Annotated in this window: 104 protein-coding genes and 1 tRNA gene (2 of these 105 cut by a window edge); 43 read left to right on the forward strand and 62 right to left on the reverse strand. The window is 61.9% G+C overall.

Annotated features, from left to right (window positions below; genetic code table 11):
• Positions 1–914, reverse strand: the 5' end (the start) of a protein-coding gene (locus tag HSDC_RS00235) for a TonB-dependent receptor (protein WP_064697927.1). Its footprint begins 1258 nt before the window's first position; 914 of the gene's 2172 nt are visible here — the first part of the coding sequence; it begins with the start codon at positions 912–914; its stop codon lies off the left edge, out of view.
• Positions 915–1127: 213 nt separating this feature from the next.
• Here HSDC_RS00235 and HSDC_RS00240 point away from each other — a divergent pair, with 213 nt between their 5' ends.
• On the forward strand, positions 1128–2789 hold the full coding sequence (locus HSDC_RS00240; RefSeq protein ID WP_064697928.1) for a multidrug ABC transporter permease/ATP-binding protein: 1662 nt from the start codon (positions 1128–1130) through the stop codon (positions 2787–2789).
• Between the two features lie 53 nt (positions 2790–2842).
• Here the strand turns inward: HSDC_RS00240 and HSDC_RS00245 are convergent, their stop codons facing one another.
• Positions 2843–3226 (reverse strand): winged helix-turn-helix transcriptional regulator, encoded by a 384-nt coding sequence (locus HSDC_RS00245; RefSeq protein WP_064698599.1) that lies wholly within the window; start codon positions 3224–3226, stop codon positions 2843–2845.
• Between the two features lie 151 nt (positions 3227–3377).
• Between HSDC_RS00245 and HSDC_RS00250 the strand changes: the two genes are divergently transcribed.
• Complete coding sequence (locus tag HSDC_RS00250; RefSeq protein ID WP_064697929.1) at positions 3378–3989, forward strand: NAD(P)-dependent oxidoreductase; 612 nt, start codon at positions 3378–3380, stop codon at positions 3987–3989.
• Positions 3990–4090: 101 nt separating this feature from the next.
• Here the strand turns inward: HSDC_RS00250 and HSDC_RS00255 are convergent, their stop codons facing one another.
• Positions 4091–5122: a nickel/cobalt transporter gene (locus HSDC_RS00255; RefSeq protein ID WP_064697930.1), complete on the reverse strand. Its 1032-nt coding sequence runs from the start codon at positions 5120–5122 to the stop codon at positions 4091–4093.
• A gap of 51 nt (positions 5123–5173) precedes the next feature.
• Entirely contained in the window at positions 5174–5854 is a 681-nt protein-coding gene (locus tag HSDC_RS00260; RefSeq protein WP_244534389.1) for a DUF1007 family protein, read from the reverse strand.
• Positions 5855–6097: 243 nt separating this feature from the next.
• On the opposite strand from HSDC_RS00260, the gene HSDC_RS00265 reads away from it, so the two are divergent.
• A complete protein-coding gene (locus HSDC_RS00265) occupies positions 6098–8176 on the forward strand; it encodes a TonB-dependent siderophore receptor (protein ID WP_064697932.1) in 2079 nt (692 codons plus the stop codon).
• Between the two features lie 159 nt (positions 8177–8335).
• On the opposite strand, the gene fhuB is transcribed toward HSDC_RS00265, so the two are convergent.
• Genes fhuB through HSDC_RS00280 form a run of 3 tightly spaced genes read right to left on the reverse strand, consistent with a single transcriptional unit; the run spans position 8336 to position 12007 of the window.
• Entirely contained in the window at positions 8336–10321 is a 1986-nt protein-coding gene (gene fhuB, locus HSDC_RS00270) for a Fe(3+)-hydroxamate ABC transporter permease FhuB (protein ID WP_064697933.1), read from the reverse strand.
• Entirely contained in the window at positions 10311–11222 is a 912-nt protein-coding gene (locus HSDC_RS00275) for an ABC transporter substrate-binding protein (protein ID WP_064697934.1), read from the reverse strand. The genes fhuB and HSDC_RS00275 overlap by 11 nt, the downstream gene beginning before the upstream one ends.
• A 17-nt stretch (positions 11223–11239) precedes the next feature.
• Positions 11240–12007 (reverse strand): ATP-binding cassette domain-containing protein, encoded by a 768-nt coding sequence (locus HSDC_RS00280; RefSeq protein WP_064697935.1) that lies wholly within the window; start codon positions 12005–12007, stop codon positions 11240–11242.
• 233 nt (positions 12008–12240) lie between these two features.
• Between HSDC_RS00280 and HSDC_RS00285 the strand changes: the two genes are divergently transcribed.
• Both HSDC_RS00285 and HSDC_RS00290 read left to right on the forward strand, forming a co-directional pair.
• Positions 12241–12852, forward strand: coding sequence for a superoxide dismutase (locus tag HSDC_RS00285; protein WP_064697936.1), 612 nt, complete (start codon positions 12241–12243; stop codon positions 12850–12852).
• A gap of 130 nt (positions 12853–12982) precedes the next feature.
• Positions 12983–14779, forward strand: coding sequence for an ABC transporter ATP-binding protein (locus tag HSDC_RS00290; RefSeq protein ID WP_064697937.1), 1797 nt, complete (start codon positions 12983–12985; stop codon positions 14777–14779).
• Between the two features lie 114 nt (positions 14780–14893).
• On the opposite strand, the gene HSDC_RS00295 is transcribed toward HSDC_RS00290, so the two are convergent.
• The 4 genes from HSDC_RS00295 to HSDC_RS00310 form a co-directional block, all read right to left on the reverse strand.
• Complete coding sequence (locus HSDC_RS00295; RefSeq protein WP_064697938.1) at positions 14894–16972, reverse strand: TonB-dependent siderophore receptor; 2079 nt, start codon at positions 16970–16972, stop codon at positions 14894–14896.
• A gap of 263 nt (positions 16973–17235) precedes the next feature.
• Positions 17236–18177 carry an AraC family transcriptional regulator gene (locus HSDC_RS00300; RefSeq protein WP_082919892.1) on the reverse strand — a complete coding sequence of 314 codons (942 nt, stop codon included), beginning with the start codon at positions 18175–18177 and terminating at the stop codon, positions 17236–17238.
• Positions 18174–18920, reverse strand: coding sequence for a siderophore-iron reductase FhuF (fhuF, locus tag HSDC_RS00305; protein WP_064697939.1), 747 nt, complete (start codon positions 18918–18920; stop codon positions 18174–18176). Before fhuF ends, HSDC_RS00300 begins: the two co-directional genes overlap by 4 nt.
• 162 nt (positions 18921–19082) lie before the next feature.
• Positions 19083–21194 carry a TonB-dependent receptor gene (locus HSDC_RS00310; protein ID WP_064697940.1) on the reverse strand — a complete coding sequence of 704 codons (2112 nt, stop codon included), beginning with the start codon at positions 21192–21194 and terminating at the stop codon, positions 19083–19085.
• Positions 21195–21542: 348 nt separating this feature from the next.
• Here HSDC_RS00310 and HSDC_RS00315 point away from each other — a divergent pair.
• From HSDC_RS00315 to HSDC_RS16295, 18 genes are all read left to right on the forward strand, one after another.
• A tRNA-Ile gene (locus HSDC_RS00315) sits at positions 21543–21619 on the forward strand.
• Positions 21620–21705: 86 nt separating this feature from the next.
• A complete protein-coding gene (locus HSDC_RS00320) occupies positions 21706–22767 on the forward strand; it encodes a tyrosine-type recombinase/integrase (RefSeq protein ID WP_064697941.1) in 1062 nt (353 codons plus the stop codon).
• 86 nt (positions 22768–22853) lie between these two features.
• The gene (locus HSDC_RS16285; RefSeq protein WP_082919894.1) at positions 22854–24398 is read left to right on the forward strand and encodes an AAA family ATPase; all 1545 of its coding nucleotides are present in this window, start codon (positions 22854–22856) and stop codon (positions 24396–24398) included.
• Positions 24358–25002 carry an HNH endonuclease family protein gene (locus HSDC_RS16585; RefSeq protein WP_137055139.1) on the forward strand — a complete coding sequence of 215 codons (645 nt, stop codon included), beginning with the start codon at positions 24358–24360 and terminating at the stop codon, positions 25000–25002. The genes HSDC_RS16285 and HSDC_RS16585 overlap by 41 nt, the downstream gene beginning before the upstream one ends.
• A gap of 177 nt (positions 25003–25179) precedes the next feature.
• A complete protein-coding gene (locus tag HSDC_RS16290; RefSeq protein WP_073292015.1) occupies positions 25180–25767 on the forward strand; it encodes a hypothetical protein in 588 nt (195 codons plus the stop codon).
• Between the two features lie 37 nt (positions 25768–25804).
• A complete protein-coding gene (locus HSDC_RS00325) occupies positions 25805–26074 on the forward strand; it encodes a tyrosine-type recombinase/integrase (protein WP_064697942.1) in 270 nt (89 codons plus the stop codon).
• A 367-nt stretch (positions 26075–26441) separates the two neighbouring features.
• Complete coding sequence (locus HSDC_RS00330; RefSeq protein ID WP_064697943.1) at positions 26442–26675, forward strand: hypothetical protein; 234 nt, start codon at positions 26442–26444, stop codon at positions 26673–26675.
• Positions 26662–27348: a hypothetical protein gene (locus tag HSDC_RS16590; protein WP_137055142.1), complete on the forward strand. Its 687-nt coding sequence runs from the start codon at positions 26662–26664 to the stop codon at positions 27346–27348. The genes HSDC_RS00330 and HSDC_RS16590 overlap by 14 nt, the downstream gene beginning before the upstream one ends.
• A 73-nt stretch (positions 27349–27421) precedes the next feature.
• Positions 27422–27745 carry a hypothetical protein gene (locus tag HSDC_RS00335; protein ID WP_064697944.1) on the forward strand — a complete coding sequence of 108 codons (324 nt, stop codon included), beginning with the start codon at positions 27422–27424 and terminating at the stop codon, positions 27743–27745.
• Between the two features lie 2 nt (positions 27746–27747).
• A complete protein-coding gene (locus tag HSDC_RS00340) occupies positions 27748–28398 on the forward strand; it encodes a TrbJ/VirB5 family protein (RefSeq protein ID WP_064697945.1) in 651 nt (216 codons plus the stop codon).
• A 9-nt stretch (positions 28399–28407) separates the two neighbouring features.
• On the forward strand, positions 28408–28701 hold the full coding sequence (locus HSDC_RS00345; RefSeq protein WP_064697946.1) for an EexN family lipoprotein: 294 nt from the start codon (positions 28408–28410) through the stop codon (positions 28699–28701).
• A complete protein-coding gene (locus HSDC_RS00350) occupies positions 28698–29693 on the forward strand; it encodes a TrbL/VirB6 family protein (protein ID WP_064697947.1) in 996 nt (331 codons plus the stop codon). The genes HSDC_RS00345 and HSDC_RS00350 overlap by 4 nt, the downstream gene beginning before the upstream one ends.
• A gap of 3 nt (positions 29694–29696) precedes the next feature.
• Complete coding sequence (locus tag HSDC_RS00355) at positions 29697–29990, forward strand: hypothetical protein (protein ID WP_064697948.1); 294 nt, start codon at positions 29697–29699, stop codon at positions 29988–29990.
• 414 nt (positions 29991–30404) lie between these two features.
• A complete protein-coding gene (gene mobC, locus HSDC_RS00360; RefSeq protein WP_064697949.1) occupies positions 30405–30929 on the forward strand; it encodes a plasmid mobilization relaxosome protein MobC in 525 nt (174 codons plus the stop codon).
• Positions 30919–31431, forward strand: a complete 513-nt coding sequence (locus HSDC_RS00365) for a relaxase/mobilization nuclease domain-containing protein (RefSeq protein WP_244534390.1) — start codon at positions 30919–30921, stop codon at positions 31429–31431. The genes mobC and HSDC_RS00365 overlap by 11 nt, the downstream gene beginning before the upstream one ends.
• Positions 31424–32416 carry a relaxase/mobilization nuclease domain-containing protein gene (locus tag HSDC_RS00370; RefSeq protein ID WP_064697951.1) on the forward strand — a complete coding sequence of 331 codons (993 nt, stop codon included), beginning with the start codon at positions 31424–31426 and terminating at the stop codon, positions 32414–32416. The genes HSDC_RS00365 and HSDC_RS00370 overlap by 8 nt, the downstream gene beginning before the upstream one ends.
• 254 nt (positions 32417–32670) lie before the next feature.
• Complete coding sequence (locus HSDC_RS16595) at positions 32671–33573, forward strand: retron St85 family effector protein (RefSeq protein WP_137055144.1); 903 nt, start codon at positions 32671–32673, stop codon at positions 33571–33573.
• 5 nt (positions 33574–33578) lie between these two features.
• Complete coding sequence (locus HSDC_RS16295; protein WP_073292018.1) at positions 33579–34520, forward strand: retron St85 family RNA-directed DNA polymerase; 942 nt, start codon at positions 33579–33581, stop codon at positions 34518–34520.
• A 233-nt stretch (positions 34521–34753) separates the two neighbouring features.
• On the opposite strand, the gene HSDC_RS00375 is transcribed toward HSDC_RS16295, so the two are convergent.
• The 6 genes from HSDC_RS00375 to HSDC_RS00400 form a co-directional block, all read right to left on the reverse strand.
• Positions 34754–37402 (reverse strand): DEAD/DEAH box helicase, encoded by a 2649-nt coding sequence (locus HSDC_RS00375; protein ID WP_064697952.1) that lies wholly within the window; start codon positions 37400–37402, stop codon positions 34754–34756.
• A gap of 2 nt (positions 37403–37404) precedes the next feature.
• Positions 37405–39207, reverse strand: coding sequence for a site-specific DNA-methyltransferase (locus HSDC_RS00380; protein ID WP_064697953.1), 1803 nt, complete (start codon positions 39205–39207; stop codon positions 37405–37407).
• Positions 39207–40979, reverse strand: a complete 1773-nt coding sequence (locus HSDC_RS00385; RefSeq protein WP_064697954.1) for an ATP-dependent nuclease — start codon at positions 40977–40979, stop codon at positions 39207–39209. Before HSDC_RS00385 ends, HSDC_RS00380 begins: the two co-directional genes overlap by 1 nt.
• A 76-nt stretch (positions 40980–41055) precedes the next feature.
• Complete coding sequence (locus HSDC_RS00390) at positions 41056–41343, reverse strand: type II toxin-antitoxin system RelE/ParE family toxin (protein ID WP_211612764.1); 288 nt, start codon at positions 41341–41343, stop codon at positions 41056–41058.
• Positions 41340–41627 (reverse strand): CopG family ribbon-helix-helix protein, encoded by a 288-nt coding sequence (locus HSDC_RS00395; protein ID WP_064697955.1) that lies wholly within the window; start codon positions 41625–41627, stop codon positions 41340–41342. Before HSDC_RS00395 ends, HSDC_RS00390 begins: the two co-directional genes overlap by 4 nt.
• Positions 41628–42229: 602 nt before the next feature.
• Positions 42230–42475 carry a hypothetical protein gene (locus tag HSDC_RS00400; protein ID WP_064697956.1) on the reverse strand — a complete coding sequence of 82 codons (246 nt, stop codon included), beginning with the start codon at positions 42473–42475 and terminating at the stop codon, positions 42230–42232.
• Positions 42476–43490: 1015 nt separating this feature from the next.
• Between HSDC_RS00400 and HSDC_RS16600 the strand changes: the two genes are divergently transcribed.
• A complete protein-coding gene (locus HSDC_RS16600; RefSeq protein ID WP_137055146.1) occupies positions 43491–44156 on the forward strand; it encodes a hypothetical protein in 666 nt (221 codons plus the stop codon).
• A gap of 582 nt (positions 44157–44738) precedes the next feature.
• Positions 44739–45137, forward strand: coding sequence for a hypothetical protein (locus HSDC_RS00410; protein ID WP_064697958.1), 399 nt, complete (start codon positions 44739–44741; stop codon positions 45135–45137).
• 83 nt (positions 45138–45220) lie between these two features.
• On the opposite strand, the gene HSDC_RS00415 is transcribed toward HSDC_RS00410, so the two are convergent.
• Entirely contained in the window at positions 45221–46516 is a 1296-nt protein-coding gene (locus HSDC_RS00415) for a PIG-L deacetylase family protein (RefSeq protein WP_064697959.1), read from the reverse strand.
• Positions 46500–47678, reverse strand: a complete 1179-nt coding sequence (locus tag HSDC_RS00420) for a glycosyltransferase (RefSeq protein ID WP_064697960.1) — start codon at positions 47676–47678, stop codon at positions 46500–46502. The genes HSDC_RS00415 and HSDC_RS00420 overlap by 17 nt, the downstream gene beginning before the upstream one ends.
• Before the next feature lie 274 nt (positions 47679–47952).
• Between HSDC_RS00420 and HSDC_RS00425 the strand changes: the two genes are divergently transcribed.
• On the forward strand, positions 47953–49314 hold the full coding sequence (locus HSDC_RS00425) for an O-antigen ligase family protein (RefSeq protein ID WP_244534391.1): 1362 nt from the start codon (positions 47953–47955) through the stop codon (positions 49312–49314).
• On the forward strand, positions 49311–50033 hold the full coding sequence (locus HSDC_RS00430; protein WP_064697961.1) for a phosphatase PAP2 family protein: 723 nt from the start codon (positions 49311–49313) through the stop codon (positions 50031–50033). The genes HSDC_RS00425 and HSDC_RS00430 overlap by 4 nt, the downstream gene beginning before the upstream one ends.
• A gap of 53 nt (positions 50034–50086) precedes the next feature.
• On the opposite strand, the gene HSDC_RS00435 is transcribed toward HSDC_RS00430, so the two are convergent.
• The 3 genes from HSDC_RS00435 to HSDC_RS00445 are packed head-to-tail and all read right to left on the reverse strand — an operon-like array spanning position 50087 to position 51679.
• Positions 50087–50428, reverse strand: a complete 342-nt coding sequence (locus HSDC_RS00435) for an AzlD domain-containing protein (RefSeq protein WP_064697962.1) — start codon at positions 50426–50428, stop codon at positions 50087–50089.
• Entirely contained in the window at positions 50421–51152 is a 732-nt protein-coding gene (locus HSDC_RS00440; protein ID WP_064697963.1) for an AzlC family ABC transporter permease, read from the reverse strand. Before HSDC_RS00440 ends, HSDC_RS00435 begins: the two co-directional genes overlap by 8 nt.
• The gene (locus HSDC_RS00445; protein WP_064698603.1) at positions 51149–51679 is read right to left on the reverse strand and encodes a helix-turn-helix domain-containing protein; all 531 of its coding nucleotides are present in this window, start codon (positions 51677–51679) and stop codon (positions 51149–51151) included. The genes HSDC_RS00440 and HSDC_RS00445 overlap by 4 nt, the downstream gene beginning before the upstream one ends.
• Before the next feature lie 202 nt (positions 51680–51881).
• Between HSDC_RS00445 and mgrA the strand changes: the two genes are divergently transcribed.
• Entirely contained in the window at positions 51882–52910 is a 1029-nt protein-coding gene (mgrA, locus tag HSDC_RS00450) for an L-glyceraldehyde 3-phosphate reductase (RefSeq protein ID WP_064697964.1), read from the forward strand.
• 74 nt (positions 52911–52984) lie between these two features.
• Here the strand turns inward: mgrA and sstT are convergent, their stop codons facing one another.
• A complete protein-coding gene (gene sstT, locus HSDC_RS00455; protein WP_064697965.1) occupies positions 52985–54214 on the reverse strand; it encodes a serine/threonine transporter SstT in 1230 nt (409 codons plus the stop codon).
• A 431-nt stretch (positions 54215–54645) separates the two neighbouring features.
• Here sstT and HSDC_RS00460 point away from each other — a divergent pair, with 431 nt between their 5' ends.
• The 3 genes from HSDC_RS00460 to HSDC_RS00470 all read left to right on the forward strand — a co-directional run bounded on the left by HSDC_RS00460 (position 54646) and on the right by HSDC_RS00470 (position 58007).
• Positions 54646–56019: a DHA2 family efflux MFS transporter permease subunit gene (locus tag HSDC_RS00460; protein WP_064697966.1), complete on the forward strand. Its 1374-nt coding sequence runs from the start codon at positions 54646–54648 to the stop codon at positions 56017–56019.
• A gap of 116 nt (positions 56020–56135) precedes the next feature.
• On the forward strand, positions 56136–56546 hold the full coding sequence (locus HSDC_RS00465; protein ID WP_064697967.1) for a DUF2946 domain-containing protein: 411 nt from the start codon (positions 56136–56138) through the stop codon (positions 56544–56546).
• A 138-nt stretch (positions 56547–56684) separates the two neighbouring features.
• Positions 56685–58007, forward strand: a complete 1323-nt coding sequence (locus HSDC_RS00470) for a PepSY-associated TM helix domain-containing protein (RefSeq protein ID WP_082919898.1) — start codon at positions 56685–56687, stop codon at positions 58005–58007.
• A 115-nt stretch (positions 58008–58122) separates the two neighbouring features.
• Here the strand turns inward: HSDC_RS00470 and HSDC_RS00475 are convergent, their stop codons facing one another.
• The 4 genes from HSDC_RS00475 to HSDC_RS00490 all read right to left on the reverse strand — a co-directional run bounded on the left by HSDC_RS00475 (position 58123) and on the right by HSDC_RS00490 (position 62368).
• Positions 58123–58449, reverse strand: a complete 327-nt coding sequence (locus HSDC_RS00475; protein ID WP_064697969.1) for a YnfA family protein — start codon at positions 58447–58449, stop codon at positions 58123–58125.
• 61 nt (positions 58450–58510) lie between these two features.
• Entirely contained in the window at positions 58511–60250 is a 1740-nt protein-coding gene (locus HSDC_RS00480) for an isocitrate/isopropylmalate family dehydrogenase (RefSeq protein WP_064697970.1), read from the reverse strand.
• A gap of 213 nt (positions 60251–60463) precedes the next feature.
• Entirely contained in the window at positions 60464–61738 is a 1275-nt protein-coding gene (locus tag HSDC_RS00485) for a threonine ammonia-lyase (protein ID WP_137055151.1), read from the reverse strand.
• Between the two features lie 48 nt (positions 61739–61786).
• The gene (locus HSDC_RS00490; RefSeq protein WP_064698605.1) at positions 61787–62368 is read right to left on the reverse strand and encodes a gamma-glutamylcyclotransferase; all 582 of its coding nucleotides are present in this window, start codon (positions 62366–62368) and stop codon (positions 61787–61789) included.
• A gap of 209 nt (positions 62369–62577) precedes the next feature.
• Between HSDC_RS00490 and HSDC_RS00495 the strand changes: the two genes are divergently transcribed.
• Together HSDC_RS00495 and HSDC_RS00500 are read left to right on the forward strand one after the other, a co-directional pair.
• Positions 62578–63018, forward strand: a complete 441-nt coding sequence (locus HSDC_RS00495) for a YtoQ family protein (protein ID WP_064697971.1) — start codon at positions 62578–62580, stop codon at positions 63016–63018.
• A gap of 78 nt (positions 63019–63096) precedes the next feature.
• Complete coding sequence (locus HSDC_RS00500) at positions 63097–63567, forward strand: phosphatidylglycerophosphatase A family protein (RefSeq protein ID WP_064697972.1); 471 nt, start codon at positions 63097–63099, stop codon at positions 63565–63567.
• 15 nt (positions 63568–63582) lie between these two features.
• Here the strand turns inward: HSDC_RS00500 and HSDC_RS00505 are convergent, their stop codons facing one another.
• From HSDC_RS00505 to HSDC_RS00525, 5 genes are all read right to left on the reverse strand, one after another.
• Entirely contained in the window at positions 63583–65514 is a 1932-nt protein-coding gene (locus HSDC_RS00505) for a metallophosphoesterase family protein (RefSeq protein WP_064697973.1), read from the reverse strand.
• Positions 65515–65615: 101 nt separating this feature from the next.
• Positions 65616–66143: an HPP family protein gene (locus tag HSDC_RS00510; RefSeq protein ID WP_064697974.1), complete on the reverse strand. Its 528-nt coding sequence runs from the start codon at positions 66141–66143 to the stop codon at positions 65616–65618.
• 104 nt (positions 66144–66247) lie between these two features.
• Positions 66248–67597 (reverse strand): sensor histidine kinase, encoded by a 1350-nt coding sequence (locus HSDC_RS00515; protein WP_064697975.1) that lies wholly within the window; start codon positions 67595–67597, stop codon positions 66248–66250.
• The gene (locus HSDC_RS00520) at positions 67594–68265 is read right to left on the reverse strand and encodes a winged helix-turn-helix domain-containing protein (RefSeq protein ID WP_064697976.1); all 672 of its coding nucleotides are present in this window, start codon (positions 68263–68265) and stop codon (positions 67594–67596) included. The genes HSDC_RS00515 and HSDC_RS00520 overlap by 4 nt, the downstream gene beginning before the upstream one ends.
• Entirely contained in the window at positions 68262–68636 is a 375-nt protein-coding gene (locus tag HSDC_RS00525; RefSeq protein WP_244534392.1) for a PepSY domain-containing protein, read from the reverse strand. Before HSDC_RS00525 ends, HSDC_RS00520 begins: the two co-directional genes overlap by 4 nt.
• A 124-nt stretch (positions 68637–68760) precedes the next feature.
• Here HSDC_RS00525 and HSDC_RS00530 point away from each other — a divergent pair, with 124 nt between their 5' ends.
• A complete protein-coding gene (locus HSDC_RS00530; RefSeq protein ID WP_064697977.1) occupies positions 68761–69231 on the forward strand; it encodes a hypothetical protein in 471 nt (156 codons plus the stop codon).
• Positions 69232–69336: 105 nt separating this feature from the next.
• On the opposite strand, the gene HSDC_RS00535 is transcribed toward HSDC_RS00530, so the two are convergent.
• Positions 69337–70977, reverse strand: a complete 1641-nt coding sequence (locus HSDC_RS00535) for an FMN-binding glutamate synthase family protein (protein ID WP_064697978.1) — start codon at positions 70975–70977, stop codon at positions 69337–69339.
• A gap of 122 nt (positions 70978–71099) precedes the next feature.
• On the opposite strand from HSDC_RS00535, the gene HSDC_RS00540 reads away from it, so the two are divergent.
• The 4 genes from HSDC_RS00540 (at position 71100) to HSDC_RS00555 (ending at position 74370) form a co-directional block, all read left to right on the forward strand.
• Positions 71100–72755, forward strand: a complete 1656-nt coding sequence (locus tag HSDC_RS00540) for a GMC family oxidoreductase (protein ID WP_064697979.1) — start codon at positions 71100–71102, stop codon at positions 72753–72755.
• A gap of 199 nt (positions 72756–72954) precedes the next feature.
• Positions 72955–73161 carry a cold-shock protein gene (locus tag HSDC_RS00545; RefSeq protein WP_064697980.1) on the forward strand — a complete coding sequence of 69 codons (207 nt, stop codon included), beginning with the start codon at positions 72955–72957 and terminating at the stop codon, positions 73159–73161.
• Between the two features lie 181 nt (positions 73162–73342).
• The gene (locus HSDC_RS00550) at positions 73343–74011 is read left to right on the forward strand and encodes an alpha/beta hydrolase (protein ID WP_064697981.1); all 669 of its coding nucleotides are present in this window, start codon (positions 73343–73345) and stop codon (positions 74009–74011) included.
• A 140-nt stretch (positions 74012–74151) separates the two neighbouring features.
• Complete coding sequence (locus tag HSDC_RS00555; RefSeq protein ID WP_064697982.1) at positions 74152–74370, forward strand: hypothetical protein; 219 nt, start codon at positions 74152–74154, stop codon at positions 74368–74370.
• 104 nt (positions 74371–74474) lie between these two features.
• On the opposite strand, the gene HSDC_RS00560 is transcribed toward HSDC_RS00555, so the two are convergent.
• The 6 genes from HSDC_RS00560 to HSDC_RS00585 all read right to left on the reverse strand — a co-directional run bounded on the left by HSDC_RS00560 (position 74475) and on the right by HSDC_RS00585 (position 82484).
• Positions 74475–75887, reverse strand: a complete 1413-nt coding sequence (locus HSDC_RS00560; protein WP_064697983.1) for a PhoH family protein — start codon at positions 75885–75887, stop codon at positions 74475–74477.
• A 293-nt stretch (positions 75888–76180) separates the two neighbouring features.
• Positions 76181–76555 (reverse strand): nitrite reductase small subunit NirD, encoded by a 375-nt coding sequence (gene nirD / locus HSDC_RS00565; protein WP_064697984.1) that lies wholly within the window; start codon positions 76553–76555, stop codon positions 76181–76183.
• 247 nt (positions 76556–76802) lie between these two features.
• Positions 76803–79307, reverse strand: a complete 2505-nt coding sequence (gene nirB, locus HSDC_RS00570; protein ID WP_064697985.1) for a nitrite reductase large subunit NirB — start codon at positions 79305–79307, stop codon at positions 76803–76805.
• Positions 79304–80623, reverse strand: coding sequence for an NAD(P)/FAD-dependent oxidoreductase (locus HSDC_RS00575; protein WP_064697986.1), 1320 nt, complete (start codon positions 80621–80623; stop codon positions 79304–79306). The genes nirB and HSDC_RS00575 overlap by 4 nt, the downstream gene beginning before the upstream one ends.
• A gap of 257 nt (positions 80624–80880) precedes the next feature.
• Positions 80881–81894 (reverse strand): CmpA/NrtA family ABC transporter substrate-binding protein, encoded by a 1014-nt coding sequence (locus HSDC_RS00580; protein WP_064697987.1) that lies wholly within the window; start codon positions 81892–81894, stop codon positions 80881–80883.
• The gene (locus tag HSDC_RS00585) at positions 81891–82484 is read right to left on the reverse strand and encodes an ANTAR domain-containing response regulator (protein ID WP_064697988.1); all 594 of its coding nucleotides are present in this window, start codon (positions 82482–82484) and stop codon (positions 81891–81893) included. Before HSDC_RS00585 ends, HSDC_RS00580 begins: the two co-directional genes overlap by 4 nt.
• Positions 82485–82882: 398 nt before the next feature.
• Between HSDC_RS00585 and HSDC_RS00590 the strand changes: the two genes are divergently transcribed.
• Entirely contained in the window at positions 82883–85624 is a 2742-nt protein-coding gene (locus tag HSDC_RS00590) for a nitrate reductase (RefSeq protein ID WP_064697989.1), read from the forward strand.
• Complete coding sequence (cobA, locus tag HSDC_RS00595; protein ID WP_064697990.1) at positions 85587–86507, forward strand: uroporphyrinogen-III C-methyltransferase; 921 nt, start codon at positions 85587–85589, stop codon at positions 86505–86507. The genes HSDC_RS00590 and cobA overlap by 38 nt, the downstream gene beginning before the upstream one ends.
• Here cobA and HSDC_RS00600 read toward each other — a convergent pair.
• The 13 genes from HSDC_RS00600 to HSDC_RS16815 are packed head-to-tail and all read right to left on the reverse strand — an operon-like array spanning position 86498 to position 99056.
• Entirely contained in the window at positions 86498–87226 is a 729-nt protein-coding gene (locus tag HSDC_RS00600) for a hypothetical protein (RefSeq protein ID WP_064697991.1), read from the reverse strand. The genes cobA and HSDC_RS00600 overlap by 10 nt on opposite strands.
• Positions 87223–87696, reverse strand: a complete 474-nt coding sequence (locus tag HSDC_RS00605) for a type II secretion system protein M (protein ID WP_064697992.1) — start codon at positions 87694–87696, stop codon at positions 87223–87225. Before HSDC_RS00605 ends, HSDC_RS00600 begins: the two co-directional genes overlap by 4 nt.
• Complete coding sequence (locus tag HSDC_RS00610; protein WP_064697993.1) at positions 87693–88919, reverse strand: hypothetical protein; 1227 nt, start codon at positions 88917–88919, stop codon at positions 87693–87695. Before HSDC_RS00610 ends, HSDC_RS00605 begins: the two co-directional genes overlap by 4 nt.
• Positions 88916–89962: a type II secretion system minor pseudopilin GspK gene (gspK, locus tag HSDC_RS00615; protein WP_064697994.1), complete on the reverse strand. Its 1047-nt coding sequence runs from the start codon at positions 89960–89962 to the stop codon at positions 88916–88918. Before gspK ends, HSDC_RS00610 begins: the two co-directional genes overlap by 4 nt.
• Positions 89959–90558, reverse strand: coding sequence for a PulJ/GspJ family protein (locus HSDC_RS00620; RefSeq protein WP_064697995.1), 600 nt, complete (start codon positions 90556–90558; stop codon positions 89959–89961). Before HSDC_RS00620 ends, gspK begins: the two co-directional genes overlap by 4 nt.
• Positions 90559–90572: 14 nt before the next feature.
• The gene (gene gspI, locus HSDC_RS00625; RefSeq protein ID WP_064697996.1) at positions 90573–90944 is read right to left on the reverse strand and encodes a type II secretion system minor pseudopilin GspI; all 372 of its coding nucleotides are present in this window, start codon (positions 90942–90944) and stop codon (positions 90573–90575) included.
• Complete coding sequence (locus tag HSDC_RS00630; protein ID WP_137055153.1) at positions 90937–91482, reverse strand: prepilin-type N-terminal cleavage/methylation domain-containing protein; 546 nt, start codon at positions 91480–91482, stop codon at positions 90937–90939. Before HSDC_RS00630 ends, gspI begins: the two co-directional genes overlap by 8 nt.
• A gap of 20 nt (positions 91483–91502) precedes the next feature.
• Complete coding sequence (gene gspG / locus HSDC_RS00635; RefSeq protein ID WP_064697998.1) at positions 91503–91946, reverse strand: type II secretion system major pseudopilin GspG; 444 nt, start codon at positions 91944–91946, stop codon at positions 91503–91505.
• A gap of 36 nt (positions 91947–91982) precedes the next feature.
• On the reverse strand, positions 91983–93185 hold the full coding sequence (gene gspF / locus HSDC_RS00640; protein WP_064697999.1) for a type II secretion system inner membrane protein GspF: 1203 nt from the start codon (positions 93183–93185) through the stop codon (positions 91983–91985).
• Positions 93186–93233: 48 nt separating this feature from the next.
• Positions 93234–94718 carry a GspE/PulE family protein gene (locus HSDC_RS00645; RefSeq protein ID WP_064698000.1) on the reverse strand — a complete coding sequence of 495 codons (1485 nt, stop codon included), beginning with the start codon at positions 94716–94718 and terminating at the stop codon, positions 93234–93236.
• The gene (gene gspD, locus HSDC_RS00650; protein ID WP_064698001.1) at positions 94715–96802 is read right to left on the reverse strand and encodes a type II secretion system secretin GspD; all 2088 of its coding nucleotides are present in this window, start codon (positions 96800–96802) and stop codon (positions 94715–94717) included. The genes HSDC_RS00645 and gspD overlap by 4 nt, the downstream gene beginning before the upstream one ends.
• A gap of 20 nt (positions 96803–96822) precedes the next feature.
• A complete protein-coding gene (locus tag HSDC_RS16810) occupies positions 96823–97299 on the reverse strand; it encodes a type II secretion system protein N (RefSeq protein WP_064698002.1) in 477 nt (158 codons plus the stop codon).
• Complete coding sequence (locus HSDC_RS16815) at positions 97296–99056, reverse strand: bifunctional UDP-sugar hydrolase/5'-nucleotidase (protein ID WP_170862747.1); 1761 nt, start codon at positions 99054–99056, stop codon at positions 97296–97298. Before HSDC_RS16815 ends, HSDC_RS16810 begins: the two co-directional genes overlap by 4 nt.
• Positions 99057–99323: 267 nt before the next feature.
• On the opposite strand from HSDC_RS16815, the gene HSDC_RS00665 reads away from it, so the two are divergent.
• Positions 99324–101465 carry a PhoX family protein gene (locus tag HSDC_RS00665; protein ID WP_064698003.1) on the forward strand — a complete coding sequence of 714 codons (2142 nt, stop codon included), beginning with the start codon at positions 99324–99326 and terminating at the stop codon, positions 101463–101465.
• Between the two features lie 62 nt (positions 101466–101527).
• Here HSDC_RS00665 and HSDC_RS00670 read toward each other — a convergent pair whose 3' ends face one another.
• The 7 genes from HSDC_RS00670 to HSDC_RS00695 form a co-directional block, all read right to left on the reverse strand.
• A complete protein-coding gene (locus tag HSDC_RS00670) occupies positions 101528–101941 on the reverse strand; it encodes a GNAT family N-acetyltransferase (protein WP_064698004.1) in 414 nt (137 codons plus the stop codon).
• 81 nt (positions 101942–102022) lie between these two features.
• Positions 102023–102199: a VOC family protein gene (locus HSDC_RS17065; protein WP_170862748.1), complete on the reverse strand. Its 177-nt coding sequence runs from the start codon at positions 102197–102199 to the stop codon at positions 102023–102025.
• 6 nt (positions 102200–102205) lie between these two features.
• Entirely contained in the window at positions 102206–102415 is a 210-nt protein-coding gene (locus HSDC_RS16300) for a VOC family protein (protein ID WP_082919901.1), read from the reverse strand.
• Positions 102416–102546: 131 nt separating this feature from the next.
• Positions 102547–102975: a GFA family protein gene (locus tag HSDC_RS00680; RefSeq protein ID WP_064698005.1), complete on the reverse strand. Its 429-nt coding sequence runs from the start codon at positions 102973–102975 to the stop codon at positions 102547–102549.
• Between the two features lie 52 nt (positions 102976–103027).
• Entirely contained in the window at positions 103028–103501 is a 474-nt protein-coding gene (locus HSDC_RS00685) for a peroxiredoxin (protein ID WP_064698006.1), read from the reverse strand.
• 312 nt (positions 103502–103813) lie between these two features.
• The gene (locus HSDC_RS00690) at positions 103814–105163 is read right to left on the reverse strand and encodes an MFS transporter (RefSeq protein WP_064698007.1); all 1350 of its coding nucleotides are present in this window, start codon (positions 105161–105163) and stop codon (positions 103814–103816) included.
• 283 nt (positions 105164–105446) lie between these two features.
• Complete coding sequence (locus HSDC_RS00695; protein WP_064698008.1) at positions 105447–106175, reverse strand: murein L,D-transpeptidase catalytic domain family protein; 729 nt, start codon at positions 106173–106175, stop codon at positions 105447–105449.
• A 171-nt stretch (positions 106176–106346) separates the two neighbouring features.
• On the opposite strand from HSDC_RS00695, the gene HSDC_RS00700 reads away from it, so the two are divergent.
• The gene (locus HSDC_RS00700) at positions 106347–107987 is read left to right on the forward strand and encodes a L,D-transpeptidase family protein (protein ID WP_064698608.1); all 1641 of its coding nucleotides are present in this window, start codon (positions 106347–106349) and stop codon (positions 107985–107987) included.
• A 51-nt stretch (positions 107988–108038) separates the two neighbouring features.
• On the opposite strand, the gene HSDC_RS00705 is transcribed toward HSDC_RS00700, so the two are convergent.
• From HSDC_RS00705 to HSDC_RS00715, 3 genes are read right to left on the reverse strand one after another with little or no spacing between them, the layout of a single operon-like run.
• Positions 108039–109271 (reverse strand): nucleoside permease, encoded by a 1233-nt coding sequence (locus tag HSDC_RS00705; protein ID WP_064698009.1) that lies wholly within the window; start codon positions 109269–109271, stop codon positions 108039–108041.
• A gap of 33 nt (positions 109272–109304) precedes the next feature.
• Positions 109305–110384, reverse strand: coding sequence for a sugar phosphate isomerase/epimerase family protein (locus tag HSDC_RS00710; RefSeq protein WP_064698010.1), 1080 nt, complete (start codon positions 110382–110384; stop codon positions 109305–109307).
• Complete coding sequence (locus HSDC_RS00715) at positions 110381–111571, reverse strand: Gfo/Idh/MocA family protein (protein WP_064698011.1); 1191 nt, start codon at positions 111569–111571, stop codon at positions 110381–110383. Before HSDC_RS00715 ends, HSDC_RS00710 begins: the two co-directional genes overlap by 4 nt.
• Positions 111572–111801: 230 nt before the next feature.
• Between HSDC_RS00715 and HSDC_RS00720 the strand changes: the two genes are divergently transcribed.
• Positions 111802–112451: the 5' portion of a LacI family DNA-binding transcriptional regulator gene (locus tag HSDC_RS00720; RefSeq protein WP_064698012.1), read on the forward strand. It continues 349 nt past the right edge of the window; 650 of the gene's 999 nt are visible here — the first part of the coding sequence; it begins with the start codon at positions 111802–111804; its stop codon lies beyond the right edge, outside the window.

A 112451-nucleotide genomic window follows, 5' to 3' on the forward strand; every position in this document is an offset into this window, starting at 1 on the left:
TCGTTGTAGCCCGGGTCGTTGTCCGGGGTGCCCTTGCGGGCCGTGGTCGGCACGCCGGCGTCGCGGTCGCCGGATACCGGCACATAGTCGTCGTTGATATCGAGGTCGAAATGGTTGAGCGAGAACTCGAGGTTCTGGTTGTCGTCGATCCAGTACCCCAGCTTGGCCATCAGGTCATAGCTTTCGGAGTTCTGGATTTCGCCATGGTAGGCCATGCCGACGATCTCGTCGTTGCCGTCGTAGAAGACGCCACGCTCCTCGCGACTGGCGGCCAGCACGTAGTCCCAGTCGCCTTGCTGGCCGCTGAGGCGGTAGTCCAGCTTGTGGCCGAAGCCATCCGACTGGAAATCGTCGTCGCTGGTCAGGCTGATGCCGGCATGCTGTTGAACCCCGGCGCCGTCGGGTCGCTTGGTCACGTAGTTGATGATGCCGCCGGTGGCGCCCAGGCCGTGCTCGGCGCTGGCACCGTGGATGACCTCGATGCGCTCGACCATGGAGAGGTCGATAGCGTAGCTGTCGCGGCCACCGTCGCGCAGCGGGTTGGATTGAGGCACGCCATCGATCATGAACAGCACCGAACGGCCGCGGAAGGTCTCGCCGGTGTTATTGAGCTTCTGGCGGCTGGGCGAGTAGGAGGGAATCAGGTTGCTGAGCACCTGACTGGGGTCCTGGGTGATCGCCAGCTGCTGCTCGATCTGCTCACGCGTGATGATGGTGACTTTCTGCGGGGTCTTGCCTTCGCTGCTGCGGTTGCGGGTTGCGGTGATCACCAGCGGGTTCAGCTCGTTGCTGTCGGCGCTCTGCGTTTCCGCCGTGGTGGCGGACTGTGCCATGGCCGAGGCGGGCAGGGCGGAGCAAAGCACGAACGGCAGTAGACGCAGCCGGGCATAGCGCGGTTGTTGTGGCATGGACATGGTGAAGAAGATCCCTTGTCGATTCGGTGTAGTGGCGTTCTTGTTGTTACCCTGATGGGTACTGGAAAATCGCGAGACGAACGATAACGTTTTTCATTTGCGGCTGCAATGCGGCCAGGAGTGCCTCAAGGTGGTCCCCGTTCGGGGCTGGCGCATTGACGCGAGCGCCTCGGAGCGGACAATTCCTCCCGCCCTCTCGAACAAGGATTCACCGTGGAACTGTTACGCGTCGTCTTTCGCCATTACCGCTGGCCGTTCATCGCCGTCATGCTGCTCAGCCTGGCGAGTGCCGGCCTGGGTATCGGGGTCATCGCCTTCATCAACCGGCAGCTGATCGAGGCGCACGGCGAGCCGCTGGTCGTGTTGCCGCAGTTCATCGGCCTGATCGTGCTGCTGCTGGGCATTACCCTCGGGGCGCAACTGGCATTGACCACCCTGGGGCACCATTTCGTCTATCGACTGCGCGGGCGGTTGATCAAGCGAATCCTCGACACGGATATCGAGCGCGTCGAGCAACTGGGTGGTGCCAACCTCATGGCCAGCCTCTCCAGCGACGTACGCCAGATCACCATTGCCTTCGTGCGCTTGCCCGAACTGGTGCAGGGCGTGATCCTGACGGTGGGGTCGGCCTTGTACCTGGCCTGGTTGTCACCCGGCATGCTGGCAGTCACGGCCGCCTGGGTGGCGATGACCGTGGTGGTCGGCTGGCTGCTGGTCTCGCGGGTCTATCGCCACCTCGGCCGAGTGCGCGAGACCGAGGATCGCCTCTACCAGGACTACGCCGCGGTGATCGAGGGTCGCAAGGAGCTCGCGCTCAATCGCGATCGTGCGCGGCGCTTGTTCGACGAGGTCTATACCCGCAATGCGCGTGAGTATCGCCACCACATCATCCGTTCCGACACCTTTCACCTGAGTGCGGTCAACTGGTCCAACATCATGATGCTGGGGGCCATCGGTCTGGCCTTCTTTCTGGCCAATGGGTTGGGCTGGGCCAATACCAATGTGGCGGCGACCTATTCGCTGACGTTGCTGTTCCTGCGTACGCCCCTGATCCAGGCGGTGGGCGCCTTGCCGACGCTGCTCGGTGCCCAGGTCGCCTTCGACAAGCTCGAGAGCCTGCAACTGGCCGATTACCGGGAAGCCTTCGCCAGCGGCGAGTCCATGGCGGGGTGGCAGACCCTGGAGTTGCGCGGTGTCACCTTCCGCTATGCCGACGGCGAGCAGGGCAGGGGATTCGAGGTCGGCCCCATCGACCTGACGCTGAAACGTGGTGAACAGGTGTTCTTGATCGGTGGCAACGGCAGCGGCAAGTCGACGCTGGCCCGCTTGCTGACCGGTCTCTATCGGCCGCATGACGGGGAGATCCTGCTCGATGGGCAGCCGCTGGAACCGAAGCGGTGGGAGGCTTATCGGGGCGGTTTCTCGGCGGTCTTCACCGATTTTCATCTCTTCGACCGCGTGATGGGGCCGGAAGGCGCTTCACCCGACCCTGCCCTGGTCGACGACTGGCTTGATCGGCTGGGCATGGACGAGAAGCTGCATTTCGACGGTGATCGCGTCGCTAACCCGCAGCTTTCCCAGGGGCAACGCAAGCGCCTGGCACTGCTGCTGGCCGTCGCCGAGCAACGTGACTTCCTGCTGCTGGACGAATGGGCCGCCGACCAGGACCCGCAGTTCCGGCGGACCTTCTATCAGGCCTTGCTGCCCCGGCTGCGCGAACTGGGCAAGACGGTGCTGGCCGTCAGCCACGATGATGCCTATTTCGCCCATGCGGACCGCCTGCTCGAGATGCGCGATGGCCGGCTTCGCGAGCTGGCCGGCCAGCAGCGGGAGCGGGCCAGCCGGGATGCGGTGGGCAGTCTGGATGGCGTCTGAACGGACGAGCCTGCCTTCGTCAGGCCCGGCATCGTCCGAGATGGGGCCGGGCATCATGGCGACGCTTGCATGGACCGATATCGGGCGCGAGCGGCCACGATGGCGTGGTGATGCGTATCCGCCCAGTCCACGAGCTGCTGCATCGGCTCGAGAAAGGAATGCCCCAGCGGCGTCAGGGAGTATTCCACCCGCGGAGGAACCTCGGGATAGAGCGTGCGCGTGATGAAGCCATCCTGCTCCAGTTGCTTGAGCGTGCGGGAGAGCATTTGCTTCGAGATATCGCCGATCTCGCGCATCAGGGCGTTGAAGCGCAGCTTGCCCGGGGCAAGCGCTTCCAGAATCAGCAGACTCCACTGATTGCCGATGCGGTCGAGCACATCGCGAATCGGGCAGGGTTGTTCGAGGATCACCTCGTCGCTGTCGGGGGGTGTCGCCATGATCTCTCCATGCATGAGGGTTCAATGGTCACATTGCCGTGACCGAGTCAGGTGACGATGACGTCTTGTGCCGTCACGGGAACTCCCATAAGTTTATCTCACGGTCTGCTTTATAGACCACGTACCGAGGATGAACTCAAGGAGGTGTCTCATGGCCAAGGTTGCACTTATCGGGGCGTCGGGTGATGCCGGTTCGCGCATTCTCGCCGAACTGTCCGATCGGGGACATCGGGTGACCGCCATTGCCCGCCATGTCGAGAGGATCGCCGTATTGTCCGGGGTGGCGCCGAAACAAGGCGATGCCAACGATCGCCAGGCATTGGGAGCATTGCTCGAGGGCCATGATGCGGTCATCAGTGCCGTGCCCTTTACGGCAAGCGATGTCAGGACGCTCGTGGGTGCCGTGCGTGACGCCGGCGTGGCACGCTACCTGGTGGTCGGCGGGGCTGGCAGCCTCGAGGTGGCGCCCGGCGAGAAGCTCATCGACCAGCCGGATTTCCCCGAGGCCTACAAGGCCGAAGCCCGTGCCGGTGGCGAGTTTCTGGACTTTCTGCGTGATGTCGATGATCTCGACTGGACGTTTCTGTCGCCGTCGGCCGAGTTCGTGCCCGGCGAGCGTACCGGAAGGTTTCGTCTGGGGCAGGATACGCTGCTGACCTTTGACGAGGGCTCTCGCATTTCCTTTGAAGACTATGCCCTTGCGCTGGTGGATGAGCTTGAGCAGCCCAGGCACGTGCGCCAACGTTTCACCGTTGGCTATTGATTGCCCCTCTCGTGAACGGAGTTCTCACATGTCGATATTGAAATCCCTGGCACATTCCGGGTGTGCTGCCAGCAGGTGACGTGTCTTGGGGATGCCATCCTCTAAAGGCCCAGGGGGGAAGAAGGCTCGGGCGTGGCATCCGACTCCATGGCCGGGTTGTTCAGCAAGGGCAATACGGCCTGCTCCCCCGGTTCGACCATGAGCAGGCTGATGCCCAGTAGCAGGATGAGCAGGCCACCGCCCAGGGCGGTCCAGCCGAGGCCTCGCTTGAGGCGGCCAACGTGCGATTGACGAGCCAGGCGGCGCTCTGCCCAGCCCCGCGCCACGACACTGGCCAGGGCCAGGGTGGAGACCGTCAAGGCGGTACCTGCCGCCATGGCCAGGGTCGCCAGTACGCCGACCCAGAAGTGCCCCAGTAGTGATGCGGCCCCCACCAGCAGAACGGCGCCGCTGCAGGGACGAATGCCGATGGAGACCACCGTGAGCAGGGCCGTGCGCCAATCGCTGGCTTGCGCCGGAGTGACGTGGTGGGCGCAGTCGCAACTCGCAGGGTGAGCGTGGTGTGGGTGGGCGTGATCGTCGTGGGGATGAGAGGCGTGGGAATGGTGCGGATGAGCAGGGCGCAGTTGTCGGATGGCTCGCCAGCACAGCCAGGCGCCCAGCAGGGTGATCGTCAGGTAGCTGGCGCGCTCGACCCAGATCACCGAACCGATGGCCTGACGTGTCAGCCAACCGAGGCCGTGAACCAGCACCGTCACCAGGGTGATCGCGACCACGGCCTGCAGCAGGGCGGCGGCACAGGAAAGGGTGAGGGCGCGTCGCAGGTCGCCACCCTGGGTGAGCAGGTAGGTGCCGAGCACGGCCTTGCCGTGGCCGGGGCCGGCGGCATGGAACACGCCGTAACCGAAGCTGAGAGCGAGCAGGATGCTCCAGGTGTGTGCCGAGGGCGCGCCGGAAAGCTCGCTGATCGCCAGGGTCAAGGCGCGGTGCAGATCGCGCTGCCAGGTGATCAGTTGCAGGCCGATGGCCTGGCCATGTTCCTTCAGCGACCAGAGGAACAGCAGCACCGCCAGCAAGGCGGCGATGCCCAGCCATCGGGAGAGGCGTGGTGACCTATCGAGGGTGTTGGACATCGGGGCTTTTCCGGTTCGAGGCGGTACAGTAGGTGTCCTGGCAGGTTACCATCATGGAGTGCATCGAATTTCCCCCGTTTCGGCGAAGAACCGGCCCAGGCCCTCCGGCGCTTCGTCGGTGCGGTCCAGGCGAGCGGCCATGGCGACCTGCTCCGGGTCCGGGTCAGCGGCGATGATGCGGGTCGTGCAATCACCGCCGACGACGATCAAGGCATCGTCTCGTGGTGTCTGGTCGTCGTTGATCTCGTGCACCATCTCGATGTAGTAGCTCGGGTCATAGATCCGGTAGCGAAGTGCCGAATCACCCAGGGGCAGGGGATGGGCCAGGGGCAGCTTGAACAGGAATTCCACTCGGTCATTACGGGCCATGGTGGTGTATTCCTCGACCTCATCGACGGCGACCGGTTCACCGTCGTGTCGTATCTCGGTGAAGTAGCCCTTGGGGGCCAGGTTGTTGCGGATCTCGGATCCCAACTGGTCGAGGCGGGCTTCCATGGGAGCATCCCCTTCGGCGCCTTTCAGTTCCTCTATCAGCATCAGGCTGTAGAAGGGATCGAGCCGCCAGCGCTGGCGGAGCGCCTCGACGCGTCCCTGGTCATCGAGAACTACCTTCACGCTGATGTCGGCCCACACATGCGGGTGCGCCATGCCCGTCAAGGGCAGCAGAAACAGGACCATCCCTAGTCCCAGGCGCCAGAGTCCGGCGCCTGGCATGGTGCATCGTGTCGACATGTGGCATCCCCGAAAAGGAAACTAGCGTAGCAAGGAATGAGGTCGCAGCTCCATGGACATCGCCGGATTGCGACAGGAACGGGTCGACACCGCCTTGTACGGCGTGGAAAGGGCGCTGAAGGCGGACTGGTCATAATTGTTAATCTAGGTGACAACAATTATCATCCACGTTTGTGTGCCGGCGTCGTCGTTTCCGGCACCGTGTCATTCATTCGCTCTCATTCCCATCGCCGAGGCTTGCCGATGCCACATTCACACTTCCTCGCCCCGTCCCGTTCGCCGATGGCTCTGGCCGTTCGGCGCGCATTGGGCCTGTCGTTGTCCGGTGCGCTGCTGGGTGCGCCGCTGGTTGCCCTGGCCCAGGACGAGGTCGTCGAATCCGATACCGTCGTGGTGGTCGGTACCGCCCTCAAGGTGGCCGCGCCACTGGTCGAGACGCCGCGTCCGGTATCGACCGTCCAGCGTGAGGAACTCGAAGAGCGCAATGTCCAGAGCCTCGACGAGACCTTCCGCTATCGTGCCGGTGTGCTGGCGGGGCATTACGGTGCTGACAACGATACTGACTGGTTCAAGGTGCGGGGGTTCGATCAGTCGACCTATCAGGATGGCTTGCGCATCTATCGGACGGGCTACTATCAGTGGCTACCCGAGCCCTATGGCCTGGAAAGCGTCGATGTGTTCAAGGGGCCTTCGTCGATTCTCTATGGCGAGGCACCGGCTGGCGGCCTGATCAACGCCGTCAGCAAGCGCCCGACGAGCGAGCCGCGAGGCGAGGTCAACCTTCAGGTCGGCAATCGGCAGCATCGTCAGCTCGGTGTCGATACCTCGGGGCCCCTGACCGAGAGCGGTGACGTCCGCTACCGCATGGTCGGCATGGTCAAGGAGCGCGATGGCGATCTCGATCACACCGAGAACGAACGCTACTACTTTGCGCCCAGCCTCGAGGTGGATTTCAGCGAAGATACCAGCGTGACCTTCCTGGCGAGCATCCAGAAGGACGATGCGATACCGACCAACCCGTTCAAGCTGACCTACGGTACGGTCGAGGACACGCCCTTCGGCAAGGTCGATCCGCAGACCAGCTATGGCGAGCCGGATTACGATACCAATGAACGCACCCAGGCTTCCCTGGGCTACGAGCTTCGCCACCAGCTCAATGACACCTGGCGCTTCGAGCAGAACCTGCGCTACAGCCATCTGGACATGGATCTGCGAAGTACCTATATCTCTGCTCGTCAGCCCGGGTCCGATCGGTTGGCCACTCGTGGGCTGGTCTATCGGGATGGCGAGATCGATAGCTGGACGATGGACAACCGGTTGATCGGCAAGTGGTACACCGATCGCACCGAGAATACTCTGATGATCGGCCTCGGCTATCAGGATCTCGGCCTCGAGGGCCAGGAGGCTGATCTCTTTACCTTTGGCGACCCCATCGACATCTTCGATCCCCAGTACGGCAACTACACGCCGGTGACCGAGGATCAACTGATCGAGCGCGAGATCGACAAGCAGCAGACCGGCCTGTATCTGCAGGATCAACTGCGTATCGACGACCGTTGGGTGTTGCTCGGCAGCGTGCGTTATGACCAGGCGGAGACCGATAACGTCAACCGTACCACCGGCACCACGCAACGCGCCGACGACGATCAGGTGTCTTGGTCCGGCGGGGTCATGTACCTCGGTGACCATGGCATCAATCCCTACCTGAGCTACACTGAATCCTTCGAGCCGCAGGCCAGCGTCGATGACGATGGACGCCTCTACGAGCCCCTCGAAGGCGAGCAGTGGGAAGCCGGCGTCAAGGTCGCGCCGCCGGGATGGGATGGCTATGTCACCGCGGCGGTCTTCGATCTCGAGCAGCGCAATAGCCTGGTCACGACCGGGGGCGGACGCCAGGAACAGGTGGGCAAGCAGACATCACAGGGCCTCGAGCTGGAAGGCGTCGGCTACCTGACGGACCAATTGCAGCTCACCGCCGCCTATACCTATACCGATGCCGAGCGAGAGGGTGGCGAGCGCAAGAGCCTGATTCCGCGTCATCAGGCCTCGACCTGGCTGGACTACGCCTTCCAGGAAGGCGCCCTGCAGGGGCTCAAGCTTGGCGGCGGCGTGCGTTATATCGGCGAGAGTACCTACAACGACATCACGGTGTCGGATGTCACCCTGGTCGATGCCATGGCCAGCTACGACTTCGCCGAGAACTGGCGGGCCCAGCTCAACGTCAACAACCTGACCGACAAGGAGTATGTGGCCAGCTGCGACTACTGGTGCTACTACGGAGAATCGCGCAGTGTTATCGGTAGCTTGAGCTACCAGTGGTAGGGGAAAAGACAAGGAAGAGCTAAGCAATAAGAGCGAAGAAAGAAGAGGGCCCGAGGCGCTGGAAGGCACCTCGGGCCATTTGATTTTTCCCGGCCTCTCTTGCCACGATGCTGCTCGTTGCTCGCTTTCCGCCGCTTCTTCCCTCTTCCTCCTTCCGACTTATAACTTTCTCAACCCCCACATGAAGTAGGCGCCGCCCAGCAGGGAGGCGACGATGCCGGCGGGAATTTCCTGCGGGAACAGCAGCTGACGGCCCACCCAGTCGGCCAGCACCATCAGCAGGGCGCCGACCAGGGCCGCGCCCAACAGGTGCATGCTCGCCCGCGAGAAGCCCAGCAGGCGGGCCAGGTGGGGGGCGAGCAGGCCGACGAAGGAGAGCGGGCCGACTACCAGGGTGGCGGAGGCCGTGAGCAGGGCCACCAGCAGCAACAGCAGCAGGCGCGAACGTTTCAGGCCGATGCCGAGTGCCCGGGATGTGGAAGCCCCCAGCGGCAGGATATCCAGCCAGCGGGCGAGCGGGCCGGTCAGCAGGCCGAGCGCCAGGGCCAGCGCGACGACGATCAGGGCGCTGGTCAGGTCGACATAGTAGGTGGACCCCGAGAGCCAGGCGATGACCTGTTGGCCGCGCGGGTCGCCGCCGGCCAGCACGATGGCGCGCACGGCATCGAAGGCGGCGGTGATCGCCACCCCGGTCAACAGCAGGCGCTCGGGCAGCAGGCCGCTGCGGCCATTGAAGATGATCAGAATCGCCAGGCTGGCCATGGCCCCCAGGGTACCGACGCCGACCAGCGTCAGATTGTTCGGCGAGGGCAGCAGGAAGATGGCCAGGATCAGGGCGATGGCGCTGCCACCGCTGATGCCCAGTACCTCGGGGCTGGCCATGGGATTGGCGGTGACGCGCTGAATCAGGGTGCCGGCAAGGGCCAGCATCACGCCGCAACCGGCCGAGGCGAGGACCCGCGGCAGCCGCCATTGCAGGACATCCCAGTTGCCGGGCGAGAGCCAGGACCAGCCGCCGGCGGTTTGCCCGGCGAGCAGTGCGGCCACGGTCACGATCGCCAGGGCCAGGACCAGGCCAGCTGCCAGGCGGCCGGGGGCAGGATGCCGGCCGGCCGGTGCGGTGGCCGAACCTGGTGGCTGATCGCCGCGTAGGCGCAGACGAGGAATCAGCCAGATCAGCAGTGGCGCACCCAGGGCGGCGGTGACGGCGCCGGTCGGAATCAGGCCTGATACCTGGCCGGTGAAACGTTGGAGCAGTTGATCGGTGGTGGCCAGCAGGAGGGCGCCGAGCAGCGTCGACCAGACCAGACGCTGACCGAGGCGGCGGGCGCCGGCCAGGCGCACGATGTTCGGCGCGGCCAGGCCGATGAAGCCAATGACGCCGACCACGCTGACCACGCAGCCGGTGAGAAAGACGGCCAGGCCCAGGCCGGCCAGCCGCAAGGCGCGCAGCGAGACACCGAGGCTCCGGGCGCTGGCGTCGTCGAGCTCGAGCACCGCCAAGGGGCGCAGCAGCAGCCAGGCCACCAGGGCACCGACGAGCAGGCGAGGGGCGAGAAAGGTCACGCCGCCCCAGTCGTTCTGGGCCAGCGAGCCGGCTCCCCAGATCAGCAGTCCCTTCAGTTCCTCCTGGTGGAAGAGCAACAGCACGATGCCCAGTGCCCCCAGGTAAAGATTGACCACCAGACCGCCGAGCACCACGATCACCGGCGCCAGGCCGCGTCGCCAGGCCAGCGAGAACACCAGCGCCATGGACAAGCCCCCGCCGAGCAGCGCGACCCATTCGCGTCCCCAGCCCAGCAGTCCGGGGGCCAACAGGGTGGCGACCATAAGGGCCAGGTTGGCACCGCTGGCCACCCCCAGGGTGGTGGGCGCCGCCAGGGGATTGCGCAGTACCTGCTGCATCAAGACGCCTGCCAGGGCCAGGCCGCCGCCGGCCAGCAGCGACATGACCAGCCGCGGCCACCAGCTGAAGTGCAGGACCAGAGCATCCATCGTGAGGTTGGCGTCGCCGAACAGGGCCTGAAGGCCGGTGGCGAGCCCCGTTTCGGCGTTCAGGCTCGTCGCGGCCAGTGCCACGAGTGCCAGGCAGAGCAAGACGCAGGCGAGGCCTGGGGTCAGGCGAAACGATGCCCTAGCGAGCATGGGGAGCCTCCAGCGCAGCGGTGAGTTGCTCAGCAAAACGCTGTGCCGAGGGCAGGGCGCCGAAACTCCAGACCGGCGGCAGCACCAAGGGCTTGCCCCGGCTTTCCTGTACCAATCCTTGCCAGAGCCCGCTGCGGTCGAGCGTCTCACGGACCCCGGCGGGGTACGGCTCGACCACCACCAGGCGAGCATCCAGATTCGCCAGCGCCTCGATGCCGACCAACGAGAAGCCCCAGGCGTTGGTCTCGCCGGGCCAGGCATTGTCGAGGCCGAGGCGTTCCAGTACCGCCTGGTAAAGCCCATTGTCGCCGAAGACGCGGACGTGACGCGCATCCATGAACTGGATCACCAACAGCGGCGGGACCTGCTCGGGCAGCCGGTCACGCAGCTCGGCGATGCGAGTCTCGGTGGACGCGATCAACCGTTCGCCGGCCTGTGACCGATCGACCTGGTCGGCGACGCTGCGTGTCAGCTCGCGCATTTCCTGCCAGGTGTCGCGCCCGGGGGTATAGAGCGTGAAGTTCTTGACCGGGGCGATGCGTGACAGGCGTGGCCTCAGATTGGCGAACATCGGCGAGATCAGGATCTGGTCGGGATCGAGATCCGCGAGCAACTCGAGATTGGGCTGGGTGCGCAGACCGAGGTCGGCCACCGTGTCGGGCAAGTGCGGCTCGCCGACCCAGTCGTGGTAGGCATCGACCTGGGCGACTGCCATGGGCGGCGTACCGAGTGCCTGTAAGGTCTCGGCGAGGGTCCAGTCGAGTGTCGCGATGCGGGGCGAGGCGGCGAGGGCAGTCGGCGCGACGATGAGACAGCCGAGAAGCAGCGAGACGGCCAGCCCACGCAGGGTGGCGCGACGGTACGCGGTGGAGCGGAGGACGGGACCGAAACTCAGGAGCATGACGTCATGGATTGGGGTCAATGAACGACGGCGATGGGATGTTCTCCACCGGGATGGGACATGACACGCATGGGAATGCCGTAGATGGCCTCGAGGGTAGCATCGTCCATCATCTCCCCGGGGCTGCCCTGGGCGAGGATTCGACCGCTGTGCAGGGCCACCAGGTGATCGCAGTAGCGCGCCGCCATGTTGACGTCATGCAGCACGATGATCACGCCCAGGCCGAGTTCACGACACAACTGGCGCACCAGTGCCAGAACCTCGACCTGGTGGGCGATGTCGAGGGCCGCCAGGGGCTCGTCGAGCAAGAGGAAGCGGCTGCCCTGGGCCAGTAGCATGGCCAGCCAGACGCGCTGGCGTTCGCCGCCGGAGAGGGTATCGACGAGCCGGTCGGCAAAAGGCTGGGTGTGGGTGAGCGCGATGGCCCGCTCGACCTGCTTCTGGTCCTCGCGGGTATGGCGCCCGAGCAGGCCGTGCCAGGGGTAGCGGCCGAAGCCGATCAGCTCGCGACCGGTCAGGTTCTCCGCGCTGGGCAGGTGCTGGGGCAGGTAGGCGACCTGACGGGCGAACTCGCGGTGGCCCCAGCGGGCCAGGGGGCGATCGTCGAAGCGCACCTCGCCGTGACTGGCGGGTTGCTGTTGGGCCAGTAGCTTGAGCAGTGTCGATTTTCCGGAGCCGTTATGACCGATCAGGCCATAGACCCGTCCCTCGTCGAAGCTGAGGTCGGTGGGATGCAACAGTCGGCTGCCGTTGACCTCGAAGGTCGCGGCCTTGACTTCGAACATGATGGACTCCACATCTCTTGGGGAGCGTGAGAGCGTTATCGACGGCCTCGCGCCCGGCTAGACTAAAGCAGATAAGAATGGTTATCAATATTCGCCCAATAGGGGCGATGAAGAAAATCTATGGAAAATTGATAATCATTTTGCGTTAGTGTCTAGGGTCCTGATTTGCCATACTCTTGTATGCGACGAGTCGCGGTCCCGCGACCATTCATCAACGAGGAGGATGCTTCATCATGCCGCATTCACTGCCCGAGATTGCGTACCAGTACGATGCCCTGGAACCCCATATCGATGCTCAGACCATGGAGATCCACCACACGCGGCACCATCAGACTTATGTGAACAATCTGAATGCCGCGCTCGAGGGTACCGGACTCGAGGAAGTGCCGGTGGACGAGCTGGTCGCCAATCTCGATCGCGTGCCCGACGACAAGCGTCAGGCCGTGATCAACAACGGCGGCGGCCACTCCAACCACTCCATGTTCTGGCAGATGATGTCGCCGCAGGGCGGCGGTCAGCCGAAAGGCAAGGTAGCCGAGGCCATCGACAGCGAGCTGGGCGGCTTCGACGCCTTCAAGGATGCCTTCACCAAGGCGGCCCTGGGTCGCTTCGGCAGCGGCTGGGCCTGGCTCAGTGTCGACCCGCAAGGCAAGCTGGTGGTCGAGAACACCCTGAACCAGGATAGCCCGCTGATGCACGGCAACACCCCGGTGCTGGGCCTGGATGTGTGGGAGCACGCTTACTATCTGAAGTATCAGAACAAGCGTCCCGATTACATCGCGGCCTTCTTCAACGTGGTTGACTGGGACGAAGTCGAGCGTCGCTACCAGGCTGCCACTGCCTGAGGCAACGCCTGATCGCGCCCCACATGCGGCGCGGTGCTACCAGATTCGCCAGGGTCGGTTCTTCGCCGGCCCTGGCGTTTTTCGTTTGTCTGCGTGTCGAGGTGTCCCGTGCGCTCAAGGAGGACCATGCATGTCGAGTCGAAGTAGTTTCCAGGCCCTGGGCCGCCTGTTGCGTTATGCCCGAGGGCATCGACGACACATCATTGCCGCCACGGTCTGTTCGATCATCAACAAATTGTTCGATATCGCCCCGGAGATTCTCATCGGGGTGGCCATCGATGTGGTGGTCAACCAGGAGGACAGCTTCGTCGCTGGGCTAGGGTTCACCACGGCCCGCGAGCAGATCCTGGTGCTCGGCGTGCTGACCTTCCTGATCTGGGCCGGCGAGTCGCTGTTCGAGTACCTCTACCAGATCCTGTGGCGCAACCTGGCTCAGCGTTTGCAGGCCGAGCTGCGTCAGGATGCCTACGAACACGCGCAACGCCTCGACATGAGCTTCTTCGAGTCGCAGAGCTCGGGGCGCCTGGTGGCGATCATGAATGACGACGTCAACCAGCTCGAGCGCTTCCTCGACGGTGGCGCCAATTCCATGATCCAGGTCGGAGTCACCGTGGTGGCGGTGGGAGCGGTGTTCTTCGTGCTCTCGCCTCTGATCGCGCTGCTGGCCTTTACCCCCATTCCGCTGATCATCTGGGGGGCCTTCTTCTTCCAGCGCAAGGCCGGGCCGCTGTACGCGGAAGTCCGCGAGCGCGTCGGCGAACTGGCTAGCCGGCTGTCCAACAACCTGGCGGGCATCGCGACGATCAAGAGCTTCACCGCCGAGGCGCGCGAGGCCGAGCGCCTGCGTCAGACCAGCGAGGCCTATGTGGAAGCCAACCGCCGAGCGATCCGCATCAGCTCGGCGTTCATTCCGGTGATTCGCATGGCGATCCTCACCGGCTTTCTGGCGACCTTCACGGTGGGCGGCATGATGGCCCTGCGTGGTGACCTCAATGTCGGCGCCTATGGCGTGCTGGTGTTCCTGACCCAGCGATTGCTGTGGCCGCTGACCGGGCTGGCCCAGGTGATCGATCTGTTCGAACTGGCCATGGCCAGCACTCGGCGTATCCTCGATCTACTGGCCACGCCGATCCAGGTGCATGACGCCGGCGGTTCCGAACTGGCGCGTCCGGTGCATGGCGCGGTGCGTTTCGAAGGCGTGGGGTTTCGTTACGCCGAATCCGGCGCCGGGGTCGAGGATGTCGATCTCGAGGTGCCTTCCGGCCACACCCTGGCCCTGGTGGGTGCTACGGGGTCGGGCAAGTCGACACTGATCAAGCTGCTGCTGCGCTTCCAGGATCCGGCAGAGGGGCGGGTGCTGATCGATGACCAGCCGATCGAGACGCTCACCCTGTCCTCGTTGCGCGAGGCCATCGGCCTGGTCAGCCAGGATGTCTATCTCTTCGAGGGCACGGTGCGCGACAACATCGCCTACGGTCGCCCCGAGGCCGATGAGAATGAGGTGATCGAGGCGGCTCGCACTGCCGAGGCCTGGGGCTTCATCCAGACGCTGCCGCAAGGGCTCGACACGCCGGTCGGCGAGCGTGGCGTACGGCTTTCCGGCGGCCAGCGCCAGCGGCTGTCGCTGGCTCGGGCCTTGCTCAAGGATCCGCCGATCCTGGTGCTGGACGAGGCGACCAGCGCCGTGGACAACGAGACCGAGGCGGCCATCCAGCGCTCGCTGGCGCGGATCGGCCATGGCCGCACGGTGATCATGATCGCCCACCGGCTCTCGACCATCGTGCATGCCGACGAGATCGCGGTCGTCGAGGCCGGGCGCGTCGTCGAACGTGGGCGTCACGATGAGCTGCTGTCGCGACAAGGTCGATATGCGGCCCAATGGCGCGTGCAGACTGGCGAGATCGCCGCGGCAGACGCCACCTTTTAGTTGCCCTATGCGCCCACGAGGCCTTGGTGCAGCGCGGCCGAGCGGCAAAGTGCGATGAACCAAAAAAACCGGCGGCCCTCGGCCGCCGGTGTTCGTCTAGGAGATCGGTCTTGATCAGAAATCGTAGCTGACAGTGGCCTTTACGCTGCGCTCGGCACCGAAGTAGCAGTAGTTGAGGTCGTAGCAGGAGGCGACGTACTCCTTGTCGAGCAGGTTGCTGACGTTGAGCCGTGCCGAGACACCTTCCAGGCCTACCCGGGAGAGGTCATAGCCGAGGGTGGCATCGACCAGGGTGTAGTCGGGGACCTTCTCGGTATTCTCCTCATCGGCATAGATGTCGGCGTGGTAGCGTACCCCCAGTCCGGCATCCAGGCCCGCCAGGGTGCCGCGGTCGAAGGCGTAGTTGGCCCAGACGTTGGCCTGGTGGCGCGGTACCTGGTTGGCGGTGTTGCCCTGGGTGTCGTCTTCGGTCTTCGCGTAGGTTACGTCGGTGTAGCTGTAGCCGGCCTGCAGACGCAGGTTGTCGGTCAACTGGGTGTGGGCCTCGAGCTCGACGCCCTGGGATTCGATCTCGCCCACTGCGCGATAAAAGCTTTCGTTGGGGTCCTTGGTCGCGACGTTCTCCTGGGAGATATGGAACAGCGCGATACTGTAGCGGTCCCGGGTGCCCTCCGGCTGGAATTTCAGGCCGGTTTCGACCTGTTCCCCCTCGGTGGGGGCCAGCAGGTCGCCATTCTCGTCGGTATAGGCATTGGGCGAGAAGGAAGTTGAGTAGCTGAGGTAGGGTGAGACGCCATTGTCGAACGCATAGAGCAGGCCGGCACGGCCGCTGAGCTGGGTGTCGTCCAGTTCGCTGGTGGTGCCGGTGCCTTCATTGGTGTTCTCGATGTCGACCCAGTCGTGACGCAGGCCCAGTGCCATGTGCCAGTTGCCGACGGCTATCTGATCCTGCAGGTAGACGCCGGTCTGGTTGAGATCTCGCTGCTGGTCGTCGGTCTGGTAGATGGAGACGTCACTGCCGTACTGCGGGTCGGTGACGTCGAGGGGATCGGTGGTGCCGTAGTCCCAGCGTACGTCATTCTCGCGCTGCTGATAGTCGGCACCGAACAGCAGAGTGTGTTCGACAGCGCCGGTCTGCAGGTTGGCCTGCAACTGGTTGTCGATGGTCCAGGCCTCGAGATCTTCCTGGCCACCGGAGTAGTAACGGATGAGGTCGGTGTCGTTGGCCCAGCCATAGGCGTAGACCTGGTCCATGGTGACGTCCGCGTTCAGGTAGCGGGCGTTCTGTCGGAAGGTCAGGGCGTCGCTGAAGCGGTGTTCCAGTGCATAACCGAACATCCGTTGTTCGCGTTCGAAGTTCTCGAAGTCTTCCTCGCCTTCGAAGAAGGTATTGGAGAGTCGACGCCCAGCGTGATCCTCGATGGTGCCCGCAAAGGGCAGGCCTGAGTGGTAGCCGCCTTCGGGGTCTTTCTGCAGATAGGCGTACAGCGTCAGGCTGGTGTCATCGGTGGCGTCCCAGGTGAGTGAGGGCGCCAGGGTGTAACGTTCTTCTTCTACCGGGCCGAACTGGGTATCGGCGCTGCGCGCCAGGCCGGTCAGGCGATAGGCCAGGCGGCGCTCGTCGTCCAGAGGACCGGTGAGATCGAAGGCGGCGTTCTTTTGTGCATTGTTGCCGGCGCCAAGACGGATCTGGCCTGATTGCTCGAACTCGGGACGCTTGCTGGTGAGCGCCACCAGGCCGCCAGGGGAGGCGCGGCCATAGAGCACCGAGGCAGGCCCCTTGACCACTTCGATGCTCTCGAGAAAGTAAGGATCGATAGCCATCGAGCTGAAGGAGCCTGCATCGCCCATCACCTTGAGGCCATCGAGAAAGGTGTTGTTGATGCTGCCATCCGAGAAGCCGCGCATCACGATATAGTCGTAGCGATTGGACGCGCCGATCTGGTTGGTGAAGACGCCGGGCGTATAGTTGGCGGCGCGCTGGACCGTCTCGGCGCCTCGCTCTTCCCACTCGTCGTTCTCGATGATGGAGATGGCCTGGGGCGTCTCGCTGAAGGGGGTTTCGGTCTTGGTCGCCGCCGTACCGGTGACGGTCACGGTGCCGAGCTGCTCGGTCTGCTGGGCCTGGACAGCCAGTGAGCTACCGGAGGCCGCCAGGGCGACGGCGAGCGCCAGGGGAGTGGGTCGGAACATGCAGGTATCCTGTCGGGTTGTGCTGTTATCGGGCCAAGAAGCTTTGGGAAGCACTGAATAAATGCCTGCGCATGCAAATCGCTGCGTTGCGCGTACTCGAAAGCTCGCCTAACGAGGTGTTATGTCTCGCTTTCTGTGCTCCGTGCGCCTTGCGCTTCACTATGCTCGGTGATGTGTTCAGCGCCTCCTTTGTGTAATGAGAATTATTGCTTTTAATGGGGCGTCGTACGTATGGGGAACGCTCACATGCCTATGCGCAACGCTCAAGAAGCGTCGGCGAGGGAACTCGGCGAGACGCCGTAATGGCGCCGAAAGGCGGTGGCAAAGTTGCTGGCGTGGCGATAGCCGCAGAAGTGGGCGGCCTGCTGCACGCTGAAGCCGCGCGCCAGATAGTCCCTGGCCAGGGCAAGGCGGTATTCGCGTAGATCCTCGAAGACGCTTTTGCCGAAGGCGGCGCTGTACTTGCGCCTCAGGCTGGCCGGACTCATGGCGGCGAGCTCGGCCAGGGCATCGAGCCGATGCTCGCGGGCGGGGTCGGCTCGCAGGGCTTCGCGAACCCGTTCAAGACGTTGTTGTTCGCCCGGCGTGGGGAGGGTGACCGCTCCTCGGCGAGCCTCGGGCAGGCCATGGGCCAGCAATTGCAGGCTCAGCCCCTCGAACTGCAGGCGTCGGGCGGCGCCTTCCAGTGGTGTGGTGATGGCTTCCTCGAGGGCGCTGCGCAGCGTTCCCGGCAGTCGCCAGGCGCGCATGCGTGATGTCTGGCAGGGCATCGGCTCGCCGGCCATGGTGGTCAGCCGAGACTCATCGAGCCCCAGGGTCAGGGCGCGGATGTGTTGTCCGGCGGGTTGCACGGCGTTCAGGCCATGGCGGTCGTCGAGCTGAACGCTGAGTGCCATGCCGGAGCGCAACGTCAGATGGTCGCCTCCCAGGCTGACATCGGCCGCTCCTTCCAGCATGACGATGATCGATAAGGGGGCCGGCGCCCGGGAACGGGAGTCGTAGCGCTCCAGTACCTCGACGTCGGAGGCCACCAGTTGCATGCCCGGGCCGGGGGAGAGTTCCTGCACGCGTCCACGCACCACGGTACGTGGCCGAGCTCCAAGGTCTGGGAAGTGATAGTCGATGCCGTAGCGCTGTCCATAAGCTCTGAGGTCTCGCGAGGTATGGGCCTGGACACGCTGGCGATCAGAGGCGAGGCCTGTCATGTCGCCTCCGTCTGATGACGACGGCGCTCCCGGCACTCCAGCGGGCAGTTCTCGCAATAGCCCAGTTCGTCGATCAGGTAGCGGATGCAGCACAAGCGACGCACTCGCTTGGGGGAGGCCTCGCTTGCTTCGACATAACGCACCGGCTGGTACAGCGGGTTGCGACGTCCGTCAGCCAGGGTGCGGGATGCCATCAGGTGATGGGCCGGTTCGGCCATGGCCGAGGAGGCCATGGGATGCATCGGCAGGACGCTGACGAAATACTCGAAGTAGTTGCCGACATTGCTCCAGAACACCTTGGGGGAGGCCCCGGCATAGGCTGCCAGGCCTTCGATCAAGGGTGTCAGGTGATCATCGATCAGGGTGGTGAAGCGAGCCGTGCCTTCCAGCTCGGCCAAGGGGCGACCTTCGTCCTTGAGGCACAATCCGGCGACATGGCCTTCCGGGGCCAGAACCAGGCGCAGATCGTCCAGTGCTAGGGGAAGGTCGCGCTCCAGGATCAGATTGGCGGCCAGGCTCGTGGCGGCCAGGCTGGCGAAGTGCCACTTGGTCCATATCGAGACCAGGGCGCGGCGATCACCCCCGGGGTAGTGAGCATTGAAATCGGCCATCAGCGCCTCGAGGCGCGCCGGGTCTAGCAACTCGCTGGCCGCGACGGTATCTGGCGCGGTGCGAGTCGAGACGCGCGGCGGCATCAACTGTGCCATGGGGCCGATATACAGCGATGACAGCGCGAAGGACATGGGCCACCGTCGAAGAGGAACGTGTCGGGATAGTAAAATAAATAGGAATCGTTATCAAAACTGCTGGTCAGATGGACGATCCAAATCACGATGCCGCAGCGCCGTGAGATCCGGCGAGAACGGGGACGACACGCACGTCCCCGCCGCTCACCGCCCGGGCGCTCAGTAGCTCATTGACCAACCGAGCGTATAGGTCCGCCCGCGTCCCTGATAGTCGTAGAGGTACTCCGGGCCATAGTAAGGCGAGTAGAACATCGCCGCGCGCTGACCCCAGACGGTGGAGTACTGTTCGTCGAGCAGGTTGGAGACGCCGAGGCTGAGCTCGCCTACCGGCAGGCGCTGGCTCAAGGACAGATCCAGGGTAGTGTAGCCATCGATCTCGCGGTCGTCGGCATCTTCCAGGTCGAAGGCATGGCTGGCCTGCAGGCGTGCGGAACGCTCGCCATTCGGATCATGCCAGCCGACATAGGCCGTGGCGGAGGAGAGCGAGGCATAGCGGGCGTCGCGCTTTTCCCAGTCGCCAGCCTCGTTCTTCTGCTCGGAACGGACCGTGTGCAAGGTGCTGCCGACCTCGAAGCCGTTGTCGAAATAACGGGTCACCGAGCCCTCGAAGCCGTAGTCGCGCTTCTTCTGCTCGACCACGCTGACGCTGAGGTCCTCGGCATTCTCCACGGCCTTGTCGGACCAGGCGTAGTAGAGCGCCGCCTGAGTCATCCAGTCGGTACCGCGATAACGCCAGCCGATCTCGACCTGATCGGTCTTGATGGCGGAGAGCGGGTTTTCGGCCACGCTCACCTCGGCGCTCTTGCCGTAGTACTTGGCCGGGTCGGGCAGCTCGAAGCCCTGGCTGAATTGCAGCCAGTTCTGGTGGCCGTTGCCGTAGTCGTAGAGCGCGCCGGCGTTGATCAGGGTGGCGTCATAATCGTTCTCACCACCGGGGATGCCCTGGAAGTCCTCGACCTCGACATCCATGTGCTGCTGGCGCACGCCGGCGGAAAGTTGCAGCCCCTCGGTGACCTGCCATTCGCTCTGGGCGAAGGCGGAGAGGCCATCGACCTGGTAACTCGGATAGCGCGCTGCGGTCCCGGCATCCTGCTGTACCAGACCGCCACTGGCATCGGAGGCCGACTTGTCGAATGACATCTGGTTGGCATCGAAGGACTCGCGGTCGAGGTCCAGCCCATAGGTCAGCGTCAGGCTGTCGGTCAGGTTGGCATCGAACAGTGCCTTGAGCCCGGAGAGATCGGTGTTCTGCTTGGAGGCCTTGAACTGGTAGCCGCCTTCGACCGGATAGGGGAAGGCCTGAAAACTGGCTTCTTCCTCACGATGATAAGCCTGCAGGTAGAAGTCCTGGCCGAGGAGGTCGCCGTGATGATACTGCAGGTTGACCATCTTGCGGTCGGTGGCCGGGTCGCGGTCGGAGTCATAGCCGTCGCGGATCTCGGCATCGTCGAGGTTCGGCGTGGTGGCTCCCAAGTTGGGGAAGTAGACGCCACGATCCCCCTCGTAACCGGATTCGTAGATCTGTGCCGCAAGTTGCAGGGTCTGCTGTTCGGCAAGGCGGATGTCGAGATTGCCCATGACATCGATGCTGCGATTGTCCTGTAGATCGGTCTGGGCGATGTCGGGGAAGATTTCCTGACCATTGGCGTCGTAGTGGCGGCCATCGTCCTCGTAGGCGGCGGCGATGCGACCCTTGACGTTCTCGGTGCCACCGCTGATCGACTGGGCAAGGCGATAGCTCAGGTCGTCAGCGTCGTTGAACCCGGAGGTCACGCTGGTCTTGGTGGCCAGGTGGAAGCCTTCGCGTTCCCCTTTCTTGGTGATGATGTTGATCAAGCCACCGGTTGCCCCGCCGCCGTACAGGCTGCTGGCGCCGGAAAGCACCTCGACGCGCTCGATATTGAAGGGATCGATGGAATCGAACTGTCGCGAGATGCCGCGTGAGCTGTTCAGCGAGACGCCGTCGATCAGCACTTGGGCGGTGCGGCCGCGCATGTTCTGGCCGTAGTTGGTGCGCCCTTGGGGCGCCAGGTCCAACCCGGGTACCAGCTTGCCGAGTGCGGTCTTGAGATCGGCGCCGGCGCGGATCTGGTCTTGCAGTTCCTGCTGGCCGATCACCCAGACCGCACCGGGTATCTGGCTGATTTCGGTAGGTGTGCGAGAACCGACCACGACCATGGTGTCTTGTTCGGTGGTGTCTTGGGCGAGTGCCAGGCCGGGCAGGGTACCGACCAGTGCCGTGAGCCCGGCTGTCAAGCGAATGGGTTGCATGTCGTGCCTTGTAAATTGTGTTGAGCAGAACGGAACGGAATGTTTCGGGACGGGCGGCATTATAGTGAACAAATATGACATTGATAAGCATTATCAACGGAGACAAGGGAACTCGTCGTGCACTTGGTCTTCATCGGGGCCTGAGGGTCGGACTGAGCCCCAGCAGGCGATGAGACGGTGCATGCAAAGGGATTGGGGCAGGCGGACTTCGGGGCGTGACCTTAATCGGCGTGTACGGAATTGCAGGGACATGAGCTGGATCATGTCGATTCGCCTGCCTGCGGTGGCATGAGGAATCGCCACTGGTCTCGGCCGGCGGCTTTCGATATCATACGCAGCCGCTGATACGGGCCTATAGCTCAGTTGGTTAGAGCAGGGGACTCATAATCCCTTGGTCGCTGGTTCGAGTCCAGCTGGGCCCACCATGAAAATCAGTTGCTTAAGAATTCTCTTTGGTGAGTCCCATAGTCCAAGGGTACAGTGCCGATCCTTCAGCCCCCTGGAGACTCTCATGGCCACCATCGTCAAGACCCCCGCCGGTAGCTGGAAGACCGTCATCCGCAAGACCGGCTGGCCCACCACCGCCAAGACCTTCCGCACCAAGCGAGACGCCCAGGATTGGGCACGCCGCACCGAAGATGAAATGGTGCGTGGCGTCTATATCCAGCGCAGCGCCTCGGAGCGCATGACGCTCGAAGCCGCCCTCAAGCGCTACCTCGCGGACGTTACCCCTACCAAGAAGCCCAGCACCCAAAAGAGCGAACGCCACAAGGCCAACACGCTGATTGAGCACCTGGGCAAGTACTCCCTCGCGGCCCTGACGCCGGAACTGATCGCCAACTACCGCGACACGCGGCTTAACAGCATTGGCCATCGGGGCCAACCGATCAGCGCCAATACCGTGCGCCTGGAGCTCGCCCTGCTCGGCCATCTCTACACCGTGGCCATCCAGGAATGGGGCCTCGGCCTGACCTACAACCCGGTCCAGAACATTCGCAAGCCCAGCCCCGGGGAGGGGCGTGACCGGCGCCTGAGCCCCGACGAGGAGAAGCGCCTGTTCGCCGTGCTCCGGCAGCACAGCAACCCCATGCTGGCCTGGATCGCCAGAATCGCCCTGGAGACGGGCATGCGCTCCTCGGAGATCCTGAACCTCACTCGCTCCCAGGTCGACGTAAAACGCCGCGTGGTGCGCCTTACCGACACCAAGAACAACGAAGCCCGCCTGGTACCGCTGACCCAGGCGGCCACCGAGGTATTCAAGCAGGCGCTGCACAACCCCGTGCGACCGTTCGACTGCGACCTGGTGTTCTTCGGGGAGCCTGGTCGAGACGGCAAGCGTGGTCCCTATGCCTATACCAAGCTCTGGAATGGGGCGAAGAAGCAGGCCGGGCTTAATGACTTCCGCTTTCATGACTTAAGACATGAAGCTGTCAGTCGATTAGTAGAAGCAGGGCTGTCTGACCAAGAGGTAGCGGCAATCAGTGGTCACAAGTCCATGCAGATGCTGAGGCGATATACACATTTGAGGGCGGAAGATTTAGTAGTGAAATTAGATCGCCTAACCAATAAATAGTGAGTGGTTTTAAGAATCATGATGTTTTGTAATAATTATTTTGAGTGTGGGGTTGGATTTGTTTTTCATCGTAAGGTGGGAAGAAAATGAATGAAAGTGGTTTTTATCTTGTTTCGTTTGAAATTTCAGGAGTGGAAGTTCCTTTGTTTGGTGCGAATCGGGCTGCGAAAGGTCCTAAAGCGTCAATCATAATTGGACCAAATGGGTCAGGAAAGAGTAGAGTTCTTTCATTGTTAGTTGATGAGTTTGAAAGCTTGTCGAGACTTTTGGAGAATGAAAAAAACAGCCAGCATTCAGAGTTGAAAATTCTGGAGCATAGGGTAGGTTCTGTTCTTCAGAATGAAATTGATTTTGGTTCAGTAGGCCGAGAGATTGATTCTAAGATTGAGTATTTCATGGATGGAGATCTTTGGGGAGTTGTGCGCTCTGGAAGAGATTTGTGGGTGACAAAAAATAATAAAAAAATGATAGTTTCGCAGCTGCCCATACCCGACAAACTGCTTGCTGTTGCGCACTTGCCGGTAGATCGCTTTCGTTTTTCGCTAAACGATAGTGATGATTTTTATAGTTACTTGGGGCTTCGTCAGTCTTCGAACATGACGACGACCGGCGCGTTAGAAAAAAAGGTAATCTTGAGCCTTCTTCGTCTGGTCGAGAAAGGAAAGGGAGCCAAGCTTCTAAGAACTTGGCTTCCTGAGCTTGGGCTTGATCAGCCTGTTGTTGTCGAAATAGACGTCTTTTCAAAGCATTTTTATGGAATAAGTTCTTACGATGAGTTTGTTGGTTTAATAGAAGAGCGCGTTGCAGGGGTTCGAGGTCGTGCACGGGGTTTAAACGAGGATTCTGCTGAAGAAATCAGAGAGAAGATAAAAAGATTTTGGCCTCTGTGGGCTGAGTTTCTTCCATTAATAAATCAAGCAGCCCTACGTGATAGTAAAAAGTCTACCATCATTGAACTTGAGGTGGGTGTGAATGGAATTGATGGGTTTGAAAAGTATGCGCACATAGATGAATTTATTGATTTAGGTAGGCGTTTGCGAGTTTTTCGTCGATACGACTTGTTTTTGTATAAAAAAAACAAGAAAGTAAAGTTCACTGACCTGAGCTCAGGCGAGCAGCAAGTGATTGGGACTATAACTAGATTGCTTGAAAATCTCGGGACAACATCTTTAGTTGTCATCGATGAGCCAGAAGTTAGTCTCCATCCCGCATGGCAAAAACTATACGTTCCTAGGCTTTTGGAGACGTTAGAGGATTACCCTAATTCTCATGTTGTTATTGCAACCCATTCTCATTTTTTAGTTTCCGACGTTTCACCAGATAAAGGGTCATTAACTGTGGCTAGTGGAGGAGATGCTCCTGAATTCAGTACTTTCGACGGCGAAGTATATGGAAGGTCTGCTGAGAACATTCTATACCGTGTTTTCGGAATCGGGGCAGTTGGTAATTTCTACGTAGAGAGAGATTTGTCGAAGGCGCTTAAGATGTTGTCGGGAGTAGAAGATGTGTGCCACGATGAATTAGTAAGCATTCATCAACGCCTTTTGTTGGTAGATGGACAAGATAATGAGCCATTAAAAGAGATAGTTGATGAAATTGGCGCTTACTTGGAAGGAGCGCGAAGTGATTGATTTAAATAAATCTGCATCTATTGACGCTAGTTTAGAAAAATCTCTTGATGATATTGTCCCAGATCAACGGGCAACTGCATGGGGCGGAAATAATAAAAATGTAAAAAAATTTAAAAAAGTCGTAATGGAGCATGGGTTAATTGAGCAAGGTGGCCGATGTGTGTGGTGCACACTTGGTGTAGGCGTGCATTCTCGCCGAACTCCTCATCGGGACCACATTGCTCCTAAAGCACTATATTCCCAATGGACATTTGAAGTGTGCAATATTGCCATTTCATGCGAATATTGCAATGGGTTTGCAGTTAAGAGTGATCTAGATACAGTTTGTAACACTTCGCGAGATTATAGAGAAGTGGAGTGGCTTATAGTGCACCCATACTTCGATAATACGAATGAGCATATAAGATTTTGTGGCGAGGCGGAGAGTGGTGAAGTTGTAATAAAATCGCTTACGGAACGAGGTAAGTGGACAATAGAGAAGCTCAAGCTTGATGATCCTGGGCTTACAGTGGAGAGGGCGAAAGAAAAAATTTTCGAAGGAGTACTAGCAAAGCTTCCAGATGATAGAAAGGAACAGCTGTTGCAAGCTTTAGGTCGCAGGTAGATACGTTATGGACGATAGCCAATTTTATATTTTCTATTTGCTGTTGTAGCTAGATATGAGAAGAGACGACTAAGGGGGCTCTGCAATTTTCGAATTATAGTATTCGTCACGAGGATATCAGTCGGCCCATCGTGATAAAGTAAGTGTTATTCTGGATTAAGTGTGTGAGAGGGCTGTATGCCAAAGGAAATGTATATTTTTTTTGGGGCTGTTATTGGTGCGGTTGCCGCATACATAACGACAAAAATAACAGTTAGAAATCAGGTAAGGATTGCTGAGATTACTGCCCAAAAGGATGTTGCTCTTCAATCAGATAGATTGCTGCATGAGCGTGTTATGGCAGAAGTGGCCATTGAGAGAGAAGAGTTAAGAAAAATGCATGCGATATTGTCAAGAGTTTCGCTAGAGACATCTCTAACTATGAGTTATATACAGTCTGATAACAATATGAAACTCCATGAGTTTCGGGAGAGATATGTAGAGAGCTGTCATCGGCTTCATGAGGCTAAAGCCATTTCAGATATTTATTATCCTGAGATGAGTGATTCTGTCTGCAAGATTTATGGGCAAGCTAATGTTTTCTGGGGGCACCAAGAGAGCGTTTTGCGAACTGATGTTAAAGATGAAAGAGGCGTATGGGAAGCTAGTTTGTCCAAAGTGATTAAAACGGGAGATGAAATATCAAGCTATTCTCGCGTTCTTCAAGAAAAGATAGCTACTCGTGGAAAAGAGCTGAAGAATGCGGTGGGGGAAAAAATTGATTAACAGTTGGCTGAGGCTAAGGAAAGCGTGAAGTGACCTGGTGTTCTTCGGTGAACCTAGCGGAGACGGTAAGCGCGGCCTCTATGCCTACACCAAGCTCTGGAACCAGGCGAAGAAGCAGGCCGGACTAGATGACTTCCGCTCCCATAATCTGCGCCATGAGGCTGTCAGTCGGCTGGTAGAGGCTGGACTGTCTGATCAGAAAGTAGCGGCGATCAGGGGTCACAAATCAATGCAGATGCTGAGGAGATATACACAACTGCGGGCGGCAGATCTAGTCGCGAAGCTAGACCGAATTCAAAGTCAATAGCCAAACTTCTTGACCATTGTTTGTTGAGCGGATGCCGGTGCTTTGTCACCGGTGGTAAAAGGAGTGTTGAGCCCCCTGCCAAAAGGAGGATTTCTTTCAGAAATAATAAGAATAATAATGCTATTATTATTCTTATTATTGCTCCGCTTGAGCTCATTGTCTTCGCGTCTGTGCAATTTGTTAAATTTTGTTATTTATTTAAGTAGCTGTAATTCCTAGTATTTTTAGTGCGCCTTTTCTTCAAGATAATACACTTTGATAATCAACATCTAGTGCATTGATTGCTATGCAAGAGGCGCGCGCTTGAGCTTTGGCTTTGCTTGGTTAGCATTGATTACGTCGATGTGTGATTGATGGAGTGCTAGCCATGAAAGTCGAAGACTATCTTATTGATCGGTTCGGCCTACTGATGAGCATAACAGACCTGGCGGATCTTCTTGGTCGTTCGCCCGATGGTGTGCGAGTTTCTCTTTATTCAGATACTGAGGTCTCTCGAAAGCTGAAGCCGACGATGGTGAAGGTAGGGCGTCGTGTCTATTTCCGGACGCTCCAAGTCAAAGACGCTCTGGATTTGGAGCCTTCTGAATATGGCGCGTGTTAGTCCCTCGGTAGTACAGAAGATCCTGGGTAGGGTAGTTGCTTATCATGCCGCATTCACGCTCCTTCCCGGCGTTTCAGTTCCTGGTGCAGTTTTTCTCAGCCAAGCATTTTACTGGACGCGTAACACCAAGGCGGAGGAAAGAGGCGGGTGGTTTTATAAGAATCAGCGTGGCAGAGATAGCTGGGAGTCAGAAACAGGGCTTTCTCCAAAGCAGCAGGCTAATGCTAGGAAATCGCTAGTGGAAATTGGCGTATTGGAAGAGGAAAGGAGAGATGTACCTGCAAAAATGTGGTATCGGGTGAACTGCGAGCGCTTGCTTGAGCTTCTGGCGGAGCAATTCGACGACGACCCTTCTGGAAGTGATTGTAATTCCCAGTTTTTCCCTTTGGTCGATTCTACTATCCCTTCTGGCCAATCTGGTGATCAGGATGGTCAAACCTTGATTCGACCAAAGGGCAAATCTATTACAGAGAATACAACACAGAGTACATCAAGAAATAAAAGCGAAGCGGCCAAGGCCAAGAGTTATCTTGGGTCCGAATCAAAATTAACTCGGGCGGAGATGGCTGAGTTATTGGGCCAGCAAAGAGCAGACCTCATAGCCAGAAATTACGGCAGCGACAAGGTTGGAGCTCCTGCAGTAGAAGAAATGCGCAGAACCCTCCGCACATAAAACTCAAGCGGCGCGGAACGGGGGTGATGGCCCCGACCGCACCTAACCACGACTGCCTGCATAGGAGGCATCCATGGCTAACAAACAGGGTATCACACCCGCCTACACCGACAGTGGCCTGTCGCGGCTGTACCGGTCACACGCGGTCGAACAGCATGCCATCCAGAGCGAGATTCGAGCTCTGGTGATCATCGCCGACTACGCAAGCGATTTTCTGACCGAGGAGTTGGAAATCCTTCCCGAGGATTTCTTCACCTGCATCGAGGAGATGAAAGAGGTGATGGAGTCCATCGACCTGAAAAGCCTGGATTTTGAAAAACGGTCGCTCACGCTCCAGAGGACGAGACGGCGTCTGGAGGCCAAAGCGACCCGTCAGGATCGTCAAAAGGAGGTTTGATCATGAGCAACAAAATTTCGTGCGCACGAAAAATGGCCGGTGTCGCCCTCGCGGCCACCATCGGACTATCGCAGCCAGCCATGGCAGGCGGGATTCCCGTTATCGACGTGTCGAGCCTGACCCAGCAGATTTTGCAGGTTCAACACATGCTTAACCAAATCGAGCAACTGAAAAGCCAGCTCGAAACGGCCAACAAGGAGTTGGACAGCATGAGCGGGGTTCGTGGCTTGGGCAACGTCATCGACTCGGCCTATGACACCGCCGTGAACGTCGATCCTAACCAGGTGCTGAGCGACGCCGGCATCAGGGGGGCGAGCGAACACGGCCTGTCCGGTGACGTGGCGGACCTGTACGACAGCGGCAACCAGAACATGGCGACCTGGCTTGGCCAGTCCCAAAAGTCCCTGGAGCAGGCTCAGGAGCGTTTCAGCGAGCTGACCGGCTTAGTGGCTGAGGTCAACAACAGCCCGGACCAGAAAGACATTCTGGACCTCCAAGCCCGTATCGGCGCCGAACAAGTCATGCTGCAAAACGAGATGGCCAAGCTGTCCATGCTCCGTTCGCAGGCCGAGGCCAACCAGGCCATGCAAAACCAGCGCGTGCAGCAGATGCGCGTCGCGTCATCAGGGGAACCGTTCGAACTTGATTGGTAAGGAGGCCTTATGGATGTCAGGAAAATTTCGTGCGTACGAAATATTGCCATTGTGGTTCTGGTCAGCGTTTCGCAGTCCGGGTGCTTTGATGACACCCCGGATACTGGCCCGGTGCAGACCGTGGACTGGTACAAAGCGCATGACAATGAGCGCAAGGTGACCCTGGAGAAATGCGGCAACAACCCTGGCGAACTCCAGGAGACGCCGAATTGCATCAATGCACTCCAGGCAGAACGGGCACTGTCTAGCGGTGAGCCCTTCGAACTTGACCTGTCTAGCCTTAAGAGCGAGGAGGACTCATGAACCTGTTTGAAGGCATGTTCTCCGTCGTTGATCAGGCACTGGACCAGTACATCATCAATACGGCTACTGACCTCATCGCTTACATCACTCCGATGTTTACCAGCATGTTGATCGTCTGGATTGCCATCTGGGGCTATTTGATGATGTTTGGCAAGGTCAGTGAGCCCTTGCAGGAGGGCGTTTTTCGCATCCTTCGCATCGGCTTCATTATGACGCTGGGACTGACGGTCGGTACCTATATGGGCGTCGTGGTGGACGTGCTGGCTCACGGCCCGGAAAAGGTAGCAGCAGTCATCACGGGGGCCAATGGAGGTGCCGCGGCCATTTTGGACAGCCTGTTCTCTCGCGTTCTCGCTGTAGCTGATCAGGCCTGGGATAAAGCGGGGGTCATGAGTGGTGATTTCGGCATGTATTTAGTGGTAATTCTGATCATGGTGTTTGGTGGTGGTGTTGCCATCGTAGTGGCGTTTCTCCTGCTGGCCAGTAAGGTGGCAACGACAGTGCTGCTGGCGATTGGTCCGCTCTTTATCATCGGCCTGCTGTTTAACAGCACCCAACGCTTTTTCGAGAGCTGGCTGGGCATGGTGATCAATTTCGGCATGCTGCTGGTTTTGGGTTCAGCCATTGGGCGCATGATCATTGATGTCAGCGAAGCGTTCATGAACATCGTGGAATCCTCGGCAGGCAGCATGGCCAGTATGACCACAAGCGCCTATCTGATTGCTTTTTTTGCCCTTGGCATCCTTGTGCTGAAGCAGGTGCCGGCCATTGCTTCTGCATTGGGCGGTGGTGTGGCATTGGCAACTCAGGGCGCTCTGGGTTCTGCTATGTCCGCGATGCGTCCCTCAGCAATCCGCCGTCAGTATCGCGGCGTTCAACGTGATGCACGTTTAGCAGGCAGTGCGGCAACCTCTCCTTACCGTGGCGCCAAGTCTGCCTATCGTGCCTACCAGAAGCGTTTCGGTGCTGGCAACACGATGACAGGAGGCTAAGTCATGAATACCAATATCAAGTGGTTAGCTACCTGGCGCGTCCGCTGGGCGCGGGTAAAGCGAGGCGGTGAGCTAGGACTCTCCGGGATGCTACTGGTGGTGGGTATCCTGCTGTCCGTGGCGTTGCTCCCTGAACTACCCGGCTTGGTCAGCGGCACCCTTGCTGGCGATGGTGATACTGCTCGTACCCTGTTTTTCTGTGCGGCAGGCATTGCGGTGTGCGTGCTCCAGTGGCGATGGCGCGCAGCGATATATCCGCAGCTCCGGCGTGATACATCTCAGGAGGAGACCCAGTGAGCTACCGGCGTTTGACACCCGAGGAGATCGAGGACCTGCGAGCTGAGATGCGCGCCGCTGGTGAGTGGTGCAAAGCTGAGCTGGCCAAGCGTAGGCGCGAGCGTTCTAAAACCGAAGCCTCACCACCGGGAGCCGGATCAACCGAGAGTGTTCAAAGTCCCTCCCCTATGTCTAATGGCGAAGCCTCTGGCTCAGCCCAAGGCGGCGAGCAGGTTTGAGACAGGTCCGTGCGTATTACTAATGGCGAAGCCTAATGCGCGCTTCTGTGGCCGTTAACTTCGTTTGAGACGGCAGTCATTTTTCGTGCGTACGAAAAGAATGGATGGGTTTAGAGCTAGGGCAGGATTCGGCAAGTGCTGGCGTATGCCGGCAAACTTGCCTAGCCCACCTCTCAGCGGTGGAGAAAACTGGACTATGCCGAGAGTTGAAGCACGCCTGACAGAAATCGAGAAGAGCGCCTGGACGCAGTTCTGCAAGGCCAACGGCCTACGCGAGTCGGACATGCTGCGGCGAATGATTCAGCGTGTTGCCGGCAGAGCTGTGACTGTAATGGCGGACGACCAAGAGGAAGAAGCTAGGTCCCGAAAGCTCACCATCCGCCTATCACCCACTCAGGAACGCTGGCTAGCACAACGTGCCCAAGAGGAGGGCTATCCCAGCCGTACCAGTTGGGTCACGTCGATGGTTATGGCTGAACTGTATCAAGAGCCCGTGCTGACGGACGCCGAGGTGGCCGTCTTGCGGGAGTCAAACAGGGAATTGCGTGCCATTGGTAAAAACCTGAACCAGGTCGCCAAGGTTTTGAACATCGAATTTCGTGAGAGCGACAAGCTCAAGCGGGAGGCCATCGAGGCGCTGGCCGAGAGAATTGAGCAGCACAAGGACCAGGTGGCCACTCTGCTGTCCAGGAACATGAATCGATGGAGGGATGATGGATAAGCCGGAAGTCGTCGTGCGGATAGTCAGTAATGCATACGATGCGGACCAAGTTGAGAGCGATTTGCTTCGCATCAGTAAGAACGGAACAGTGGAGCTTGAGGACGAAAGCGGCCAGTTCTCTTTCACGGAAGATATGGTCCGTGACTTGGCTAGAGACTGGTCGAGGTTTCAAGGTCTGCAACGCAAGAACTCTCGTTATACTACCAATATCGTTCTGTCGATGCCGGCCGGAACCGACCCGCAGGCGCTAAAAAGGGCCTCCCAGGCGTTCGCCAAGCGGCAGTTTGGTCAGAACTATCAGTATGCCATGGCCCTGCACACGGACACCGACAATCCGCATGTCCAACTTACAGTGCGGAATCTTGGCAATGATGGGCGTCGGTTGCATGTGGCGAAGGGCGACCCGCAGAAGTGGCGGGAGGTCTTTGCAGACGAGCTGGAACGGTGCGGGGTGGAAGCGAAAGCCACATTAAAGGCCACCCGAAGGAGGAAAGATGGGTAGTCTGGCTGACGACACGATTGCTGACCTGCTGGAAGGCCCGGTCAAGAGCAAGGGTGGACGATCCGGCAACCGTGCGCGTGCCCGGCGGGTGGTGAACTATGCGCCCGAGGTCATGGTGAAGATCACCGGTAATGCCAAGGGAGCCGATCATGTCCAGTCCCACCTGGACTATATCAGCCGCAACGGCAATCTGGAGCTCGAGGACGAGCGCGGCGATGTGATCCACGGGAAAGACGAGGTACGGGCCCTGGCCAAGGACTGGTCGCAGGATCAGGGCAAGCGCCGGAAGAACACCCGCGACACCACCAACATCGTCATGTCCATGCCAGCTGGCACTGAGTCGCGTGACGTGAAGAATGCCGTCCGAGCATTCGCCAAACGACAGTTTGGACAGAATCATCAGTATGTCATGGCGCTGCACACCGACACGGACAGCCCCCACGTCCACCTGACGGTGAAGAGCCTGGGCTATGACAGCCGTCGATTGAATATGAAGAAGGGCGACCCGCAGAAGTGGCGAGAGGCCTTCGCGGCGGAGCTGGAGCGCCGAGGGGTGGAAGCCGAGGCGACACCACGCGCCACCCGTGGCGTGATAAAGAGGGGCGTTAGCCAAGTGGTACGCCACATCCGCGGAAAAGGCCAGACGCCACAGGTAGACCAGGCGAAGGTCCGAGAGATTGTCGAAGACTTACGCCACCAGCAGGCCGGCAAAGCACCGAAACCGCGGCCTTGGGAGGATCGCATCAAGGAACGCCAGACCTACGTTCGCAAAGCCTGGCTGACGGTGGCCAAGGCCTTGGCCCATAGCCGCAACCCTGATGACCAGGAGCTGGCCAAGCGCATCGCTGCGTTTGTAGGCTCCATGCCGCCGATGAAGGCTGAGCGCCACGAGCTCCAGGAAAAGGTCGCTGGGCGGCTACAGCATGCTCAAGCGCACCAGGGGAGAGAGAAGGGCAAAGATCAGGATCATCAAGACGAACGGTAATATGGAGCGGTAGAACGACTGTTAATGAATCGAGTCACTTGACCAGCTAGGTGGGATAGCTGGGTTGATAACGTAAAGAAGACTGGGTAAGCTGAGGCTAAGCCTAGCAACTTAGGCCCTTGTGGCCTACGAGGCATGAGTCATGCCTTGCAATGAAACGGTGAACAGCTCGAGGTTTCGCTGGCATCTTCTTTGGAGCCCAGCCGAAGTCTCGGCTGGGCTCCAAAGAAGATGCCAGCGCGCTTAGGTAGGCTATGTCAAAAATCACAGATAGCACTTACTATAGAGCTATTTCGCCTATAAAAAATGCAGTTAATAAGGGCCGAGTGATACCGTTAGGTGGTACTCCTCGGCTCTTTTTTTTGTGCGGAGCAAATGGTCATGATGGAAATGTGTCTTATAGGAGGAAGCAAGTTCACGACTTTTTGTTAAAAAATGTAGAGAATGCCCAAGTCATAATAGCGGAAAAATTCTTTGATGAATATAGAAGAAATAGCAGAGAGAAGAATGCTTTAGATTTTGAGCATGTTTTAACTAAGGTGTCTGAAAAAGTAATAATAATAATGGAAAGCCCAAGTGCAATATGTGAGCTTGGCGCGTTTGCACATCATGAGCTGCGGCACAAACTGATTGTTATTAATGACTCTAGCTTTAAAGACTCGCCATCTTTTATAAATACAGGCCCTTTAGAAGCTGTTCGAGAGTGCTCGGATGAAAATAGGGTGCTCTGGTATAAAATGTACCATGGAGATGTTGAAGGTAAAGATGGAGTTGCCGCTGTTTTTCATGATCTCAATAGTTTGGTTGAAAACCCCTCTGTGGCCAGTAAAAGAATTCCTTGTGAAGATCTTGATCCTTCTAATGAGATTACAGCGAAAACAGCGTTGTTCGTTCATGACCTAATTTTTATGATGAGAGAAGTTAAATACAAGAGCCTGATTAACGCTGTTAAAATAGTGTTTGGCGAAAGCAAAAAATATGACAATGTTAAAAAAATACTTACAATTCTTATTTCATTGGGCTTTATAGCCTACGAAGATCGTTTTTCAAAGATAAAGAGCGTGCGCGGCAAGGCCTTTTTTAGATATTCGGATGATGACGGAGTTATGAGAAAAGGGTTCTTTCTTGATGGCTTGAAGCAAAGAATGAGAGCTTGATTGTTATGTCAATCATTTCCGAGGTAAGCCGAGAACTCGACATGGCAGAGGATTCCTTTAGGGAGCAAATACGTCTTGCCCGTGGCAAGATAAAGCATATTAAAATAAAGAAGAAAAATGGTAAGGGTTTTAGGAGGATTGTAATCCCACCTTGGGAGTTTAAAATTGTTCAGTACTGGACCATTTTAAATTATTTAAGGGATGTTAAGATTCATCGTTCAGCAACTGCTTTTCATGAAGGCGCATCCATTCGTACCAATGCCCTTTGTCATCGAAAAGGGAATTATTTTGTTAAGATGGATCTCTCTGATTTTTTCCCCTCTGTTGGGGTGGATGACTTTAAGAATGCATTGTATAAATATCATCCGGGATTTGTCTGGCTCGAAAAGGAGCTTTCTGATAGTGAGTTTGTAGACTCTATGTTCCACAAAGGTGTTTGTGCGATAGGCTTTCCCGCTTCACCATATATAGCCAATATATGCATGATTGAGCTTGATGAGCTTATTGAGAGCAAGCTGAAAAATAACGTGGAGAGGTTTGGAAGATTTTCTTACACTAGATATGCTGATGATTTAACTATATCTATTGAAAGGAAAGGGTTTAAGAGGGAAGTGGAAGGAGTGGTGTATGAAGCAGTAAGAGAGGCATCTTTAAAAAATATTAAGGTTAATAAGGAGAAGACGAAGTACGGAAGCAAAAGTGGTGGGTCTGCGTTTGTTACTGGGATGAGGATTTGTAAGGATGGCCATATAACACTGCATAGGAAGTACAAGGATCATGTAAGACTATTGCTTTCCCTTTATAGCAAAGGAAAGCTGAAGCCTGAAGATAAGGGTAAGCTTTTGGGGCATCTGAATTATTGTAAATCCTCAGATCCTGAGTTTTACAATAAGCTTGTCCTTAAGTACTTTCAATCCATTGAAAGATTAAGAGTCTCAAGTGGTTGACTTTATTTTGTTTTGCGCTTGTTCTGGTAAAGAAGAGGTTAAAGTTAAGTTTGTATTACTGGAGCTCCCGTACGCCTATTGACGCCCGCCGGGCTGGCCGAACTGCGTCGGGATATGGCTGAGGCGTCCGCGTGGGCTGAGCTGAAACGGAGAAGAACAGGTAAATAACCAGGTTCCCCTCATTGGTGCTCAACCGCGGCTACAGCAGCTTCCGCCTCAGTCTTTAGCTTGAATCACCCCATAGCTTCAGAAATCGTCTGCTTCCAGTCCTGTTCCATTATAATTTGGAATCGAATCGGTTCGTCTTGGCCCTCAAGCTCAAGCTGGCCGACTTCTGCCGAGACATCGGCATATCGGGTCAGCAGCTCAAATAGTTTGCGCTTGTACTCGGTATCATCATTACCTTTCAGGTGGTCGCCTTTCGTTTCCAGCACCGAGAAACGGAACTTGCCATTTTCGGTGCCATGCACACAGGCTAGTAGATCAGGATATACTTTATGTTTCTGCCAGCCTTGTAGGCCATAGGAGCGCTGGTTTACGGCGATACGGTGCCACCAATGCACACATTGGTGCTCATCCAGATACCAGGCCGTGTTCTTTTCCAGGTCATTGAACTCCTTCTGATAGACCTTCTCGAAAAGATTCTTTTCCAGCGGCTCGCCATTTTTCCGGTATAGCAGTGGGTCAACATCGGAAACGTCGATTTCCAGTGTTTCGGCAATTTTCCAGTTCAAGGCAGGGTCATTGGACGACACCAGTCGCAAGGCAATCTCACCGCTTTCCAGCTTGGCGCGGAACAGCGATTCCGCCATCGCGTTCACCTGCTCACGCAAATCCGCCTTCATGGACTGTACTAGGTCCAACCGATTGATATAAATCTGCTCATTGGTGACGCCCTTGGCACGCAAGGCATCCAGGGTTTCATCCAGCAAGCGCATGCCCTGCCAGGGGTTGGGCACTACGTCCAGCAATTGGCGTACCAGATAGGGAACATCCAGCCCTTCCTCTGGCATAACGTCAATATCTTCCTGTTCCAGGTCAAATACTGTCTGCCCGGCGTTCTTCGCTTTTCGGTCGATAGTGACGCGAGCTACCGTGCGTTGCAGCTTGTCGCTATCTATAGCTGCCTTGTTGGCTGCTAGAAATTGCAAGGCACCCCAATCCAGAGCGCCTAACACATCCCGCTCATAATCCAACGCGCGATAACCGTCCGAAGCATCGGCATCCTGATGCAAAACGCGCGGCAGAAAGATTGGTGGTAGTCCGGAAAACTTATTATTCCGGTTGATGATCTCCCGGCGCATATTAGGGGACTCTCCGCTCCCCGTGTTGACCGCTTTGACGCTGGAAACCAGGTCAGCCATACCTTCATCTTCCAGTCCCTTGCGTACACTATTTACAGCTTTTGTGACGTCTTGATCGAAGGTGAAGACGTAACACTCATCTAGCGCTTCCACACCGGTTGCTTGGGCATGAGGCTGGCGCAATACGCGTCCAATCATCTGGGTCAATGCCGTGGTTGCAGTAGTGCGGGATAAAATTGTCAATACATAGGCGAAGGGGCAGTCCCAACCTTCGCGTAATGCATCCTTTGTGATAATGAAGCGCACCGGAGAAGTGGACGACAGAAGGTCTTCTCCCGCCAGCTCATCATCACTTGATGTCTTGAGGCGGATATGTTCTTCTTTCACCCCAAGTTGATCACGCAGGTATTTTCGGGCATCTTCAGCGTGCACAAATCCGGCATCGCGCTGCTCCTTACCGGTGCGTTCCACGCGCACCAGCACAATGGGGCGAATATAACGGCCAGATTCGCTTTGGAATACAAGCCCCGCCTGTTCCAGCTCTTGCTGTTTGGCGTGGGCCAATGACAATGTGTGTTTCCAGCCGCCCTTGCCCTCGTTGATAACATTGATCGGCAGCTTGATCATTTCCTCGTCTTTGAGATCTGTCCCCGGTACATTCACCAGAACATTGGACTGATGTTTGCTGTTGGTATTGGGGGTCGCGGAAAGCTCCAGGATAAAACGCGGATTAAAGCCTGCCAGGGTATCGCGAGCAGTATCAGAATAGGCCTTATGGCCTTCGTCGATGACCACCACCGGGCGCACCAGTCGCAGCACATTACCCAGGCTTTGCTTGACCGAGGCGGAACCTGGCACAACGCCGTCACCGTATCCCAGATCAGCCAGGTCATTCTGATCCAGGTTGGGCACCTGTTGCAGGAGGGCCTCGATAGCTTCATTGTCGTCTTCCAGCGGGAAGAAAGAGGTGAAGCGTCCACTGTCACGGAACAGCCGCAGCGTTTCCTTGGACTTGCGTGCTGCCGAGGGCAGCATCAGCAGCATGACACACAATTGCCCCTCCACATCCGTGCGGGTAAAGGCGTCGCCCTTTTCCAGCAGCTTCACCCGTCCGCCAGAAGCACGCTCTAGCATTTGCCGGTAGGCGTGTTCCCGGTTGGCCAACTGCTTCCAGGTTTGCCGGTAAATCGCCTCCGAAGGCACCACCCACAGCACCAACCCTGTCTGGCGTTTAAAATAATCGGTCTGCACCCGCTCCAGCGCCGCAGTGGCCAGTAGTGTCTTGCCGCCGCCGGTGGGCACCTTCAGGCAGATGTTCGGAATCGACAGTCCCAGGCCGTCATGGCGCGACAGATAAGGAGCTACCACGGGATTGCCATTCTGATAGAGGTAGGGCAACAAGCGTTCGGTGTTGAGTTGCTCCCAGGCCTCCCGGCAGTAATCACCCAAGGTGGTCGCCTTGCCCTTGCTCTTCTGGAACTCAACGAAGTCTTCCGACTCTTCTCGTTGCTCAGCCAGCACCGTGAGGTAGCGATCCAGCTTACCGAGTACGCCTTGCTGGTATTCTTTAAGTTCCATGCTCACTCCCCCAGAATCCGATGGACGGCATAGGGCAACTGACAGAATTCGATGCGCCGTGCGGTCAGCTCCTTCTGACTCATGAACTTGGCTACTGCGAAGACAATGGCACGCTTGCCACCCTTATTGCCCTGCTCAATCGCCGTCACCCGTTCGGCATTCAGCGCTGCTTCGTTGGAGCGTAGCCATTCTTTGTCCGGCTGGTAGAACAGGTGTACCCGGAACAGATCAGTCTCGCCAATCAAGCCATCGGGTGCGGGTTTGCCGACTTTCTCCAGTGACTGCCCGGTGGCGGTGTAGAACACATAGCGGGCTAGCGCCTCGAAGCCAGGCATATCCTTACCGGTTAGCAGACTTTCAACATCAATGAGCTCGCCTAGGGTGCAATAGGTGAAACTGCCACCCAGTCCAGGCGCAGTTTTCTCCACCTTGCGCTCACCGGTGACGGTGAGCACACCATCCTTGATCTGTTTTTTGATCTTGTCGTACTCGTGAGCATGTAGGTTCTCGATGGATTCTACCTGGTCCATCACCTTCCTATGCTTTTTCTCGTTACCGAAAGTACTCCAGGTGATATTTTCCCGATGCAACTCCTCGCGTTGAGTTCCGGTGTACGGGTAGCCATTGATAACTCGACGAACACGTTCGGCAGTGAGAGTGTCGGCGTAGTCTTCGCACTCAATCAAGATAAATCGTCGACTTCCCTTGTCACTCTTATTTGCCGAAATAACCGCATGACCTGTTGTTCCACTGCCTGCGAAAGAATCTAAAACAATTGAGTTCTCAGAGGTTGATATTTGGATTGCTCTTTCAACTAATTCGTGAGGTTTAGGCGCATGAATGCCCAGGGTTTCACGTTCATTAAAGATCTGCATGAGTAATTTCTTTGAGTTTTCCGTACTTCCTACTTCGGATGCCATCCAAAGCGTATTGGGAACTACACTCTTAAATTCGCTCTCTAAAGGGATGACCCTAGGCCGGCCATTACCTCCTTTTGGCCAGTAAATACGTCCTTCTTTTTTAAGGCGCTCAAACTCTTCCTCGGTAGCTCCCCAGCACCGACCTTTGGGAGGTTCTAGTGTAATTCCGGTAGGGGTTTTTATGGGATAAACTTGATTTTTTCTATAACCTTGCGCAGAAAAGGGGATGGTGTCAGAGCTATTTGAACCATCGGTATCATCAGATCTAATGTTGATTAGATTTCTTCTGAGCTTCCAGGTGTCAGGGAGCCCTTTTGTATAAAGTAAAATGTGGTCAATGCTAGGAGACAATGGAGCCCTGTTTTCTCTTGATGTTCTTTTTTGCCAAGCAAGTTGGCCTACAAAGCTATCTTCACCAAATATCTCATCAATTATCTTTCTGGCATGATGAATTTCATTGTCATCAAGAGTAATCCACAAGCTCCCATTTTCAGAAAGGAGCTCATACAGCAGATTCAACCTTGGCCACATCATGCTGAGCCATTTGTCATGTCTTTCAAGGTCGTCTTTATCGACTGGGTTGGCTGATTTCTTCAGCCATTCCTTCATCAGTGGCGAACGCACATTGTCATTGTAGCACCACCCTTCTTCACCTGTGTTATAGGGGGGGTCAATGAAAATACAGTCTACCTTACCTGCATGGGTAGGCAACAGTGACTTGAGCGCTTCTAGGTTGTCGCCATGAATGATCAGATTGTCATCTAGCGAAGGCTTCTTGCCCTCAGCAGGCAGGGATTTTTCCGGCACCACCTGCAATTCACGAAATGGCACTCCGAGGTGGTGGGAATAGATAAACTGCTTACCCTTGAACTCAAGCGTGGGCATTAAAGACTCCTGATCCAATCGAAGCACGCTTTGAAAGCGGGCATCTGCTGTTCAATTTCTGCTGCGCTCATGGCGCGCAACTGCTGTTCCTGTTCCATAATGGCGTCTTCGCCTTTGTCGTCCGCTCCGGTCACCTGCTCGATGCAGCCTTGTGGCCAGGCCCAGACCCGGGCGTCTTTCAGGGTTTCATGGCTGCCTTGGGCAATGTCTTGGCCTTCATCATCCGATGCAAAGCAGGCCCAAATATCTGCTGCGCTCCATTGATTGCATTTTTGCGGTAGCCCATTGCCACTCAGGGTAAAACCATGCTCTGGTCGCAACCTGCGCAAGGTTGCCTTGGCAGCGGCCATATCAGCTCCATCGCGCTCTAATAGACCACTCTTCCTGGCATTGGTATAGGCAAAGTCCAGATCAGCTATGGCACAGGCACGAATGTCCATGGCACTCAGAATGGACAAAGCCTTGGCAAAATTGTTACAACCACCGACGGAAACAAAGGTAATGTGATCCAGGTCGGGCGAACGCTGGTAAAGCTGCTCGTAGGCCAGCGGCAATAGCCTTCGATCCGTTTTTCCTTCACAGAGAATCACTCGGTCTGCAAAATAGATATCCACTAGATTTCCCAGTTCAAACAGGGTTTGTGACTGGCTCTCAGCGTCTTCAATGGCATCTTGAACAGCTTGATTAAGTGGCTTGCGAGCTGTGACTCCATCATCAACTGTATTGCCCACAATCACTGTATTGGGCGCATTGTCACGGCTCAACATAAGCGGGGAGTGGGTGGAAAATATCACCTGAAAACCTGCGCTGGAAAGCGTCTTCAAGGCCTCGCGCAGTCGTCGCACACCTTGAGGATGCAAATATAGTTCTGGCTCATCAATCAGCAGTAGCCGACGGGAAAGCTGATCATCCTCAGCGCGACGCACATCCGCCAAATAGCGGATCAAGGCCATTTGTATGGCACGCTGGGCACCGGTACCCATCTGATCAAAGCGGCGCCGGTCACCGCTGACCATATCGGTGACGTGCAAGTCTCCTGCCTTGAAAAACTCCTTAATGTCTACCACTTGCAAATCTAGATCCAACGCCAGACCAGGGAAGAAACTTTCCAGCGCATCGGTGGCACTGGTGTCGAACTGCTGCAAATGGTCGGAGCGTTGCTCTCCGCCCGTGGTCAGCACATTGCGAATGGTATCGAGCGCAGTAGTAAGCTCATCATGGGCTGCCAACAAAGGCTTCATGATCTCATCCAGCAGCCCTTTGATCGTTGTTCCGGTTTTGGCCTTGCCTAGATCTTCACCAATATCATGCATAGCCAACACATGAAGCGGCTCAGGTAACAAGGCCGAGACGGCTTGAGGGAGTCCGGTAGGGTAGGTCTGCCAGTGCTCGGGAACGCCATCTTGTGGGCATTCATCCACACTCCAGACTTCCTGGTCCTTAGACCTAGTGTTAGTTGCGGTGACCCGAATCCAGAGCCTTCCATCCCTGCAGTAAGGCTCAATCGCCTGACGATGCCTGTCATGGGGAATCCGATCCAGTACTTCGGAATCAATACCATCAATACAGGCTGCAACGGAGACAGGTTTTTCCTCGTCATAAAAATCGGAGGACTTTAGATTGCTTGGCTTCAACACCCAGCGAATGGCTTCCAGTATCGTGGACTTTCCAGCATTGTTCTGCCCTACCAGCGGGGTATAGCTGTCCAGCGGCAAGGTGATATTTCGGCAAGCTCTGAAATTCTCAATATGAATGCAGCTAACGCGATGCATTGATGGCTCCCTGTCGTTCCCATTCGTTGTTATAAGGAGAGAAACCCATGAGCCCAGCATGGTTCTCGGTTAGTTTTTATCCCAGAGAAGGCAGCCACTGGCGAGCTGTGTGCACTACACTCAGTACCCTGACCTGCATCCCCACAACGTCATAGACCAACATATAGCTGGGGTGAACAACCAGCTCTCGGGATCCAGGAGCACGGCCTGGCCGTCCACTGTCAGGGTGGCCTACCAGCTGTGCCGCCTCCTCTGAAAACAGTTCATCCAACGTCAATGCTGCCAGCGGATTCTCTGGTTCTATATACTCGTAAATATCGTCACGATCCTGTATCGCCTCTGGCGTCCAGACCAGCTCCATCATTTAGACTTCGCCAGACGAGCACGGGTAGCCGCACGGCGGGCAGCAGACCTGGCTTCGACATCGGCGGCAGGTATCAGATTACCAGCTTCTGCCGAGGCCCGTGATTGCTCCACCTTGGCAATCAGCCAGGCATCATAATCCTGCGCTTCCTGCTGCTGCGCTACATAGTTGCGCATAAAGTCGCGTAGAAGCTGTGCCCCGGTACGATCGTGAGCCTTGGCTGCACTGGCAAATTCTGCTTTCAGGCCTTCATCGACCCGAAAGGTGAAGGTAGCATCACTCATGACACCGTCCTCATGTGTTACACGGTAACCACAGGATAGCACGGAAGGTATGCCATGCATCCACTCGCATCCGCCCTGAACAAGTACACCACCGGTACACACACCAGCTTCGTGTGCTATCCTCAACCTTCGCTAAGTTACTGATTCCAAAGAACTGTACCTTTCGCTTGATTACGATTGCTTTTCCTTGAGTATCAGTAACATATTGATTTAAAAGCGAACTCATAATCCCTTGGTCGCTGGTTCGAGTCCAGCTGGGCCCACCAATGAGTGAAGCCTGAGAGGAAGGTGATTTTGGAAGGGGCAGGGCTGTTCGACCGGCCGGTATTCTGTACCGACTCTTTCATCCGACCCTCCTCCCACTGCTCCAGGTAGCTGTGCAGATGACCAGACTTGCGACACTGAATTGTGCCGGCGGCGCGATCATCTTGTACTTGGCATGCATGTGCCAGAGGGGGAGGCGCGATACACACCTATGAATTCGGCAACTTCGCCGATGTTCAGTATCTCGTCTGTCATGTTGCCCCCAGAAACAAAAAAGCCCGCGCTGCAGCGGGCGGTGTCGTGGTCTGATTACTACATCGTGAACTGGACTGCGTTTGTCAGAATCTGATCTGGTCCCAGCTGATGTTTTTTTCCTTTCCAATATAGTCAAGGCTCTTCTCGCAGCCTTCGATGCTCTCACTAAGGAACTCGACGATGTATTCTCCGTTTGGGAGGCGTTCCTTGACTCGGCAGTTGATGTGTCGGCCCTGACGGTCAAGCACGAAAAACTGTTCTTCTCCCACTTGCAGATGCTTAGCCTTGTCCAACGGCTCATCCGCCATCATGATGTCTTTGTCTGCCATATTGCCGCTTCTCCGGCCTGTGCGTGATCTCGAAGCTCATTGTCCGCATGGGCCTCTTCCTTCGCTCAGGCAAGGCCTACCTGGCGTTATCGCCATAGCCGCCTGAATCGTGTCGCAAGGCGCGTGCGGGCCTATACACCTAGAGTAACACTAGGTGGCATCACCCGACATGGCTTTGCGATCCTCGCAGCGGCGGTGATCATCACATCTGCCCTATGAGCCTGCCCGATACGGGCCGAGCGATAGCACGACGCCGATGTCGATGAGCATGGTTCCTCCTCGGCTTGGCTTTTGCAATCGGCGCATTCACGGCCAAAGTCCACGCAGGTTGGGGGCGGGTTCTTGGCCTGGCGGTGACATGTTCCAGAGACTCGTTTGCCGTGTCTTTTATGATCTTTGCGGCTTGTTCGTATTCGTTTTCGTGGGCGTTGTCTGTGTTGAGCAAGAATTGCGCTTGCAAACGTTTTGGCGGCATCGAATCGGATGGTTTTGGCCCGGCGCATGAGGGAGGAGGTGGGTAAGCCCGTTTGTACCTTTTACACTGCTTCTGCTGGTAGTGCCGTGGCTAATGTCGGGGATCGTGAATGGTATTGGCCATCGCCTGCGCAGAGTCTCGAGCTGATAGTGCTTATCGAGCCGGGTTCGTCAGACTGGTGGCTGGGTCTAGGCGAAACTCGGTTGGCAGGGTGTGCCCCTGAAACTACCTGTTTCGGAATGCATCTCTTTCGGTTGATCAATCTCCGCCAGCCGGGGCCGGCTCTGTTTCTGCGCTGGCGGCACGCCACCGGTGGGTGGTCAAAAGGTCTGAACGAGGCATGTGCTGCTGCTCGATAGATGTTTTGGTAATGATGTGCTTGTCTGCTGTATATGGCTGTTAATGAAGTAACTTCACTAGACCGGTCATTGAGGGTTACCTGACGTTTCCTGGGGTTACTAAACGACACTTCTTTTGGTTTGAGTGGCAGGGGTTGGTATAGGTTGCCTGTCTTTTAAATCAAATGAAAAGGTGGTTGTCGTGAAGGTATCATCCTATATAGACGAAAGGAAGAGTAGGTTCGCCTCTCACTCCTTCTTTGGTTTTCTTTATGATTCTTCTGTATCGGTTGAAAGGCGGATTTCGTTTCTCCCGCGCCTTTCACACTTTGTGATGAGTTTTGCCGATATAAGCCAATATATATTGCCTTTTGAATCACCGGAAAACGACCTGGAGCGAGCTATAAATGTCCACTCAGAGGAGGATGCGAATCATTGGCAGTGGTTCATCAATGATCTGAAACGTATGGAGAAAAGCAGTGGAGGCTTGCTGACTGATCATATATTGTTTCTTTGGTCGGGTGAGAATAAAAATGGGAGGCTGCTAACGTACAAGTTGATAAGTCTCATAGCGGGCCAGCCGGCCAAGGTGAGGCTGGTGGCTGTTGAGGTCATGGAGGCGGCCGGGAACGTATTTTTTGAAGCTCTCGCCGATGTCACCAAAGAGATAAGTCCCGCTATGGAGTATTGTGGAGAGCTTCACCTCAGTCATGAAACTGGGCATACCATAGGTAGCGACGAGGAGCTGGTTGATGCAGTCGAGTATTCGCCAGAAGAGATGAAGCAAGTCCGGGCGATCATAGATGATGGGTTCTTGGCCTTCGAGAACTTCTTCACCGAGCTGGAAGAAAATACCAGGCCACGCTGAAATGGGCCGGCATTCCGAGCCTGATGACCGTTACCCTCGTCGAAGGGCAGCGGTCGAGCTCCCGCGCAGCGACAGGCGGTTGATGGTGCGGATCATACCCGGAGGGGCTTTCTGGCGGTGACGGTTGCGGCAAGCACAGGGTAGCCGCTCGATGCGTCGGCAGGGGCTTGGTCTTGGCCAGGAACTCCATGTCAATTTTCTGAACTTTCGGCAGTGCCAGGCGGTATTATAGGTTGTGTGACCTTTTGGATCTTTCCCTTTCCATCTCGCAGGCACTCAAATGATAAAAGGTTTCATTATCTGCTTTGCGTTTCTGGTGGTACAGCTGATGGTATTGAGTCACATCGACAATCGGCAAAATCAGGCGTCCCGGGATGTCCGGCCATCGTCCCCTGTGGTGTATAGCTCTCATCGTGAGGAGAAGGAAGAAGTGGACAAGAAAGATATGGCCTGAGCCTGAGTAGCCACGATGCTTGGTCCCTCTGGGCCTCATCGAGGGGTAAGGCCTGAAGCCTGAAGGTGCTGTTCGTTCACGTGACCATCTGGTAGCCACGCGTTTCTCGACGATTGGGGAAAATTGATATGTTTTTCACTCTATTATTGGCCACGTTGGGGATCGCCATCGTCGTTTCCATGGTGGTCGTGCTGTTATTCAACAAGCCGGTCGGCAAAATCCTCTCGCGGATCGTCAAGGACGAGATCAGCGGCGCTTGGCATCGGTACATTACCTTCGCCGGTTTCGTTGTCGGTGTATCAGGTGGCGTCAGAATCTATGACCTGGAGCGATACATCAATGCTCGCGACCAGAACGTTGACGCTTTGGCGTTGACCGCGGAGCGTTGGACGCTGGAAGTCTATCGAACCATCATCGAAACGCTGCAAAGCATTGCCTGGATGTATCTGCTCGTGTTCATCGTGGCCCTGATCGCCTACGTGATCGTTCGGGGATTGGAGTTACGGCGTGGACGGGATGATGCCTAGGCGTACTCGCAGCCTGCACGCGTCTTGCTGACGTCGAAACGCCCTCGATCAGCATGGTCGTGGCGCATGCCGGGTCTCGTGGGTCATTCGCCATCGAACGATGCCAGAAAGGCCTCCACGTTCGTTTGGACGAAGACTTCGTGAGCCTTGATGTGAGTCTGGAAGTAGTCGTGCTGTCCATAGCATGGCCAATCACGGGGAGAAAGCCCGCTCAGTCGGCGCTTCGTGGCGCGTTTCAGGCGACGCTCCCACCCCGGTTTGTCCCTGAGGTCGTGCATGCTGTCCATGGCCACGGCCTTCTCGCGTTGGGTTTCCAGATCGAGTGGCTGACTGTAGAGCGACCAAGGGCCCAATCGAGACTGGGCATACTGTACCGGCCAGATGCCGGCGGCGGCATGGGCCGGCCCTCGCGGGAAGCCCCGCTGGCTCCTGAGGTGGTTGGCATACAACAGCACGCGTTGTGGCCGGTGCCCGGCGCCCCGCATGGCCAGCGCCAGGGCCTGGGAGGACGCTCGATGGTCGGGATGGGGGTCGAGCTCGGGGTGCGGTGTCACCACGGTGCTGGGGCGAATCTCATCGAGTAGACGTTCGAGGTCGGCCAGCAGGTCGCTGCCTCGATTCTCGGGGCCGTTCGCGCGCTCATCGGAGGCCAGTGGTCCCGGGTTCCACCCTCGAAAATCGGCAGGGCTGAGCGTTTCGTCGCCGAGCGATGGCTGGGGGATGGTCGGTGTCTCCAATAGCGCACCAAGGGTGTCATTGAAATAACCGAGCATGTACAGCCGTTCCGGGGAGAGACCGGCCAGCATGGGCGTGGTGGCACTGTTCCAGGCTCGGATCCAGCCTTTGCGACGGCTGGCGCTTTTCAGGTCTGGGTCGAGGAAGGGCAAGTATTGCCGATCGAGACGTTTTTGGTACTCGCCGGCGGTCAGGGTCAGGATCCAGGCGCGCTCGGCATGTTGGCGATAGAGACCATAGGCCGCGAGTTCGGCATCGTCCGGGTGAGGGGCAATGATCACCAGGGGGCCGTCATCCAGTGGTGGTCGGGGAAAACCGAGTAGTCGTGCCTGGGATGACAAGCGGCACCCTTGAGGGGACAGTGTGACGGCAGTCAGGTCGTCGATGCCGTTGAGGTTGAGTAGGCGTTTGCCGGACTGTCGCGTTTCCAGATACTGGGTGAACCGGGGCCGATCATGTTCTGCCACTGTAATGCCGGGCAGTCGCCAAAGACCAGGGGCCGTATACTGGATCTCCAGCATCCATGTCCACCCCAGCGTACCGAGTTCGGCAGACGCCGTGCGCAGGCGGCCTTGGTCGTCGATCCTGGCTTGCATGTCGTGCTCAGGGGCCAGCGGCAGGTAGTGGTCATGAACTCGGGACATCGGCTGACTCGCTGCGGTGTTCGATGAGGTCGAGAAATTCGCCAACGATCCTGGGCTCTGCGAACCGTTCCACCCACGCAGGCCGTATCGTGATGGGCGATGTTACCGCCTTGAGCATCCCCTCGGCCAATGCGGCGGCGGTGGGCTCGGTTACCAGGTCCCGTTGCTCGTCGATCAATACTTCTGCGATCCCTCCTGATGCTTGAGTGGCAACACAGGGCGTACCGAGTGCCAGGGCTTCGATCAGGACGATGCCCAGCCCCTCGAAGCGAGAGCTGAGCACGAGGGCGTCAGCACGTGCCACCCAGGGGTAGGGGTTGGCTTGTTGGCCGAGGAAATGGACGACCTCTTCGAGACCCAGTCGTTGGGTCAAGGCTTCCAGCTTGGGGCGCTGCGATCCATCGCCGATGATCACCAGCCGATGCGTCAATCCCTGGCGGCGAGCCAGGGCGAAGGCCTCGAGCAGGAGGGTTTGCTGCTTCACGGGTACCAGGCGTGCGACGTGTACCAGAAAAGGCCCCGGAATGACCGGAGAGGGAGCTTCCTGGGCCTTGTGGCGCAACTCGGCAATGGGCACGGCGTTGTAGATGACGCGGGTGGCGTCGAGCGTCACTCGCTGTTCGGTCAGGTAGGCATGAAGGCTTGTCCTCACGCCTTCGGAAACGCAGACCACGCGCTTGCCCTGGAATAGCCGACGTGTCAGCCAGCGGCCCCAGGCATTCCGGGAGAAGCGTCCCGTCACCGCTTCCACGACTCGCCAGGCGCGAGGATCCTGAACCCGCCATAGCATCTCGAAGGCCCCTTGGCCGCGGAGCAGGATGAGATCCAAGGGGCCATATCGGCGTTCCGTGTCAGCGACGAAGGCGTCGAAGGCTCGACTGCAGCGCCATCCCTGCCAGACAAACCTCGAGTGAGGAAGGATAGGGGTGAGCACCAGGCGGTTCAGCAGATGCCAGCCCATTCCCGCTAAACCGCTCCGCTGCTCCCTGTCGAGGTCCCGGCAATGGACGATCACGTCAGGATGAGGGGTGTGGGTCGGTTGCCCTTTCAGAACCAGCAGGTGGACCTCGTGACCGGCCGCGGCCATGGCATTGGCCAAGGTCAGGCTGGCTTGTTCGATGCCGCCGGTACCAAGGCGGCGCAGGGTGATGAGGAGTCTCATAGAGGGGCTGGGGTGCAATGGCGAGTCGTTCGGAGAATTGAGGCGGCGAAAAGGGGTGGCTCACTCATGGATGGGTATCCGTATCCAAGGTCGGGAAACACTCGATTCACCATGCTACCCGTTTTGTGTCCTGGCCGGTATGCATCCTGTCGGAACCGTGTTGCATATGGCTCTGGGCGTTCACTGATACCGCCTTGGGCGGCGGGCTGCATGGTGTACTCGCCATGCTTGCTTCGGTATTGTACGTGCCTCCGAATATGCAAGGCGAGACATTGTGAAACCGCAACAGATCTGGGAGTCTCCCGTTGAATGGTCATGCTCTCGGGGTATCTGGGGGCTGGGGGTCATCACCCTGCTGATCTATACGGGCGGGCAAATACTATGGCCGGAGGTGGGATCGAACGCCGAAACGGTCATGGCGCTGCTTGGGTTGGTGATGGTGCTGGTCCAGGGGAAGGACATCCGCCGTAGTGCGGCGCTCTGGTTGCTGCTGGCGGTGGTCATGGTGCAAGTGCTGGCCTGGGTGCTGGGCTACTTCCATCATCCCCAGTGGGTGGCCGACAATCCGCAGGTCGACCGGCTCGCCAAACTGTTTGTCTTCATCGCCGTGGCGTGGTGGCTGGGAGGAAGTACCCGTAACACCTTGCTGGCCTGGGGGCTGGCGGTTGCCGGTTTGATACTTGCCAGCGTCGTCCAGGGAGATGGGCTCCAGGAGTGGGTCCGCGGCCTCGAGGGCCACCGTGTAGGGTTCGGTGTCCGCAATTACCAGCACGGCGCCATGTTGTTCGGGGTGGCATTGCTGGGACTGACGGTATTCGCCTTCCGCATCATGGCGCCCGGACGCTGGCGAGCCGTTCGGGTCATTGGCTGGTGCCTGATATTCCTGTTGACCGTTATCGCCGTCATGATCGGGCAGACACGCGCCGTGCTGCTGGCGCTGGCGTTGTCATTACCGTTCGTGCTGTTGATCTGGCTACTGAGCATGCGCCTGCTTGGTGGTGGGCGTCTCAACCGCCGTCTTCTGGTCATGGGGAGTGGCATCGCGTTGCTCGTCGTCCTGGGAGCCGGCACCTTGCTCAAGGGACCGCTCATGGAACGGGTGAGCAAGGAGTCCCAGGTCATCGACATGCTGCTCGAGGGCCAGATCGACGATATTCCCTATACCAGCATCGGCATTCGCATCCATTCCTGGCAGGCCGCGTTCGAGTGGATTCAGGAACGCCCGATCGTTGGCTGGGGAGGCACAGGACGCCGTTTGGTCATTGACCATACGCCCTGGCTGCCGGCATCGGTCAAGCAAGATTTTGGTCACTTGCACAACTACTTCCTCGAGATATGGGTCGCCTATGGCCTGATTGGTGTGGGCGTGATCGGGGCATTGGCATCATGGGTTGGGCTCGCCACATGGCGGGCCTGGCGTGGTGGCGTCCTCCCGGGTGACATGGCGCTGTTCGGTGCCGGTTTTTTCCTTTACTGGCTGGTGGTCAATCAGTTCGAGTCATACAACTCCTTCTGGACGGGTGTCTACGTGCATAACCTGGTGGTGGGTGGGCTTGTCACCCATTACTGGCGTTGGCAGCAGGAGAGCAGGAGGACACCCCCTCCCGCCCAATGTTCTTCGGAGTGCCCGCAATGAAGCTTTCCCGAATCCTGCTGCTCAATGTCATTGGCATGTTGATCATCACCAGCTGGTGGTTTCCGTCGTTGTCGTTCTGGACAGTGCTTGATGATGCCGTGTTCTGGTGGTTCAACCAGACGATCGGCGACGACAATCTTCGTTGGACCGAGGTCCTGGCAGCGCTCAACAGCCGTCGCTATGACATTCTTATCATGCTTTGCATGCTCACGCTCATGGGCTGGGCTAGCTACCGCGATCGTCAGGGCGGGTGGCGGCGCTGGTTTGGGATTGGTGTCACCATGCTGATCACGGCGGGGCTGGTCAGTGAGCTGGTTCGCCATGTCATTACGTATGGCCACCCCAGCCCGACCCTGGCATTTGATGAGGTCAATCTGGTCTCTTCCTTCGTGGAATTTGCCACGAAGGATCAGGCGGGCAACAGTTTTCCGGGGGATCATGGCATCATGTCCATGATCTTTGCGGGCTTCATGTTGACCTTTGGGGATCGCGTGACGCGCCTGGCCAGCATTGCATTAGCCATTCTTGCCACGGCGCCACGCGTCATGGTGGGGGCACATTGGCTCAGTGACGTGCTCGTCGGATCATTGTCGATCTGCCTGCTTCTGCTGCCTTGGGTGCTATGCACGCCTCTTGCATCGCGCATGTCGGTATCCGTGATGGTGGGGCTCGAACGTCTGGAAAGCCTCTGGCCCCTGAAGAAAGACAACCGTCCATAGGAATTCCTTGATCCCTTGGCAATTGGCAGATGGACGGTCGCGATCGATTCGCACTACATCCCTACCAGCACGATAATGACGCCGTAGGCCGCCACGCCGGCGGCGACGGGCCAACCGAGAGAACGCTTCCGGTACCAGACGAGCAGCGTGATGGCGATGCCGATGGCCGTGGCCAGCCAGGTGGTGGCGCTGGGGTCGCGGGGTACCAGGGAGACGCCGAACAGGGCGGCGATCATCAACGGGCCCAGGATACCGAGACATTGTGGCATGGCATCCACGTTGTCGTTACCGTCGAGGCGCCGCAGGCGACGTCGCATCCAGAGCAGAGGCAGTACGCGTATCAGGTAGGTGCCGAGGGCAGAGGCCAGCACGGCAAGCCAGAGGGCATTACTCATGGGAGCCTCCCGTTGGTCGCGTATCGAACTTCACCAGATAGAAGCAGAGGGCTCCGCACAGGGCGGACAAGGGAATGCCGAGGTTGGTCAAGCCGGCCAGGGTGCAGGCCATGGCCATGGCGATGGTGAGACACAGGGCCAGCGTCCAGCGTCGTGACGTGAAGCGCGGTACGACCAGTACGAGGAACAAGGCCGGCAGCGCAAATGGCATGACCTCGCCGAGCAGTGGCCACTGCGTCATCAGCCAGTCACCGGCAACGGCGCCGAGTACCGTTCCGGCGATCCAGCTCGCCCAGGCCAGCAAGGCGGCACCGGTGTACCAGCCAAGACGCTGGTGTTCCGGCAGTTGTGGCAGTCGGCTGTGGGCGAGGGCGAAGATCTGGTCGGTCAGGCCATGCATCAGCCAGGGCCAGTGTCGGCTTGCGGTGAGCCAGGGGGCCAGATTCGGGGCATAGACCAGGTGGCGCACGTTGATCAACAGCGTCATGGCGACGACAAGCCATAATGGCGAGCCGGCGGCGACCATGCCGATGAACAGGAACTGGGAGGCGCCGGCATAGACTAGCACCGAGATGAGGGTGGCCTCCCAGGCGGTGAAACCTGCCTGAATGGCGATCAAGCCGAAGGAAATGGCAACCGGAATGTAACCGCCCAGCAGGGGAATCGCCTCGCGCATGCCGGCCAGCCAGGGGCTGGTGCTCAGGGCATGGGGTCGTGTCGTCATGGTACGGCCTCGGTGTCGGTATACACGATGGTCATGAGCAAGGTCGCCCAGGTGTCATGCGTGCGGTATAGGTGGGGCTGATCGGCGTCGAAGCTCAGGGTATCGCCCGCCGAGAGTGCTCGAGCCGCGGCTTCGGGGCCGGCCTCGAGCTGGCCGCTGACGACGGTGAGCGACTCCCGGGTGCCCGGTGAGTGCGCCTCGGCATGGCGTGTGATGTGCGGCGCACAGCGCATCCAATAGGCATCGACGCGGGGGGTGTCCTGGCCCTGGTCGAGCAGGCGCACTTCGACACCGTCCTCGCCTAATGGCACCTGGATCGGTGCTACCAGGGTGCCGAAGGGCACATTCAGCTGTACCGCCAGGCGCCAGATAGTATCTAACGTCGGGTTGCCGTCGCCCTGTTCGAGGCGCGAGAGGTTCGATTTGGCAATGCCGGCGGCGGTGGCCAGCTGTGACAACGACCAACCCCTGGCGCGCCGCAGCGTCTGCAGGTGCTGGCCCAGGGTGCCGAGCGAGAGCTTGTCCATGTCGCTCATGTACCTTTCCAGATTGTTCGTTATATAGAACGTTCTATATAACGAACAGCATCCTGTCAATGATACGACGTGTGGGCATCGCTTTCTTCTTGGCGGGGAGTTCGCATAATGGAGGGCGAGGGAATCGTCCTGATCGGGGGAAGTGCCGATGCCGCGTCGGACCAACCCCGGCTCTCAACATGATGGAGTCACCATGAGTTATATGCCTTCGGAGCATCGCTATGAGCGCATGTCCTATCATCGCTGCGGGCGCAGTGGCTTGAAGTTGCCGGCCATCTCGCTTGGCTTGTGGCAGAACTTCGGCGAGAACGCCAATCCTGACAATGCTCGGGCGATCTGCCGTACCGCCTTCGATCACGGCATCACCCATTTCGATCTGGCCAACAACTATGGGCCGCCGCCGGGCAGTGCCGAGGAGCTGTTCGGCCGCATTCTCAAGCGAGATTTCGCCGGTTATCGAGATGAACTGGTGATCTCGACCAAGGCGGGGTATCGGATGCACCCGGGGCCCTATGGCGAATGGGGGAGCCGCAAGTACTTGCTCTCCAGTCTCGATCGAAGTCTCGAGCGGCTGGGAGTCGACTATGTCGATATCTTCTATTCGCATCGCTTCGACCCGGAAACCCCGCTCGAAGAGACCATGATGGCCCTCGACCAGGCAGTGCGTCAGGGCAAGGCGCTGTATGCGGGCATCTCCTCCTATAATGCCCGGCGCACCCGCGAAGCCATCGAGATCCTGAACGCCTTGGGCACGCCTTGCCTGATTCACCAGCCCAGTTATTCGATGCTCAATCGCTGGATCGAGGATGATGGTCTGCTGGATACCCTCGATGAACTCGGTGCCGGGTCGATCGTCTTCTCCCCGCTGGCCCAGGGGCTGCTGACCGACAAGTACCTGACGGGAGTGCCCGACGACAGCCGGGCCTCGCGCAGTGCGACCCTCAAGGATGCGCACTTGTCCCCGGAAAACCTGGCGCATGTGCGGGCCCTCAACGAGATCGCCCGGCAGCGTGGTCAGAGCCTGGCGCAGATGGCCATTGCCTGGGTGCTGAGAGGCGGGCGGGTGACCTCGGCATTGATCGGCGCCAGCCGCCCGCAGCAGGTCATCGACTGCCTGGGGGCCCTGGAACGTCGGGAGTTCACCGAGGAAGAGCTGCGCGAGATCGATCGCCATGCGGTGGAAGGTGGCATCAACCTGTGGGCTGCCTCGGCCGAGCGCTGACACGACACAAGCGGCGGGAGTGATACCATGGCCCGGGCAACGTGAAGTGCCGGGCCATGGCGGACAGGCGTGTCTCAGTCGTCGCCGAGACCGGTGTTCTTGGCACGGCAGGCCGCGGCAGTGAACAGCACATCGGTGGAAGAGTTGAGCGCCGTCTCGGTGGAGTCCTGCACCACGCTGATCACGAAGCCGATCGCTACTACCTGCATGGCCACGTCGGTGGAAATGCCGAACAGGCTCGCGGCCATGGGAATCAGCAGCAGCGAGCCGCCCGCCACGCCGGAGACGCCACAGGCCGCCAGGGCGGAGACGATGCACAGCAGCAGCGCGGTCGGAAAGTCGACGCCGATGCCCAGGGTATGGGCGGCGGAGAGGGTAATCACCGTGATGGTGATGGCGGCCCCGCACATGTTGATGGTCGCACCCAGCGGGATCGAGATGGAGTAGGTGTCGGCGTGCAGCTTGAGGCGCCGGCACAGTTCCAGGTTGATCGGAATGTTGGCCGCCGAACTGCGCGTGAAGAAGGCGGTGATGGCACTGCCACGCAGGCAGGCGAAAACCAGCGGATAGGGGTTGCGTCCCGTCTTCCAGAACACGATCAGTGGGTTGGTGACCAGGGCCACGAACAGCATGCAGCCGATGATCACCATCAGCAGGTGAGCATAGTCGAGCAGAGCGCCCATGCCGGTCTCGGCCAGCGTGCCGGCGACCAGCCCGAAAATGCCCAGCGGAGCGAAGCGGATCACGATCTTGACGATGCCCGATACGGCGTCGGAGAGATCGCCCATCAGCGTCCGTGTCGTGTCACTGGCGTGGCGCAGCATGATGCCGAGACCGACCGCCCAGGCCAGGATGGCGATGAAGTTGGCTTCCATCAGGGCGTTGACGGGATTTTCGACCGCATTCATCAGCAAGTTCCGGAGAATCTCCACGATGCCTCCCGGCGGATTGCCGCTGACCTCGGGCGCATCCAGTGCCAGGGTGGTGGGGAAGACAAAGCTTGCCGCCACGGCGACCAGGGCGGCCACCAGCGTGCCGATCAGATAGAGCACCAGCACCGAGCGGATATGGGTGGGCTGGCCCTGCTGGTGGCCGGCGATGGCGGCCGCCACCAGGATGAATACCAGAACCGGCGCGACCGCTTTCAGTGCGGAGATGAACAACTGCCCAAGCAGCGAGACCGACTGGGCCATTTCCGGCGACAGGGAAGCGAGCAGGATGCCGCAGACGATGCCGATGGCGATCTGGGGGATCAGGCCCAGTCGCCAGATGGGACGGAACAGGGCGTTGACGGTAGCGATCATGAAAGGTCTCTCGAAGGCTTCGGGCTGGGATGGATGAACAGGAAACGCGACGGCGGATGTCCCCGGCTTGCCGATACGGGAGTGGCTTGGGAAGGGCTACCCCGTGATGCGTGCCGGGAGCGCTGAGCGGGCCTCTGCCGAGTGCGCGGGAGTCTAACATTGTATGCGCCAGCAGGCGGTGCGACTTTCGTTTGCTGCAGGGAAAGCAAAAATGGCTGCCTGGATGGCGTTACCCTGGTGATTCTGAAAGCGCCGGAACGGTTGATGCAAGCAATCGCCCAAGCTGCATTCATGAAAGGCCTTCGGAGATGGCGCTGGGAACGGCGTGGGGCGTCAGCACTGCCCCGATTGGGGCGCCGGCCCAGGGTTGACAGGAGGATGGGGCGAGGGCGATGTGGAGGAACGAGGGATACGAAGTACAAGGAGACAACATGGAGGCAGGCCGCCTACCCGTCATTTCCATGCGAACCTGGTCGATCGCGGCCGTCACCGGCGCAGGCGCCTTCATGGCGATGCTCGATGCCACGGTGGCCAACCTGGCCATCGAGTCCATTCGGCGCGACTTCGATGTACCCCTGGCCATGGTGCAATGGGTCGCGACCGGCTATCTGGTCGCGCTGGCCGTCTCGCTACCGGTGGCAGGCTGGCTCGGGAACCGCTATGGATACGGTCGCCTATGGGGATTCGCCATGGCCCTGTTCATTCTCAGTTCCGCGGGCTGTGCCCTGGCGCCGAATATCGGGAGCCTGATCGGGGCGCGACTGGTGCAGGGGCTGGCGGCTGGCGTGATGGTGCCCGCCGGACAAGCCGTGATCGGCTCGATTGTCAGTGCCCAGCAGCTTGGCCGGGTGATGGGCACTCTGGGCCTGGTCATCGCGTTGGGGCCTGCCATTGGCCCCGGTCTCGGCGGCATGATGCTGGAGGTGCTCTCATGGCGCTGGCTGTTCTGGATCAACGTGCCCGTGGGGCTAGTGGCCTTGCTGGCCGCGCGTCGTCTGGTACCTGGAGGCGACACGACACAAGCGCGTCCTCTGGATGGTCCCGGGCTGTTGCTGATCGGGGTTGGCCTGCCGATGATGCTGTATGGCGCAACGCGGCTGGGGGCTCAAGAAGCTGGGCTGACATCGCTTGGCACCGTGCTGCTGGGGGGCGTCATGGTAGCGAGCTTCGTGTGGCGTGCCGGCCATCAGCCGCATCCCCTGATCGATGTGCGATTGCTGCATGCCCGGCACTTTGCCGCCGCGACGCTGACTGCCGGCCTGGCTGGCGCCAACATGTATGGTGGCTTGTTGGTGCTGCCGTTATACCTGCAGACCACCGCCGAGCTGGGGGCGGCAAGTACGGGGGCGCAGTTGTTGGCAATGGGACTTGGCAGCGCCCTGATGCTGCCCTTGGCCGGCACGCTCACTGATCGTCTGGAGGCGTCTTGCGTAGCGATGGGAGGGGCGGCACTGATGTCGCTGGCAACCCTGCCGCTGGCGCTGGGGATAACGTTCGATGACGTTGGGTTGGCCCTGTTGCTGGCCGTGCGTGGCGCCGGACTGGCACTGACCCAGATGCCCGCCATGACGGCCGCCTACGCTTCGGCAACCAGGGCACAGATGGGGGATGCCACGACGATCGTCAATGTGGTCCAGCGCGCTGGAGGGGCACTGGGCGCCATCGTTGTCGTGATCATCCTGTCCCGGGTCGGCTCTCGGGCAGGCAGTGAGGGCCACGCTATGGCCTTCGTCATGCTGATGATGCTGGCGGTCGCCGCGATGGGGTCGGCGGTGGCGATGCGTTCCCGCAGGGCAGTTGCCTGAGTCACTACCCTTGGCTGGCGCGGGTGCGACAAGGCACCGCGTCAGTGACTGCCCCTGCACGTATGGGCTGCGCTATCATGGCGCGTTGCTCCACTCCGATTTCCGGCATATCGCCCATGTTGCACCGTTTCCAGCACCATCGTTCTCGCCTGGCAGTGCGCTTCGCGCTGCTGGCAATGCTGTTGCTGGCCATCGGCCCGATGATCGGTCAGGTGAGTGCGGCCGTTGGCAGCGGTCACGATCATGCCGGGCACAGCATGTCGGCATCGTCGCACATGGTGATGCAGGCATCGGGCGAGAGCGACCACGGCACGCCGCATCATGCGGCGATGCACCACTGGCAGGTGCAATGCGGCTATTGCTCGCTCTTCCAGCAGATGCCCGTGCTCATGGCGATGTTGCCGCGTGTCGCGCCGGTTGCATCGCATGTCATCACGGCCCCGGTGGTGGCCACGCGAACCGCGCATGGCGGGCCGGCAGTCTTTCCCCAGGCATTGACTCGGGCTCCTCCCATTCCCTTCGGTTGATCCATCGAGAATATCCCGCACGCCTCGCCGCCGTCGCACCTTTCGACGGGGCGGGATGCGTGTCTCGCGCCTGTCGTTGGCACGTTTCGCACGATGCCTGGGCGGGCCAACAGGTGTTTCTCCTTTCAAGGGGCCCTCATGAGTAACAAGACTAACGATATTTATCGTACGGTCTGGCGCTGGCATTTCTATGCCGGCTTGATCGTGATTCCGTTTTTGATCTCCCTGGCCGTGACGGGCGGCCTGTACCTGTTCAAGGATGAAATTGGCCAGTGGGTGAATGCCGATATCGTGCGTGTCGAGGCTCAGACCTCACCCACCGTATCGCCACAGCAACAGCTCTCTGCCGCACTGAGCGCGCACTCCGGCGAGGCGTTTCGTTACGTGCCCCCGGCTTCTCCGGTGCATGCGGCAGAGGTCGACATCACTACTGAGTCGGGTCGCCAGGCCGTGTTCGTTGACCCTTACAGCGGAGACGTCACCGGCACTTTGCCCTATCGGGGCAGCTTCATGTGGGTCGTGCGTTACCTGCACAGCCTCAACTACTTTGGCGAGACGGCGAGCTTGATCATCGAGATCGTCGCAGGCTGGACGATCCTTCTGGTGTTGACCGGCCTCTACCTGTGGTGGCCGAGAGGGCGCCGCGGTGGCGTGATGTCGGTACGCGGCAAACCGGGCAAGCGCGTGTTCTGGCGCGACCTGCACGCCGTGACCGGTGTCTTCGTCGGTGGCTTCATCCTGTTTCTGGCCATCACCGGCATGCCCTGGTCGACGGTATGGGGTAGCAAGGTCAACGAACTGGCCAATGGACACAACTTCGGTTATCCCGACGGTGTGCGCGTCAACGTGCCGATGTCCGACGCACGCCTGGCCGAGAACGCCGAGACGGCCTGGTCGCTGGAGCAGGCGCAACTACCGACGTCGGCCGATTCCACATCCCCTTCCATCGGGCTCGACCGGGCTGTGGCCACCTTCGATTCGCTGGGGCTGGCGCCGGGTTATGCGGTCAGCCTGCCGAGCGGGCCGGATGGCGTCTATACCGGCTCCATCTATCCCGACGACCTGAGCCGCCAGCGCGTCGTGCATCTCGACCAATACAGCGGCGAGCCGCTGCTCGACATGCGCTATGCCGACTATGGTCCGCTGGGGCGCGGCCTCGAATGGGGCATCAATGTGCACATGGGGCAGCAGTACGGGCTGGCCAACCAGCTCATCCTGGCTCTGGCCTGCGCCGGTATCGTCTTGCTGTGCGTATCCTCGGGCGTGATGTGGTGGAAGCGACGTCCCGCCGGTCGAATGGGCGTGCCCCCTGAACCCAGTGACCCGCGACGATTGAGAGGTGTGCTGGCCCTGCTCGCCATCGGCGGTGTGATCTTCCCGCTGGTTGGCGCCTCGATGATCGTCATGGCCGTGGTGGATGGTCTGGTCAGAAGGCGAGGCATGCAGCGGGCACCTGCCTGAGTCGATCCTGGTCCTGATGCAGAAAAGGCCGGCGTTACCTGCGCCGGCCTTCTTCTTTCAGGTCTTCAGGCGTAGCCAGAGCCGTCAGATGGCCGTACCGAGGATCGTCAGTGCCTCATCCCCCTCGAGGGGCGAGCAGGATGACACCGGCGCCGGCCAGGCAGATGGTGGCGCCGATCAGGTCCCAGCGGTCGGGGAGGCGTTGCTCGACCAGCCATAGCCAGCCCAGCGAGGCGACGATGTAGACGCCCCCGTAGGCGGCATAGGCGCGGCCGGCGTAATCGGCGTCGCTCAGGCTGAGCAGCCAGGCAAACAGTATCAGGCTGGCCACGCCGGGCAGCAGCCAGACGAGCGATTTGTCGAGCCGCCACCAGGCCCAGACGCTGAAGCAGCCGGCGATCTCGGCCAGGGCGGCGGCCACGTAGATGGCCAGGGTGGTCATGAAGGAGTGCAGCCTGTCGCCGTGCCCCGGCCACGGGCCGGGGGCGCATGCGCCGTGGCGTTCACGAAGCCAGGCGTGCCGCTACGGCGTCGAGGAAGCCCTGCATGTCGACTACGGTCTCCTTGTCCGGCTCGGTGGTCTTGCCCTTGAGATCGCCGGTGACGATGCCGTCGCCGATGGTATCGATCAGGGCCGACTTGAGGCGAATGGCGTAATCGCCGAGCTCGGCGTTGTTCTCGCGTTCCGCCAGGGTCTCCAGAGCGTTGCCCACGGCGTAGATCAGCGCGGAGGAGTTGAAGTGCGCTTCCCGGCCATCGCTCTCGAGGTACTTGAGATAGAGGTCGTGAGCGGTACCGTGGGGCGCTTCGAACAGCATGGTGCCGTTCTTGCTCTCGATGATCGAGCTGGCGGTGGCCAGGCTGCCACCGAGCGCGGCGGAGATGTCCGAGAAGATGTCACCGTCCAGGTTCTGCGCCGGGTAGAGGGCGTTTCTGGGTGGGTCGGTGATCATCTTGATCAGCTGGCTGGAGGGCCGCATGATCATGAACGACGGCGGGGGAGTGTCGGCCTTGGCGAGTTCGCGACGCGCCTCGGTGATGACGTCGCTGAACACCTCGTCGTAATCCATGTACTCGCGCTTGAGGCCGAAATAGACCTCCTTGTCCTTGCGCGAGGCGTCGCGGAACACCTGCAGTACCCAGTCCTTGATGGCCGCGCGGTCGTTGGACATCAGCAGAATGGGGTCGCCCTTCTTCACGCGGCGGGCATGCTTTTCTTCGCCGTCGACCACGACCTTGAGGATGCCGTCTTCCTCAGCCGGGGCGTTGTAGCTGCCATACTGGTCGCCACCACCGGCGCTCATCCGCGAGATCGATACCTGGGCCTTGCGCTCGGGGATACCGTAGCGCTTGAGCTGCTCGACCAGCTTGTAGAGCTTGCGTCCGGTGTTGTTGTCCGGCACGCCCCAGAGTGCGCGCTCGGGAGGGTTGGCGACCAGCCGTGCGGCCTGGGCGTCGATCAGCTCGTAGTGATACTCGAGCCCCAGTGCCTCGGCCTTGGCCTGGTAATCGGCGCGGAAGATATCCTCGATGGCGGCGCGCATCACGCCGTCATAGCCGGCGATCACCGTGTCCTTCAGCCCCAGGTAGATATCGCGCTTCTCGTCGATGGCGCGCTGGAAGAAGCGATGCGCCCAGGCCTTGACGTCCTCCAGGTCGTTGGTGGCCAGCAGCCAGGGGTCGCCCTTGTTCACCTCGCGGCGGTGCAGCTCGATCGGGTCACCGCTCTGGCCCACGAACAGCAGCTTGACCACGCCGGTGGCGTCGGACAGGGCATTGTAGCTGTCCTTGGTGCCGCCGTGCTCCATGGTCTCGACCTCGATGTCGCGGCCGATCCACGCCGGGCGCTTGACCTGGAGGTTGCGGAACTCGATGTCCTCGCGGGTGATGTTGCCGCCGATGCCCTTGCGGATGGCGCCGTTGGGCGACTTGGTGGCCAGTGGCTTGAGGCTGGCGCGATCCAGTTCTGGATGCTTGGCCAGCAGCGCATCGAGCTGTTCGCGGTTGACTGTCATGCCAGCGTTCTTGATGCCCACGCCATGGCGATTGAGTGCCTCGATGGCATCGACCACCGCCTGCCCGTTGGTGGAAAGGCGGTTTTCCGCGGTTAGGTCGATCTCGACCAGCTCGATGTTCAGCGGTGCGGTCACGAAGGTCTCGAGGATGCGTTCGAAGGCCACCTGGGCCATCTCGTCGCCATGCAGGATGACAAGCGGGGAGGCCACGTTGATCTTTCTGCTCATTGCGCGTCTCGTTTTGCGATGGAGGATTGGCGTCTTGCGTCATCCGATCGTTGCTCGAGCCGGGAGTCGCTGTCGCCCCGGCCCGGGCGCTGCATGCGTCTGGTGTCACGCGTTCGGTGACGCACCATCGGTGACGGGCCTGGCCTGGGCGGGTGACGCCAAGTGCGTTATAGGGTAGGGCGTTGATGGCCCGCGAGCAAAGCACGCGTCGCGTCATTCACGGCCATTATACTCGCCATGGCCCTCGGGGTCGTCGGCCCAGCGTTCATCGGGATGCACTTCGTTGGCCGGCAGCACGGGATCGTAGCCCTCGGCGCGTAATGCCTCGATGACATCCCGGGTATGTTCGCGGCCCAGGGTTTCCAGGGTGGCTTCGACCTCGGTGGCGCGCAGGGAAAGATCGGTGAAGGTGCGCTGGTGGGCGATGGTAATGACGTTGGCGCGTTGTTCGGCGAGCAGGTTGGTGAGCTCGGACAGTGCACCAGGCACATCGGAGATGCCGACGCGTACTCGCACGATGCGACCGGATCGCACCAGACCGCGCTGGATCACCGAGGAGAGGGCCAGCATGTCGATGTTGCCGCCGCACAGTATCAGCCCCACCTTGCGGCCACGGTAGCGCTCCGGATCGGTGAGCAAGGCGGCCAGGCCGGCGGCGCCGGCGCCTTCGGCGACGGTCTTCTCGATCTCCAGCAGCATCAGGATGGCGCGTTCGATCTCCGGCTCGTCCACCAGGGTGATGTCGCTGACCAGCTCGCGGACCAGTTCCCGGGTCAACTTGCCCGGCTGCTTGACGGCGATGCCCTCGGCCAGGGTGGCCAGCCCGCAATGAACCGGCTCGCCGGCCAGGGCTTGTTTCATGGCGGGAAAGCGTTGGGTCTGCACGCCCACCACCTCGATGTCGGGACGCAACGCCTTGGCGGCCACGGCATTGCCGCCGATCAGCCCGCCACCGCCAATGGGGATCACCAGGCTGTCCAGATCGGGGACCTCCTCAAGCATCTCCAGCGCGACGGTGCCCTGGCCGGCGATGATGTGCTCATCGTCGTAGGGGTGCACGAAGACCAGGTTGCGCTCTTCGGCCAGGCGCTGGGCATAGGCACCGGCCTCGTCGACGCCGTTGCCCTGCAGGTGCACCTCGGCACCGAAGTTGCGGGTATTGCGGACCTTGAGGTTGGGCGTGTGGCGCGGCATGACGATGGTGGCGTGGATACCCAGCCGGGCGGCGTGATAGGCCACCGCCTGGGCATGGTTACCCGCCGACATCGCAATGACGCCCCGGCGCCGCTCGTCCTCGGAGAGCAGCAGCAGGCGATTCAGGGCGCCGCGCTCCTTGAAGGCGGCGGTGAACTGGTGATTCTCGAACTTGATGTAGAGTTCGCAGCCGGTCAGTTTCGAGAGCGTGGCCGAATGCAGACAGGGCGTGCGTACCAGGTGGTCTCGGGTACGCTCGGCGGCGTGTTGGACGTCATCCAGATTGACGATCATGCGGGCAAGTCTCCAGAAAGTCGGTCATGGTGTCGGGGACAGCGGGCATCAGGCATCCGAGGTCTCGCTGTCGAGGTGGCGCACGTGGCGGGCCAGTTCGGCGACATGCGCGTCTTCCACGTCGAGCGCGCGCAGGGCCTCGTCTAGGTTCAACAGATAGTCGCGATTGGGCCCACTGGGGCCTCGCGCCTCGGCGATCTGCCGGGCGATCTCTGCCGTCGGCGCATCGCCGAGATAGGCGGCGTTGTCCTCGGTGGCGATGTAGACCAGTCCCTGCGCCGTGTCGCTGTCTGCGAAGTGCAGGGTGATGACCTCGCGCAGATAGCCGTTCTTCTCGCGCACGTCGAGCGGGCCGAGGGTTTCCGGCGTGATGCGGTAGGCCATGCCATGGCAGATGGCGCCGGGAGACGGGAGCAGGGTCGCGACCCGGCCCGGTGCCGCCGGGGTGCCGCGGTGATCGTGGGAGCCCTGCCAGAAGCGTCGTGTCCAGTCGCGAATATAGGCCGGGCGGCGTTCCAGGTAAGCGAAGCCGGCCTTCCAGATCAGCGAGCCGTAGCCGAACAGCCAGATGGCATCGTGGTCGCTGAAGTGGGTCATGCGTTGATTCTGCTGAGTGGTGTCGAGAACCATGTCGAGTGTCGCGTTGCTGCCGGGTGGCGTGCCCGGTCTGCCGGGCACGGTGAATTTCCATCATGCGATGTTCAAGGGCGCTTGTCGAAAAAGGAATGAAGCGTATTCAATGGATTGGCTTTGTTGTATACAAAATTGACAGGGTAGAATGACAACGTGTCGGCGCTGGGCCGACCCCGATACGACAACCATGATAACGAGGAGAAACGATGAGTTTTCAGGTTTACTTGTCCGGCGAGATACACACCGACTGGCGCGACGAGATTCGTCGTGGCGTCGAGGCGGCCGGCCTGGATGTGGTGCTGACCTCGCCGGTGACCGATCATGATGCCAGCGATGCCGCCGGCGACCATCTCGGCGAGGAACGCGAGGGCTTCTGGCGGGATCATCGGTCCTCCAAGGTCAACGCCATTCGTACCCGCACCCTGATCGCCGCCAGCGACCTGGTGGTCGTGCGCTTCGGCGACAAGTACAAGCAGTGGAATGCCGCCTTCGATGCCGGCTACTGCGCGGCGCTGGGCAAGCCCTATGTGACGCTGCACAGCGAGGAGATCGTACACCCGCTCAAGGAGGTCGACGCCGAGGCCATGGCCTGGGCTCGCACGACGGACCAGGTGGTGAAGATCCTCGAGCATGTGTTGCGTGCCTGACGCCTTGTTTCGTCAAGGAGACGGAAATGGAAATTGCCGTTGACGCGTGGCATGTCGGTGTGGTGAGGAGCCGCTGAGATGGAAGCGCTATGGATATGGCCCGCCACCGGATTTGGCTTTGGCTGGTTGCCCTGGGCATCGGGCACCATCGGCTCCCTGCTGGCGGTGCCCCTGGCCTGGTGGCTGCTGGGGCGCTCGCGCCCCGTGCAATTCGGTCTTGTAGCCGTATTGCTGGTGGCAGCGATGCCCCTTTGCCAACTGGCATCGGACAGCCTGGGAGGCAAGGATGATGGGCGTATCGTGCTCGATGAGATTGCCGCCTTCCCGGTGGTAGTGCTCGGTCAGGCAGCGGCGCGCCAGCCGTTGGCCATGGCCGGCGCTTTCGTTGCCTATCGGCTGTTCGATATCACCAAGCCGCCGCCAGCGGCCGAACTGGAGGGCATCCCCGGTGGGGTCGGGATCGTACTCGATGACCTGGTGGCAGCGGGGTATGCCTGGTTGCTGGTGTTCGGTGGCTTGTCGCTGTGGCGACGACGGCGCTCACCGTGATACCGGGCAGATCCTTCAGTCACTTTCCTGACGAGGGGGCGGAAAAACGACATCGAAGCCCCGAGCATCGAGTTGGCGTATTTCCTCGGGGCGCCCCTGTTCGTCCAGCACGACCAGCCCGATGCCGGCGCCGTTCCACAGACGCTCGCCGGCTTCGGCGCGATCCGGGTCGCGCGGGCGGATGCGCATCGGCCGTCGCTTGGTGAACCAGTTGAGCGGCGAACGCGGTGCGTAGAGCCAGCGATTGGCCCGGTCGAAGGCATCCAGCAGGGTGTCGGGAAAGGCATTCTTCACGCCGCTGGACGTGATCTGCCAGATCTTCGAGCCATGCTGGCGATGGCGGAGCTCGATATCATAAGCAAAGGAATAGTGAACATCCCCGGAGAGGACCACGTAATGGCCCGGCGTCCGGGAGTGTCGGAAGATGTTGAGCATCACGCTGGCCGCGCCGCGATGGGCCATCCAGTTTTCGGCATCCACCAGTAGCGGTTTGCCGGCCAGGGTGAAGAGCTTTTGCACCACTTCGATGAGCTTGACGCCGAACATCGGTGTCGGTGAGACGATCACCACCGAGGGGGCATCGAGAATCTGCTGTTGCAGATCGGAGAGTGCCTCCCAGTCCATGAGCCCGGATGGGCGCCCCAGCTTGCGTTCGCTGCGCCAGCGGCGGGTCCGGGTATCCAGCACCACCAGCCGGGGAGTACCGGGAATCTGATATTCCCAGCCCTGGAAGCGCTGCAAATGGCGCAGGAAGACATCGTGCGGCTCGGCGGGCAGCCAGCCGTCTTCGCGCGCGGCGGTGTCGAGTAGCGTCGCGACCTCTTCCATGGGGTCGGCCAGCCGGTCCGGATCATTGCCCCAGCCCTGGCAGAGCAGATACCCCATCAGAGCGTTGCCGATGATGCGTCGCGAGAAGGGGTGGCCGTAGGCGGTCTCTTCCCAGTCGGCGGTCAGGTTCCAGTCGTCGGTGACATCGTGGTCATCGAAGATCATCAGCGTTGGCAGGTGAGCCATCAGGCGTGCCACGGCGGGCAGGTCGTCGACGAAACGCTCGATGATGCCGCGCTCATTCGCGAAGATGTCGGCATGGGGTTCGTCGAGTGCCGGCTCAGCGATATCCACCAGGCGCCAGGGTGTCGGCGACCAGGCCAGCAGATACATGGCGATGATCTCGCCGAAGCTGATCAGGTGGTTGGACGCATTGGCCGAGGTGAAGATCGGCTTTCTGGCACCACCGAAGAAGCGCTTGCGCAGGTCATTGCTCTCGGTGACATCCGGCAGCAGGGAGTCACGGCGATAGTAGGCGGTATCGGTGGTGTAAAGGGCGCGGCTGTCGGCCACGGTGGCGCCTTCCAGGGGTTCGTCGAACAATCCCAGGCGCTGGATCAACTGGTGAATCGCCACCAGCATGGGGCCGGCCACGTCATCGGCATAGACCTGGTCGCCGGTCAGCAGCAGCCAGGCGGGCCATTGGCCAGTGTCGTCGCGTCGTTCGGCGAGCCAGGCATCGGCGCGCGCCAGGCCGTCTGGCCCGTCGTGGTGCGGACGCCGACAGGAGCCGTGAAGCAGCCGACGCTGGGTAGAGGCGAGCACGAAGCCTGGGCGTCGGCTGCCCTCGTGGAGCAGATGAGGGGCCCAGTCGGCGATGCCGCCCTCGTCGGCAAGGCGCAGGTCGTAGTCGATGCGCACATCCTGAGGCAGCGGAGTCTCGAGCGAGACATCGATCAGGTGCAGATAGGCGTGGCGGCCCAGCGGCAGGCAGCGCCGCCGCTTGTCGTTGATCGTCAGGCGGCGCGGGGGTTGGCCGTCGGGTTGCAGAACCAGTTGCATGTCGAGCGGTCGGCTGCCCACCAGCCAGAACAGCAGACGCTCGCTCGACAGGCGCCTCAGCAGAGGACCTGCCAGTACGGAAGGTAGGGGCTGGGAGGCGTCTTCCGCTGTCGTCATGTCGTGAATTCCTTTTCGCCACGGTCATCGGGCGCCCTTGCCGGCCCCCGCGAGTACAAGGATATCACGATGGCGTGTCGTGAAATTCACGAACGTCGCCGCTACCAGTAATGAGGATAGCGCCGATGGCGAGCGAGGTTGTTGACCAGCATGGCGACAATGAGCATGACACTGCAGCCGAGCGCGATCGGCAGGATCGGGAACCACCAGCCCAAGGCATGAACGTCGTGGCCGCCGATGACCGCAATCAAGGCGGCTGCGGCACCGGGAGGATGCACGCTGTGCGTGAGCTGCATCACCAGGATCGATAGCGAGACGGCCAGTGCCACGGCCAGCGCCGTGGCGCCGAACCATTCGAAGCAGGCGACGCCGACCAGGGCCGAGAGAAGACTGCCGAGCAGCACGTTGCGGGGTTGCGCGAAGGGGCTTTCCGGCGCGGCATAGAGCAAAACGGAGGTCGCGCCGAACGAGCCGACGACGAGTAGCTGCTCGGTGAGCCAACGCTCTCCGAGCATGGTGACGGCACCCATGCCGATGAAGGCGCCAAGCCAGGACCAGGCGGCATCGTGCCAGTCGATGTCACGTCGGGACGCGCGGGCGCCGCGCATCTTGGCAAGATACGATTTCATTTTCAGAAATGATTTTCACGGTAAAGGGCGGCAGATTCTGCCAGGTGGCGATACCATCTGGCAAAGCATGATTCGTCATGTGCTTATGCCGGGGAACCCACCCTTCACCAGGGGTGATCGGGCAGCCAGACCCTGGCGGCCAGGCCGCCCAGATCGGCGCGTTCGAGGGTCAGGGTTCCATCGTGCAGGGTGACCAGGTCATTGACGATGGCCAGTCCGAGCCCGCTGCCCGAGCGCTGTTCATCGAGCTTGGCGCCTCGTGCCAGGGCGGCCTGGCAGTCGGCCTCGCTCATGCCGGGCCCATCGTCCTCGACGCGCAACCAGGTGCCCCGGTTATCGGTGCCGCCACTCAGGTGCACACGCTGCTCGGCCCAGCGCAAGGCGTTGTCCAGCAGGTTGCCGACCACTTCCTGCAGATCCTGCGGATCAAGGCGAACGGTCAGGGAGGTGGGAAGGTCGTGCGTCAGGGACAAGCCTCGACGCTCGGCCAGGCGTGTCAGGCCCTCCAGCACCGGTCGCAGGGTGTCGAGGCACTGGATCGGCCGGTTCAGGACACCGTCGCCGGCAGCCGAGGCGCGGGCGAGATGGTGGCGGGTGGCATCGTCGATGCGGGTCAGTTCAGCCTTGAAGCGGCGTTGCGAGTCTCCGGGTAATCCCTCGGCCAGGGTGGTCAGCACGCTGACGGGGGTCTTCAGCGCATGAGCCAGGTTGCCGGCTGCGTGGCGGGCACGTTCCAGCCGGCGGCGGTCGCGCTCGAGAACCGCGTTCATGGCGCCGGCCAGTTTCGCCAGTTCGGCAGGAAGCCGGGTGCCGAGCCGTTCGGCATCGCCGTTTTCCACGGCCTTGAGGTCGTCGCGCAAGCGCCGCAGGGGGGCCAGGCCCCAGCGAATCTGTACCGCCAGGCCGAGCAGTATCAACAGGCCAAGGGCCGCCAGTGAGAGGCTGAGCAGACGATTGAAGCGCGAGGCCTCGAGGTCGATGGTACTGCTGGGGGCCGCCACGCTGACCCGTAGCGGTGTGGCCAGTGGCGCGATCCGAATGTCGCGGGAGACGACGCGCAGCGGCGTGTCCCGGGGGCCGACGAGTTCGCGGGGCGAGGTGCTGTCCTCGAGCGCCAGGCGCTGGTCCCATAGCGAGCGCGAGGTCAGGATTCGTGAGTCGCCGTCGCTGACCTGCCAGTACCAGCCGGAGAATATCTGGCGGAAGCGAGGATCGCCCAGGGGGCGGTCGTGGATCAGTTGCTGCTCGACTTCATCGTAGTGGACGCCGGCAATCACCACGTTGAGCAGGGCCTGCAGGCGTTCGTCGAAGACGGTGGTGACCGAGTCGCGAAAGTGATGAGCCAGCCCCAGGCCGGCGAGCGGCAGCAGCAAGAGGACGAGCAGAAGCGCGGCCAGCAGCAGGCGCGTGGCAACCGAGGCGCGGACCAGAATGTCGCCTAGCCGCCGGCTCATGATGCCTCATCGAGGTCGACCAGCCGATAGCCCTGACCCCGCTGGGTCTGGATGCGCTGGCTGCCGAGCTTGCGACGCAGCCGGCTGATCTGCACGTCGATGACATTGGAGTCCGGCTCGTGGTCGCGGTCGTAGACATGCTCGGCAAGCTCGGCACGACTGACCACTCGGGGCGCGGCATGTACCAGATAGGCCAGCAGCCGGGATTCCTGAGCGGTCAGGCTGACCGGGCGGCCAGTCAGTGTCACGCTGCCGGTATGGGTGTCGAAGGCCAGGTCCCCGACGCGCAGCACGGGATGGGCATGGCCGTGGCTGCGACGCATCAGGGCACGCAGCCGAAAGAGCACCTCCGCAGTCTCGAAGGGCTTGGTGACATAGTCGTCGGCGCCGGCCGAGAAACCGGCAGCCTTGTCCGCCCAACGCTCCCGTGCCGTGAGCACCAGTACGGGCAGGTCGATGCCCGCTTCTCGCCACTGGGCCAGCCAGCGGGTGCCGTCGCCATCGGGTAGCCCCAGGTCGAGAATCACGGCGTCGTAGTGTTCGGTCTGGACGAGAAAGTCGGCCTCGGTGCCGCTGGCGGTCGACTCGATCAGCACGCCGGCATCCGCCAGGGCCGCACTCAGTGCTTCGGCGAGCGGGCCATCGTCCTCTACCAGCAAGACCTTCATGGTGCCTTCCTCATGGCATTGATGTTCACGCCTTCCATGCCGATCAGCTCTCCGTTGACGGCGTCGAACTCGAATTCTACCACTTGGCCCTGGGGGCCGAGCATCTCGATCTCGTAGATCAGTGGGCCGTCGTCACGCTCGAGTTCGACTTCCAGTATCTCGCCGGCGTAGTGCGCCTGCAGCCAGTCGAGGATGACCGGCAGCTCGACCACCTCGCCACGACGCACGTCGTCGTGGAGGCGTTGCCAGTGCTCGTCGCTCATGGCCGGTGCCGAGAGCGCGATGCACAGCAGCACGCCGCACGAGGCTCGGCCCAGGCGGCGAGGCAGCCGGCGTTGGTGGAGAGAGGGAAGCGCGCGCGTGATCATCATGGCCCAGAGGTTGCCAGTCATGACATGAATGCAGCATGAACGGCCTTGTCAGCTCTCGGCAAGGTAGGACTTGTTATAACATCCCTGCACTCACGATGAATGCACCAACACAGAGGACGTTGCCATGACATTCAAGACCCTGATGATCGCATCCGCCACCACCCTGGCCCTGGTGGCCGGCAGTGCTCAGGCTGACGGAAGCCTCGGCCTGGATCGCATCGACGCGGTGCTCGATCGCGCCCAGACCTTCGGCTTTACCCATATCGAGGAGATCGAGGCCAAGGGGCGTGATGCCGTCGAGATCGAGGGCTGGCTGGACGACGAGTGGTATGCCGATGTTCGGCTTTCCCTGAGCGGCGACGACGTCCTGCGCGAAGAGCGCAAGCGTCTGATCACCAGTGCCTGGGGCATGACCGCCGATGATGTGCGTCAGGCACTCTCCTCCGCTGGTGCCGAGGGCATGACGGAATTCGAGAGTCTGCAGATCGATGAGGCGGGGAATATCGAGATCGAAGGCCGCGGCCAGAACGGTCGCGAGCTCGAAGTCACCACCCGTCAGGGCCAGGACGGTGTGATCGGAGTGGAGCACGACTGAGGTTTCGCTTCGTCCCACGGGAACCCTCTCTCAACGGCAGGCGTGGCGCCTGCCGTTTTTCGTGGGTGTGAGGAAATCTTGTGGGGTAATGAGACCTGTTGCCGACTATACCAGCTTACTCTGGCGCAACTGCCAGACGTTGAGCGGCGGGTCGAAGCTGTCGGGGTCGGCCTGCTCCCAGTAATCGCAAAAGACCGCATGGCGCGACGCGCCTCCCTCCAAGAGTTCGTTCGGTGCTACGAAATCGAACAGGGTGGAGAGACTGCGTACCTCGTGACGTGAAATACGACGAATCACGTGTTCGGGGCCCAGTTCGCCGGGGTGGCTGAGGCCGGCGGCAGTCAGCATTTCGGCCAGTGCCTTCAGGGTGTTGGCATGGAAGCGTTGCACTCGCTCGGCCTTGAGGGGGACGTCCAGCCGGCGACCGCGTCGAGGGTCCTGGGTTGCCACGCCGCTCGGGCAGCGGTCGGTGTGACAGCTCTGGGCCTGGATGCATCCCAGGGCGAACATGTAGCCTCGCGCGGCGTTGCACCAGTCGGCGCCGAGCGCCATGGTGCGGGCGATGTCGAAGGCGCTGATGACCTTGCCGGCGGCGCCCACGCGGATCTTGTCGCGCAGGCCGGCACCGACCAGAGTGTTGTGCACCAGCAGCAGGGCCTCGGTGAGTGGCATGCCGAGGCGGTTGACGAACTCCAGGGGCGCCGCGCCGGTACCGCCCTGACCGCCATCCACCACCACGAAATCCGGGTGGTCACCTTCCTCGCGCATGGCCTTGACCATGGCGAACCATTCCCAGGGATGGCCGATGGCCAGCTTGATGCCGACCGGCTTGCCGCCGGAAAGGTCGCGCAGTCGCTGGATGAAACCAATCATCTCGCGTGGCGTGGTGAAGGCGCTGTGGGCCGCCGGGGATATGACATCTTGACCTTCCGGCACGCCTCGGGTCGCGGCGATTTCGGCGGTCACCTTGGCACCGGGCAGTACGCCGCCATGGCCGGGCTTGGCACCCTGGGAGAGCTTGATCTCGATCATCTTCACCGCCTCGAGGCTGGCGGTTTCGGCGAATCGCTCGGGGTCGAAGCGGCCCTCGGCATCGCGACAGCCGAAATAGCCGGAGCCGAGCTCCCAGACCAGGTCGCCGCCATGGCGATGATAGGGAGACAGGCCGCCTTCGCCGGTGTCGTGATAGAAGTTGCCTTCCCGTGCGCCTTCGTTCAGGGCACGGATGGCGTTGGCCGAGAGGGCACCGAAGCTCATTGCCGAGATGTTGAAAACGCTGGCGCTGTAGGGGCGGGGGCGGTCGGCGCCGATGACGACCCGGAAGTCACGGTCCTCTATGTGCTTTGGCGCCAGGGAGTGGTTCATCCACTCGTAGCCGGGGGCCTGCATGTCGCGCTGGGAGCCGAACGGCTGCTTGTCGATGGTGTTCTTGGCACGGCGGTAGACCAGGCTGCGCTGTTCCCGGGAAAAAGGCCGCTCTTCGGTGTCCGACTGGATGAAGTACTGACGGATCTCGGGGCCGATGGACTCCAGCCAATAGCGCAGATGGGCCAGTATCGGATAGTTGCGGCTGACGGTGTGATGGTGCTGGAACACGTCATGGGTGCCCAGGGCGACCAGCAGGCCGAAGACCAGAACGCCCAGTCCCCAGGGCCAGGCCGGGGCCAAGATCAGGCCCAGCAGGCAGACGACGAGACCGGCGAGACTGATGGCATAGGCGCCGTAGCGACTCGGTAGGCGGTACATGTGGACACGCTCTCCTTGCGATGAGGGTCCGGCTATTGCATGTCGCGGAAGGTCGACTGTCAATTCGCGGCACCGAGCGCTAGCGTGTCAGGCATCGTCTTGTCGGATGCAGGAGGCAGACCATGACGCAGCGCCATCGTTTCGACACCATCATCGTCGGTGCCGGCACCGCCGGTTGCTTGCTCGCCAAGCGCCTGACCGAGGACGGCGAGCGGCGCGTGCTACTGATCGAGGCGGGAGGGCGTGACACCTATCCCTGGATTCACATTCCCGTCGGCTATCTCTACTGCATCGACAACCCGCGCACTGACTGGCGTTTTCGCACCGAACCATCACCGGGACTCAACGGGCGCCGGCTGGTCTATCCGCGAGGCAAGACGCTCGGAGGCTGTTCCAGCATCAACGGCATGATCTACATGCGAGGCCAGGCCAGGGATTACGACCACTGGGCGGAGGTGACCGGCGACGATGCCTGGCGCTGGGCGAACTGTCTGCCGGATTTCATGCATCACGAGGATCACCACCGTCTCGATGACGGGGCCGAGCCCGATGCCGCGCATCGCGACTTCCACGGCCATGGTGGCGAATGGCGTGTCGAGCGTCAGCGGCTTCGCTGGCAGGTACTCGACGATTTCGCCCAGGCCGCCGAGCAGGCCGGCATTCCTCGGGTCGATGACTTCAATCGTGGCGATAACGAAGGGGTGGATTACTTCGAGGTCAACCAGCGGAGCGGTTGGCGCTGGAACACTGCCAAGGCCTTCCTGCGAGGCATCGAGGGACGTGACAACTTCACCCTCTGGCATTCGAGCCAGGTGCAGTGCCTGGGCTTCGATGCGGAAGAGTCGAGCCGCCCCCACTGCGCTGGCGTGCGGGTGATGCGGGATGGTGAGGTCGTCGAGGTGGAAGCGGCCCGCGAAGTGGTGTTGTGCGCTGGTGCCATCGGCTCGCCGCAACTGCTCCAGCTGTCCGGTATCGGGCCGGCCGAATTGCTTGCCAAGCACGACATTCCCTTGATCGTCGATTTGCCGGGTGTGGGCGAGAACTTGCAGGATCATCTGCAATTGCGCTCGGTATATCGTGTCAACGGCGCCGATACCCTGAATACCCGTGTCGGTTCATGGTTCGGCAAGACGCGCATCGGCCTGGAATACCTGCTGCGACGTTCAGGCCCCATGAGCATGGCGCCTTCCCAGCTCGGCGTCTTCACGCGCAGCGCACCGGACCAACCGCATGCCAATCTCGAATACCACGTGCAGCCGTTGAGCCTGGAGGCGTTCGGGCAGCCACTGCACGATTTTCCGGCGATCACCGCCAGTGTCTGCAACCTCAATCCGACCAGTCGGGGCTGGGTACGCATTGCCGGTCGCGATCCTTCCCTGGCACCGCTGATTTCGCCCAATTACCTGGCAACCGAGGAAGACCGCCGGGTCGCGGCGGACTCGCTGCGCATCACCCGTCGCATCATCGCTCAACAGGCCATGGCCCGCTATCGTCCCGAAGAGATCAAGCCGGGCGAGCGCTACCAGACCGACGAGGAGCTGGCGCGCCTGGCCGGCGACATCGGCACCACCATCTTCCATCCCGTGGGCACCGCGGCCATGGGGCGTGACGATGACCCCTCGGCGGTGGTCGATTCGCACCTCAGGGTGCGTGGCGTGACGGGGCTCCGGGTGGTGGACGCCAGCGTGATGCCGACCATCACCAGCGGCAACACCAACGCACCGACCCTGATGATCGCCGAGAAAGCGGCCGGTTGGATCCTGGCCGAAACGTCATGATCTCGTCATATCGAGCAAATAGTGTTTGACCTGCGCCTCGCTCAGGCGCATGCTAGTTCGCAGTAGGTTGGCAAGTCGAACATCGCAAGTGGTCATCGAAACGCTCAGTGCATCGATTTCCCGGTGAAACGTTTCTTGTTTTACCCACTGCAACTCGGGTATTTCCCGGCAAATCAATGCTATTTGAGGAATTCGAAAAATGGCTACCGGTACTGTCAAGTGGTTCAACGACACCAAAGGCTTCGGCTTCATCTCTCCGGACGACAACGGTGACGACCTGTTCGCTCACTTCTCCGAGATTCAGGCAGACGGCTTCAAGTCTCTGCAGGACGGCCAGAAGGTCTCCTTCGACGTCACTCAGGGCAAGAAAGGCCTGCAGGCGTCCAACATCAAGGTCGTCGACTGATCGTCGATTGTCCTGATGCAGGATAGCCACCATCCGCTTGGATGGTGGGATGGCGGGGCCCGCGAAAGCGGGCCCCGCTTGCGTTTGCACAACAACAAAATGCCGCCGGGCCCCGGCCGTGATTTATTTGGCGCAGCCGTTACGCTAGGGTGTGGCTTTTGTCTGTGGAGATGATGTCGCCATGAGCGCACCCGACGAGTTGATCATCGAGCCGGCCAACGGCAAGGTCGCCGATGCCTGCGTATTCATCCTGCATGGTCTGGGCGCCGACGGGCATGACTTCGAGCCTCTGGTACCGGCTCTGGAACTGCCCGCCGATGCCGGCGTGCGTTTCATCCTGCCCCATGCGCCTCGTCTGCCGGTGACCGTCAATGGTGGCATGGTGATGCCTGCCTGGTATGACATCACCGAGATGAGTCTGGATCGCCAAGTCGACGAGGCTCAGTTGAAGGCCTCTGCCGAACGCCTCCAGGGCTTGATTCAGGAACAGATCGACCACGGTATCGCGCCGGGGCGTATCATCATCGCCGGCTTTTCCCAGGGGGGCGCCGTGGCTTACGACGCGGCCTTGAGCTTCCCTCAGCGCCTGGGCGGGTTGCTGGCCCTGTCGACCTATCTCGCCACGGCCGACAGCCTCGACTATGCCGATGCCAATCGCGACCTGCCCATCGAGGTGCACCACGGTAATCTCGACCCTGTGGTACCCGAGTCGCTGGGGCGTGCCGCGCATGAACGCCTGCAGGCCATGGGGTATCCGGTCGAATATCGGCAATATCCCATGGCCCATGCCGTCTGCCCCCAGCAGGTCGCCGATATCAGTCGCTGGCTGTGTGCTCGGCTCGGCGGTTGAGGCCACCCTGGTTGGCGTTCGCCCTCCGGCCCGTTATGGTCTAGAAGGGGGAGACGGACTGACGGCTCCCGGCAAGAGCCCTGTCGGCATTGGGCCAGCCGCATGGATAACCGGCATGAACTGGCAAAGAGGAGACGCTCATGGCCTTATCGGAAGATTTACGTTTGCCCGTGGCCTGCCCGAATTGCGGCAGCCACCTGATGCGGGTCCCCAGTATCAAGAATCCCGACGACAAGGTGCACTGTGCGTCATGCCAGCGTTTTGTCTGCCTCTATCACGAGGCCTGCAAGGTACTGAAGCAAGGGCCGGGCAGCGACAGTGAGGCACTGATCGAGAAGGCGGTGAATCGCGGCGCCTGAAGCGTGTCGGATCGGAGTTCACGCGTTTTTCTTGAGGCAATGACATGAAGGGCCGGCGTCTTGCGCCGGCCCCTTGCATTGCAGGATCGCGATCCTGGCGATGTTCAGAGGAGTTCCTCGCCGGCGAGTGCCAGGCGTGAGCGTTCCACACTCATCAGCGTGACGTGACCGGCGTGGGCCCAGTCGCGAAAATGCTGCACGACGGCGGCCATGCCGCAGGTGTTGGCGGTGAGATAAGGCGTGTCGATCTGCCCCACGTTGCCCAGGCAGACGATCTTGGTGTTGCGCCCGGCGCGGGTGATCAGCGACTTGAGTTGCTTGGGCGTGAAGTTCTGTGCCTCGTCGATGATCAGAAAGGTGTCGTTGAGGGTTCGGCCACGCATGAACCCCGGGGCGCGAATCTGCACCCGGGAGCCGAGCAACTGGCGGGTGGCCTCCTGGTTCCAGGTGGTGCTGCCGTCGTGTTCGTCGCGCAGCAGGTTGTCCATGTTGTCGTGAAAGGCACCCATCCAGGGCGACATCTTCTCTTCCTCGGTACCGGGCAGGTAGCCGATGTCCTCGCTCATCGAGATCGGCGCCCGAGTGAAGACCACTCGCTCGAAGCGTTTGGTGTCCAGCGTCTGCTGAAAGGCGGCGGCGAGCGTCATGAAGGTCTTGCCGGTACCGGCGCTGCCGGCAATGGTGACCAGGTCGATGTCGTCGTCCATCAGCAGGTTGAGCGTGAAATTCTGGCGGCTGTCGTGGGCGTGGACGCCCCATACGCTGGCGCCGTGGCGATAGTCGGTGAGCAACTCGAGCTGGGCGTGTCGGGGGCTGACTTCACGCACCACGGCCTCGAAGCTGGCACCGTTGTCGTTGTCCGACACCAGCATGCCGAGGTGCCAGTCTTCCGGGATCTCGCCGGCGAGGCGATAGACCACTCGGTCGTCCTCGCGACTCACCTGGACGTCCGCACGCAGGGTTCCCCACAGGCCACTGCCGTCGTGGCCGGCTTCGGGATAGATGCGGGCGCCGCTGATCATGGCGTCGCTGTCGTCGAAGGCCCGGTCGGTGAGGTAATCCTCCACGGGTACGCCTAGCGCTGCCGCCTTGACCCTCAGGTTGATGTCCTTGGTGACCAGCACGACCGAAGCATCGGGGCGCTCGTCGCGCAGCCGGCAGGTCTCGGTGAGCAGCCGGTTGTCCGGACTGTCCTCGAGTGGGTCGAGCGGCTTGAGGTCGTTGTAGCAGAGCAGGCGAAGTCGGCCTTCGGGGCCGGTGAGACGAGGAATGGGAATGCCGTCGCGAATCTGGCCGATATCGACGTTGGCGGTGAGGTCGGAAAGGGTTCGGCTGACTTGCCGGGCGGTGCGAGCGATCTCGCGGATGCCGTTCTTGTGCTTGTCGAGTTCCTCGAGCACGGTCATCGGGATCACCACTTCGTGCTCGTCGAACTGGTAGAGGGCGGCGGGGTCGTGAATCAGGACATTGGTGTCCAGCACGTAAAGCCGGGTGGCTTTCTTGTCGATGCGTACCATCGGCGCAGCTCTCCTGATTGTCACCGGATCGGCGTCACCAACATGACGCCTCGATGTCGACACTGTCAGCGCAAAATGTCAGGTCTGTGACAGGGCGTGACGTGTCTCCCTGATCGCTAGTGTTCCTCCTTGTCGGGTCTCTATCGGGTTGGACATTGGATGGCGTCGAGGGTGCAATGATCGGCATTGTCGTCAACGCTTCCTTAGCATGGACCATATCGTCAAGTCTGCAAGTAGACGAGCCTTACGGCTACGTCAACGAACCGGGCCCGCCGGGTGGCGGGGCCGCGGTGTCAGGCTTGCACGAGGACGTGTCCGTCGCGCAGGGCGACGCGCCAGGTGCGCAGTCTGACCTGCTCGTCTTCCACGCACTGCCCGTCGCGCAACCTGAAGTGCTGCTTGTAGAGCGGCGAGGCTACGACCGGCTCGCCCGCGACGTCGCCGATGATGCCGCGAGCGATGACATTGGCGCCGGAGAAGGGGTCGTGGTGGTCGATGGCATAGAGTTCCGGGGCGTGGCCGGGCAGGTAGAAGATCGCGACCTGGGCGGGGCCGTCGCGAGTCTCGATGCGGGCGGCGATGCCGGAGTGGGCGACCAGGTCCTCCCTGGTGCACAGGGACTGCCAGTCGTTGGAGGTGATCAGGTCTTCTGCGGTGGCGGTGGTCATGGGAGAGCTCCTTGGTTGTTCGGGAAATCCCGGTTGTTCAGGAGACAGGCCGGTGGCCAGGATTTGCGGGCCTGAGCGGCCGGCGTCGACTTGCTCTCTCGGGGCTGATCCGTCGACAGGTCTTCGAGGAGGCGCTGTGAACCCATCCCTGGGCGCTACCTACGCGATTCATGGCGTAGGACCTCCTCTTCGACCTGTCCCCGGCGCCCCTCGTTGGTACGGGAACCAACCATAGCGAAAGCGCTGTTCAGGCGGGTCTGAGCTGGCCACGCTCCTCGGTCACGATGATGTCCGGATCCGGCCGTTCGTCGTTGACGAAGCTGCGGAAGCGCTTGAGTTTCTCGGGGTCGGAAAGCGCGCCGGCCCACTCGCACTCGTAGTTGTCGATCACCGTCTGCATCTGGCGCTCGAGTTCATCGCCGAGCCCCAGGCTGTCGTCGATCACGACTTCCTTGAGATAGTCGAGCCCGCCTTCGAGGTTTTCGCGCCATACCGACGTGCGCTGCAGCCGATCGGCGGTACGCACGTAGAACATCAGGAAACGGTCGATGTAACGGATCAGGGTGTCGTCGTCGAGGTCAGTGGCGAACAGCTCGGCATGGCGCGGACGCATGCCGCCGTTGCCGCAAACATAGAGGTTCCAGCCGTGCTCGGTGGCGATCACGCCGACGTCCTTGCTCTGCGCCTCGGCGCACTCCCGGGTGCAGCCGGAAACGGCGAACTTGAGCTTGTGCGGCGAACGCAGCCCCTTGTAGCGATTCTCTAGGCGGATCGCCATGCCCACGCTGTCCTGCACGCCGTAGCGGCACCAGGTGCTGCCCACGCAGGATTTCACCGTGCGGGTGGCCTTGCCGTAGGCATGGCCGGTCTCGAAGCCGGCCTCGATCAATTCGGCCCAGATGTCGGGTAATTGCTCGAGTCGAGCGCCGAAGAGATCGACGCGCTGACCGCCGGTGATCTTGGTGTACAGGCCGTATTTCTCGCCGACCTCGCCCAGCACGCGCAGCTTGCTCGGCGTGATCTCGCCGCCGGGAATGCGTGGTACTACCGAATAGGTGCCGTTCTTCTGCATATTGGCCATGAAGGTGTCATTGGTGTCTTGCAGGGGCACGTGGGCGGCGTCGGTGATCGGCTCGTTGAAGCAGGAGGCCAGGATCGAGGCCACCGCCGGCTTGCAGATGTCGCAGCCCAGGCCATGGCCGTGCTTTTCGATCAGCTCGCCGAAGGTCTTGATGCCCTCGACGCGCACGATCGAATAGAGCGCCTGGCGGGTATGGGCGAAGTGCTCGCAGATCGACTGGTCGACCTCCACGCCGCGCGCCTCCAGCTCGCTGTCGACCACGCTCTTGAGCAGGGCGGCACAGCCACCGCAGCCGGTACTCGCCTTGGTGGCGGCCTTGACCGCACCGAGATCGTCGCAGCCGGCGTCGATGGCCTCGCAGATCGCGCCCTTGGTAACGTTATGGCAGGAGCAGATCGAGGCCGTGTCGGGCAGGGCGTCGGGCCCCAGGGCGGGGGCGCCTTCGACATTGGGCAGGATCAGCGAGGCGGGATCCGCCGGCAATTCAAGGCCATTGGCGTAGTACTGCATCAGGGTGTCGTAGGTGGCGTTATCGCCGACCAGCATGGCGCCGAGCAGCTTCTTGCCGTCGCTGGAGACGACCAGCTTGCGGTATACCTGCTTGAGCTGGTCGAAGTAGCGGAACTGGCGGGCACCCGGCGAGCGGTCGCCGTGGGCATCGCCGATGGCGCCGACGTCGACGCCGAGCAGTTTCAGCTTGGTGCTCATGTCGGCACCCTCGAAGGTCAGCTCGCCACCGCACAGGGTGTCGGCGGCGGCCTTGGCCATCTGGTAACCCGGCGCCACCAGGCCGAAGATGCTGCCTTGCCAGAGGGCAACCTCGCCGACGGCGAGAATCGACGGATCGCTGGTCTGGCAGCGGTCATCGATGACCACGCCGCCGCGCTCGCCCATCGCCAGGCCGGCATGGCGGGCCAGTTCGTCCCTCGGACGGATGCCCGCCGAGAAGACGATCAGGTCGGTCTCCAGCCGCTTGTCGTCCTGGAACACCATGCGGTGTCGGCTGGTGTCGCCATTCTCGATGTGCTGGGTCGCCCGGTCGGTCAGTACCTGCACGCCCAGCGCCTCGATCTTCTCGCGCAGCAGCTCGCCGCCTTCGTGATCGACCTGCATGGGCATCAGGCGCGGCGCAAATTCCACCACGGCGGTGTCCAGGTCGAGTCCGCGCAGGGCATTGGCGGCTTCCAGGCCCAGCAGGCCGCCGCCGACCACCACGCCGGTGGTGGCCGAGCGTGCCGCCTCGCGGATGGCGTCGAGGTCGTCCAGAGTCCGGTAGACCAGGCAACCGTCACGGTCACCGCCGGGAATCGGCGGCACGAAAGGGTAGGAGCCGGTGGCCAGCACCAGGCGATCGTACGCATAACGCCCCTGGGGCGTGACCAGCTCCCGGGTGTTCCGGTCGATGTCGGTGACCGCTTCGTGCAGGTGCAGTTCGATGCCGTGCTCGGCGTAGTAGTCAGCGGTCGAAAGCGCCAGATCGTCGGCATCACGACCATTGAAGTACTCGGAAAGATGCACCCGGTCATAGGCCAGGTGGCGCTCTTCGCCGAATACCCGAATTCGGTAGTGCCGATGGGCGCCGCGTTCGATGAGCTGTTCGACGAGATGATGGCCGACCATGCCGTTGCCGACGATGATCAGGTTCTGGGGAGTGGCGTTCGATGCCTTCATGCGGCCTCCTGGTCGAGGGTGTCGGTGACATGTGGGGCGCCTGCTTCGTCGTCGAGCAGGGCCTCGGTATCGGCCTGGCCGAGCAGCAGGGTGCGACGCGCGGTGCCGAAGCGCATGCCGTCCCGGGAGCGGTCGAACAGCCAGGGGCCCATGGCGGTATCGCCGTAGAGTACGGCGCCGTCGATGCGACCATCGCGCAGCAGCAGGCGGCGATATTCGCCCTGTTCGGGATCGTGGTAGGTGAGCACATCATGCTCCGGCGTGGCCTCGATGGGCCCGAAGGCGTACAGCGACACGCCGCTGATCTTGAGCTTGGTGGCGGTCGGGCGATCGCGATAGCCGGGGCCGGCCTCGCCGGCCAGGCGGGCGGCGAGCACCTCGACCTGCTGCCAGATCGGTTCCACCAGTCCGAAGGTGCTCAAGCCGAACTGACAGCATTCGCCCAGGGCATGAATGGCGGCGTCCGAAGTGGTCAGCCACTCATCGACGCGGATGGCACGGTCGCAGTCGAGCCCGGCGGCACGCCCCGGCTCGACGTTGGGGGTGATGCCGGTGGCGATCACCACATGATCGGCGGCCAGCCGGGTGCCATCGGCGAGAATCACGGCACGCACTCGGCCCTGGCTGTTGTCTTCCAGCGCGCTCAAGTGGCCGTCGGTGATCACTTCCAGGCCTCGCGCCTCGAGTTCAACGCGCAACAGCCCTGCGGCGGTGGCGTCGAGCTGGCGGTTCATCAGGCGCGCGCTGCGCTGGATCACCTGAACCCGCATGCCGCGCTTGCGCAGCCCCTCGGCAGCTTCCAGGCCGAGCAGGCCGCCGCCGATGACCACGGCGCGGCCGCCGTGTCGAGCGGCCCGGGCCAGGGCCTCGGCGTCGCCCAGGTCGCGGAACCCATGCACGCCATCAAGGGTCACGCCGGGCACCGGCGGCATGGCGGAACGCGAGCCGGTAGCCAGCACCAGTCGGTCGTAGTCGAGGCTCGCACCCCGGTCGGTGGTCACCCGGCGTGCTTCGCGGTCGATGGCGGTGACGCGCTCGCCGAGCCGGGTCTCGATGCGTGTGCCGGTCTGTGTGGTCGCGGCGTGCTCGGGCAGGCGCAGGGCATCGCGCTGCATTTCGCCGGCCAGCCAGGGCGACAGCAGGATACGGTTGTAGGCGTGGCTGGTTTCCTCGCCGATGACGGTGATCCGGCGGGGCGCCCGGGGCTTGTCGCAGAGTGTCGCGACCAGGCGGTGGGCGGCCATGCCGTTGCCGACGATCACCAGGTGATCGATGGGAGCTCGGTCGTCGGTGCTGATGGTGGCATTGGGTCGCATATCGCAACCTCCTGAAAACGCAAAAAGACGTCTCCGCGCTCCCCGGCATCGGGGGCGCTGAGACGTCTTTGTCCGAAAGCGTGGCGATCGCCGTTGATCGCCGGGGGCCGGTCCGTGGCAAAGGAGCTCGCGGATCGGCGTTGTTCGCTCAAGCGTCTTTCAAGTTCTACGCCATTTTCTTGATAGTGCTTTTATATCATTTGGTTAGGCCGCATCGAGGAGGCTGTTCAGCTGTTACCTGTCGTGTCCCGTGCACGTCATTGGTGCGTGGCGGCATCGAAATGCGCGGGGCTGTAGCAGGTCGAGAGGGTGCGCATGTCGAGCAGGCGACCGTGTTTTCGCATGTGCTGGTCGAGGTGCTCGGCCACATGGGACATGATCTCGGCGGTCGGGCGGGGGTCGCCGACGAGGCTCTGCCAGGCCGGCGGAGCATCGGGCGCCAGGCTCTCGAGATGCGCGACGCTGCGATCCAGGTAAGGCGGCAGCACCAGCCAGCTCTGGGCACGTCGGGCATGTTCCGGCGAGGCGCCGAGCCACTGGCTGGCCTTGTGCAGCGCACGGATCATTGCCGCCAGGGTAGTGGGATAGCGCAGCGCCCAGGAGGCGGTCACGCCCAGGACCTTCTCGGGGTGCGCCGGCCATAGCTGGGCGCCGCTGGCGACGATACGCCCGACGTCGCGATGCCGGGCCAGGCTGCCCCAGGGCTCGCCGACGCAGAACCCGTCGATCTCGCCGTTTTCCAGCGCCTCGACCATACGTGGCGGGGGCAGGGCTCCCAGCGTCACCTGTCGATCGATGTCGATATCGGCACCGGCCAGCCATTCGCGCAGTTGATAGTGCTGGCAGGAGTAGGGATAGACCATCGCCAGCCTGGGCGGCTCGCCGCGGTGGGTGTGCAGTCGGGCGGCGAAGCGGCGGGCATTGTCGCGCGGATCGTGCTCTTCGCCGATATCGTTCATGCCCTCGGACCAGTGCCGCGACAGCACGATGGTGTTGCCGCCACGACCGAGGATGAACGGCGCCAGGGTCTCGCAGGGAGCGCGCGACAGGCCGAGACTCATGGCCAATGGCAGGGGCGAGAGCATGTGGGCACCGTCGAGCAGGCCGGAGGCGACCTTGTCGCGCAGTGTCGACCAGGCATTTTCGCGCGAGAGGGCGACTTCGAGTCCTTCGTCGGCGAAGAAGCCGGCCTCGCGGGCGATGATCGGCAGGGCGGCGTCGAGCAGGGGGATGAATCCCAGCGTCAGTCGTTCGAGTTCGGGCGCGCTCATCGTCCCTTCTCCAGTTGTTCGAGGATGTCGATCACGTTGTTGGCCACGTCGCCGATACGCTGACCGCGGTCCATGGCCAGCTTGCGCAGCATGCGATAGGCCTGGGGTTCGTCACAGTCCTGATGCTTCATCAACAGGCCCTTGGCGCGTTCGATGCGTTTGCGTTCGGCCAGTTGGGTGCGGGCCTGGTCCAGTTCGCGGCGCATCGACTGGAAGGATTCGAAGCGGGCGATGGCGACTTCCATGACCGCCTTGACCCGGCCCGGTACCAGACCGTCCACCACATAGGCGCTGACGCCGGACTTGAGCGCGGCCTGCATGGTCTCGGGGTCATGCTGGTCGGCGAAGAACACCACCGGACGCGGGTTCTCGCGGTTGAGCAGCGACATGCTGTCGAGGGTGTCGCGGTCGGGGGATTCCATGTCGATGATTACTACATCGGGTTGATGGCGGGCGACCATCTCGTTGAGGCTCGTCGGGGCCTGCAGGCGACAGATGACCTCGTGGCCCTCGTTGGCGAGGGCTTCCTCGACCATGGCGGCCCGCACGATCTCGTCGTCGACCAGAAGGACTTTCAAGGGCTGAGGCATGGTGGCGTAGCTCGTTGCATAGGGGCGTTTCCCGATCGGTTGCAAGATGCGTTCCAGTTGCTGGAACTCCTGGTGAACGCCGGCAAAGTGTTGGCCCGATGGCATGGGCAGGAAGTGTGGCGGGCGGGTGTTGCACCGAGTCGGTGCGGGCGGGGTGGCGAGATGCGCCCGAGCTGTGCGGCGAGCTGCTGTCCGCCGGCGGCGAGATCGTCGCGGCACGCGGTATTCCGGGGGTTGAGCATTCCTGGCACGGGGCTTGCTAGATAACCGGTGACCAGGATGGATCAAGGGTGATCCGTTCATCGGCAAAGACGCCCACCGCTTCTCCGCAGCTTCGGTTGCCGTGAGGCGGTGGGCGTCGTCGTTTCGGCAATCGTCCACGACGGGAGGATAGCGTCATGTCCAGGGCCTCAACGCAAGACGCACGCACCACATGCCCTTATTGCGGGGTCGGTTGTGGCGTGCGTGCCGAGATGCACGATGGGCGGATCATCGCCGTCGAGGGCGATGTCGAGCATCCGGCCAATCATGGCCGTTTGTGCGTCAAGGGCTCGGCACTGCACGAGACGCTCGGTGACCGGGGGCGACTCACGCGCCCGCGGCTGGATGGTGCCGAGGTCGACTGGGACACGGCCCTGGACGCCGTGGCCGAGCGCCTGGCCGAGACGCAGCGCGAGCACGGCCCAGAAGCCCTGGCCGGCTATCTCTCCGGGCAATTGCTCACCGAGGACTATTACGTCGCCAACAAGCTGTTCAAGGGTTTTCTCGGCACGCCGCATCTGGATACCAACTCGCGGCTTTGCATGGCCTCGGCGGTGGCCGCCTACAAGCGCTCGCTGGGGGCCGATGCCGTACCCTGCAACTACGAGGACCTGGAGGATGCCGAGCTGGTGGTGCTGGCGGGCTCGAACCTGGCCTGGAATCATCCGGTGTTGTTCCAGCGCCTGCGCGTCGCCAAGACGCGCAACCCCCTGCTGCGAGTGGTGGTGATCGATCCGCGCATCACCGACACCTGCGAGCTGGCCGATCTCTACCTGGGCGTGCGTCCCGGCAGCGATGCTCGCCTGTTCACCGGGCTGTTGGCCTGGATGGCCGAGCGGGGCAAGCTCGATCGCGTCTACCTGGAACGCCACACGCGCGGGGTGGAGGAAGCCCTGGCCGAGGCCCGTCAGGACGATGTCTCGGTCGAGGCCATCGCCGCCGACTGCGATGTTGACCCCGAGCGCCTGGAGACCTTCTTCTACTGGTTCGCCAGCCAGCTCCACGTGGTGACGCTGTATTCCCAGGGCATCAACCAGTCGAGCAGTGGTACCGACAAGTGCCAGGCGATCATCAATTGCCACCTGGCAGGCGGCAAGATCGGCCTGCCCGGCGCCGGTCCCTTCTCCATCACCGGCCAGCCCAATGCCATGGGAGGGCGCGAAGTGGGCGGCCTGGCCAACCAGCTGGCCGCCCATATGGATTACCATAGCCCCGGCGCCCTGGAGCGGGTGACGCGCTTCTGGAGCACCGACTCGCTCGTTCCGCATCTCCCGGAAGGGCCGGGGCACAAGGCGGTGGCGCTGTTCGAGGCCATCGAGCGCGGCGAGATCCGGGCGGTGTGGATCATGGCCACCAATCCCACGGTCAGCTTGCCCGACGCTCGTCGCGTACGCGCGGCGCTGGCCCACTGTCCGCTGGTGATCGTCTCGGAGTGCATGGCCGATACCGATCTGCTGGAGGTGGCCGACATCGTGCTGCCGGCCTCCGGCTGGTCGGAAAAGGACGGCACCGTGACCAACTCCGAGCGCCGCATCTCGCGCCAGCGCGGCCTGATGGCGCCACCGGGCGAGGCCCGTCATGACTGGTGGATCATCAGCGAAGTGGCGCGACGCCTGGGCTTCGGCGAGGCCTTCGACTATGCGCATCCGGCCGATATCTTCGTCGAACATGCGCGCCTGTCCGGCTTCGAGAACGAGGGCGACGGGCGGCGCTGCTTCGATATCTCGGCGCTGGCCGAGCTCGACCGCCAGGGCTATGACACCCTGGCACCGATCCAGTGGCCGGTAACGCGCCAGGCGCCGCGGGGAACACCACGCCTGTTCGAGGACGGTCATTTTGCCACGCCCGATGGCCGGGCTCGGCTGGTGCCGGTGTCACCACACGGCCCCGTCCAGGCCCTCGGCGAGCACCGCCGCTTTCGCCTCAACACTGGTCGGGTGCGCGACCAGTGGCACACCATGACGCGCACCGCTCGGGCGCCACGGCTGATGAACCACCGTAGCGAGCCCTTCATCGAGGTGCATCCCGAGGACGCCCGTGAGCTGGGCCTGACCGATCAGGGGCTGGCGCGACTCGAGGGCGAGGGTGGTGACTACCGGGGGCGGGTTCGCATCTCGCCGGCGCAGCGGCGCGGCGAACTGTTCGTACCAATCCACTGGAGCGATCGTTTCAGCGCCTCGGCGCTGGCCGGTGCACTGCTGGCGTCGCATGTCGATCCGCTGTCCGGTCAGCCCGAGTCGAAGCACGGCGCCGTGGCCCTGGCGGCATTACCCAGCGCCTGGGAGGCCACCCTGGTGGTCGCCGCCGATCTCGACGTGGGCGCGCGGGTGTACCGGGAGACCGGCTACTGGGCGCGGACTCCCATGGCCCATGCCGAACGCTGGCAACTGGCCGGCGCCCCTGCTGCCGCCGAGCGTGACTGGCTGGCCTGGCTGGCCGAGATCCTGCCGGTGGCGGCCTCGCTGTGGTGCGATGATCCGGCCGACGGTCGGCTGCGTGCCGCGGGCATCGAGGCGGGGCGCCTGCGCTGGTGGTTGATGGTCGGTCCGCCGGCCGAATTGCCGGGACTGGCCTGGCTCGATGAACGCTTCGCCGAAGCCGCCGAGGGCATCGCCCTGGAAGTGGGCCAGCGGCGCCGCATCCTGGCCGCCTGCGAGGACGGCGCCGCCGACGATGGCCCCCTGGTGTGCAGTTGTCATCAGGTCGGCCAGGGCGCCATCACCTCGGCGATCCGCGAGGGCGATACCAGCGTCGAGGCACTGGGCGCCCGACTGGCCTGCGGCACCCAGTGTGGTAGCTGCATTCCCGAATTGAAATCACTTATCGAAGAGGAGAGGGCCCATGCGTCTCATCCCGTCCCTGATGTCGAGCCGGCTTGAGGGCATCCTGCGCCCCGTGGATTCGCTGGCGCGTGTGGCCCTCTCATGGTGGGAGTCCTGGCGCCCGTGGCGCGATGCGTACAATGCTGCGGGGCGTCGTCATGGTCACCGGACCGGCCGGGTGTTTCTGGTTGGTGCCGGCAGCGGCGATGTCGAACTGCTGACTCTCAAGGCCGCCCGACTGCTGCGCGACGCCGATGCCGTGGTCTACGATCGCCTGGTGGGCGACGAGATTCTGTCTCTGATTCCCGCCGGACGCGAGCGCTACTACGTGGGCAAGGCGCGGGGGCAGCACAGTGTCGCCCAGGCCGAGATCGGTGCGCTGATGGTGCGCCTGGCCGGCGAGGGCAAGCGGGTCGTCAGGCTGAAGGGTGGCGACCCCGGCATCTTCGGGCGCATGGGCGAGGAACTGGCCGCGCTGGATGCCGCGGGGGTCGACAGCGAGATCGTGCCTGGTATCACCGCTGCCTCGGCGGCCTGCGCGAGCATGGGCATTCCGCTCACCGATCGCGGCCATGCCCAGCAGCTTCGCCTGATCACCGCCCAGCAGTGTCGCGAAGGGGGCGAGCCGGACTGGTCCGCCCTGGCACGCCGCGACGAAACCCTGGTGTTCTACATGGGACTGTCCCGCGTCGAGGCCATCTGCAACGGCCTGCGCGGCGCCGGGCTGCCCGACGACTGGCCGATCATGCTGGTCGCCAATGCCAGCCTGCCCGGGCAGGAGGCGCTCGTCGGCACCCTGGCCGACATGTCCGAACGGCTTGCCGCCCATCCGCTGCCGTCGCCCTGCCTGATCATCGTGGGTAGCGTGGTGCGCCTCGCCGAGGCGCGCCGGCTGGTCGACACGGCGATGATGCACCGCGAGGATGCCGCCTACCACTGACGCGATTGCTCGCCGGGGGTCACGCGCGGGTCGAGCAGTCGCCAGTAGGTGAGCAAGGGATGATCGGCCGGAAGCCGGGCGTTCAGTTCACCATGACCGCCAAGCAGCGAGTGAGTCGCACGTAGCCGCACATCTTCTGGCTCGCCGAGCGTGAAGTGCCACGCATCCTGGCCCTGGGCGCAGGCGAGGCTCAAGGTCGCCCGTTCCAGGGGAACGATCTCGGGGGCCTTCAATTGCAGGGAGGGGCCGGTGAGCTGCCCCTCGGCTGCCAGGCAACCGCCCGGGCCCATCCGGCCCTCCAATTGTCCTTCCAGCCTGCCGTCGAGGCCGATGCCGGAGCCCACCGGCAGCGCCGAGGTATCGAGGGCCGCGAGATCCCCTCCCTCGAGCCGCCAGGCCACGCTCAGACCCTCCAGTCGCGCGTCGAGCGCCCAGCCGTCGCCGATGCCCAGGTGCAGTTCAGGGCGCCAGCCATCCAGTCCCAGGTGCCAGTTCAGCGGTTCGAATCTCAGGGGCCAGCCGGGGCGGGGCTCGAAGATCAGCGCCGTGGCCCGGCCATCCAGCAGCCGACCGCGCGGCTCTTCCAGGTCGACTCCCTCGGGGAGGTTGGCCGCGATGAGGCCTGACAGGGCGCCGAGCGGCAGGGTGAACAGCAGGGTCAGACAGAAAATGCCGATGATGAGGATGGCCTGGGCCGCCCGGCCGATGTAGCGCTTCATGGCGTGGCCTCATCCTGTTTGGCGATGGGCTGGCGCTCGAGCTCCGCCACCAGGGTCATCTCCAGCGCCAGGCCGCCGTCCGATTCCCGTGCCAGCGACCATTCGGTGGTCCACCAGCCATGCTGCGCCGCCCAGCGGGCGAAGGTCGTGACGGTCTGTGGCTGTGGCACTCGCCCCTGAAGGCGCAGGCCATGGGCTTGCGATTCCAAGCGCGGCGCGTCGATGCCGTGGCGTTCGGCGGCGGCCAGCCAGCGTTCCTGCGCCAGTGGCTGGATGGCCGGAAGGCGGGAGGAGGCCGCCGGCGGTGGAGCAGCGTCGGTAATGTCGATAGCGCCCAGCCGCGAGATGGCCAGATAGCCGAGCAGCAGAACAATGATGCCGGCGCCGATGGCCAGGGTCCGGCGCTCCCTGGGTTCGCGAGACAGCCAGGCCTGTTGCAGTGGCGAGAGCAGGGATATCAACGCACTCATGGTGTTTGTCCCCCTTGTTCGGTAGCGGACAGGTCGAGTTCCAGGGTCAGTTGCGTCGGCGTATCGGTGAGTTGCCCCAAGCCGGCGAGCCGGGAGCGCAGGGCCTCCCGTTCGGTTGCGCTCAGCGCCTCCGAGGACCAGCTCAGGCGCATCCGTTGGCCCGAGACCTCAAGCTGTTGCAGCCGGGCTTGGTTGGGCAGGTCACTCAGGGCGGCCAGCCGTTGCTCGATGTGAGCGCGGCGTTGGGCCAGGTCGGCCAGGGCCGAGGTCCGTTCTGCCAGGCGCCGGCTGGCGTCGTCCGCACTGGCGGGCGTTGATATGAAGCGGGCAGCCAATTGCCGCTCGGCCGCTTCACGGGTGGATTGCTGGCCTTGCCAGGCGACGAGCCCGCCATGCAGCAGGAGCAGTGCCACGATCAGTCCACAGCGGCGCAGCGGCAGCCAGGCCCTCGCGCCTGCGAGCGAGATCGGCAGACGACGGCTGGATCTGCCCCGGCCCGACTGCGGTGCGAGGCGTGGCAAGCGATGGGGCAGGTGACGACCGAGGAACGCCAGCCAGGCCAGGGTGTCTTCGTCGTCGAGGGGCTGGTACCACTCGCGTTTGGTCAGGGGCGGGGGCAAAGGCGCCTGGCGTGGCCAGGTCAGCCAATGGCAGCGTCCCGGCGTCTTGTCCTGTGTGGTGTCATGCCAGCGCAGCATCCAGTCGTCACCGGTCGGTAGCGCACAGATGGCATGCTCGGGGGGATCGGGCTGTCCCAGGAAGGCCGGCGCCCAGGCCATGGGGGCCAGTCCGGCTCGGGCCAGCGTGGTCTGCCAGCCGTGCAGTAGCGAGCGCGAGACGCCGACCAGTATCAGGCGACCCTGGCGATGGCCGAGTCGTTCCAGAACCAGAGGCTCGTCATTGCCCGGGTCGCAGCGGTGCCGGTCAACCAGCAATGGCCACTCGTCTCGCTTGATGCCTTTGGGCGCGGTGAGCTCGAATCGGGTGACCGAGGCCGGTGGCAGCACCAGAACCGGGTCGTGACCGGCCGATGTCATGGCATCACTCAAGGGCTCGCCCGGTGTCCAGTGGCCGCCTGTCGGTGGTGTCATCTCGTCGACCAGGGTCCAGCACCAGGGGCCCTCAGGATCCTGGATCGCGCCGGGGGGCATCAGCAGCAACCGGGGCCGGGGCAACTGGCGGCCGCGTTGAATGCGAGGGAGTCGTCTCGGCATCGCTATCATGAAGACTCCTCGGGTGCAGGTGTCGGGAAAGGAGGAGGAAGAGCGTCACCGCGATGGCGCTGCAGGACCCGGACCCGGGCGGCGGGGGCCCGGGGTTGCCAGGGGCTCACCCCTTCGGCTTGGAGCAGTCGCACATAGCGGTACTGGCGGTCGCCTATCTCGACCCGGATATGCAGGCGCAGCAGGTCCGGCGTCAGGGTCAGGCGACGGGCGAGTTCGTCGAAGTCGTCGGGATTGCCCAGGGCGCGGCGCACGGCATCGATGCCCTGGTAGCCGGCCGCGGGGCGCGATCTCAGCAGGTGCTCGAGCCGGCCACGTGGAACTTGGCCCTCGAGCAAGGCATCGAGCAAGGCGATCCGTTCGGCGGACAGGCTGTTGAGATTGAGGGTTATGGGGCCGGTATCCGGGTAGGCACAGAGTCCTGCCGGCAGGTGCCGCGCGCGGCGGCTGTCGAGCGGTGCCAGCCAGTTGACCTCGCTGATGTCGGTGAGGGGGGCATTGGCGGCGGTGCGTGGCCCGAGGCCGGGACGGACGTCATCGGCGTAGTCGGGACCGTCGAGGCTGCCGGAGCGGGCCACGCCGTCGGGGTCTATCCAGTCAATCAATCGGGAAAGGAAGGCACGGGTCGAAAGCCCTGCCACGGAGCGTACCTGTTGATCGAGGTAATAGGTCAACTGGCGTGCGGCCAGCGCCGTATCGCCGGCTAGCGCATTGAGATTGAGGCAGCCGCGCAGGTCCTCGACGTTGAGGTGAATCTGGCCATGATCGGTGGGGTAGGACAGCGAGCGCCCGCTCAGGCTTTGCCACCACAGGCCCGCCTGGCGTACGGCAGCGTCGGTCAAGGCTCGGCGGGCGATTACCTCGGCGCCTTGCGCATAGAAGTCGGCCTGGGTCTGCGCCTGCAGCTCGCTCAGGCGGGCCAGGTCTCGGGAGCCCTGTTCGCTCAGGCTCGTCAGGGTCAGGCTGATCAGTGCCAGGCACAGCAGCACCATCAGCAGGGCGGCGCCGTCCTGTCGTGTCGTGGCGGGGAACCGGAGCTTCATGGTTGAACCTCCGGCAGTCGCACGATGACGTCGTGTTCTCGGCCATGACGCTGCCAGCGCAAGCGCAATCCACGTACCGTCCGAGCGTTGGCGGTGGTCGGCGTCTGACGCCACTGACCATGTTCATGAAAGGCGATCTCGACGGTCTCGATGCCGGTCAGCCGGGCCTCCCTCTGCCACTGCGGCGTGTTCAGGGCATCGAGCAGACCGGCGGAGGCCAGTTGCAGCTCGCCGCGCTCGAGATCCCAGCTCAGGCGCTGGCGGCGCAAGCGACTGACGCGGTCGCCCAGCGCGACAGGCTCGCCGACCAGCGCGACCCATTCCAGCACGCCCGGTTCGGGGCGGTAGTCGAGTCGATGGTTGAGCAGTGGTTGCCCGCCTTCATGCAGGGAGCGGCTCACCAGGGCCTGGAGGCGGTCTTCCAGACGGCGGGCGAAGCGCATGTCCTGGCGCTCGTCGGGCGGGGTGGCGAAGCGTTCCTCGGTGCTGACCAGGCCATTGACCAGCCCCGCCACGGCGACGCCGATCAGGGCCGTCAGGGCGATGGCGATGACCACCTCGAGCAGCGTGAAGCCGGCCTGGCGATGCTCGTTCATGGGCCGATTCACGCTCATGGCGCCAGGAACACCGTGAAGTCGAGGCTGTGCGGCGCCGGCAAGGGCTCGCTGGCCACGCTCAGAGTGCCGCGGCGCAACTGCTTGACCGGCGTGCTGACCACTTCCAGGCGCCAATGGCAGTCATTGCCGGTCAAGTGCCGCCGTCCTTCATGGGTACCCACGCTCGGCCAGTAGCCGGCGAGACGGAACTCGTTGTTCAGGGCGCGGGCGCACATCACCAGCGGCAATCGCTCGCGTTCCAGCTGAGCCGTGCGGGTTCGCTGATGCACGCCCTGACTGACCATGGCGGCGATCAGCGCCAGGATGAACAGTGCCACCATGACCTCGAGCAGCGTGAAGCCGTCAGCGTTGCGGGACTCAGCCATTGTCGCGCTCCGTGGCGTGCGTCGTCTCTCCCGCCGTGGCGTCGCGTATCCCCAGCAGGTCGATGACCAGGTGACGGTGTCGCTCGTCTGCGCTCAGCTCGAGGCGACCGCCCAGTACCTCGCCATCCGGCCACCAGATGAGCCAGGGGGTCGCGGGAGAGATGGGAGAGACGGGATGACGCCGCAGGGCGATGTCGAGCTGCCAGCGTCTTGGCGGCAGTGACGGCGTCTCGAGACGCTCCCAGGTGGTGTCGCCCGGTTCGCGGGTCACGAACGCGTATCCCGTGTCGCTGGGCCGCAGGCCGATGGCTCGTTGCTGTTCCATGGCCTGGATGGCAGCCCGTTCGAGGTCGATGCGCAGCCGCTCCCGGGCGCTGTCGAGGCTCGGTTCGCTACCGCCTTCCAGCCAGGCCACGCTGAGCCCGGTCAGCGCGGCAATGATCGTCATCACGATCAACACTTCCAGCAGGCTGAAGCCCGACTGGTCGCCGGCCTGGCAATGCCGTGACGGGCGCTGGTGCATGGCAACCGGACTCAAGAGCGATGTCCTCCTCGGGCTTAGAGCATCCAGTTGCCGATATCGGCATCGTTGCCTTCGCCCCCGGGCTTTCGGTCGGCGCCCAGGCTGAAGACATCGAAGCGGCCGTGTTCGCCGGGGCTGCGGTAGTCGTAGGGATGGCCCCAGGGATCGTCCGGCAGTCGACGCACATAGCCTTCCTGTCGGTAGTTGGTCGGCAGCGGTTCCTGGCGAGGTGCCTCGACCAGCGCCTGGAGCCCCTGGTCGGTTGTGGGGTAGCGGTGGTTGTCGAGGCGGTACATGTCGAGGGCCTGTTCCAGGGTGGCGATATCGGCCTTGGCTTTCTGTTGCATGGCCTTGTCCTGGTTGCTGAGCACATTGGGCGCGACGATGGCGACCAGCAGACCGAGGATGAAGATCACGACCATGATCTCGAGCAGGGTGAAGCCGGCCTGGGCGTTGGGGGAATGGCGTGACGGTGTCATGGGATGCCTCCGGGTGGGTGGTGGAACGATGTCTGACTAGATCGCCATGGCGCTGTTGAGACTCATGATCGGCAGCAGGATGGCCAGGACGATGGTGAGAACGACGCCGCCCATGACCAGAATGATCAGGGGCTCGAAGAGTGCCAGCGCCATGTCGATGCGTCGCGAGAAGGTGCTTTCCTGGGTCGTGGCGATGCGCTCCAGCATCTCGCCGAGGCGGCCGCTGGATTCGCCGCTGGCGACCATGTGCAGTAGGGTCGGGGAGAAGCGTCCGGTGTCGGCCAGGGCGCGATGCAGGCTGATCCCGCTGGTGACGGCGTCCTCGACCTCGCCGAGATGCTGGCGCAGGCAGGCATTGGCCAGGGTGTCGCGGCTGACCCGCAAGGCATCGACCAGCGGGATGCCGCTCAGGGTGAGAATCGCCAGGGTGCGCGTCAGGCGGGCGCTGTCGAGCAGCAGCAGGAGCTCGCCCAGGCGCGGCAGCCTCAGCAGGCGGCGGTCGACGCTCAGGCGGATGGCGGGGCGGCGCAAGGCTCGGGCGACGATCGGGCCGACGATCAGCAGGACGACCAGCAGCCAGGGGCCGGCACGCTGCATGAGGTCGGCCAGGGCGATCAGGGTGCTGGTCAGCCACGGCAGGGTCATGTCGGAGCGCTCGAACTGGGCGGCGAGGCGCGGTACGACATAGGTCATCAGGCCGCTGACCACGCCGACCGAGACCAGTATCAGAACCAGCGGATAGATCAGCGCGCCCTTGGCCTTCTGGCGTTGCCGCTGACTGCGTTCGAGATGATCCGCCAGGCGCTCGAGCACCTGAGGCAACTGGCCGGCGCGCTCTCCCGCGGCGACCAGGGCCACGTAGAGCGGGTCGAAGCTGGCCGGGTGCGCCTTGAGGCTGTCGGCCAGGCTGTACCCCTCGCGAATCCGGTTGACCAGCGAGAGCAGCAACACGCGTGCCGTTTCGCGGTCGGCCTGAGTGGCGAGTGCCTCCAGGGCCTGGCCGACAGGAATGCCGGCATCGATCAGGGTGGCCAACTGACGCGTCAGCAGCGTCAGGCGTTCGGTATCGAGACGCTGGCCTCGCCGGCGTTGTCGAGCCCCCCGCACTTCTTGCAGGCGACGGGCAAACAGGCCCCTGTCGGAAAGCAGCTCGCGGGCATGGGGCTCGTTCTCGGCCTGGATGACGTCGCGCCGGCGGCGTCCCTCGGCATCCAGCGCCAGGTAGCGATAGGTCGGCATCAGCGGGCGCTCCTCCGATCGGCGGTGAAGGCTCCGGTGGTGAAGATGTCATTGGTGGATGGCACGCAGTACCTCCTCGAGGCTGGTGTCGCCATCGGTGAGGCGTTCCAGGGCCGCATCGGCCAGCGATCCGGCCTGCTGGAAGGCCTGGCGGGCCAGCTCGGCTTCGCTGGCGCCGTCGTGGATCATGGCGGCCAGGGTGTCGTCGATGGCGATGAACTCGTAGAGCCCCAGGCGTCCTCGGTAGCCGGTCTGGTCGCAGGCGTCGCAGCCGCCCGGTTCGGCAAGGCGGGCGAGGGTTTCGAGCCCCTGGAACTGTCGGCACTCGGCGTCAGTGGGGGAGCGCCAGCGGCGGCAGTCGGGGCACAGTCGACGGACCAGGCGTTGCGCCATGACGCCCTTGAGGCTGGTGGCCAGCAGGAAGGGCTCTATGCCCATGTCGCGCAGTCGGGCGATGGCGCCGAGGGCACTGTTGGTGTGCAGCGTCGAGAGCACGAGGTGGCCCGTCAGGCTCGATTGCACAGCGGTCGCGGCGGTTTCCAGGTCGCGGATCTCGCCGATCATGATGACATCGGGATCCTGGCGCAAAATGGCGCGCAGCCCGCGGGCGAAGGTGACGCCGGCATGCGGGTTGACCGGCGTCTGGCCAATGCCGGGCAGGGCGTACTCCACCGGATCCTCGACGGTGAGAATGTTGCGCCGGCGATCGTTGAGTGCGGTCAGGCTGGCGTAGAGGGTGGTGGTCTTGCCCGAGCCGGTGGGACCGGTGTTGAGCAGGATGCCATTGGGCCGCGCCAGTGCGCGGCGATAGGCGGCGAGGGTCGCGGGCGGCATGCCGATGCCATCGAGCGACAATTGGGCGGCCTGCTTGTCGAGCAGGCGCATCACGACTCGCTCGCCGTGAATGCCGGGCAGGGTCGAGACGCGAATGTCCACCGGGCGTCCGGCGGCACGCACGGTGATGCGGCCATCCTGGGGCTGGCGCTTTTCGGCGATGTCGAGCCCGGCCATGACCTTGATGCGCGAGATCAGCATCGGAGCCAGCACACGTGGTGGGGAGAGAATCTCGCGCATGGCGCCGTCGACCCTCAGGCGCACGATCAGCTCGCGCTCGAAGGGTTCGACGTGGATATCCGAGGCACTCAGGCGCAGCGCCTCGGAAAAGATGCCATTGATCAGCCGGATTACCGGGGCCTCGCTTTCGGCATCCATCAGGTCTTCGGTGTGCGGCAACTCCTGCATCAGGCCGTCGAGGTCGACGTGTTCGGCGAGCCCCTCGATCAGGCGGTTGTTGGTCTCGCGCTGGGCATCGTAGAGACGCCCCAGGCGGCCGGTGTAGGCCTCGCTGTCGAGCCATTCGATCGCTGCCGGAGGGCCGTGGCTGCGACGCAGCTCCTGGAGAATCAAGGGGTCGGCGTCGAGTCGGGCCAGCAGGTGGTACCCCTCGGCCTGCCAGTCGATGGCCACGCCGCTGCGCTGGGCCAGTCGATACGGCATGAGACGAGCGGTGGTCTCGGTCTGCGGAGCGTTCATTGCGCCAGGCTCCCCAGGCGGCTGCGCGCCGATGGATACAGCGCCTGCAGGCTGTTGCCGGACGTCGAGGACCCTGACACCGGCGTGGTGGAGGCCGGGGGCAGTTCCGGCAGGGCCTGATCGCTCGGCAGGTTCGCCCTGAGCATGTGTTGTCGCATTCTCGAGTACTGCTGGCGGGCCATCTGCTGGGTCTGCGGGGCATCACGCAGCACGCGGGCGCGGATAAAGACCATCAGGTTGCGCTTGTCCTGGGTATCGCGGTCGTAACGGAAGAGGCGGCCGACGCCGGGAATGTCGCCCAGCAGCGGCACTTTCTGTTCGGCATTGGCATTCTCGTCGCTGATCAAGCCACCCAGGACGATGATGCCGCCGTTCTGGGTCAGCACGGTGGTCTCGATCTCACGCTTGTTGGTGACCACGTCGCTGGCTTCGACCCCTTCGTCGATGGAGGAGACTTCCTGGACGATTGCCAGCCGAATGCTGCCGTCGGCACCGATGGTGGGGCGGATGTTCAGCTTGACGCCGACATCCTCGCGCTGAATGGTCTGGAAGGGATTGGTGTTATCGACGGTGGTGGAGCCGGTGACGAAGGGGACTTCCTGGCCGACCAGGATCGAGGCTTCCTCGTTGTCCAGGGTCGTCAGCGAAGGTGTCGACAACAGGTTTGTCTGGGTATCGCTGCGCAGGGCATTGAGCAGCATCGCAAAACTGATGCCGCCCGAGGAGAGTTGCCCCACGCCGGTGGTGATGCCGTTGAGGTTACCGAGCAGGGAACCCAGGGCTGAGGCGTCCTGGCTGGCCGCCGCGGCGGCGATCTGGTTGATGCCCGGGGACGAGGCGGACGCGAAGTTGACGCCACCTGCCGGGACAGTGCCTTCGCCGCTGATATCGCCGAACAGCCATTGCACGCCGAGCTCCTTGGCGCGGCTTTCGGTGATTTCGGCAATGATCGCTTCGACCGCTACCTGGGCGCGGCGCGTGTCGAGGCGCGAGACGAGTTCTCGATAGCCCTCGAGGGCGCTGGGCGGACCACTCAGGACCAGGGCGTTGCTGGAGGGGTGTACGGCGAAGGCAACGCCATCGAGTCCGCTGCCCGATGGCGTTGCCGGCAGTGACTGGCTCCCGGCCTGGCTTTCGGTAGCGTCGGCGGCTTCGCTCCCTGTGCTCCCATTTCGGGGCGGTATCGCCCGCGATCCGCTGGCGCTGCTGGCCAGATCGCCCAGGACATCGGCGACATCGGCGGCATCGGCATGGCTGAGGGGAATGACCGCCGTGGTGGTGTCGTGATCCTGGGGGTTATCCAGGCGTTCGATCAGCGTCGCGACCTGGCGGCGTTGGCGGCGAGTGCCGAAAGCCACCACGGCATTGGCGCGGGCATCGGCGACCACGGTGGCCGTGTTGCCGCTATCGTCCAGCACGTCATCGAGTGTCTGGACCAGGTGCTTGGCATTGGCATGGGCGATCGGGAAGACCTCGGTGTCGGCCTGGCGGTAACCGTCAAGGCGTTCGGTGAGCCGTTTCAGGCGACCGAGATTGGCCTTCCAGTCGGTCACGACGACGGAGCGACTGCCGGGGTTGGGCGTCAGGGTGCCGACGTTGGCATCGATGAGCGGCTCGAGGATGCCGGCCAGTTCCTCGGCCTCGAGGTTTTCGGTGTGCAGGACGTCGGTGGCGATCTCGTTGCCCTGGGCATCTTCCAGGCCGACCGGCAGGGGCTGGGTGCGTGCCACCTGCTCCGGCACGATGCGCACGCGGTTGTCGGGCAGCCGGACGGTGGCGTAGCCGTGGTTCTGCAGGGTGTCCTGGAAAAGTCCGTAGAGTTCCTCGGCGGTGACCGGCCTGGGGCTTTCCACCGAGAGGGTGCCGCGTACCCGGGGATCGATGACGAAATCGGTGCCCGTGATGTCGCCGACGCCGGCCGCAAACTCGGCGATGCTGACGTCCTTGAAGCTGACGCCATAGACCGGAGCCGGGTCAGTCTGGGCCTGCAGGGAGGCCGAGGGCAACGCCATGCACAGTAGCAGGGCCAGGCGTATGGCCGGGGCGGGCAACAGGCTGTGTCGAGTGGGCGTCGTGACGGTCATGAAAAGCTCCGGATGGGGCATCAAGGCGCGTTCAGCAGCCGAATGCCGGTGGTCTTGGCGTCGTTGTCGTCAGATGCGCGCAGGCGTTCGCGACGACCGTCGTTGTCGAGGATCAGTCCTTGTTCGTCGATGCCCGCCAGCCTCACCCCTTCCATGATGATGTCGCCTGGGCGGACGGCGACCTGGCCGCCTGGCGTGGCCACCACCACCAGGCTGTGGCCGAGCGGGGTGGTACGGAAACTGCCGACGAGGCTCAGGGGCAGTCGGGTATCGTCGAGTCCGCTGGCAGGGCGATGGTCCGCCTGCCAGAGTCGCGAGGCGACGATCGGCAGTGGCGCTGACGAGGACAGCGGCGTCTCGTTGTCCCGAGCGGCCGGCGCGGGCTGGCCCAGCGCGACCACGTCGGCGATGACCAGTGCGGTGAGCCAGGCCAGCAGCATGTTGCTCAGCAGGCCGAGCCAGCGCCGGGAACGCTCCTGTCGGCTGGCGTCGCTCATGAGGTCGGGCGTTGCTCGGGATGCCAGCCGGGATGGCCCTCGACAAAACTGAGTTCGGCGCCGGGCCGCGGTGGCAAGCTGGCAAGGCCGGTGCTCGACAAGTATTCCTCCAGTAATTGCCAGAGTGGCGGGCCAGCCTGGGACGAAGCCTCGGGTAGCCAGGTCACGACCGGGCCCTGGACGCGACCTTGCAGCTTGATGCGCTGTCCGGTCTCGCGGCTGTAACGACAGCGCCAGCCGATGCCGGCCAGGCGTGGCAGGTCCTGGCTGGTATCGAGCAGCATGGGGGTGCCGAAGCAGGCATCGGCCGCGCGTTCGAGCAGGCCGTGCAAGGCGGCGTTGTCGGCATCTCGGCGGGTGATGGCACCGGGGTGCCCGCCACTCAGGGTCAGCAGGTGATCTCGGGTGATGGCCTCGCCCGGTGCCACACGGCGGTCGTGGCGCAGGCCCGGCGCCAGAGCGATGGCTTGCTCGCCGGCGCTTTCGCGCAGTGCCGAGACGATCAGGGCATCCCAACTGCCGCCGGTGGTGTCGCGTCGCCATAACCAGTCGGGCGCGATGGTCAGGGGGCGGTCCAGCCAGTCGCTGTAAGGGGCACGCAGGGTGCGTAACTGGTGCTGCTGTTCGGCAAGTTGGGCGGCGACGTCGGCATCGCGTGGCGACGGGTCGGCGAGCACGAAGCGGGATTCGAAATGCCACCTGCCATGTCGGGCATGGCAGGCGATTTGGAAGACTCCCATTGCCCTGCTACCGGGAAAGCAGAGTGGCACGGTGTCGCCGCCGTGTCTTTCCACCTCGACCAGGGTCGGCCAGAAGTCCTGGCCGCGAGCGGCGACGATCAGGTCGGCGGCATCGAGCCGTTCGGCCAACCAACGGGCCGGGCCACTGCCGGTGTCGGCCAGGATGATCACCAGGTCGGCCTGTTCGCGTGCCGACTGGCTGGCGGTCCGGATGGCGTGGAACCAGTCATCCAGGTTGCGAGGCTCATCCGTGGCGTGGGGGTCGCTGGCGCCGACCACAGCCAAGCGTGCGCCACCGCGCTCGAACAGCGTGAAGTCGGTCACCAGGCCTTCGGGGTTGCGGTCGTCGTCCAGGCAGCCGACGACCGGTCGCGCAAAGCGGCGGTAGAGACCCGCGATGCGATCCGGCCAGAGGTGGCGCTCGTCGCTGCTGACTCGCACGTCGGCATCCAGCCATTGGCTGAGGGTCACGCCCGAGTCGCCCTGGGTCAGGTAACCCAGGCCGCCGCCATTCCAGCATTGCCCGTTTTCCAGCGTCAGGAGGCTGTCTGCCGGCAGGCGGCGACGCAAGTCCCAGAGCGTGGCGGCCAGGGCGCTGCTGCCTCCGACTGGCCGTTGTGCGAGGGCAGGTCGGGTCAAGGCGCGCGTGGCATCGGTGGTGATACCCGACAAGCTCTCCAGACTCCGCCCCGTGGCCCATGGTGCCTTCCCCAGTGCCGCGGCGGGGCCCAGACGGGTCGCGGGCGTGGCCGGGTATTCCGGTTGATGGGCATCGAGCACATCGGCATAGAGCAACAGGGTAGGGCCACTCTGGTCCGGTAGGCCGTGGCGAGGAGCGCTGGCACCGGATCGGGAGATCCCCGTGGCACAGCCGCTCAATCCCGAGGCGGCCAGAGCGCCGCCGAGTCCCAGGAAGCGCCGTCGAAAATGACCATGGTCACTCAGTGTCGCAGGAGAGGCATCTTGAAGGGCCGATGGATGAGAAGGAGAGCGATGTTCCTGTGAAGAGTCGGTCATAATGTCGTTCAATCGGAGCCTTTTCCGCCACGGCGCTCGGGCGGGAATTTCCATTTCTTACTTTAATCCAGGCACTTTGCGGTTTTATTGTTACATTCGCATGAAATGTGATGGCCTGGAAAAGCTTTGATGGTTCTTCCATTTGTTCGTCATTTGTTTGTCACCTATAGCCATCAACCTTCCGTGGTCGTGTGAAATGTCCGTTGTCGAAAAGCAAGGCAATATGGCAAGCGGAATCATCAAAAAAATGACGTGGAGGAGACCTGGATGAGCAAGGAAATCGAAGACCATCGCCTGTTGAACCCGAGCAATAACGAGCCATTTTCCTCGGTACTCGAGAAGCACGTATCGCGTCGTCGTGTCATGCAGGGCGGACTCGGCATGGCGGCCATGACGGTACTGGGAGGATTCGGTCTGGCCGGCTGCGATTCCAGCGATGGCGACACCTCGACCCCTGGCTCCGGGAAAACACCGTTGTCGCTGGCCTTCGATGCCGTTCGCGGTTCCCTGACGGATGCCGTCGTTGTGCCGGCCGGTTACACCGCTCAGGTGCTGATTCCCTGGGGGACGCCGCTGAACAGCCAGGCTCCATCATGGCGCGAGGACCTGAGCTTCACCCCACAGATTCAGGCCAATAGCGTTGGCATGCACCACGATGGCATGCACAACTTCGCCCTCGATGAGAACAATGCTTCCAGTAACTTCCTGCTGGCGATGAACAATGAGTACATCGACCAGGGCGCGCTCTGGGCGCCGCAGGGAGGCCCCACCAATGCTGCGGAAGGGGCTCGCCCAGCCGATGAAGTGCGCACCGAGATCAATGCTCACGGTGTCACCGTGGTCGAGGTGAAGAAAGACGGTGAGGGGCGCTGGCGTCACATCCCCAACTCTTCTTATAACCGTCGCTTCACCAGTGCCACCGAAATGGAACTGAGCGGTCCGGTGGCCGGCAGCGACTACGTCAAGACCAAGTATTCACCTGATGGCACCAGGACCCGAGGCACCAACAACAACTGTGCCAATGGTTATACGCCCTGGGGCACTTATCTGACCTGCGAGGAGAACTGGCCGGGTTACTTCATCAAGGATGCCGGTCGCGAAATGGATGACAATCGTATCGGCATTTCCGAGGGACGCGGCCGTTACGGCTGGGAAACCGCCGCCGGCGATGCGAGCGAAGTGGACGATGAGTTCGCCCGCTTCAATGCCACCCCGAGGGGAAATGCCGCCACCGACGACTATCGCAATGAGCCGCGCACCTTCGGCTACATCGTCGAGATCGATCCTTATACCGGGGCGCGTGCCGTCAAGCGCACCGCGTTGGGTCGTTTCCGCCACGAAGGCTGCTGGCCGGGCAAGCTGGTAGAAGGTGAACCGGTCGTCTTCTATTCCGGTCACGACTCGCGCAACGAGTACATCTACAAGTTCGTCTCGGATGCCGTCTGGGACCCGGCGGATGCCAACCGGCCCGGTGCCAACTATGATCGTCTGGCGCTCGGTGCCAAGTACATGGACAAGGGCACCCTCTACGTGGCCCGCTTCAATGCCGATGGTACCGGCGAGTGGTTGCCGTTGACCCCGGAGGCGAAGACGCAGGACGGTCGTACCCTGGCACAGGCCCTGGGGCTGGCAGCGGATGACCTGGCCGGTGTGATCATTCATACCTGCGATGCCGCCGACATGATGGGCGCCACGCCCATGGACCGACCGGAGTGGGGCGCCGTGGATCCGGCTTCCGGCGATGTCTACATGACGCTGACCAACAACTCCGATCGGACCGCCGAGGGCACGGCCGCGACCTATACCAATGGTGGAAGCGATATCGACGAGCTGGGCGTGGGCTATGGCACGGCGCCGACCAATGGTCCCAACCCGCGTGCCGACAACAGCGGCGGTCAGGTGATTCGCTGGCGTGAAGGCAGCGACGCGACCCGTTTCAACTGGGCCGTGTTCGTTTTCGGTGCTGCCGTCAACGATGCCGACAACTTCTCCGGCCTGACCGAGCTCAACCAGTTCGCCAGCCCCGATGGCTTGCACTACGATGATCGCGGCGATGGCCAGGGGATATTGTGGATCGAGACGGACAACGGCTACGACAATGTGGCGGATTACACCAACGACCAGGTTCTGGCGGTGGTACCGCAGAACGTCAACCAGGCCGAGGGTGATGCTGCCGTGATCGGTGGTGGCGACCAGGCGCAACTCAAGCGCTTTGCTGTGGGGCCCAACGGTTGCGAGGTGACGGGCATCTTCTTCACACCGGACAAGACGGCGATGTTCATCAACATTCAGCACCCCGGGAACTGGCCTTCCACGGAGGATGCCACCGTCGAGACGCAAGGCAGCGTACGTCCTCGCGCCTCCACGGTCGTCATTCAGCGGGAAGATGGTGGCGAGATCGGGGTGTAACGACCTGGCATGCGCTTGCGATGTACCGCACCCCCCGGCCGGAAAGGTCGGGGGGTTTTGTGTCAGGGGGTGAGGATCAGTCCCATGCTGATCCGGTCCTCGGTGTCGAAGCCAAGGCGGCGGTAGAAGTCCGCTACCTCCTCATTGCCACCTCGTATCTGCAGGTTGACCTTGACGCAGCCGAGTTCGCGCAATCGCTCGATGGCGAACTCGACCATGCGCCTGCCGAGGCCTTCTCCTTGTCGTGAATCTGCCACCGCGACGGAGTACAGCCAGCCACGATGGCCATCGTAGCCTGCCATGCAGGTCGCAATGATCTCGCCATCATCCTCGATGACATAGATGTGGTCATCCACCAGTCGTTTGGCGCGTAGCACGGCTTCGGGCGTATTGTAGCCGGTATAGTCGGGAAAGCTGGCCCGCCAGAGGGCTGCTACCCGAGGTTCATCGTCTTCGATGTATTTTCTCGGTGTCATGAGCGTGGGTCGCCGGGTATGTGATGCCTACAGTCTCGCATGCTCTGGCGTGCCGATCATGAGGTGGCGATGGGAAAAGTCTCAGATGTAGGCACCCTTGGTAAACTCGATCAGGCAGAAGCCATGTCCGAAAGGGTCGGAAAAGCTGATGCAGCGTGACCCGCGCCACTCGCGACATTCACTCTCCCGTCGGGCACCGGCGCGTTCCGCACGCCGTACCGCAGTCTCCAGATCTTCCACCACGCAGTCGAGGTGCACCGGTGTCTAGTGCCGCCTGTAGTGGCGGGGCATCGATCCTGGCGATGAGGAGGGAGTATCGGCTGCATTCTGCAGCAGATAGAGCCTCGATGAGGTCCCGGACAGTTCGGCGACATCGTCATCGAGGAAGCGGTCGAGCGTCAGGCCCAGGGCATCGTGATAGAAGTCGACGGCGGGACCCAGTTCCGGCACATCGATGTTGACCAGAAGGTGCATGGCGATCTCCTTTGGTTCAATGGAAGCGATGTGTTCCTGCGCGTCGCTCGGTCAGGGTAGAGGTTCCCGATAGCCGTGAATGCTCGATGGGATCGAGCGGGGAATTCCCCGCTCGAGAGGTGGCGAGCCCCTTACTCCTGGTCGGCCTGAAAGGCCTCGAAGACCTGCTGGCCGGTGAGATCCTGGGTGGCGTTGCCGAAGTGGTACCAACCAGGCTTCTCGTCGATGAAGATCTGCGAGTCGAAGGTCCAGGCCTCTCCGGTGTCGACCAGGCCTACCGGTACGGCATAGTGCTCGCCGGTCTTGAGCCGGTAGAACAGGTGAGTGCCGCAGTGTCGGCAGAAACCGCGTTCCGCCCAGTCCGAGGAGGCATAGATGCTGACGTGATCCTCGCCCTCGAGGGTCGCACGGCCGACCGATTCCATGGCAAGCAACGGGCCGCCGCCCCAGGTGCGGCACATCTGGCAATGGCAGGCGGCGACATTCTGGCGCTCGGCCTCGACGGAGAGCGTCACGGCGCCGCACAGACAACTGCCGCGCAGGGTCATGGCATCGTTCATGGTCATCTCCTTGGTGGCCGAGTGTCGGCCATCATGATGTTGCTACGTTCTCTCAGAGCTGTGCCAGGACCGTTTCGGCACTGCTCTGCTCCACGCCCTTGGCGTCGACGCCGAGGTATTCCACCACGCCGTCATTGGCGATCAGGGCAAAGCGCTTGCTGCGCGTGCCCATGCCGCCCGCGCTGGCATCCATCTCCAGGCCCAGGGCGCGGGCGAACTCGGCGTTGCCATCGGCCAGCATGGTGATGCGCTCGGCGTTCTGGTCCTTCTGCCAGGCATCCATCACGAAGGCGTCGTTGACGGCCATGCAGGCCACGACATCCACCTTGTCGAGCAGCTTGTCGGCGTTGACCACGAAACCCGGCATGTGCGTGTTGGAGCAGCCGGGGGTGAAGGCGCCCGGCACCGCGAACAGCACCACGCGCTTGCCGGCGAACAGCTCGCCGGTGGCGATGTCCTCCGGTCCTTGCTCGCCGTTGGTCTTGAGGGTGATGTCGGGAATGCGGTCACCGATGGCGATCGTCATTTCAGGCTCCTTTCACATTGGATGGAGACGGCGAGATGCCGTCGCACTGTGCAGGTTCCAGCATGGGCGTATATGAGTGGCTCTGCAACGTACGAGAGCGGGGATATTATCGTTGGGTTTGACGAGGGGCGCCGGGGACAAGCCGAAGAGGAGGTCCGACGCCAGGGAAGGCGTCGGTAGCGTACAGGGAGGTATTTACAGCGCCTCCTCGCAGGCTTGTCGACGGATCAGCCCCGAGCGATATGTTGCCTGGAAAGCATAAAACGCCCCCGGTGCGTTGCTGCAGCGAGGGCGTATCCGGAAAGGGCGCTATCAGCGCAGCGAGAGGGCGCCGGAGCCGCTGTTGCCGGCGGCGTCGCGATAGGCGGCGGTCTCTTCGGCCTCGACCTCGGGGGAGAAGCGCACCACCAGAGTACAGAGGGCGGCAATCACCACGGCGACGCCGAGATAGAAGAGCCCCTGCTGGTAGGAGAGCGATTCTGAACGAAACAGGAAGCCGGCCGCCACGGCCCCGGCGTTGCCACCCGCGCCGACGATACCGGCCACGGCGCCCAGCGCCTTCTTGTTGACGAAGGGCACGATGCCGAAGGTGGCGCCCTCGGCCATCTGCACGAAGAGGCTGAACACCAGCATGATGGCGATGGCCAGCGCCAGGACCTGCATCTGCGAGAAGAACATCAGGGCCACGCCTTCGCAGAGCATGGCGATGAACAGCCAGCGAACCCGCCCCTTCAGGCCACCGTTGCGGGCGAACAGGTCGGAGAAGACGCCGCCCAGGGTGCGGGCGAAGAGGTTCATCAGGCCGAACAGCCCGGCGATCAGGCCGGCAGTGGCCAGGGTCAGGTCGAAGTTGTCGAAGTAATAGATGGCGGCGATGTTGTGGATGGTCAGCTCGACCCCGAAGCAGGCGGCGTAGACCACGAACAATGCCCAGACGCGGATGTCCTTGGCAGCAGTGACGAAACTGCGGCCCATGCCATGATCCCCGCTGGCCGGCGGCAGTTCGCCACGTGCGCGAAGTTCGTCGAAATTGCCGTCGGGGGCATCCTGGGTAAAAACGTAATAGGCGATACCGCAGAGGAACAGCACCACGCCGGGCACCACCATGGCCAGACGCCAGCCCAGGGCCTCGTTGACGCCGAGCATCAGCAGGCCGGAGAAGATCAACGGCATCAGGATCTGGGTGGTACCGCCGCCCAGGTTGCCCCAGCCTGCCGAGGTGGCATTGGCGGTGCCGACCACATTGGGGGCGAACATGATCGATGTGTGGTACTGGGTGATCACGAAGGAGGCACCGATGGCGCCGATGGCCAGTCGGGCGAGGAAGAAGGCTTCGAAACTGTCGACCAGCGCGATGCTCATCACCGGCAGGGACCCCAGGCACAGCAGCCAGGTGTAGGCACGGCGCGGGCCGATGCGGTCGCAGAGCACTCCGATGGCCAGTCGCACGATCACGGTGATGGCTACCGAGGCGATGATGGTATTGCCGATCTGGGTCTTGGTCAGGCCGAGGTCATCGCGGACCACTGCCATCAGCGGGGCGATGCCGAACCAGCCGAAAAAACAGATGTGGAAGGCGAACCACGAGAAGTGGAAGGCGCGCATCTGTGGCGTCTTGAGGGTGAACAGGCGAATCCTGTTGGCCTTGTTGCGGATTTCCATGGAGTGCCTCGTCGAGTGATGGTCGAACAACACGAGCCGGGCCTTCGTCATTGAAGGTCGGGTTCGACGCACTCGTACCGCGAGGGGCCTGGTCCACGTCCACCGCTGCTTGGAAGCTGGTCAAGCACATGGCCTGCCATGATTTTACATGGCGTTTATATTCAGTCACCTATAGCGAAAGATGGGGCAGGAATAGGCCGCTGAAGAGAGACGTGGCGATACATGGCGGTGCGCGAAAGCGAGGCGGCGCCCCGCCGTGGTGCCGGAAGGCGGGGCTGTGGCATCACTGCAAGGCGAGGCGGGAGTCGCCGCCGGGGCAGCGCAGGTAGGTGGATTGGCTGAGCCACTCCCGATCGGGATAGTAGGTGAACAGATACTGATGATCCTTGAGGCTGTTGATCAGCGGTACGGCGACTTCTTCGCGTACCGCCGGGCAGCCGTGACTGCGGCCCAGTCGGCCGACCTTCTCGATGAACTCCTCGCTGACATAGTCGGCGCCGTGCATCACGATGGCGCGCTCGTAGGCCAGGTCGTTGACCCCCGGCTCGAGTCCCTTGAGGCGCAAGGAATAACCATTGCGGCCCTCATAGCTGTTGAGGGTACGAAACAGTCCTATGCTGGACTGGTGGCTCTCGGGAATATTGGAGAAGGCCGTGGCCATGTTGTCGCCGGAGCCTTGCCCGTGTGAGACCAGTTCGCGAAACATGAGCTGATCACGGCGCAGGTCGAAGACCCAGAGCCTGGGTTCGGTGGAGGGCAGCGAGAAATCGATCACCGCCAGGCGGTCGGCGCCGGGATCGGCGCAGTTCAGGGCCCGGGCCGCTAGATGGAGCACGCCGGGGTTGGCGTGAGGGGCCATGCGGGCAAGCTGTTGAGCCAGGGGAGGCTGGTCGAGTTGCTGGGGCGTGAAGGCCCGAACCATGAAATCCCCTGCCTGGAGCGGAGAGGCGAGCAACGTCAAGGCGCCGGTCAGGAATAAGCCGACCAAACGGCGGAGCTTGCAATGTAGCATCCTGCGAGTTCCCGTCGAATGATATTCAGGACCGGTATCGATCCATTGTGATCGTTCGGAGTCCAGTTCGTATTTCCCGTGGCGCTTTTCCATCGTGCGCCATCTGGCATTATTATGACGATACTGGCCTGGATGGCCAATTTTGTCGACGATTCGCAGGGAGGTCACGTCATGTTCGCTACCGAGATTCGGTATACACGCTGCCAGCGCACCGCTTGGTGTCTGGGGATCTGGCTGGCACTGGCGGGGCCTGCCATGGCCCAGTCGGATGCCCCGGGGGCACCGCAGGGCGACCAGGCACTGGAGGAACAACTGGCCGAGGCCTCCTCTCGACTGCGCAATCTCTATGCGGTGCGTGGTGATCGTCCCATCTGGCGGGATGCCGAGATCGTGGACGCCCTGGTCGAGTCGCTGAAGACGCTGGATGCCGATGGCCTTTCGCCGAGTGACTATCGCCCTGACGAGCTGCGGGCGGCGTCCAGAGCGGCGCTCAGGGAAGGCGCCGACGACGATGTGCGAGCTCGCTTCGAGCTGCAGGCCAGCCGTACCCTGCTGGCCGCCCTGACGCACCTGCAGCGTGGCAAGGTCGACCCGCAGCGCATCAATGACGACTGGGACCTGACCATCGAGCCGCCTTCTCTCGATCTGGCTGCCATTTCGCGGGAGCTGGACGAAGGCGACGTGCCTGCGGCGATCGACCTGGCGCGCCCGCCCTATGAACCCTATGAGCAGTTGCGCGAGGGTCTGGCCCATTATCGGGAGATCGAGCGTCAGGGCGGCTGGCCAGCATTGATGAACGTCGAGGACCCGCTGCGCCCAGGTGACACGGGCACGGAGGTGGCTGCATTGCGCGAGCGTCTGGCGGCGATCGGCAATGATCAGCTGTGGGCCGCCGACGAAGGATATTATCCGGCCATCGAGTTGCAGGCTCCCGAACCGGAGGTCTATGACGAGGCTCTGGTCGAGGCCGTGCGACGCTTTCAACGTCACCACCTGCTGGCCGACGATGGCGTGGTGGGGCCGCGTACGCTCAAGGCCTTGAACATGAGCGTCGACCAACGCATCGATCAGATTCGCGCCAACATGGAGCGTGCTCGATGGTTGCTTCACGGGCTGCCGGAATCTTTCGTGCTGGTCGATATCGCCGGCTATGACCTGCGTTATTTTCGTCCCAACGGCGATACCTGGCGGGCCAGGATCGTGGTGGGGCAACCCTATCGGCGAACGCCGTCGTTGCGCTCCGAAATCACCCATCTGACCATCAATCCGACCTGGACGGTGCCACCGACCATCATGCGCGAGGATGTATTGCCCAAGGTACGTCGCGATCTCGGCTATCTGGCGACCAAGAACCTTTCGGTGCTGAGCCCTTCAGGGAAGGAACTGGATCCCGAGAGCATCGACTGGTCGAACCCCGGCGGAGTGATGCTGCGTCAGAAGGCCGGGCCGAGCAATCCCCTCGGGCAACTGGTGGTGCGTTTCCCCAACGACCACATGGTCTACCTGCACGATACGCCATCGCGTGGGCTCTTCAGTCGCTCACAGCGGGCGCTCAGTTCCGGTTGCATTCGCGTGGAAGACGTACTCGAACTGGCGCAGTTGCTGTTCGACGATACCGGCACCTCGTTCGATGTCCGTCGCCTGATTGCCGACGGCAAGACACGCAACGTGCTGCTGGAACATCATGTGCCGGTGGTGCTGCACTACTGGACCGTGCAACCCGAGCCCGATGGTGAACTGTCCTTCCGGCCGGACATCTACGATCGTGACGATGCCTTGATCGAGGCGCTGGATCGACCGGTGACGTTGTGACGGATGCCGGTCAGCTCGCCGGTATGGTGCCGACGAACTGACCGGACATGTTCAGGTGTGGCTTGCCTCGGCCTTCGTGCTGGCGGCGTCCTTGTCCTTGAAGGCCAACAGGAAGAGCAGCAGGACGGCGAGGGCGAAGAGGGCGGGGAACAGCCAGATGCCCTGCCAGTCGTGACCACCGGCAGTGACGTAGTGGTCGGTGACCAGGCCGGCGACCCAGAAGCCGATCAGCATGCCGACCCCGTAGGTGGCCAGGGTGATCATGCCCTGGGCAGAGCTCTGGAAGCGCTCCCCGGCACGGGCATCGGTGTAGATCTGTCCCGAGACGAAGAAGAAATCGTAGCAGACGCCGTGCAAGGCAATGCCGATCAGCAACATGTAGACCCCTGCGCCGGCATCGCCGAAGGCGAAGAGGGCATACCTTACCGCCCAGGCCAGCATGCCGACGATCAGGGTGATCTTGATGCCGAAGCGATGGATGAATATCGGCAACAGCAGCATGAACAGGACTTCCGAGATCTGGCCCAGGGTCATCTTGCCGGTGGGATTGGCCACGCCGATTTCCGCCAGGAAGGGATTGGCGTTCTGATAGTAGAAGGCCAGCGGAATGCAGATCAGTACCGAGGCGACAAAGAAGATCGCGTAGTTGCGGTCCTTGAGCAGCTGCAGGGCATCGAGACCGAGCATTTCCTTCAGGCCGCCTTTGCGGGTCTCTGCCTTGGGGGGCGTGGCCGGCAGGGTAAAGCAGTAGATGCCCAGTACCAGCGAGGCGATGGCACACATCAGGAAGGTGTTGCGCAGGGCGCCATCGGCGATGGCCTCGGCACCATCCCAGGAGAACAGGTAGCTGATCGCCAGACCGGCCAGAATCCAGCCGATGGTGCCCCAGACCCGGATCTTGGCGAATTCGCGCGACGGGTCGCGCATTTGACGGAAGGAGACCGAGTTCACCAGTGCCAGGGTCGGCATGTAGAGAATCATGTAGACCAGGACCAGCGGATAGAAGGACGCAAAGTCCTGGGAGCGATACAGGCCGAACATCAAGGCGGCCCCGGCCAGGTGCAGCAGGGCGAGGATGCGCTCGGCGTTGAAGTAGCGATCGGCGATCAGGCCGATGATGAAGGGCGCGATGATGGCGCCCCATGACTGGGTCGAGAAGGCCATGCCGATCTGGCCTCCGGTCGCGTCCAGCGTCTGGGCGAGAAAGGTGCCCAGCGTGACGAACCAGCCGCCCCATATGAAGAACTGCAGAAACATCATGATGCTGAGCCGCGTGCTTAGCATGGTGAACCCCCGGTTGTTGTGTGGTGGTGGGTATCAGTTCGTGTCGCCGAGCCCCAGCAGACGCCGGTTGCGCTGAGGATCCGAACCGGTGCCGGTAAAGTCGTCGAAGGCCTTGTCGGTGCGCTGGATCAAGTGTCGGGCGATGAAGGGAGCACCCTCGGCGGCGCCCTGGGCGGCGTCCTTGAGGCAGCATTCCCACTCGAGTACCGCCCAGCCGTCGAAACCGTACTGAGTGAGCCGCGAGAAGATGCTCTTGAAGTCGACCTGGCCATCGCCCAGCGAGCGGAAGCGACCGGGGCGATCGACCCATCCTTGATATCCGCCATAGACCCCGCTGCGGGCATCAGGCGTGAACTCCGCGTCCTTGACGTGGAACATGCCGATACGCTCGTGGTAGCGGTCGATGAAGCCCAGGTAGTCGAGTTGCTGCAGTACCATGTGGCTGGGATCGAAGAGAATCTTTGCCCGGGGATGATGGTCCACGGCGTCCAGGAAGCGCTCGAAGGTGGCACCGTCGTGCAGATCCTCGCCAGGATGAATCTCGAAGCACAGATCGACGCCTTGCGCGTCGAAGGCATCGAGGATCGGTCGCCAGCGACGGGCCAGTTCGGCGAAGCCTTCCTCGACCAGCCCTGCCGGTCGTTGCGGCCAGGGATAGACGTAGGGCCATAGCAACGCGCCGGAGAAGGTGCCGTGCGCGTTCAGTCCCAGGCGGCGACTGGCACGAGCCGCAAGCTTGAGCTGTTCCTCTGCCCATTGGCGCCGTGCCTCGGGTCGGCCTTGCAGGTGAGCGGGGGCGAAGCCGTCGAAGAGCTCGTCGAAGGCAGGATGCACCGCCACCAGTTGCCCTTGCAGATGGGTGGAAAGCTCGCTGATTGCCACGCCGGCCTCGGCGCAGCGGCCGGTCAGTTCATCGCAGTAATCCTGGCTGTCGGCGGCGAGTTCGAGATCGATCAGGCGCGGGTCCACCGTCGGCATCTGTACGCCGCGATATCCCAGCGAGGCGGCCCAGCGCGTGATCGAGTCGAGATCGTCGAAAGGCGGCCGATCATCGAGAAACTGGGCGAGAAAGAGGGCCGGCCCCTTGATGCCATGGGCGAGCGTATTCGTCATGTCGCGGTCTCCGTGTCATCCCGGCGAGAGGCATTGTCGAGCGATGTCCACTTGGCGGTGCTGGCCTGGCTTCTCAGTAGGGCGTCGATGAAGGCCATGCCGCGCAGGCCCTCGGCCATGCCGGGCACGCCCTTGGCCGCTCCACGCTCGCCGCGCCGGATGGCGTCGGCGAAATCGCGATAGAGGTTGGCCAGGGCCTCCAGATAACCTTCCGGGTGCCCGCCGGGCAGGCGCAGACGCTCGAGGGCTTCCGGGGCCAGACCGGGCTGGTCGATGCCCGCGCGCAGCACGCGCATGGGTTCGTCAAGGCGCCGCTGCACCAGGGTGTTGGGGTCCATCTGCTGCCATTCCAGCGCACCGCGATCGCCATACAGGCGGATCTTCAGGGCATTCTCCTCGCCGGTGCAGACCTGGCTGGCCATCAGGGTGCCGCTGGCGCCCTCTGCGGTGCGGAACAGGGCGTCGCCGTCATCGTCCAGGCGTCGCTGCTCACCGTGGATGCCGAGGGAGGCGCAGAGTTCGCTGACTCGGTGTCCCGATATGAACTCGGCGAGACCGAAGGCATGAGTGCCGATGTCGGCCATGCAGCCGCTGGCGCCTGCGATGTCCGGGTCGGTACGCCACCCGGCCTGCTTGTTGCCGGTGCCTTCGAGGTTGGTGCCCAGCCAGCCCTGAGGATATTCGACGTGGATCTTGCGCAGGCCGCCAAGCTCGCCATCGCGCACCAGGCGGCGAGCCTGCCAGACCATGGGATAGCCGAGATAGGTATGGGCGAGGCCGTAGAGACGGTCGCCGGCATCGAGCGTGGCGGCGAGCTGGCGCGCTTCTGCCAAGGTGGTGGCGGCGGGCTTCTCGCAGAAGACATGGAACCCTGCCTCGAGCGCGGCCTGGCTGATGGGGACGTGCAGGTGATTGGGCGTGACCACGACCAACACGTCCATGCGTTCGTCTTCCGGGAGCTGCCGCTCGCCGTCGATCAGGGCCTGCCAGTCGGGATAGAGGCGTCGTGGCGCTAGTCCGCAGGCCTCACCGGTACGCGCGTTGTTGTCGGGGTCGCGACTGAAGCTCGCGCAGACCAGATCCAGCTCGCCGTCCAGGGCGGCGGCCAGGCGATGCACTCGGCCGATGAAGGCGCCTTCGCCACCACCGATCATGCCCATTCGCACGCGCCGTTTCGTTGTTGCCATTCGTCCTCCGCAGGATTGCTGCCTGAGATTGTGTGTCGACCCGGTTGATGCTTTGATGTAACCGGTTACATTTCGTTGAAAGCTAGTCGGCGAGCCGTGCGGAATCAATGAGACCTAGGTCGCAGGGAAGAGACTGGAGGCAACGATGAGCTCGTGGCGACGATGCAGTAGACTGGCCCGCATGGCGACACCGAGGAGTAAGACGTGATCGAGGAGGTTTCTAGCCAGGCATGACCAACATACGCAAGGTGGCCGAGCTGGCCGGTGTGTCGGTGGCAACGGTGTCGCGTACCTTGAAGACGCCCGACATCGTGTCGCCGGGAACGCGCGACAGGGTGCTGGCCGCCGTCGAGCAGGCCGGCTATCGACCGAACCTCATGGCAGTGCAGTTCCGGTCGCAGCGAACCCGCAATCTGGTGGTGCTGGTGCCGACCATTGCCAATACCTTCTTTGCCCGGGTGATCGGCGGTATCCAGGAAGCGGCACAGCGTCGCGGTTACGGTATTCTGCTGTGCAACACCCTCGGTGACGAGCGCGCCGAGCGGGCCTACGCGGGCATGGTGTCGACTCGCCAGGCCGATGGCCTCATCCAATTGCGGGCCTACGACCCCTTCGGTGCATCGAGCGCCGAGGCACGGCCCCCGATGGTGAATGCCTGCGAAGTGCTGGATGAGGCGCCGTGTCCTACCGTCAAGCTCGACAACCGAGCCGCCGCGCGAGCGGTGACCGAGCATCTGCTGAGTCTGGGGCATCGTCGCATCGGCATGATCAAGGGGCCGCGTAACAGCCCCTTGACCCGGGATCGTCTGCTGGGCTTTCAGGATGCCCTGGCGGCTGCCGGTCTGGCGCCGGACGAGAGCCTGTGGTGCCCGGGTGATTT

Origin of the sequence: Halomonas caseinilytica (assembly GCF_001662285.1) — a bacterium.
In the GTDB taxonomy this organism is placed as follows: Bacteria; Pseudomonadota; Gammaproteobacteria; order Pseudomonadales; family Halomonadaceae; genus Halomonas; species Halomonas caseinilytica.

Bases quoted from the DNA above. Each gene is read 5' to 3' on its own strand.
- nirD (WP_064697984.1), bottom strand. From the start codon at position 76,555: ATGACCACCGCCACCGCAGAAGACCTGATCACCTCCAACGACTGGCAG.
- HSDC_RS00300 (WP_082919892.1), bottom strand. From the start codon at position 18,177: ATGACAGGCCTCGCCTCTGATCGCCAGCGTGTCCAGGCCCATACCTCG.
- HSDC_RS00490 (WP_064698605.1), bottom strand. From the start codon at position 62,368: ATGGTTCTCGACACCACTCAGCAGAATCAACGCATGACCCACTTCAGC.
- HSDC_RS00285 (WP_064697936.1), top strand. From the start codon at position 12,241: ATGCCGCATTCACTGCCCGAGATTGCGTACCAGTACGATGCCCTGGAA.
- HSDC_RS00510 (WP_064697974.1), bottom strand. From the start codon at position 66,143: ATGAAATCGTATCTTGCCAAGATGCGCGGCGCCCGCGCGTCCCGACGT.
- HSDC_RS00605 (WP_064697992.1), bottom strand. From the start codon at position 87,696: ATGAGTGCGTTGATATCCCTGCTCTCGCCACTGCAACAGGCCTGGCTG.
- HSDC_RS00430 (WP_064697961.1), top strand. From the start codon at position 49,311: ATGAAGCTTTCCCGAATCCTGCTGCTCAATGTCATTGGCATGTTGATC.
- nirB (WP_064697985.1), bottom strand. From the start codon at position 79,307: ATGAAGGCATCGAACGCCACTCCCCAGAACCTGATCATCGTCGGCAAC.
- HSDC_RS00495 (WP_064697971.1), top strand. From the start codon at position 62,578: ATGAGTTTTCAGGTTTACTTGTCCGGCGAGATACACACCGACTGGCGC.
- HSDC_RS00710 (WP_064698010.1), bottom strand. From the start codon at position 110,384: ATGACGAATACGCTCGCCCATGGCATCAAGGGGCCGGCCCTCTTTCTC.
- HSDC_RS00545 (WP_064697980.1), top strand. From the start codon at position 72,955: ATGGCTACCGGTACTGTCAAGTGGTTCAACGACACCAAAGGCTTCGGC.
- HSDC_RS00540 (WP_064697979.1), top strand. From the start codon at position 71,100: ATGACGCAGCGCCATCGTTTCGACACCATCATCGTCGGTGCCGGCACC.
- HSDC_RS00705 (WP_064698009.1), bottom strand. From the start codon at position 109,271: ATGCTAAGCACGCGGCTCAGCATCATGATGTTTCTGCAGTTCTTCATA.
- HSDC_RS00585 (WP_064697988.1), bottom strand. From the start codon at position 82,484: ATGCCTCAGCCCTTGAAAGTCCTTCTGGTCGACGACGAGATCGTGCGG.
- HSDC_RS00515 (WP_064697975.1), bottom strand. From the start codon at position 67,597: ATGAGCCGGCGGCTAGGCGACATTCTGGTCCGCGCCTCGGTTGCCACG.
- HSDC_RS00440 (WP_064697963.1), bottom strand. From the start codon at position 51,152: ATGACGACACGACCCCATGCCCTGAGCACCAGCCCCTGGCTGGCCGGC.
- gspK (WP_064697994.1), bottom strand. From the start codon at position 89,962: ATGAAGCTCCGGTTCCCCGCCACGACACGACAGGACGGCGCCGCCCTG.
- HSDC_RS00460 (WP_064697966.1), top strand. From the start codon at position 54,646: ATGGAGGCAGGCCGCCTACCCGTCATTTCCATGCGAACCTGGTCGATC.
- HSDC_RS16300 (WP_082919901.1), bottom strand. From the start codon at position 102,415: ATGCACCTTCTGGTCAACATCGATGTGCCGGAACTGGGTCCCGCCGTC.
- HSDC_RS00530 (WP_064697977.1), top strand. From the start codon at position 68,761: ATGACATTCAAGACCCTGATGATCGCATCCGCCACCACCCTGGCCCTG.
- HSDC_RS16290 (WP_073292015.1), top strand. From the start codon at position 25,180: ATGCCAAAGGAAATGTATATTTTTTTTGGGGCTGTTATTGGTGCGGTT.
- HSDC_RS00525 (WP_244534392.1), bottom strand. From the start codon at position 68,636: ATGATGATCACGCGCGCGCTTCCCTCTCTCCACCAACGCCGGCTGCCT.
- HSDC_RS00335 (WP_064697944.1), top strand. From the start codon at position 27,422: ATGGCTAACAAACAGGGTATCACACCCGCCTACACCGACAGTGGCCTG.
- HSDC_RS00600 (WP_064697991.1), bottom strand. From the start codon at position 87,226: ATGAAGCGCTACATCGGCCGGGCGGCCCAGGCCATCCTCATCATCGGC.
- HSDC_RS00380 (WP_064697953.1), bottom strand. From the start codon at position 39,207: ATGCCCACGCTTGAGTTCAAGGGTAAGCAGTTTATCTATTCCCACCAC.
- HSDC_RS00330 (WP_064697943.1), top strand. From the start codon at position 26,442: ATGAAAGTCGAAGACTATCTTATTGATCGGTTCGGCCTACTGATGAGC.
- HSDC_RS00350 (WP_064697947.1), top strand. From the start codon at position 28,698: ATGAACCTGTTTGAAGGCATGTTCTCCGTCGTTGATCAGGCACTGGAC.
- HSDC_RS00245 (WP_064698599.1), bottom strand. From the start codon at position 3,226: ATGGCGACACCCCCCGACAGCGACGAGGTGATCCTCGAACAACCCTGC.
- cobA (WP_064697990.1), top strand. From the start codon at position 85,587: ATGCGTCTCATCCCGTCCCTGATGTCGAGCCGGCTTGAGGGCATCCTG.
- HSDC_RS00590 (WP_064697989.1), top strand. From the start codon at position 82,883: ATGTCCAGGGCCTCAACGCAAGACGCACGCACCACATGCCCTTATTGC.
- HSDC_RS00375 (WP_064697952.1), bottom strand. From the start codon at position 37,402: ATGGAACTTAAAGAATACCAGCAAGGCGTACTCGGTAAGCTGGATCGC.
- gspI (WP_064697996.1), bottom strand. From the start codon at position 90,944: ATGGCTGAGTCCCGCAACGCTGACGGCTTCACGCTGCTCGAGGTCATG.
- HSDC_RS00290 (WP_064697937.1), top strand. From the start codon at position 12,983: ATGTCGAGTCGAAGTAGTTTCCAGGCCCTGGGCCGCCTGTTGCGTTAT.
- HSDC_RS16295 (WP_073292018.1), top strand. From the start codon at position 33,579: ATGTCAATCATTTCCGAGGTAAGCCGAGAACTCGACATGGCAGAGGAT.
- HSDC_RS00555 (WP_064697982.1), top strand. From the start codon at position 74,152: ATGGCCTTATCGGAAGATTTACGTTTGCCCGTGGCCTGCCCGAATTGC.
- HSDC_RS00435 (WP_064697962.1), bottom strand. From the start codon at position 50,428: ATGAGTAATGCCCTCTGGCTTGCCGTGCTGGCCTCTGCCCTCGGCACC.
- HSDC_RS16810 (WP_064698002.1), bottom strand. From the start codon at position 97,299: ATGAGCGACGCCAGCCGACAGGAGCGTTCCCGGCGCTGGCTCGGCCTG.
- HSDC_RS00410 (WP_064697958.1), top strand. From the start codon at position 44,739: ATGTTTTTCACTCTATTATTGGCCACGTTGGGGATCGCCATCGTCGTT.
- HSDC_RS00255 (WP_064697930.1), bottom strand. From the start codon at position 5,122: ATGTCCAACACCCTCGATAGGTCACCACGCCTCTCCCGATGGCTGGGC.
- HSDC_RS00250 (WP_064697929.1), top strand. From the start codon at position 3,378: ATGGCCAAGGTTGCACTTATCGGGGCGTCGGGTGATGCCGGTTCGCGC.
- HSDC_RS00415 (WP_064697959.1), bottom strand. From the start codon at position 46,516: ATGTCCCGAGTTCATGACCACTACCTGCCGCTGGCCCCTGAGCACGAC.
- HSDC_RS00355 (WP_064697948.1), top strand. From the start codon at position 29,697: ATGAATACCAATATCAAGTGGTTAGCTACCTGGCGCGTCCGCTGGGCG.
- HSDC_RS00310 (WP_064697940.1), bottom strand. From the start codon at position 21,194: ATGCAACCCATTCGCTTGACAGCCGGGCTCACGGCACTGGTCGGTACC.
- HSDC_RS00485 (WP_137055151.1), bottom strand. From the start codon at position 61,738: ATGATCGTCAATCTGGATGACGTCCAACACGCCGCCGAGCGTACCCGA.
- HSDC_RS00505 (WP_064697973.1), bottom strand. From the start codon at position 65,514: ATGACGACAGCGGAAGACGCCTCCCAGCCCCTACCTTCCGTACTGGCA.
- HSDC_RS16285 (WP_082919894.1), top strand. From the start codon at position 22,854: ATGAATGAAAGTGGTTTTTATCTTGTTTCGTTTGAAATTTCAGGAGTG.
- HSDC_RS16815 (WP_170862747.1), bottom strand. From the start codon at position 99,056: ATGACCGACTCTTCACAGGAACATCGCTCTCCTTCTCATCCATCGGCC.
- HSDC_RS16585 (WP_137055139.1), top strand. From the start codon at position 24,358: ATGAAATTGGCGCTTACTTGGAAGGAGCGCGAAGTGATTGATTTAAAT.
- HSDC_RS00685 (WP_064698006.1), bottom strand. From the start codon at position 103,501: ATGACGATCGCCATCGGTGACCGCATTCCCGACATCACCCTCAAGACC.
- HSDC_RS00470 (WP_082919898.1), top strand. From the start codon at position 56,685: ATGAGTAACAAGACTAACGATATTTATCGTACGGTCTGGCGCTGGCAT.
- HSDC_RS00445 (WP_064698603.1), bottom strand. From the start codon at position 51,679: ATGGACAAGCTCTCGCTCGGCACCCTGGGCCAGCACCTGCAGACGCTG.
- HSDC_RS00265 (WP_064697932.1), top strand. From the start codon at position 6,098: ATGCCACATTCACACTTCCTCGCCCCGTCCCGTTCGCCGATGGCTCTG.
- HSDC_RS00275 (WP_064697934.1), bottom strand. From the start codon at position 11,222: ATGCTCCTGAGTTTCGGTCCCGTCCTCCGCTCCACCGCGTACCGTCGC.
- HSDC_RS00260 (WP_244534389.1), bottom strand. From the start codon at position 5,854: ATGTCGACACGATGCACCATGCCAGGCGCCGGACTCTGGCGCCTGGGA.
- fhuB (WP_064697933.1), bottom strand. From the start codon at position 10,321: ATGCTCGCTAGGGCATCGTTTCGCCTGACCCCAGGCCTCGCCTGCGTC.
- HSDC_RS00480 (WP_064697970.1), bottom strand. From the start codon at position 60,250: ATGAGCAGAAAGATCAACGTGGCCTCCCCGCTTGTCATCCTGCATGGC.
- HSDC_RS00395 (WP_064697955.1), bottom strand. From the start codon at position 41,627: ATGAGTGATGCTACCTTCACCTTTCGGGTCGATGAAGGCCTGAAAGCA.
- HSDC_RS00340 (WP_064697945.1), top strand. From the start codon at position 27,748: ATGAGCAACAAAATTTCGTGCGCACGAAAAATGGCCGGTGTCGCCCTC.
- HSDC_RS00645 (WP_064698000.1), bottom strand. From the start codon at position 94,718: ATGAACGCTCCGCAGACCGAGACCACCGCTCGTCTCATGCCGTATCGA.
- mgrA (WP_064697964.1), top strand. From the start codon at position 51,882: ATGAGTTATATGCCTTCGGAGCATCGCTATGAGCGCATGTCCTATCAT.
- HSDC_RS00385 (WP_064697954.1), bottom strand. From the start codon at position 40,979: ATGCATCGCGTTAGCTGCATTCATATTGAGAATTTCAGAGCTTGCCGA.
- HSDC_RS00690 (WP_064698007.1), bottom strand. From the start codon at position 105,163: ATGGAAATCCGCAACAAGGCCAACAGGATTCGCCTGTTCACCCTCAAG.
- HSDC_RS00520 (WP_064697976.1), bottom strand. From the start codon at position 68,265: ATGAAGGTCTTGCTGGTAGAGGACGATGGCCCGCTCGCCGAAGCACTG.
- HSDC_RS00550 (WP_064697981.1), top strand. From the start codon at position 73,343: ATGAGCGCACCCGACGAGTTGATCATCGAGCCGGCCAACGGCAAGGTC.
- HSDC_RS00610 (WP_064697993.1), bottom strand. From the start codon at position 88,919: ATGATAGCGATGCCGAGACGACTCCCTCGCATTCAACGCGGCCGCCAG.
- HSDC_RS00560 (WP_064697983.1), bottom strand. From the start codon at position 75,887: ATGGTACGCATCGACAAGAAAGCCACCCGGCTTTACGTGCTGGACACC.
- HSDC_RS00280 (WP_064697935.1), bottom strand. From the start codon at position 12,007: ATGTTCGAAGTCAAGGCCGCGACCTTCGAGGTCAACGGCAGCCGACTG.
- HSDC_RS00715 (WP_064698011.1), bottom strand. From the start codon at position 111,571: ATGGCAACAACGAAACGGCGCGTGCGAATGGGCATGATCGGTGGTGGC.
- gspF (WP_064697999.1), bottom strand. From the start codon at position 93,185: ATGCCGACCTATCGCTACCTGGCGCTGGATGCCGAGGGACGCCGCCGG.
- gspG (WP_064697998.1), bottom strand. From the start codon at position 91,946: ATGACACCGTCACGCCATTCCCCCAACGCCCAGGCCGGCTTCACCCTG.
- HSDC_RS00580 (WP_064697987.1), bottom strand. From the start codon at position 81,894: ATGAGCGCGCCCGAACTCGAACGACTGACGCTGGGATTCATCCCCCTG.
- HSDC_RS00365 (WP_244534390.1), top strand. From the start codon at position 30,919: ATGATGGATAAGCCGGAAGTCGTCGTGCGGATAGTCAGTAATGCATAC.
- HSDC_RS00295 (WP_064697938.1), bottom strand. From the start codon at position 16,972: ATGTTCCGACCCACTCCCCTGGCGCTCGCCGTCGCCCTGGCGGCCTCC.
- HSDC_RS00475 (WP_064697969.1), bottom strand. From the start codon at position 58,449: ATGACCACCCTGGCCATCTACGTGGCCGCCGCCCTGGCCGAGATCGCC.
- HSDC_RS00320 (WP_064697941.1), top strand. From the start codon at position 21,706: ATGGCCACCATCGTCAAGACCCCCGCCGGTAGCTGGAAGACCGTCATC.
- HSDC_RS00345 (WP_064697946.1), top strand. From the start codon at position 28,408: ATGGATGTCAGGAAAATTTCGTGCGTACGAAATATTGCCATTGTGGTT.
- HSDC_RS00400 (WP_064697956.1), bottom strand. From the start codon at position 42,475: ATGGCAGACAAAGACATCATGATGGCGGATGAGCCGTTGGACAAGGCT.
- HSDC_RS00390 (WP_211612764.1), bottom strand. From the start codon at position 41,343: ATGATGGAGCTGGTCTGGACGCCAGAGGCGATACAGGATCGTGACGAT.
- sstT (WP_064697965.1), bottom strand. From the start codon at position 54,214: ATGATCGCTACCGTCAACGCCCTGTTCCGTCCCATCTGGCGACTGGGC.
- HSDC_RS00695 (WP_064698008.1), bottom strand. From the start codon at position 106,175: ATGCTACATTGCAAGCTCCGCCGTTTGGTCGGCTTATTCCTGACCGGC.
- gspD (WP_064698001.1), bottom strand. From the start codon at position 96,802: ATGACCGTCACGACGCCCACTCGACACAGCCTGTTGCCCGCCCCGGCC.
- HSDC_RS00700 (WP_064698608.1), top strand. From the start codon at position 106,347: ATGTTCGCTACCGAGATTCGGTATACACGCTGCCAGCGCACCGCTTGG.
- HSDC_RS00370 (WP_064697951.1), top strand. From the start codon at position 31,424: ATGGGTAGTCTGGCTGACGACACGATTGCTGACCTGCTGGAAGGCCCG.
- HSDC_RS00620 (WP_064697995.1), bottom strand. From the start codon at position 90,558: ATGAACGAGCATCGCCAGGCCGGCTTCACGCTGCTCGAGGTGGTCATC.
- HSDC_RS00535 (WP_064697978.1), bottom strand. From the start codon at position 70,977: ATGTACCGCCTACCGAGTCGCTACGGCGCCTATGCCATCAGTCTCGCC.
- mobC (WP_064697949.1), top strand. From the start codon at position 30,405: ATGCCGAGAGTTGAAGCACGCCTGACAGAAATCGAGAAGAGCGCCTGG.
- HSDC_RS00670 (WP_064698004.1), bottom strand. From the start codon at position 101,941: ATGACACCGAGAAAATACATCGAAGACGATGAACCTCGGGTAGCAGCC.
- HSDC_RS00680 (WP_064698005.1), bottom strand. From the start codon at position 102,975: ATGAACGATGCCATGACCCTGCGCGGCAGTTGTCTGTGCGGCGCCGTG.
- HSDC_RS16590 (WP_137055142.1), top strand. From the start codon at position 26,662: ATGGCGCGTGTTAGTCCCTCGGTAGTACAGAAGATCCTGGGTAGGGTA.
- HSDC_RS16595 (WP_137055144.1), top strand. From the start codon at position 32,671: ATGTCAAAAATCACAGATAGCACTTACTATAGAGCTATTTCGCCTATA.
- HSDC_RS00420 (WP_064697960.1), bottom strand. From the start codon at position 47,678: ATGAGACTCCTCATCACCCTGCGCCGCCTTGGTACCGGCGGCATCGAA.
- HSDC_RS00500 (WP_064697972.1), top strand. From the start codon at position 63,097: ATGGAAGCGCTATGGATATGGCCCGCCACCGGATTTGGCTTTGGCTGG.
- HSDC_RS00665 (WP_064698003.1), top strand. From the start codon at position 99,324: ATGAGCAAGGAAATCGAAGACCATCGCCTGTTGAACCCGAGCAATAAC.
- HSDC_RS00465 (WP_064697967.1), top strand. From the start codon at position 56,136: ATGTTGCACCGTTTCCAGCACCATCGTTCTCGCCTGGCAGTGCGCTTC.
- HSDC_RS00575 (WP_064697986.1), bottom strand. From the start codon at position 80,623: ATGCGACCCAATGCCACCATCAGCACCGACGACCGAGCTCCCATCGAT.
- fhuF (WP_064697939.1), bottom strand. From the start codon at position 18,920: ATGTCCTTCGCGCTGTCATCGCTGTATATCGGCCCCATGGCACAGTTG.